This is a genomic window from Eubacterium sp. OM08-24, assembly GCF_003438075.1.
In the GTDB taxonomy this organism is placed as follows: Bacteria; Bacillota; Clostridia; order Oscillospirales; family Acutalibacteraceae; genus Ruminococcoides.
On sequence record NZ_QSTA01000001.1, the window covers coordinates 692,055 to 807,397 of the forward strand.

The following is a 115,343-nucleotide window of genomic DNA, read 5'->3' on the forward strand; positions in this document are numbered from 1 at the left end:
CAAGCTTTACAAGAGGCAAGTTTGCATATGACTTCTGCGATACAGGTAAGGTTTGCCCGCTTTCTAAGATGTATACTCTCGGCAGCGGATTTATTCCGTCAGCTAACCATGCAGGCGGACTTCGCTACCATGGTATGAGCAGCACACTTTCTCAGCTTTACCATGACGGACTTATGGAGGCAACTTCTGTTGAGCAGACATCTGTATTTGCTGCCGCAGAACAGTTTGCAAGAGTTGAGGGTATTCTCCCTGCTCCTGAAAGCAGCCACGCAATCAGAGTTGCTATTGACGAGGCATTAAAGTGCAAAGAAACAGGCGAAGAAAAAACTATTCTCTTTGGTCTTACAGGTACAGGTTACTTTGATATGGTAGCTTACGAGAAATTTAACGATGGTCTTATGAGCGACTATATTCCGACAGACGAGGAACTTCAAAAGGGCTTTGACGGTCTTCCAAATGTTCCTGAAAATTAAATAGGGTATATTAATTGGAGAGAGGATTTCCCTCTCTCCTTTTTATACATAAATTGCTGTAAAACATATATAACAGTTGTGATTAGTTAAAACTAACTTCTAACCTCTTGACAATGCAAATCAGTTGTGCTATTATTCCATTTGTAGAAAACTATTCTTGAAAGGAAATGACATATATGGCAAAACCAAAGCTTCCAATTCCTGTAACACTTCTTACAGGTTATCTTGGTTCAGGTAAAACTACACTTATCAATCATGTACTCAGCAATCAGGAAGGTTACAAGTGCGCTGTTATCGTTAATGATATCGGCGAGGTAAACATTGACGCTGAGCTTATTCAGAAAACAGGCGTTGTTACTCAGAAAGATGACAACCTTGTTCCTCTTTCAAACGGCTGTATCTGCTGCACACTCAAGGTTGACCTTATCAATCAGATTGCCGAGCTTGTTAAGTCAGGCAAATTTGATTATATTCTCATTGAGGCAAGCGGTATTTGCGAGCCACTCCCTATTGCTCAGTCAATAGCTGTACTTGAGGGCGACGAAGAGGAAGGCACACCTGCTATCTGCCGTCTTGACAACATTGTAACTGTTGTAGACGCACTCAGAATGGCGACAGAGTTTGGCTGCGGCGACAATCTTCTTAAAGATGATGTAGACGAAGAGGACATTGAAAGCCTTGTTATTCAGCAAATTGAGTTCTGCTCAACTATCATTCTCAATAAAGTAGATATGGTAAACGAGGAGCAGCTCGGCAGAGTTAAGGCTATGATTAAGACACTCCAGCCAAAGGCTAAAATTATTGAGGCAAACTACGGCAAGGTAAGCGTTGGCGATATTCTCAACACAAATCTTTACAACTTTGAGGAAACAGCAGGTTCAGCAGGCTGGGCTCAGGCATATGATAAAGACGAGGACGAGAGAAACGAGCATCATGACCACGATGAAGATGAGCACGAGCACCATCATCACCATGACGAAGATAAGCACGAGCATCACCATCACCACCATCACGATGGCGAAGACCATTCAAATTGCGATCATGAGCATGGTCACTGCTGCCACCATCACCACCACGGTGACGATGATGAAGAATATGGCATTGGTACATTTGTATATCACAGCCGCCGTCCGTTCAATCAGGAGAAATTACAGGAATTTGTAAACAATTGGCCAAAGGGCGTTGTTCGTGCAAAGGGTATTCTTTGGTTCTCTGATAAAGACAAGAGAGATTACCTCTATGTATTTGAGCAGGCAGGCGTACAGATTACTGCAACAGAAAACGGCAAATGGCTTGCGGCTTTTCCGAAGAGCGAGCAGAAAAAGTACTTTAAAGAATATCCCGACATTGAAGAGCATTGGGACGAAAAGTACGGCGACCGAGAGATTAAACTTGTATTTATCGGTCAGCATATGGACAAGCCAAACATTATTGAAAGACTTGACAACTGTCTTGATGATTAATAAATCGAATTTAAAAATTCCCTGTCTTTTCGGCAGGGAATTTTTGTTTTGTGTTTAACGCAAATTTTAGTTTTGTAAATTTAAAATTTATGTCAACCATTTTTAAAGGGTTGCGGGTTTGGGCAGAGCCCATAAAAAGCTTTCATTATAACAGACTTTCGGGCGCAAACAGCAAAGCTGTTGCGTGCTAAAACTAAGTTTGAAAAACAGGCGACAGCCTTAAAAAGGAATAATTAAAAAAACTCCGTCATCGCTATGCGTTGACGGAGTAAATAATAAGAATATCTTTTTTATTTGCTTTCGCTATTAAAAGGCTTGCGCCATTGTGTTCGAGCCACCAAACGGCAAGCCGTTTGGCTATCAAGAATTTGTGATAACTTAAAGTTTTTGTGGGCGTTGCCCACACCCACAAACTTTGAAAAGGTTGACCAAACTTTTTTGCCTTTTAGGCGGATAGTCCGTTATTTTCGTTCTATACTAACCGACTGAAAATAAGCTGCACCACAATTTCACAAAAACATTAACCCACTTTTAATTTAAAATACTATTCAAAACATCATCAGTTGTTACATCGAGAACATATGCAAATTCGCCGAGCACCATTTTCTCAGCCTCTTTCAAAAAGCGTTCATCCGACATATGTAATCTTTTGCCCCTCTTAAACTGATATCTTTCGTGTAATCTCAGAGTTCTTATAAGTTTAAGCAACTCTGCGCAATCGCCCTCGGCAATAATATTTTTAAAAGTTTCAAATCTCTGATTTTTATTTGAAATCCATTCGGGCTTGTCTTTCGGAATATTATTCAAAAGCTCGTTTGCTTGCTCCTTAGTAAGGATTGCCCTCATTTTGCCGACAAGATTTTCGTTGTGTGTAGGTACAAAAACCTTTGCCGTAGTAGCCGCCTTTGGGCTTAAAACATAATATTCAATATTTGTTTTATCAATTCTTTTGGTTGTAATTTCAGTAATAGTGCACACACCGTTTGTGCCATAAGCCACAACATCAGATACCTCAAACATTTTCTGCACCCCCGTATGCAGATTTGTTAGCATTAATTCGACTAATCATACTTCTCTCTCCTATTCTTAATTCTCATTCGTTAGTAATTGTTTAAAACAATGTCTGACAAAGTGGAAAACAGTTTTTGCTCATTATATTTCTTACATATAACATTATACCATATTTTGATAAATTATGACATAGGCAATATAGCTAACAATGTTATAAAATATGTTGTAAAAAATGCTGATTATTTTTGTTTTTAAAAGGATAAAGCTCCCGAGTTTATCGGAAGCTTTATTTAAAATAAAAATTATTACTGTTCTTTTCTGTAGAATGGTTCTACACCGTTTATTGCATTTCTTGCAAGGTCCATAGTAACAGGCATTACAACAAGGTCTACATCTTCAGTAAGGTATGGCTGTGCAGTTTCTTTTACAGCGTCAAAAATCTTTTTCATATCGCCGATAAAGTCAACTACAACAAGGAAGCTCTTTTTGTCGCTGTGCTCCATCATTCTTAAGAAAGCAACGTTTACATTTGGCTCTGTGCTGAAATGATTGATAAGTGTAGCCATAAGGTCAATAGGATAATCCTTTGGTTCGCCGATTTTAATCTGCTCACCGGGCTTGAACAAATCTTTATTAAGTGTGTTAAAGTCTTTCTGCTGCTTGATTGAAATAATCATTGGCTTAGGGAAAGTAACGCTCTTGCCAAATGGGTTGATTACAAAGCCTACTACGCCAGAATGTGGATCCATAACCATCTGAGAAATGCTGTCAAAATCAGTAACTACTTTTTGAGCATTCTGGGTATCCTGCCACTTAAATAATTCTTCTGTATCTGTAAAAAGTCCAAAGAATTTTTCTTTTTTCTGATTTTCAAGTAATCTGAACTGTACCTGTGTTGCCTGTTTCATAACAGTCTGTCCGTTCTCGGTTACAGCCTGAGTTGTAGGAACAACCTTTGCAGGTAAAATAAACTTAGCCTTTACAACTTCTGTAATCATCTTATCGACGTTCTCTTTTGAGTTGTCTTCCTGCATATTTACAATTGCTTCTTTTAAATCAGGGTTAAAAATCTTTTCAGCAGGTACTCTGCTGTTTTCCATTTTCATTTCGCTCATAATATTTATCCTCCAATAGTCAATTTAAAGTATAAGTTTTTCCGTCCTCAACAATAAGTCCCTTATCTGCCGGATATTGCTGAGAACCGTCTTCGTCACCGTCATTAAAAATAATATACGGTGTTTCCCAATCGTCTTCAAAAGTATAGCTGTATTTTCCGTCGCTTTCCTTTGTCATTTTAAGTCCCGGCCAGGTTTCGTTTTCATACAGTTCATCGTTGTAAACATATGCAAAAATCTGATCTCCCCAACTGTCGGGCTTTTCAAAATATACCTTTGTGCCCTTTGCTACCGAATACTTTTCTTCTACCGCAAACACAACTCTTTCGTATGTTTTTACGCCGTTCGAGTTTTTAGCGGTAAGCACCAAAGTGGCAATATCGCTTGACTCAGGCACTGATACGGTAATTTTGTCGCCGTTCTTGTACGCAACAGACTTTCCGCCATTGAGCACATACTCGGCATTGTCTGTATTTGCGCAAGTAAGCGTTACGGTTGCTGTTTTGCCCTTTTCAATATTAAATACGGTATCGTCAGCCACGCCTACCTCGGCAGTGTCTGCATACTCCTTATATCCCTCGTTATAGAGAACTACCACGCTGTTTTCAGGAATATTGGCATCCGAAGTCATCTTGCCGTTTTTAACGGTGTACTTGGTCTTTCCGTCTGCCCTGTTTACATATGTACCGTCTGCAAGGTTAGTTTCAAAGCCTGTTTCAAGTTCTCCCTCTGTGTTTACAATTACAGCGCCCTTTGTGCCTCTTTCAATCATAACAGCTGTTGAATCGGAGTTAGGATTTACGATGCTTTCCTCCTCGCCTATCATAGCTGTGCGGAAGAAATTAACAGCTTTTACGCTCTTATCCTTATACATATCGTCACCCTCTGTGCCGATACGGTTCATTCCCCATTCGTTATCAACGCTTGAGTTATAAGGACGGTCAAAGAACAGCGGTGTACCGTCTTTTCTTGCGGTTATAATTGCCCAACCGAGGAGAACCTGCTCCTTTGTCATACTGTACCAGTTGCCGTCATTAATGTAGTTATCGTGAGATTCTACCCATGTAACCATATTAAGCGGCGCACTGCCTACCCAAAAATCACTTATTGTGCCCTTTGACAAAGTATTGTTTATAATAGAACTTCTGATTTTGCCGCCATATGTACTTGCTGTGGTGTGCCCGATAGCCTCCATATAATCGGCAAGCCTTTCATTATTGCCCTGAAGTACCTCACCGTACATAAAAAGATTATCGGCGTTGTTGACCTCGGTAGTCACTCTCTGCCAAAAATTATTGGTAAAGCCGTCATCTTCCTTAGGGTCATCGGGCAAGCCGATATGCTTTGCGGTATCGTAACGGAAACCGTCTGCACCGCAGGCTATGCAATCATTGAGATACGCAATAAAGTAATCCTGAAAAGAAGTACGCTCTGTGTTAATGTCAGGCAAGCCGCCCATCTTGTAGGTTGTGCAGGCAAGTCTGCTCGAATAATCGGTTAAATCGTAAGCGTTGTTCTTATGATAAAGGGTTTCAAGACTTCCGCCGCCCGCATCTATAAGGTCTTGACTTATGGCGCTTGTGGTAGGAGTGGTGTGGTTAGCAATTACATCGACTATAACCTTTATACCATACTTTTCCGCCTCGTCACACATAGCCTTAAACTCATCACGAGTACCGAGCTGATAGTTGCCTATCTTGAAATCGGTAGGCTGATAATGATAATACCATTTGCCATCGCCGTAAAGCTGCATTCCGCCGTCTTCGCCCTCAAGGCAAGCATTGATAGGAGAAGTCTGCAACGCTGTATATCCCGATGCTGCAATGTCAGCCATTGATTCCTTTATAGTATTGAAATCCCATGAAAAGCACTGGAGTATTGTGCCATTGTCAATCTTGTCTGCGTGAGCATACTCGGTAGAAGTTTTGGTTGAAGTATTATCATCCGAACCGTTCTGCGAATTTGAATTTGAACAGCCTGCCAAATAAATGACAGAACCTGTGAGCATAGCAGAAACAAGCAATCCTGATAATATTCTTTTAAACAAATTATCACCATCTTTCGTTTTACAATGACCCTTGTGTAAATAAGCCACAAGGATAAAATCATTATAACATTTTTTCCCAGCAAAATAAATAGTATTTTAGCATTTTTTACAACTATTTTAAAAAATCCTACCTAATACACAAAAAGAGCCTGATTTTTTTGGGCAATCAGACTCTTAAATAGTTGTATTTACTTTTTTTCGGTAAGAAGTTTGTTGAGTTCTTCCATAAAAGTATTTATATCTTTAAACTGACGATATACAGACGCAAAGCGAACATAGGAAACCTCGTCAACCTTTTTGAGGCGTTCCATAACAAGCTCGCCGATCTGCTCGGTGGTAATCTCCCTTTCAAAGCCGTTTTGAGCTGTAAGCTCAATGTCGGAAACCATCTCTTCAACCTGCTCAACAGAAACAGGGCGCTTTTCGCACGCACGCAAAATACCTGCTGTAAGTTTATTTCTGTCAAAAACCTCTCTGGACTTATCTCTTTTTACTACATAGAGCGGAATATTCTCAATAATTTCATAGGTTGTAAAGCGTTTTCCGCACTTTAGGCACTCTCTTCGTCTGCGTATTCTCTCGCCGTCATCGGCAGAGCGAGAATCCACAACCTTGCTCTCTTCAAATGAACAATATGGGCATTTCATAAAAAACTCCCCTAAATCTCAAAATTTTCTAAAATAATTATAACACACTAAAAAAATCAAGGCAATAAATATTTATTTACAATTTTATTACATTTTTATATAAGAAAAAGCAACAGGGGAGAAAAACTCGTCTGCTGCTTTTTTAGGGGTAATAGGGTTATAGAAGAAATTTATGTTATGTTGTTGATAGCATAATCAAAACAGTTCAATTACTGTTTACGCTAATATTATATCAAAACAAAACCAATTTGAAAATTGCATTTGCAACGATTTGGCAATCAGGGTGTAAAAAATTACTCAATTTTTTTATTCAATTCTCACTATTCACCAAAATATCAGCCAACATAATAATAATATAAATATAACAAAGCTGATCTAAAAATTATGACAACTTAATAACTCATAATTTTTGCAAAACAGTGAAATATTCGCCGTCATAATCTATTAAGCCATCTTTTTTCATTTTACTTAATTCACGAGAAAGCGCAGACTTGTCTACACTCAAATAATCAGCAAAGTCCTGCCTTGAACCTTCAATGTAAAAACTTGAGCTGCCGTCACGCTTTTCTCTAAACTCAAGATACCTCATAATTTTTTTGCGTATGGTTCGCTCAGAGAGCACAATTTGATATTCAAGTGAGCGAAGATCCATTTCTTCAAATAACACAAAAAGATTTTTGAGCAGCTTTTGCTTAATAACAATCAATTTATAATCTTCATCTTTGATTTTGGCAAAGTCGAGAAATAAAATTGTTGATTTGCCGTGCGAAACAATTTCAATATCGCAGTGAGTTGTACGAGGAGCGGCGGTAATAAGCCAGCCTATGCTGTCGCTGTAAACTCGTCCGAGAATTTCACGCACACCGTCAAAGTTGTATTTTTGAATTTGAGCCGCACCCTCAAGCACGAAGGCGGAATATTTATGAATCTTGCCCGAGCTGACTATAATTTCATCATTTTTATAGCTCTGAATTTTATAATCAAATTCCACAAGCGCCTGTTCTATTTCTTCATCTGTAAATCCCTCAAAAACAGGGTGTTTTCTGAGAAATTCAAAATGCTGTTCCATATATCCTCCGATAAATTAAACACGAAAATCAAAATATCCGCACCAAATACGATACGGATATTTAATCTGCAAAAAGATTAACCGATAGTTTTCGTACTTTATACAGAAATTATAAAATTAAATAACAGACTCTGCCAAAGCTGCAAGCTGAGCCTCGTTTTCAGCAGTCATAGTAGAGCGGATTGTAACTTTGGCATCCGATACCTCTATGCCCTTCATTTCTTCAAAATAAGGCTGCATTGCCTTGTTTGCACAAGGTGCCCAAGAACCGTTTTCAATCATAGCGACTTTACGGTTTTTGTATCCCTTAATTTTCAAATGATGTAAAAAGTCATTCATAACAGGGAAAACTCCGCCGTCATATGACGGAGCAGCCACAACAAGGGTAGAATACTTAAATGCGTCCTCAATGTTCTCTGCCATATCACTTCTTGAAAGGTCAGAAATCGCAATTTTCTTGTTGGTTTTCTCCTTTAAAATATCATAGAGCTTTAAAGCGGCTTTTTCTGTATTGCCATGAATTGAACAATAAGCGATAAATATACCGTCAACCTCAGGCTCATACTTGCTCCAAATATCGTAAAGGTTAATGTAATAGCCAAGGTTCTCGGTAAGAATAGGGCCATGCAAAGGACAGATTTTCTCAATATCGAGCTTTGCTGCCTTTTTAAGTAATGCCTGTACCTGCACGCCGTATTTTCCGCAGATATTAAAGTAATATCTTCTTGCCTCACAAGCCCAATCTTCTTCTGTATCAAGTGTACCGAATTTACCGAATGCATCGGCAGAAAAAAGCACCTTTTCTTTGCTCTCATATGTAACCATAACCTCAGGCCAATGTACCATAGGAGCCATATAGAACGAAAGTGTGTGCTCGCCAAGGCTGAGTGTGTCGCCCTCTTTTACCGTAACAGTTCTGTCTGTAAGGTCAATATCAAAAAACTGCGGCAACATATTGAATGTCTTTGCATTGCCGACAAGTTTCATATCGGGATATTTATCGGCAAGCGCCTTGATATTTGACGCATGGTCAGGCTCAAGGTGATTGATTACAAGATAATCGGGAGCTTTGCCGTCAAGAACATTCTCAAGATTAGCAAACCATTCATCTGTTTTTCTCTTATCTACGGTATCAAGCACACAAATTTTTTCATCAAGAATAACATATGAATTATAAGAAATGCCGTTTGGCACAATGTACTGGCTTTCAAAAAGGTCAATATCTTTATCATCAACGCCGATATATTTAATAGCATCAGAAATATTTATATTCATTTTTATTCTCCCCTTAATTAAAATAATCAAAAATTAAATTATAATTTTGTATTATTATACCATAAATAGACATATATTTCAATAGAGTCAGGCAGCAAATTAGCTACTTTTACAAGAAGCAAAAAAATATATAAACAAACACAAAAAAATACTCCTAAGCAGTAAATATCAAAAAAACAATACTTAAAACAGAGAAAATTGTTGCTAATGCAGGAGCAAAGCTCAGTTCTATATTACGAATATATTTTATTTTGTCGAGCAATGGCGGAAATTCACCATAAACATCGTAATAACAGACTATAGATTTTAAATATCGGGCAACTTGAAATCCGAACATTCCAAAAGCTGTCATAGTATTTACAGCATTATTTCCGATATAACTGATATTTGTATTTATAACAGCAAGAAATATCAAACAACACATTACGAAAGAAATTGCAATATTTGTACCGGAAACATTTTTACATTCTGCATTATAAGAAAAAATCCAGAATCCTACCGCACCGCAAATCAAAAGTACGGCAAAGAGTATATGTAACGGATAATTATACGGATATAAAATTTTATTATCGTATAAAATCCTTGAAATAAAGAGCAAAACAGCATTATACAAAAGAAGTCCCATATCTCCTATCAATATTTTTTTACTCATTCAATAATCTCCTTAAAATAATTCAGTCTTTGCAGTACAACTTACTTATAATTTATGGTTACCGAAAAAGTGTGAAGCGATAAGATAAAAATAAATTTTAACTGCCGATAAGTGCTTTATTCAAGTTCTACAACAGTATTATCAATCATTAATGAATAGCTGTTTTCATAATTATTTAAGTATCCGAAAATCAAATAGTCTTTTAAATTAACATTATTTTTATTAAAACCGTACACAAGAATAACCTTAATATCCGAATTTAAAGAATCACTTACTTTGTTAATAGTTCCGGAATCCGAAATACAATTACCTTCAAGATAATAATCAGATGTGCCAAAAACCCGAAAAATTTCAATCGAACCATGACCGTCTAATTTACTTTTTACAGAATAGCGAAAATGTATTGGCGATAATACTTTATAGCCATCAACAGATTTTTTTACATACGAAACACCAGATTCATTCACATCTTTTTGGGTAATTATCATACAAGTTTCATTACCTTCAACAGTATCAATTACCTTACCTACAAAAGGATCATAATACGAAAGAGCTTCAGTCGGTGTATCAAAAGAAATAAAAAGATTTTCTATTGGAGTACACATTATTGCAATATAAAACACCAATCCAAAAAGAGAAATTATCAATACTTTTTTCTTTGTTTTAATATGTATTACTTTGAATAAAATAAAAACTAACACAATTACTAAAATCATTCTAACAATACTGTACATAATTTTCTTCAATAAAAAATATTATTTAAACATAATTATAACACAATAGCTACAAAAATCAATATAATTAACCATTTTAACAAGGAGAAAAAACTGCGATTTTCGGATTGCAAATAAAGTACTTTGATTTTTAGAAATGCAAACAGAAAAAGCACCGACTTCAAAAATCGGTGCTTATGGCTGGGCTGGCGGGATTCGAACCCACGGGTGACGGAGTCAAAGTCCGTTGCCTTACCGCTTGGCGACAGCCCAATATATAATTTTTGTGTAAAACGCTTATTCTGATTAGCGCAGCTTAAAAAGTTGTTTGTGCAAATTACCAACAGTGTCTTTTACATTTATATAAGTAAAGCCGCAAAGGCATTGTACCTTGCGGCTTTATGGTGACCCATCGGAGATTCGAACTCCGGACACCTTGATTAAAAGCTATCCCTTCTACTGAGCCAATTTATTATCATACTGACAAAATAATTTATCAATATGACTATGATAACGCTGATTTAGTATTCTTTGTTGTGTAGCTAAATGCACATATTTCATTGTCATTTGTAAACTTGTGTGTCCGAGCAATATTCGCAGTTCTTCAACATCACCGCCATAAAGGATATAGTTAGTCGCAAAAGTGTGGCGAAGTAAGTGAGGGTGCAATCTGATAATTCCTGTACTTTCTTTTAATTCTTGAAAATACATCTTGATTGTATTATCGGTAATCGGTGTACCATCTTCTTTTTGGAAAAAGCGTTTTTCATATTCGTTTCTCATGTGTGAATAACGATTAATATATCGCTTAGTTTCTTCACCAAAAGGTACTAATCTCTCTTTTTCTCCTTTACCTTGCACTAACATAGTGTTGTTATGCATAAATATGTTTTTTGATTCAAGACTTACTACTTCTCCTCTTCTCAGACCTGAATCAAGCATAAACATTACCATTAATTTATTGCGAATACCAAAGTATGAGTTATCAAAATCATTAAGAAGTATTTTTACTTCGACATCTGACAGCGGAACAATATTGGCTATTTCAGCTTTAATAAGTTTCAATTTACCCACATTTTGAAGCAACTCATTTTCATTCAGCCACAGCAAAAATGTTTTCACTGCTCTTGTATAAGTTTGCAGTGATATTTTTTTAGTACCGTTTTTATTTTCGATTAAGTAGAGTTTATAATCTTCAAACAAATGATCATAAACATCTTCGACATTTTCTATTCTGTTATCTACACACCATTCGATAAATTTTGGTAAATTATATTTATAATATTTTAGAGTGTGTTCAGTTACACCTTCAGAAATTTTTTCTTTCAAGAACTGCTGATAAACAGCACATAAAGTCATAAAATACACCTCGTAAGCAATTAGGTAACAGTATTGTAACATATTGTAATAATATGGTCAATAATATACAAATTTGTTTATGGGGTATTTTTATAATAATAAAATCAGGAGGCAGCTATGAGTATATTAAGTTTTGAAGAACCATACACAGACAATGTGGTTGTCGGATATTATGAAGATAAACTTATTGTCAAGCGTGAGGACGGCGAATTATTTTTCTGTGAAATACCCGAAAATCTTATTGAAATAGGAGAAACTATTTCTCCAAAAGATTTAACAAGTATTGCAGAATTGCCGTATGATGTACAAAAAGGGATTATAAATCAATATGCAGATTGAGAGGTGTTGAATTTGGCTTACGATCCGGCAAAATCAGAACAGACAAAAGAAGAAATGAAACAAAAGGTCATTGAACTTGCTAAGAACTTTAAAGATAATCCGCAGAATATGATTGAATACTTGCAATTTTCAACTCGTTTTTATAACTACAGTTCAAGAAACACAATGCTTATTTATCAGCAAAATCCGGGTGCAATGTTTTGTAACAGCTATAAAGCATATCAGGATATGGGTTATTCGGTTAAGCGTGGCGAACACGGAATGAAAATACTTGTGCCAACTATAAAGACATACCTTAATATTGACGGCAGCCCTGTTCCTCTCAGTAAAGCTACTAAAGAACAGAAAGAGGCTTACAAGCAACATAGAATTGAGGCAGAGCAACGAATACATTTTAAAGTCGGTACTGTTTTTGACATAGCACAAACAAATTGTCCTAAAGAAGATTATCCTAAATATTTCGATCTTGGTTACACATCAGAACAGCATAAACAGCTATACGAACTTATGAAAACATATTGCGAAAAAGAGTTGAATTGTAAAGTACACGAAAATCAATTTAATTCAGTATCACTGCGAGGCTTCTTTGATCCTGCAAGCAATTCAATTTCGCTTAGCGGTATGTTTGACGATTCAACAAAATTATCAGTACTTACACACGAAACCGCACACGCTATTTTACATAAAGAGCTTGATAAAACTCAAATTAAAAGTGAAGCTCAAATGGAATTTGAAGCTGACGCAACATCGGTAATGTTGCAGTCATACTTTGGCTTGCAAATACCTGAGAGCAGGCAAAGACATCTTGCCGATCAATACAAAACAATGTGTGCAGACAAAAGTATCTCTTCGGCTGACATTACAAAATCACTTGATCACTCTCACAGAGCATATAAATCAGTTGCGGATAATATCAACAATAGTCTAAAACCTGAACTTACACCATCAATTAAAAATGTTCAGGCTGCACAGGTGACACAACCCATTTTACCAAATCAAATAGCAATGCCCGATATGGGAATGGCTATGATGATGTAATTATGACTGCTTTTTCGAGCAGTCTGTTTTTATTATTCAAACTAACAAGTGTCCCACGGTGGGACACTTAGTAATAAATTTATATCATTTAATCGGGGGAACGAAAAATGAAAGATAATAATAAGGCAATTAAAATTGCAGTATCAAATCAAAAAGGCGGCGTAGGTAAGACTACAACTGTTTTAAATCTCGGAGCAGCTCTTGCTGTCAACAATCGCAGAGTATTGCTTGTTGATTGCGACCCACAGCACCACTTATCGAACTGGCTCGACTGGGAAGCTGACGGCAAACCTACAACATCAGACATTATTTTTAGCACCGTAACAAAGCAGAATGTAGATTTTAAAAACTGTATTCGTTATTGTGAAAAAGAAAATTTTGACTTTATACCGTCAATTAACCTGCTTGCCGGTATGCTTGGAATTATTGCTGCAGATGATAACAGTTCAACTGTAATTTCAAGAATTTTTGAAAATGACTATTTTAACGAAAATTACGATTACATTATATTTGATTGTCAAACTGCTCTTGATTTGCTTGTTACAAATGTTCTTAACGCTTGTGATAAGCTGCTTATTCCTGTTCAAGCCGATTTACTCAGTTATGAGGGCGTAGAACAAATGCTTGACAGCTTTATGAGAATAAAAAAAGACACAGAAATTCGTAAATACCTACTCGGAATGCTTGTTACTATGTATCAGACAAATACAAGACATTCGGCTACAATTTATAATGCACTTAAAGAGAGTTATAACGATCTCGTTTTTAACACATATATATCGTACAGAACAGAAACAAAAAATTCAGTCGGTTTTCATTGCAGCAGCGTTTCAGACTGCAAGTCAGTTGTAGGTGCTCAATACATAGAGGCTGCACATAGAATTATGGAGGAATGTGAAAATGCCTGATTTTTTTAAACCCAAAAAGCAAATATTAAAAACCCCGGAGCAGGCATACTCTGAATTGCTCGGCGGCAGTACCGAAAATCAAGTTGTAGAAATTGACATATCTCTGATTGATGAAATAGACGATCAGCCACAAAGCATACATCAAGACAAAATTGAAAACATAGCAGAAAGTATGAAACACATAGGACAGATTGACCCTGTTACTGTTGTGAAGTCAAAAAAAGAAGGCAGATATGTTTTACTTGCAGGCAGACACAGAAAAAGAGCATGCCTACTGAATGGGCAAAAATCTGTTAAAGCAATAATAAAAAACGAAACCGACCCGGACAAGCAAAGGCTAATCTTATTGGCCACTAATAATGACCGTAACACCGACTATCTCCCTTCTGAACTTGCTTTCAGTTATGCGGAACAATCCGAACTATTAAAAAAACTTGGCAGTAAATCAACCGTATCAGCTATAGCAGAGCAAAACAACACAAACAGAAAAGCTGTTCATAGACACATCAGGCTTACATATCTCATTAAACCTTTGCTTAACAAAGTTGACAGCGGAGCAATTACAGTCGGTGCAGGATATGAACTTTCTTTCCTTTCAGAGGAACAACAAATCTCATTGCTTAATTTTATTCTTAATAATGCCTCGGTTTGCCAAAAGATTGATAAAGACATTGCAAGAAGAATAAGACTTGAACCTGACAATCTGCAAGAAATCTTTTATCAAAAAGTTGATGTGCCGGTATTATTTGAAGAAGCTGATATTGAAGAAGAAAATATTGAAATTGAACCTCTTAAAGCAGAGAAAGAAAAAGTTAATAATTCATCTGAAAAGGTAATTAATTCTGAACCAAACAACCGCAAGTGTCCCACCGTGGGACACTTAAAGGAAAAAGAGCAGTTTCCGAACGAACTGATTATGACCTTATCAGCTACAGTTTTAAACTGTACAAGTTCGGTGTTAAAATATTATGCAACTGCATTTCCTACCACTGCCGAATCTGTTAATATGTTTAGTCAACGATTTAAGAATTTTTCTGCAAGCGGTAATACACAAAATTATGTTCCATATCAGGAATATCAAAATTGCGAATACAAATTAAAGTTTCTTAAAAAGCAGCTTGAATTTTATCTTAACAATAATAAATATACAGTTGCTTACAATGAACTTGATGAGTTTATACGCAGATATTTAAGAAAGTTCTTTTCAAAAGAAAAACTCATTGAACTTATATCAAATACATAGTTTTCTTCTCATCGTTCCCCGATGATAGAAATACAGGGCTGTTTCAAAACATTTGGAACAGCCCAACACCCCACAAGGAGGTAAATATGAAAATTAAAAGAATAATTTGTGCTTCATTAGCAGTACTTAGCTTATCAACAGCATTATTATCATCACCGGTAAACGCAGCACCGAAAATGGGTGATGTAAACCTTGACGGAGTTATTAATGTTGTAGATGTATCATTAACACAACAATATCTTACAGGAGATAAAAAAATAAAATTCTATCCTGCTTACGCTGACTTTGACCGTAGCGGAATATTGGATATTAACGACATATCTTTGCTACAACAATATCTATCAAAATCAATCATTGTATATGGTGATTTTATATTTCAAATGAGCAGTAATTCAAAGTTGATTTCTCAATCATATTTTGGCAATGATACAAATGTAACAGTACCGGGATTTCTCCCCGGCTACAACTATGTAGTTACCGAAATCGGTTCTAATACATTTTCAAACAATTCAAAAATCGCAACAGTAACTTTGCCTCAAAATATCGGAAAGCTTAACGATAAGGCTTTCAATAATTGCAGCAAACTTACAACTGTTTATGCTTATAATAAAAACCTCAAGTGGAGCAATTCATTTTATAATTGTCCAAAATTTAAATCTATTCAGTTTAAGTGAAATTAAAGAATAAACCGCACCTTACATACCCCTTCTCCTTTTATTAAAATGAAAAAACACTGCAGTTAGTGCGGAACTGCAGTGTTTGTACTAAACATAATTTATTATATAAATGAAAGGAAATTTATGATTATACTATTACTTATTATAATAATTATTTCACCGATTTTTATAGCAATTTCTCTTTACAACACCATTAAAATATACAGAAAAATAAAACTTGTAGATAAATATGGAATATTAATGACAGCTACTTGGTTTGCTGTTGAAATCATAGGTGTAATATTTTTATTTATTCGATTTTAAAATATATTTTAAATATTTATTAGCTTTTTTCGCACCTCAAGAGGAAAGGATTTGTTAATATGAAAGTAAGGGATATGAGTTTTAACGAAGAACAGAAGAAAGAAATTAAAACAATAAAAGAGAGAAAAATCACTGTAAGGCTTTCGGACGCAGATTGTGACCGACTGGCGAGAAAGTGTGGGGAGTATGGTCTGACTATTGGAGAGCTGATAGAGAATTTTGTCGGAGATTTAGTTGGTGGTACTTACTCAAACGGAAGTGATGAAAGAGATTATGCCAACAAGTGGTTCGAGCGTTGTTGGTTTGGAATGTTCCCCGAAGAAACACTTTTAAAATTTCTTTTGTGCACGGGTTATGATGTGTATGATGATTTTTTAGAAATCATAGATGATATTGAAAATGGATATGCAGAACTGGAAGATTACAAAAAAGACCAGAGTGTTTTTGACGAGGAAGAAATCGAATTTTTGAAAACCAATATTGATGACTGGGAGAAGCAAATCGCAGAAATCAAATCGGACTATCTCAAAAAGAATGAGAAAGCCGACTGGGAGAAAGAAGTCGAAAAAGTCAACGAATGGTGGAAAGCAAAGGAGATGTAAAATATGAGGATTATAAAAAAATTGATAGTTGCTGTAATGATTGCAGCTATGCTTGTTGTATCTGTTGTAAGCGTATCTGCTGTATCTGAATATGATAAGGTAGCTACATCTGATTCGGCTGAAATTACAAGTGGTATGAGTACTCCACAAGTAATAATTCTAAGTTTTGTTGGCGTTGCAATCATAGGCGGCGTTGTTGCCTTAATCTTTGCATACAAGAAACAACGGCAGGTTGATGAAATCGGAGATGCAATAAAACTCATTAACACATACGAAAAATACAAAGCTGTTCATACAGGTTTGCAAAATTCAAAAAATCCGAGCCGTTATAAAAAAGAAAACATCAACGCACTACATAAGTACGATGATGCCGTTAATAAATTATTAAATTTGTATCCTGACAAAACATCGCCGAGGATTGAAAAACTAACAAACGAAAGGAATCACTTGATTGAAGATATAAAAGAATTAAACGAGCAGTACAAACAAACAGTAAGCGAATTAAAAGAACTTGAGTTTGCCCGTCAGAGTATCGAAGATTATTTAAAGGCATCTGATAAATCACATAAAAACGAATTGGAATAATCAGTCTTTATGATTTTTTATGTAATAATCAATGCAAGTATTAATAAATTCGTTAAAACTCATTTTATGCTCCAATATTTGCAATAGCTTGCGTGTGTAGCAGTTGATTTGAATGTGTTTCCGCACATCTTGCAAATAAACTCTCTTTCTTTTGGAATACTTCTCTTATTTATTTTATCCATTTACATCTCACCCTTTTATATATTTGACAATGTTATTATTGTGATATGTGGTATATAATAAATATAAAGAGATATAAAAATCAACAAAGGAGAGGTTAATCAATGAATAGGACAAGACCGAAGCAGTTAAGTGAATACTTAGCTGCTTTTTATTATATGAAATAAGGAGAATAGCTATATGCAAGAAAGAGAAATAATATATAAAATACTTTTTAGTTCTGTAGCTCCATACCTTTTAATTACAGCAAATTTAATTATAATGGTATGTATTATCAAAATTTTATGGATTACAGTAAAAAACAAAAACAAAAAAATCAGTTCGGAAACTATTGCTTTCTCTTGCGTATGTCAATTCTTCTATTATATACTGATGGACTTAGACTTGCACTTATGGTTATCTATTTTATTTTTATCAGCGTATTTAATAGTTTATAATAGTGTTAAAAGATTACAAGATGGAACATACACTTTTCCAACACTGTTATTGATGACATTTGCTATGTATTTATCTATAAGTGAATCAATTCCAATATTTTTTGTTGCAATACTTGTATCTCTCCCCATTCAAATAAGAACGCTATGGATTGAAAACAAAGATAAAAAATGATATAATTTGTCCAAAGGTGATGAATTATATGATGAATTTTATTTTTAGGTGTTTTGATATTCCTTTTACATTTATATGGAAATTTCAAATTAAAATAATGCGGTTAAGTTATCACTTAAAACCTAAAATAGAAAAGATTATATCAAATAATAAAGTTAGATCAGTTAAAAAAATATTGCTTGTCCTTTTAGGTTTAACAGTAGCAATATTTGGCTGTTTCAAAAGCTATAAAGGATTCTTAATAAGTGGTATTATTTTTTTCTGCTATATTTACCTATTAGATATTTTTGAAAATCTATCAAAGTATATTATTACGCCGTTTACATCACTAAGAATGTTCATAATTGCTTCTATACTTATTAATTTTTTTATCTCAATAATAGTTATGAACTACACTAAATCTTTATATGTTTTTCCGATACTCTTCATAATAATTAACCTTATTGCTAATACAAAGGTAGCAAAAACTTGCAATGCTATAATTGAAATTTCATTAGGTGTAATTTCTTTAATAAAAACACCTCTTGCCTATTTTATTTGCAACAAACAGTTTCCTTCTATATTAGATTATCATATAAACAATTATGATCTGTTCTCATATGTTGAAAATGTTATAGTTATAAATATGGATATTATATTATTCCCATTATTGGTTATTAACGGTATTGCTTTATTAATATGCGAAATTCACTCTTATTGGATTGATAAGTACAACGGAGGCAAAGAAATTACACACGATATTAAGAAATTAAAAGAATACATAAAAAAATAAGTATTGCAAAATCTCAGCTTAGAAAATTCTTTGCTGAGATTTTTTGAATTTAATAATTAATATTTGACAAACAAAAATGTGAATTGTAAAATTAAGATATAAAGACATATACGAAAGGGGTCAGAAGTATGACTACACAGGAAATGAACACAAACATTACAAATACGAATGAACCAGCAGAGAAAAAAACGAATAAGAAAAAGGCTATTGGTATTGTTGCGGTTGCGGCAGTAACGGTGGCGGCGGTCATTATTGCTATGCTGACCGCTTGCGGAAATAAACAGCCTGTTGCAACGGCTGATGAGGTAATCGGCACATCTGTTCAGACTGTTACACAGGTTGTGACGGACAGTCAGGGCAATACACATATAGAAGAAGCAACTAAGGTTGTTGAGGTTAAGCAGACACAGCCTGCGGAGAAGTCGGGAAAAGCAACGGAAGCAAACGCAGAGAATATGGCAAAGACCGACAGCAAGCAGAACAACGGCAGTCAGAGCAACAATAACAGCAACGGCAACAGCAATCAGAATAACAACAATAATAACAATGCCGGCAACGGTTCATCAGGCAGCACAAACAAGCCTGCAAGCAATTCAGGCTCAAGCGGTTCATCAAGTCAGAGTAAACCGTCAGGCGGTTCATCGAGCAGCTCAAGTCAGAGCAAGCCGTCAAGCGGCTCCGGCTCATCATCTTCAAATAAGCCTGAACCGGCACCGGCTACACAGCCTGCAACAAAAGACCAGCATGAGGGCAAAACTTGGTACGATGCAGAGTACAAGACCGAAAAAGTGTGGGTAGTTGATGAGGAAGGCTACACTTGGCAATGTCCGATATATGAAGACCATACAGTTACAATATGTAATATATGCGGTGCAGAAATCACTGGCAATGTTCAAGGTCACGATGAAGCGGTTCATTTACCAAACGGCGATGATTTTAGTTATCGTGTCGAAACTGTATCAACAATTGTTGGCTATGAAACTGAAACAGTTCCCGAAAAAGGACACTACGAAACTAAAACCACACTTGTTCGTGAAGAAGGTTGGTACTAATTCACTGACAATTAAATAATCTAAAATTAAGCAGTTAAGTAATTTAAACTTGACTGCTTTTTTTATTACAAAAAAGTCTGAAAGGAGCATTGATATGAGCAGAAGTCCACCAAACTAAGAAGATATATACTATCTCATTGAAAGGAGAGAAAAACTTAATAATGAAAATTCTTAAAAAGCTTACAGCCGTAATCATTTCGCTTGTTACTGTCTTTGCGATGTTTCCTATTGCTAAAATTACGGCAAGTGCTTATTCATATACAGGGCTGTCTGAAATTGGTAACAAAATTTTGCTTGAATCGTCAGCAAAGCCTATCCCTTGGACAGACAGCCTTGTAGCTTATGAGTTTAAAATTAACGGTGAGATTGGGTATTGCATAGACCCAAATACACCTGCACAGAAAACAGAGGGCAAGACTGTTGAATTTACGGACTTTTTTGGAGAAACAGGCAAAGAAGTAATTAAACTTGACCCAAATTCCAATAACGAGAATGAAAAAGCACTAATAGCTGCTCTTAATACCTTTTACGGTGTAGCTTATGGTGATTATTTCAGCAGCTTTGAGGTTAATGGAAAATCAGCTAAAAGCATTTTGGATAAATATATTAACAACTCTTTGTATGAGCCGTTGTTTGCCAAAATTGATAAGGAATTTGGCAGCAAAGCAAACGAGAAAAAGTATTATATTTTATCTCACTATGCTTTAAGCCAGTTAGAACATCAGATGTTAGGTGATCCAACATCTGAATGGAAAGCTTGGTATGGCGATACCGATACAATCATTAACGAGCTTGCTGATTTTGCCCATAGTATTGCTAAATCGTCAAGAAACTGGTCGGTAATTAAAAAAAGAAGTGAAAGCAGTAACTTTTACATTTGTCAGCCGAAGCCGTCTGACGGTACATATTGCCAACACTTAATTGTAAGAATACCGAAAAAAGCTAAACTGTATCTTAAAAAAAGCGGTACAAGCGAAGAAATCAAGAACCTGACAGAACAGACAACTGATAAAGATTACTTGAATTTCGCAGGTGCACAGTACACCTTGTATAGCGATGATAACAAAGCAGTTGCAGTTGCGGAGCTTGATAAAAACGGTAACATTGCTAAAATTAAGTATTCGTACTCCAATCAGGACTGGATTACAAAGAATTACTTTGAGCTTGGTTCAGGTCAGTATTACCTCAAAGAAACAAAAGCACCGGCAAACGGTTACTTCGCTCTTAGCGACAAGAAATACAATGTTACAGTCACAACAGACGATTGCAATAATGAAAGAATACTTGATATTCTTCAACTATCTGATACCGAAATCGTTAAGCTGAAATTCAAAAAAGAAAGCAGTAATCCTGATTTGACAACAGACAATGACTGCTATTCATTAGACGGTGGTATGTTTGCTGTATTTGCAAACAAAAAGAGTGCTTATGATTATCTTGCAGATAACAGTGTAAAGAATAACATCGTTAGATACTTCATCACCGACAGCAACGGTGATTGCAAAGCTATATCTAAAGACGGTAACTCTTGGGACTATAACGCAAATTCAGAACTGTATAAAATTGCATACAGTGACAGTTACTATGCTGTCGAAATGGCAGCACCGAAAGGTTTTAAAAGCTATAACCGTCCGGTGCAAATGACTATAAATGGCACAAACGGTGGTTTTGTTGTATTATCAGCTACTATTGCTGATGAGCCAATGAATGACCCTATTCGTATATTGGTACAGAAAAAAGACGCTATAACAGGTCAGACAACCAATATGTCAGGTGCAGAATTTACTGTAAAATACTATAACGGTTATTACTATTCTGAGAGTGAACTTGCAGGAAAATCACCTGAGAGAAAATGGGTACTTAAAACAACAGAAAGAGGAAACACTTACTTAAGCGATAGTAACAGAGCAGAAAGTGATTTTGGAGAGCCATTTTATTATGTTCCAAATTCAAATGACCCTACACTGCCACTCGGCACTATAACAATACAGGAAACCAAAGCCCCGACAGGCTACAAAATCAATCCTGAATTGTTTATCCGTCAAATAAAGGTCGATGAAGTCACAGGCTCAATCACAACCTTTAATGAGATTGAAGTGCCTGAACCACGAGATACCGTTTACGGCAATCTTACAATTTACAAAACCGCTGATGACAGTAAGCGAGGAGCTAATACTGCTAAGGATGTATGGTTTAATGTCAAGTCTGATGACGGAGTGACAGACGAAAACATAGTAACAAAAAGCAAGGGCATAGACGGTGCAGCAACGCTCAGCAACTTGCCTGTTTACAAAGCAAGCGGAGAATATGTAAAATACATAATCACAGAGCTTGGCTACAAAAATGCAGACGGTACATACTCTGTGCCTGACAGATATATTCCTCCTGCTAAAAAAACCGTTACGCTAAAGGAAAATGTTACTCTTTCATTTTATTTTGCTAACAGACTGCAAAAGACAGGCTTAATCGTTCAAAAAGAGTCTGAGGACGGCATTGTAAGCGGCTTTTACTTCTCGGTAAAGTCTGATGACGGCAAAACAAATAAGGTGCTTGTAACAGGCGAGGACGGCACTGCTCATCTTACCAATCTTGCGGTGTATAACACAAGCAATGAAAAGGTTAAATACACAATTGATGAATTAGGCTTCAAAAATGCAGACGGTACATATTACTTCCCTGCTAAGTATGTAAAGCCTGCGGCTCAGACAGTTACACTTGAGGACGGCAAAAGCTTTGTAGTTACGATGAAAAACCTGCTCAAGCGTGGCAGTGTAGAGCTTTTAAAAACAGACGGCAACGGCAATCCGCTTGAGGGTATTGAGTTTGAACTCTACAACACAAAAACAGGCATTGTTAATGTTATAAATAAAAACAGCAGTATTATGTACGAAGCTGCCGACAGCAAGACGGCTGATACGGTAACAAAGCTCGTTACCGACAGCGACGGCAGAATTATTGTAAATAACCTCTTGCCCGGTGATTATTACTTTCTTGAAACAAATTCAAAGGGTAATATGCCGTATGCAGGCAAGATTAACTTTACGATTTCGCCCGACAGCTTAGATAGACTTGATATACAGCTTACGGTTAAGAATAACAGTGTCTTCATTCCTGAAACCGGCGGAACAGGCAACAACAGACCGATTTACATTGAAATCGGCGCCGCTGTATTAGCGTTTACAATATTGGTAGGTGCTATCGGTTTAGGTATAAGAAAAAAGAAAAAAAACATCGGCAAAAAGGCTCAACAGTAAATCTGTTGGGCTTTTTCCATACAACGGACAAATTGTCCGCAAAAAATTTTTAAGGAGGGGTTTTCTTATGAGAAAATCAATTAGAAAATCATTCACAGGCAAACTGCTCGCAGTAGTAATGATGTTGACATTACTCTTTGCGGCGATCCCAACAGCAAGTGCGGCTACTGCACTTAAGACAAATCAAAAGGTAAATATCAGTGTGAAATGCACTAAACCGGGCTATACTTTTGAACTTTTCAGAGTTGCGGACCTCAAGAGCACAACAGCTACTCCGTTCAAAACAGAGTACACATCGCTTATTTCTTCTGTAAGTGCTGAAATTCTTGCAGGCGATTCAAAGGCTGCTCTTGACGCACTCGATAATGCTGATTTAAGCACAGCAGTATCACAGGGTACATTTACTTCATCGGCAACAAACACAACACAGAGCTTTTCAAGCCTTGCACAGGGTATTTATTATATCAAGTGTGTTAAGTACCCTGCCGGTGTTACAAGTATCACAAACTCTGTTCTTGCTCTCCCGTATTACAATAACGGTGAGTGGGTATATAGCTACGCTGAAATCAATCTTGCAAGCAAGGTAGCTGACAGCACACCGTCAACAGAAAAGTCAATTACCAACAGCACAAAGAACAATACTAACTATACAGATGTAAGCCTTGGCGACACTGTAAACTTTAAACTTAAGAATACAGTAGCAGGCTCAAATGACATTAAGCTCACAACATATGCTGTATATGATGATATGAGTGCAGGTCTTACACTTAACAAAAATTCATTCAAGGTTACACTTGTTGACGCTAAAGGTGCTAAAGTAGCTGACCTTACTAAAGGCACAGATTACAAGGTGAATGTAACAAGCGAGGGTGAGGGCAAAAACACAAAGTTTAATGTCGCTCTTACTTCTGAATATCTTGCAAAGTCAGCTTTTTACACAAGCAACGCAAAGTATGTAATTGTTACATATTCAGCAACACTCAACAAGTATGCCGTGAAAGGTACAGCAGGTAACCCAAATGAAGATGTAAAGCTTGAGTATGGTAATGCATCAGGTGTTGACAGCGTTCCGGGCAACAAGGTTTATGTTTACACATACGGCATTGGTGTAAACAAGCTTAACGAGGCAGGCAACAAGCTCCCCGGCGCAACCTTTGAGCTTTACAAGACAAAGGCAAACGCAGAAGCTCAGACAAACGCTATTGCAAGCGGTACATCAGACAGTAACGGCAATGTAATTTTCAAAAACTCAGCAAATGAAGAAATCAAGTTACAGAGCGGTACTTACTATATTGTAGAAACAGTTGCTCCTGCTGGCTACAATGTTTACGGCAAGGTAATTGATGTTGAAATTCCTGTGCAGTACAACTCAGTATTTACTAAAGGAACTTGGGTACAGAACGCACCTACAAACGGTACAGTAGAAATTACTGTTACAGATAGTGTTGTGTTCTTTCCACAAACAGGTGGATTTGTAGGATTTATCAGAGTAGCTGGTATGGCTTGTATCGGTATTTCTCTATCATTGGTATTAGCGTACTTTATCAAAAAGAAATCAGCTAAGGCAGCAAAATAATAAAGCTGCAAACAAACTATAACAAAAAGGGCTGCCGATTTATCGGTGGCCCTTGCTTACAAAAAGATTATGAAAAGTAAAATATTTTTTATATCCCTCTGCGTTCTTGCTGCGGTCGGAATAGGCTTTTTAATCTATCCGAATATAGCCGATTACATCAACAGCAAGAATAATGAAACCGTAATATCTAATTACAATACAAACACTCAGACAATGTCTGATGATGAAATCTACAACGAGCTTGCTAAGGCTCAAAATTTTAACGAATTGCTTGCAAAGAGTGCATTAAACGATGAAGAAAAAGACGAATACAATGCAGCAATGTCAGAGTACGAGAACATTCTCAACTATGACGATATAATGTGTACTATCGAAATTCCGAGGATAACTGTTGACTTACCGGTGTATCACGACAGCACCAACAGAGAAGAAAAACTCAAAAACGGCTGTGTACATTTGGCAAACACTTCCTTGCCCATTGGCGGTGCAAGCACACACGCTGTTATATCCGCTCACTCCGGTTATCCTGAACAGGTGTTCTTTGATGAGTTGGACAAGTTAGAAATCGGAGATACCTTTAAGATTAATGTATTGAATAAAACACTCACATACAAGGTGTGTGAGATTAATATAGTTGACCCTGACGATTCAAGTAAACTTGAAATTGAGAACGGCAAAGACTATGTGACATTGGTCACTTGCTATCCGTACTCAATTAATACGCACAGATTGTGTGTGCGTGGCGAAAGGGTTACAAGCAATGTCACGCAACTTGCAACTACAGACGAACCTAAAAGCTATTCAAAATATGCTCAAATGGGTTTGTATATCACATTAGGAATGATTCCATTAATAGCAGTTGCTATTTTTATTTGTGTGAGTTTAAAAAGAACATTAGGAGCAGAGTAAAACAGGAATTATATATGAGATTGCAGGAATTACTTAATAATCTTCGCTTGATTACAAGAGAAGAAGTATATAAAAATATGATTTTGTTTGAGGAGCGTACATAATGAGTAATGTTTGGGATAAATATAAATCAACGGTCAGAACACATATCAGTGTTCCGGAAGGTAGGACTTTAATTACTGAAAATCAATGGAAAGCAAAGCACTTTATAAAGGTTGACGAACAGAGTGGTAAGTATTTATGGGTTAATGCTAATTGTCCGTTTAAAAAGCTGTACTTGTGGGACGAGGAAGTTCGCCATATGACCGAGCAGGAGCTTGCAAAATACCAAGCAGACGAAAAAAGTAAGCGTATAGCTCAGAGAAAAGCTCTTCTAAAGTGCAAAGAGGCGAAAAAACAAGAAGAATTACAGTTGTTCAAAAAAGAGTTCAAAAAAGAAATTACTCAGAATATTATAAAAAAGACTTTCAGCGTTCCGTATAAATCCGAAATTATCTATGACGAAATAGTCATAGATACCGAAACAACAGGTCTTAATCCTTATGACGATGAGCTGTTACAGGTGTCAATCATTGATGGTCAGGGCAACAGTCTTTTCAACAGCTATATTAAGCCGCTTTATACAGATAATTGGAATAAAGCTATGGCGGTTAATCACATAACCCCCGAAACGGTTGCCACTGCACCGAATATTCTTGAAGTGAAGCAGGAAATCAGTCGTATTATCAATTCTGCTCATACTATCATAGGCTACAATGTAGATTTTGATTTAGGATTTCTTTCCAATATAGGGATTAGAAATGAAAACGCTGCTATAGTAGATGTTATGGAGGATTTTGCTGATATATACGGAGAATGGAGCGAGCAATACGGCTGTCACAAATGGCAAAAACTCACTAAATGTGCAGAATATTACGGATATGATTGGGGAACAGACATTGCTCACGATAGTTTGGCTGATTGTAAAGCTACTTTATATTGTTATCAAAAAATGTTGCAAGAGGAACATATGTGAGGTGTGCATAATGGCTTTAACTTGGTGTGTAATGAGTTTTTTAGCGATAGCTGATACATTTATAGTGTGCACACTGTTTATTCCTTCAAATAAATGTGATGATTTATTAAATAAAGGATTAATGGGTAAATGAAAATAAAAAATATAATAATTGGTGTAATTACGAGTATTGTACTTATCAATTGTGGAATGTCTGTACTTGCAAAAGGTTTTGATATTAATGCGGATAATAAAATTGATGTGAATGATGTTACATATTTGCAAAATGCTTTGTCTGATTTTGCAGAAGATACAAAACTTGATTTGAACAATGACGGCAGAATTGATGTAAACGATGTATCGTTTTTACAAATTGAAATCAGCAATCAGAGCGTAGAAAATAATACACAGATAAGTATATCAACAAAAGAATATTGCAAAAATGTCGGTGATACTTTTACGATTTCTGTTGATACAAATAATGATGTAAATGAGATCACCTTTACATCATCTGACAGTTCTGTTGCTAAAATTATTTCAACGGAAAAAAGATTGGCAAAAGTGAAAGTGAATAAAGTCGGCAATGCAACTGTTACTATAAAACAATGTAATAAAATAATTACAACAAAAATAAAAGTTGAAAAAGCAAGGTGTATTGATTTGTCAGAGTGGAACGGTGATATTGATTTCAATAAAGTAAAAAAGTCAGGTGTTACTTGTGTAATTCTCAGAGCAGGCTACGGTAAAGACGATAATCAAGAGGACGAAAAATTTAATGAATATTATGCAAAGGCAAAGACCGCAGGTTTAAATGTTGGAGCATATTGGTACAGTTATGCTACTACTATTGACGCTGCAAAAGCCGAAGTCAGGAATTGTATGAAAACCATTCAAGGTAAAGAGTTTGACTTGCCGGTTTTTCTTGATGTAGAAGAATACAGACAAGCTGTTTTGCCACGCAGAACACTAACTGATATAATTTCAACATTTTGTGACGGCATAAAAAGCAACGGCTTCGAGTCGGGTTTGTATTCGGCAAAATCAATGCTTGTTGACAGTGCTTATCCCGATGAGCTTGCAAGTAAATATTTAATTTGGATGGCAGCACCAAATAATTCGTACAATGAGCTTCCGTCATTTGTTGATATTCATCAGTACAGTTGGACAGGCTCAGTTGACGGTATAAGAGGTGATGTTGATTTAAACTACATATATAACTTAAATTGATTTCGATATTTAGGAGCAGTGTATTAAAATATGCACTGCTTTTAATATATAACAAATAAAAAAGGAGGTATAGATCATCAAGCGAAAAATCAACCCAGCATTCGTTATTGTATGTGCAGGAATTATTGTAGTAATGATTGCAGTTGTTATAATCGTAAGTCTTGTGGTTAATGGCAAAGCAGAGAAAGAAGAAGTAAATACTACAGCTCCTTTTTCAAGTTCAGTTATAAAATTCACTAATGTCGCAGAAACAACACAAAGTATTTCTAAGTGGCAAAACAGCAGCAATTTAACAACGCAACAATCTCCGCAAGTTGAAAGCACGAAAAATTCAGAAGTGCAATCAAAAGTTGAAAGTAAATCTGAAAATTCAGAACACGAACAACCACAAGAACCTAATGAAAACAGCGTAAACAACAGTTCTCATAATTCATCACAAAGCAATAACAGCTATTACCGACCACCGCAACATGAAACACCAAAACCCGAATCTACAAAAGCTCAAGAACAGCAAACAACGAGGCAACCAGAAAAAGCGACTTCAAAGCCTACTGTAAAACCGCAAGAAACGACTAAAGATAATGTATATTTGTCTTATTCTTCGGTATCGTTACATACAGATGATGTTATGTTTTTGACTTTAATAGAAGCGGAAAACGGAGTTTCGTGGTCAGTCGGTAACTCGTATATTCTTCAAAATTATGGAGGAGGTGGAAATCAATGCAGCTTTAAAGCATTGAAAAAAGGGTCAACAACAGTAACAGCAACATATAACGGTAGGTCATATACCTGCTATGTAACAGTTAATTAACGGAGGTAATTTTTATGAATCTTAAAAAAATCAAAAACAAAGTCTTATCATTTTCAATCACATCAGCACTAATATCATCACTAACGGCAATAGGTGCATACGCCGCTGATGATAACAACACCGGTGTTGATATTTCGGGTGGCATTAATAAAGCAATTAATGAAGTAAAAGTACAATTTAAGGATGTAGTCGCAGTCATTTTTGGATTTTTGACACTTGTAGCATTAACAGTCGCAGTTGCAAAGCTTGTTAAAGGATTGCTCAGCCATCGTAATCAGGGAACTGAAATTCCATGGGCAGGAATCGGAATGGCATTTGGTGCTACTATTGTTTGTGGCGTGGTTGCCGGAGCAGGTTTCTTTGGTTGGTTTGGTTTAAGCTAAGGAGTAATTTATGTTAGATTCTTTACTTCTAATTCTCGCCGATATATTCCAAATGGATTTAACAAAAGACTTACACTATACAATTGCTCAGTTTATGTCTATTGGTCTTGCAAGTTGGTCAACTGACATAATCAATCAAAATAATAATTATACAACAAGCCTTTTTGATAATAGTATGGTTACAAATTTTTTGTTTTTTATAGAAAGCTTTGCCGGATTGCTTTTAGTGTCCGGTATAGCTTTTGCAGTATTTGACTTTGCTGTTTCAGTCGGTGAAGGTGAACGAGTTTCTCCTATTAATCTCTTATTGAATCTTTTTAAAGGTCTATTAGCTTCTTTGCTTATAACTACCCTACCGGTATCCTTATTGATTTTCACAAATCATATCTGCAATCTTATTTGTCAGGCATTTACAAACGATTCGGCAATAAATTTTATTGTTCAATTTAATTCGTCTGATAGTTCCGCAAACTTTTTCTCCGGATGGGGATTTGCTATTTTTATGATTATTGCATTTATTTGCGTTATAAAAGTATTTCTTGCAAATATTAAGCGAGGTGGAATTTTAATAATCCAAATGTTTGTTGGAGCTTTGCACTTATTCAGCATACCAAGAGGATATTTAGACTCATTTTCAGGCTGGTGCAAACAAGTAATCGGCATTTGTGCAACATCTTTTATATCAAATATACTAATCGTTTTAGGTGCGGTTGTATATTGTACTCAAGACGGTGCAGATGTATGGGATTTGATTTTAGCCACAGGTGTTATGCTTGCTGCGGCAGAAGCTCCGAGAATTTTACAGCAATTCGGACTTGATACAAGCGTAAAAGCTAATGTATCTCAAGCTATTTTTGCTACAAGCGGTATTACATCAATAATCCGCTCTTTTGCTCACTAAGGAGGCAAACTATGAGAAAATTTTATTACCCCGATAATCTTACGGCGGTAAAGTTATATAAATATTGGACTATAACAGATCTGTTTGTAATGGTAAGTATATTCGCCTTTTCGATAATTATGTTTTTATCATTACATATTTGGTTTTTCTTTGCTTTTTTACCTGCATACGCATTTTTGTCTGCTCGCTTTGTAGATTATTCGGTAATTAGATTATTTGTGCTGTTCATAAGGTTCTTGTTTACTGATGTACTTATTTTGAAATGGAGGCGATAAACTTGTCAAAAAAAGATCGCAAACTTAACAAAGCAATTAAGAACAATAATACAAGAGTGCAGAATTTCTTTGAAATAGCTGAGATTAAAGAAGATCATATTCTTACTACACGCAATGAGGAAAAATATTTTCTTGAAGTTAAGCCAAAAAACATTACTGTTCTCTCAAAGCCCATAAGACTTGGTATTATTGACTCTCTAACTAACATTATCTCCGAATTGCCTAAGTCAGAAATTTTGTGTCTTAACAATTCTCAAAACTATGAAAATAACATAAGACATCTTGAAAATCTGAAGAGCAAAGAGAATAACGCAGCCATTGCAGCTCTCGACATAAAAGACATTGAATATATGAATAACATTAAATCTGCTATGTCAACGAGCAGATCTTTTTTTATTATTCTTAAATCTTCTCACCAGGACAGCAGACAGCTTGTAAATCATGCACTACAGCTATGTGCCGAACAAAATTTCAATGTGCAGCTTTCAGAAAAGAAAGACATTAAAAAAATGTTGTCAATTTATCTTGAGCATACTTCGTATGACGAGGAATTGGCCGATTGGGACGGTGAGCAGTACGGATTGCCCAAAGACGAAAGTCTTAAAAGCTTTGTAGATATAATTGCACCGTCTATAATGGATTTTAAGCATAGAAGATACTACATCGTCGGTAATTCATACAGAAAAGTTTTTGCTATCAGAAGATATAAAACCGAAACGGAAGAAACTGCAATACTTTCTGAAATTGGTGAAATGGGTGGTGTAACATTACATATTTACAATGAAAGAGTTACACCGTCTGAGCAGGAAAAAATCTTTGAAAAAGCAGAACGAAAAAATATGGGCGATATTGCAGAGGCAAAAACTATGTCTAAGTCTATAGACAGCAAGGAAAATATTTTAGATATAGAAAAAATACTCAAAGAGTCACACCGAACAAAAGAAGAGTTTATACATTGTTCAGTCTATGTAGAAATAATAGCAACCTCTATGGAAGAACTGAGAGATATGCAAATAAAAGTTTGTTCAACGCTCAATAAAAATCACATAAAATATGATGAATTGTATATGCAGCAGCGTGACGGCTTTGCTTCTGTAGCGCCTTTTGGCCTCGATATGTTTGAAAAAGAATTTGCAAGAGTATTGCCTGCAAGCTCAGTGGCTAACCTCTTCCCTTTTTCGTACTCAGGCAAAACAGATCCAAAAGGATTGTTCTTTGGCAGAGCTGTTCACGGTGGCAATATTCTTGCTGACATTGATCATCGTGATTCAGATAAAACAAATGGTCATATAGCAATCTTTGGTAACTCCGGCGAAGGCAAATCGTTTCTTATTAAATTACTTATATGTCTTTTCAGACAGCAACAGAAAAAAGTTTACAGTATTGATTCAGACAAGGAATGTATTGATGTAACTAATGGCCTTGGCGGTACTAATATTGATATGCTGTCAGGCAACTATTTTATTAATGTAATGCAGCCTCGCCTTTTGAACGATCCTCTTGATGACAGCTATACTGATGATGAACCGGTTGCTTTTAAACACAAAACGATTGTTTCTCAACATATAGCTTTTCTCAAAGACTTTTTTAAGACATACAATCCCGAAATGACCACAGCGGAATTAGATACGCTTGAAATAATGCTTGAAGAACTGTACAAAAAATTTCATATTACAGACAGTACCGATTTAAGCAAGTTTACAAATATTGATTTTCCGATACTGTCAGACTTGTTCAAAGAAGTTGAAAGACAGCTCAATATCTATGATGAAGTATCAAAAATTAGCGGGAAAGAAATGCTTTTCACAAAAGACACTCTCCGTAATCTTGCACTTTGTATTCGTTCAATATGTATCGGTACAGACTCAACTTTTTTCAATGGTTATACAAACATTCCAAATGCAGCTCACATTAACTTTGATGTAAAGAATTTGTTAAACACAAATGATAACTTAAAAAATGCTATGTATTTCAATATACTTTCATTTATGAATAATAAGTTTTTGACGGAAGGTAATACGGTTGTAATCGTTGATGAGCTGCACGAAGTAATTAAAAGTTTAATTGTAATTATGTATCTGAGATCATTTGTTAAGCGTGGCAGAAAGAAAAACAGCAACCTTGTTATTGCTTCACAAAATCTTGAGGATTTGATGATTCCGGGGGTTGTTGAATATACAAAACCGTTCTTCTCGATACCTACTCACCGTTTTCTCTTCTATCCCGGTACTGTAAATATTAAAGAATACAAAGCAATTACTAATATGCTTGATGAGGAGTGGGAACTTATACAGATAAGCAAAAGAGGTCATTGTTTGTATTGCTGCGGAAATGAACGCTACTATTTGCAGATTATCGCACCTGACTATAAAAAAGAATTATTCGGTACAGCAGGTGGTAAATAATGACTACAGCTGTTAAGTATTTTCTGCTCATCATTAATAATAAGAAAGCAAAAAATACAATTATAGGAATAGTTGTAGGTATTATTGTGGCTGTTTTAGTCTTGTTTATGTTCACATATGAATCCTCCGCACAAAATGCAGCACCAATAGCAGAAAAAGCAAAAGAAGAATACAGCTTTTGGCAGACACATACACCGAACAGTCAGAATTTATCTTGTCAAGGTGAACGCTATTGCTCATATTTTAAATCTTCTGTAACAGATTGGTGCTGTTATTTTGTCGGTTACTGTATTCAGGAATCCGGCTATGAAACTAAAGACTTCGGCTTTGCTCCGGGAACTATTATGTGGACAAACAACCTTAAAGAGCTTGGAAAATTAAAAAGTGCCGATGACTATATACCACAAGTCGGTAACTTGATTTTCTTTGATTACGGAGGCAGAAGTCATTATACAGCAACCGGTAATGTAGATCATATAGGCATAGTTATTGAAGTAAAAGATAATTCTGTTACAGTAATTGCCGGCAATGAGTACAATGGCCAAACCTCCAACTGGGCAACTGTAAGTTATGTAAATAAATACACATTACAATTAAACGATGACAGCATATCTTGCTATGGAGCGGTTGGTTCAGCAATTGAAAAAGGTCTTGCAAATGTAACAAGAAATGTTATTACTCACAATGAAGTAGGTGTATTTTACAACGAACTTGATAACAGCGATTTCGGTTCTGTTATAGCTAATGATAACGGTGCTCTGTCAGTAGGTGCATACGGTTGGCACGGTAATAACGCATTATCACTCTTGCGTAAAGCATACAGTATAAGCAATGCAGAAATTAGCCGAGTAGCTTTATCTTACTCAAATACCGGTAGAAAAGTTATTGCCGCTATAACAAACGGAAGCGATTGGTCAAGTTATGTCCCTGACAGCTATACTTGCTCATGTATTAAAGCAATGCTGCTTACGAATGCAGGCATAGACGCACAAAATCAAACATCAACAGAAAATGCGGAAGAATATATCGCAATTTGTCAGGAAAATAATATCAATGATAAGCGAGCTATCGTTTACTGTGCAGATATATTAAATCAATTTGGCACAGGTTCATTTGATAAAAATGTTTACGGCAACGGTCATAATGGTGTTTTATACGGTGTATCTAACGCAACTCTTGATTTTGTTTATTCTTCTAAAAGGGCTTGGAGTGACAGCAACTACAGCTATGAAACAAGACGAAAATGGACATATGACTACCTAAAAGGCTTATCTGACACGGATTTCAGCTAACAAGTGTCCCACGGTGGGACACTTGTTGCTACTTTGGTATATGAAAGGAAGAAAAATGAAAAAGAAATTTATTATAGCAACGGTCGTTATTTCTGCAATAACAGTTATTGTAACAGGGTGTGGTTTGAAAGATGATACTAATAAAACAGAATTGACTACTGCTCCTGTTACAGTTGAAACCACAACTATGAACACAGAAAATTTGCAGCAAAGGATTGAAGAATTGGAAAGTGAAAAGTTCAAATATGACAGACTGTTTAATATTGAAGTCAAAGATGTCATTGATAAATATTGTCAGCTTTACCTCTCCTATTCTGGGTCACAAAGCAATAATATTTCTAAGCTCAAAGATTACTTATCAGATGATTATTATAATCAATTACAAACAACAATAGGTCACAGCACATACGATGATAATTATGAGCAAGCTACAGGCTTGGTACAATTGTATGTTTCTGACTATGAGGATAACGGTTCATTTAATGTTATGGCTATTTGCAGTCAGACAATCATATACAACGATGAAGTGTCAAACTCAAATGTAACATACAATTTCAATATGGGATATTACGATAATATATGTAAAATTCGTTCAGTCGAGAAAATCTTTTAAGAGGTGATTTTATGATACAGTCAGATAGATTTTTTAACAAATTAACTTTAACCAATGATAATATACCTGATGATAAATTATTAGGTTCTTGCTTTTATCTTACATCAAAAGTAATAGACGAAACTGCTGTTAATGCCAAAAATATTCTTAATTCAAACACTCTTTCTTTCGTTTATAACGCTTCTGTCGAATATTTATACCAAAAATATCTTGAAGATCCCGAAAAAATAAAAAGTATTTTTCGAGAAGAAAGAGAAAAATTTGATATAATTCCTAAAAAACAAAAAAGTCTTTATATTACCAAAAAGAGTTATAGAATGCTGATCTTTCTTAAAAGAGAGCTTTATATTTCAAGAGGATTTGTAATGCAAATAGCAATTGAGCAGTATTATAACTATCTTTGTTCAGATGAATACCTTACACTTTTAATTAATAAGCGTAATGAAGTTTTAAAGGAGAATAGCGTATGCAATCAGTAAACAAACAGCAGATAAGCGTTCAATTGCCTTTATCAACGATAAATAAAATTGAGAGCTTAAAGAAACTTGATGACGGCAAAATAAGCAGAAATAAGATAATTGAATCAGCTGTTGATTTTTACTTTGGCTATAAAACATCAGAAATTACGCAGGATTATTTATGCTCTATTGTCGGGCAAAAAGTTGAGGGTATGATAAATAACGCTTCAAATAGATCTTCAAAATTACAATTTAAAGAAGCTGTTGAAATCAATGTACTTACCCGTATTGTTGCAAGTATGATGGAACTTGACAAAGACTCATATGATAAAATGCGTAGAAAAGCTGTAGAAGATGTTAAGGCAAGCAAAGGTATTATATCAGCATATGAAGCTCAAACATAACGGAGGCTGCTATGGTTGGCACAAGGTTTATTTTAAACTCACGTTACTTTCATATAGCCAAACCCGGAGAAAAGCTAAGCGATCACGCCTTAAGCGGTGAGCATGCAGCAAATCTTGTACGGTATTGCGGTACAAGGGAAACTGTTGACAAAAACATTGATATGGCAGATGATTTACCGATTACTTTTAAGCAAAAAGTATCTGTTAAAGATTTACTTAATCTCTGTACAGAAAAAGGTCTTAGTGCAGAGTGTGAAGAATACAAAGCTTATGAAGCTAATCCTACAAGAGCGAATGCTTCAAGTTTAATGCTGCATTTGGCAAATAAGCTTTCTGAAAATACTTCATTAAATCTATCGGAACAAAACATAGTAAATGAAGCTATCAGATTGGCACAGTTTTATGATGTTAAAAATCGACCTGCAACAAAGAAACAAAAAGAAACTATTAAAGAATTTCTTGAACAATTAAATTATAAAGATGATGAGGATAAACCGTTGGAATACACCGATTATATTAATAATCCGACTATGTCAAATGCCTCCGCTCTTATTTCCATACTTGCAGAAGAGTTGCTTTTTAACGAAGCAGGAAATTTGATAGAATATACAGCAAAAAGACCGGGCGCTTATAAAGTCGGTGAGCACGGTTTATTTTCATCATACCCTGATGTAGATCTTGACAGAGTTGCCGAAGAAGTAGCAACGCACAATGGCAACATTTGGACTGACATTCTCTCGCTCAGAAGAGAGGACGCAGACAGGCTCGGCTATGACTGTCAAAAGCCTTGGAAAGATTTAATTATGTCCAAAGTTGACCTTATAGCAGAAGCTCACGGTATCAATATTAATAATCTGCAATGGTATGCTGCTATGCACGACACAGGACATCACCCTCATGTGCATTTATTTGTTTACTCAACAGAACCCAAAGAAGGATTTTTATCAAAGAATAATATCAAAAGTTTAAAATCTGAGTTTGTTAATGAAATATTTAAAGATGAGCGACATGAGATTTATATTAATAAAGACAAATACCTAAACGAGCTAATCAGTCAGAGTAAAGCTTTACTAAATAATCTGCTTTCCGAACCTAATCAATATATTTCCGATGAAACTTTAAAATACTTAGTTAATCAAATGTTGACCCTTTCAAGCAAAGATTTCAGCAAAGGAAGAAATACTTACGGCTTTTCTTCACCTGACAAGAAAAAACTTGTAGATGATATTCTAACTACACTTGTAAGCAATAACAACCAACTGTCAAATCTTTATGATAAGTGGTGTGATGAAAGCTACAGTTTGAGTAAATACTATTCAAAAAAAGAATTTGTAAAGCCTGACATTTCCAAAATTGATAAATTTACATCTATCAAGAATTATATCTTAGAATGTGCAAAATCTATGAATCAAAGCGGAACATTTATAACTGCAACTGATGATATTACGATTTCTCCCCCACCGAATATTACAGCTCCTACAGAAACAGAACCGCAATCAGCAGATGATGATAACGGTTTTATTGATGATACAAAGCCGGAAGAATACGAATATACAGAGGTACAAAAAATTCCCTCATTTATACTTGGAAATGAAGGAAAGGAAGTTATAGATTTTAAAAAAGCGTATCAAAATTCAAGTGATTTGCAAACCAGAACTGCACAATCTTGCAGAAAACTTGCGGATTGTTATTACTACGGAAAAGGTACGGAAAAAGATTATAATGCAGCTCAAATGTGGTACGGTATTGCTGCCGACAGTTACGGTGACAGTATGTCTGCATATAAACTCGGACAAATGTATTTATACGGTACTAAAGATACAGAAATCAATAAAGAACTTGGCAACTACTATTGCAAAACAGCTTTTATTCAATTCAGAGATGGGTTAAAAAACAGAAATTACTTTTATGAGCTTGAAAACGATTCTGACAATTTGCATTATTACAGTGAAGTTGATTCTTATGAAGCATATATTGAATACCTGTTAGGCCGAATGTACCTTAAAGGCGAAGGTGTTGAACAGGATTATCGCTGCTCAAGTAATGTTTTTAGTCTTGCTGCAAAAAACGGTTATTCGCATGCTTACTACTACCTTGGCAATCAATTTTATTATGGCCTTGGTTTTACTCAAGATTATGAAAAAGCATTTGACTATTACTTAAAAGCAGATAGAAAAGGTGATAAATATGCGGCATACAGACTTGGTAAAATGTGTTTGTCCGGTGAGGGTGTAAATATTGATATACAGCAGGCAGAGCATTATTTTTCAAAAGCAACTAAAACAGTTGTGCTTGCAAATTATGACCTTGCAAAGCTGTATGAGGATTATGCCGATGATTTTAATAATGTTTCAAAAGACTATATTAACGGCTTATATAAAAAAGCATTGGAGGGTATGATAGAACAAGAAGAAAACAATATACAAAATGCTTTTACAGAAATGCGTATAGCAAATATGTATCTTGCAGGAAAAGGCACAGATATTAACATTAATTCTGCAATTGAGTGGCTCAATAAAGCAGCTAAACAAGATAATCCAAATGCAGCATATCAGCTTGGTTACATATACTCTTCCGAAAAATACAATATCATTGATGAACAAAAGGCTAACGAAAATTATAAAAGAGCCTGCTTGGAATATGAGAAAGCAGAAGAAGAAGAAAACAGTAATGTTACAGCTGAAAGCAGACTTGGTAAGATGTATCTAAACGGCTACGGTGTTGAGAAAGATATTCAAAAAGCTGTAATTTGGCTAAAAAAGGCTACATTAAACGGTAGTGCTTCATCTGCATACACGCTTGCAAAGCTATGCGAAAACGGTGACGGCATCGAAAAGAATATTGAAGAGGCATACAGTTATTATCAAATATCTGCTGTACTCGGTAACTCCTATGCAAACTATCAAGTCGGTAAAATTTCTCTTCAAAAGGGAGAAATTGAAAAAGCTGTTGAGAATTTTCAAGAAGCAGCAAAAGGTAATATATCTCACGCTTGGTTTAAACTCGGTAAAATATATTCAGACGAAAGTTACGGACTATATGATATTTCAAAAGCTCAGCTATGCTACAGTAATGCTTTAAATCTTTATATAACAGATTATACCCAAAATCCTGATGACTTTACAGCCTATAGACTCGGAAAAATGTATTTTAACGGTTTAGGTACTGATATTGACATAAATAAAGCTATACATTGGTTTTCACAAGCTGAAAAACTCGGCAATACAAATGCTGCCTATCAGTTAGGTAAAATAGCATTTGAAAATAATGATATTGAAAATGCTATAAAACATTTTCAATATGCAGCACAAGAAAATATATCTAACGCTTGGTTCAATCTTGCTAAAATTCATTCAAACGAAAGTTATGCCCATTATGATATTGCAAAAGCTCAGCTATGCTACAGTAATGCTCTAAATCTTTATATAACAGATTACAAGCAAAATCCTAATGATTATATTGCTTATCGTCTTGGTAATATGTATTTAAAAGGGTTAGGAACCGATATGAACATTAATCAAGCTATATATTGGTTTTCCGAAGCTGAAAAATTTGAAAATGCAAATGCAGCTTATCAGCTCGGTTATATCTATCACTCCGAAAAATACGGATTACAAAACAATGAGCTTGCAAGTAATTATTTTAGAAAAGCATTATCGGCTTATCTTATCCGGTTTAATAACAATCAAACAGATTCAGAATTAGCTTTGCGAATAGGTACTTTTTATCAATACGGATTGGGAATCGAACGAGATATTGAAAAGGCTCTTTTGTGGTATAAAAAGGCTGTTGAACTCGGAAATATAAAAGCACAGCAAAAAATTGAAGAAACTAACACTCAACAGCAAATAACAGTGCTTAATCTTGCCTCTATAGCTGCTCATATGGGCAAAATTATAAACACAGAAACAATTGCTGCCGCAAAGCAAAAATACACATCTGATTCAAAACAGCTAAGAGATGAAAAAATACAAAAAATACAATTAGGTCACGCTGTATCCGACAATTCAATCAGCTATGACTATTAGGGAGGTTAAAGAATGTCAAAATTTATTCCGTTTACAGATGAAGAGTTGTATCAGGCTCATCATAAAGATATTAAAGAATATCTTGAAAGTATAGGAGAAAAAGTTTTACATAGCGGTACAGAATATATGTGGGAAGCACATGACAGCGTAAAAATACGAGGACATATTTGGTACAGACATTCTACAGGTGAATCGGGTACGGCAGTAAATTTTCTGATGACATTTTTTGATTTTAGTTTTCAAGAAGCAGTAATAACTTTGCTTGACGGAAATTACAAAGCTACAAGCAATTCAAAACCTGTTGATTTTATAAACGAACCTGATATTTACCATAAAAAAGACAGAGTGGTTTTACCTCAAAAAAACACAAACAACAAACGCTTGTATGCTTATCTGTGCAATTCACGCTGTATTGATTACAGTGTCGTCAGATACTTTGTAAAAAAAGGTTTTATATATGAAGATAAAAGCAACCACAACATTGTATTTCTCGGCAAAGATAAAAAAGGAATAGTCAGGTATGCTGGATTAAAAGGTACGCTTACTGTTAAATCTTTTAAAGGTGAGATTACCGGAAGTAACAAAATATACTGCTTTAAGCACATTGGTTTGTCTGATGTGCTTTTTGTTTTTGAAGCTTTTATTGACTTATTCAGTTTTATTACTTTGTATCAGCTTGGCGAAAACTGGCACACATACAACTATATAGCTTTAGGAGGGCTGAATTTAGAAGCTTTGAAAAAATGTGTTAAAGATTACCCGCATATAAAGAAAATCTATATATGTACAGATAATGATATTAACAGTTCTGACGGCAAAAATCACGGACAGGACTTTGCAAAAAAAGCACAAAAAGTATTTCAGGACAAATATAAAACTGAAATAATAACCCCTAATCTAAAAGATTGGAATGAAATTTTAAAACAAAGGAGTCAAAGTTATGGGAAGTAGCTCAACAAGCGGAATTATTATATTTTCAATAATCGTATTAGTTGTACTTATAGCTGCGTACTTTATATCATCAAGCGGCAAAAATTTAAACTCTATTAAAAGCAAGCCTGTCGGTGACGGCCAATTTGGTGACCAAAAATGGGCCACCAAACAAGAATTAAATAATAATCTTGTTATTATACCATATGAACCCGAAAAGTGGAGAAATGGCGAAAACAGGCCACAGCTTGAGGGCATTATACTCGGTGCAGTAAAAAGCGGTAAAAAAGTATCTGCGTACATTGATACATCTGATAATCATACTCTCTCCGTATCTGCTCCGGGTGGCGGTAAAACATCTTCTTTCGTCTATCCTAATCTTGAATTTTTAGCGGCCGTTGGCAATCCTTTTTTCGCCACAGATACAAAAGGTGACGCTCATCAGACATATGCACCTGTTTTGGAAAAATATTACGGGTACAAAACTTATGTAATAGATTTAAGAAATCCTACTCGCAGTGACAGTTACAATCTGATGTATCTTGTCAATAAATACAATGACCGCTATGAATCAACAAAAAGTCTTGCAGACAAAGCACGTGCTGAAACATATGCAAAAGTTCTTTCAAACTCAATCGTACATATGGACGGTTTCAAAAGTGCAGGACAAAATCAATACTTTTACGAATCTGCAGAAGGCATTATTACAGGCGTTATCTTACTTGTATCCGAACTTTGTGAACCCGAAGAAAAGCACATAGTATCAGTTTTTAAAATAATTGAACAGCTCCTGGAAATTGACCCACGAACAGTAAATAAAAAAGGAGTAATGCCTACAACTTATCTGACTGAATTATATACAATGCTGCCGACTAATCATAAAGCAAAATGGTTTATGTCTGCCACAGCCTCGGGTGCTTTTCAGACTACTGCAAGCGTTATGTCAACAGCAATGAGCCGTATGCTCTCTTTCATCGATACTGAAATGGAGCAAATGATATGCTTTAACAGTGACCTTGATATTGAAAACTTTATTAATGGCAAACAAGCAATATTCTTTGTTGTTGATGAAAAATCAAGCACAAAGAACTTTTTGGTAAGCTTACTTGTAAGGCAAACCTATAACGAATTACTTTGTGCCTCTGAACATTTTGAGAACAACAAGCTGCCGCATCGAGTATACTACTACCTTGATGAATTTGGCACATACACAGCCATAGAGAGAGTTGATCAGATGTTTTCTGCAGGCAGATCAAGAGGTATCATTTGCTGCCCATTTTTACAAACGACGACGCAGCTTGATCAAAAATACGATCAGAATACAGCAAGCGTTATAAAATCAAGCTGTCAGAATGTAATGTTCAGTTACATAGCACCTACTTCCCCTGACGCAGAAACTTTTTCAAAAATGCTTGATAATCAGACGGTAATGTCAGGCTCTGTTTCACAAAAGCAAAACAGCTTTTCAAACAATAACAACGCAAATTCCGTTACTTACAATATGACAAAAAAACCTTTAATGACACCGGGGCAAATTAAAAGAATGAAAAAAGGTGACTGGGTGCTTATGAAAACAGGTATGCACCCGGCACAAATGAAACTCCTCAAAAGCGAGGACTGGGGGCTTTCACTTAATGAAGAACCCTATAAAGCAAAGAAAAGCACCATAAGAGAGGTAAGCTATGCCGACCGCACAAGATTATTTTCGGCTCTATTGAGAAAATATCCTACAGCAAAGGCATATACCCCACCTGTAGGCTCATCTGCAGAACCGGTGCAGACTCACGAAAAAAAGCCTGTACTAAAAACATATATTTAAAACTAAGTCTGTTGCTCTTGCAGCAGACTTTTTTAATTGCTTAATTCACACGGTCTTGAACAATTAAAAAAGTCCGTTTCAAGCAGCTTCAAAATACGGAGGAATTATAATGAAAAAATTAAATAACAAAGACATAGAAATCGCAGTAGAAATTGACGGCGTATATGCACAGGGATTTGGTATGCTTGCTCAAAAAGTTATGCTTGACAAAGAACTGCCTTTACAAAGCAAGGCTATTTATGCCTACTTAGCTTCTTATGCAGGTTCAGGTAAAATTTATCCAAAACGCAGAACAATACTTCGTGACCTAAATATGAACAAAGACACCTACTACAAATATCTGAACAGGCTTGTCGAAAAGAGTTATATTTCGATTTCAAAAGCTAAAGGCTTTCTAAATAAAAATGTGTACACCATATGCAGTAATCCTAATGCTATAGGTTGTCCACCGTCTGCTTCTGCAGAACATCATACACTTTCGCTTGATAATATTTATTCATACGGCTACGGAAATATGCCAAAACTAATTATGTGTGATACTCGTTTATCTGTTAAGGCTCGTGGTATGATTGCTTTATTCTATTCACTTGCTCAATCATCAAACACAGTATTTCCTACAAGAGATTATACTATGGAAATTCTCGGTATAAGCAAGCAGACATACTACAATACACTAAATGAACTTATAGCCTATGGCTATATATCCGTAATTAAGCGTAAGGGTAAAAACGGTAAGTTTTGTGTAAATAACTACATACTTAACACTAATCCTACAGTTATAGGGAAACAGGAAAAAGAAAGTAATAAACCGTGTCCTAAATTTTCGGACAATGTAAAAAATGCGATAAAATCTACACTCTCACCATGTCCTAAAAAACAGGACAATGAAAATAACCGTGTCCTAAAAAGCAGGACATTGCCGTGTCCTAATTCTTCGGACAATACCGTGTCCCAAAATTTCGGACATTATAACAATACCATATATAACAATACCATAAATAACAGTAAATCAGATCATAATCTAATCATTGACAGAATTAACCTTACTGTACCTTTTACAACTGACAATGACAAGATTATTGAATCGATTAAAGAATTGACAGATTATAATGCATATCAAAGCTATGTCGCTTACGAGAACGATATATATTCAAGATTATACTGCAAAGCCGTTGATTTACTTTGCGATATGGCAACTACCAACACCACTCAGACCTATAATAAAACTACTGTGTCACAGCGTACACTTATTTATTCAATTAACAACTGCATTACAAAGCACGGTATTGCAAAAGCTAATTCATTATGTGACTTAATTTCGGATACACTTTTAAATTATGAAGAAGCAAGCAAAGAATGTGAAATCCGTAATTGTTCAAATTATCTCAAAGCGTTACTTTTTGACAACATTACAAACTTTGCGTTTAACTTAGCCAAATTCGACTTGTAAGCGTTTTTTATTGTCTGCTGATGTAATTTCACTCTTATGGGGAATAAATCGAATTTACGCAAAAATCAAGGCTTTTTCTTTTCTGCTATCAGCATTTTGTCAAAATTTTGTCTTAAAATTTTGGCAATATTAAAATCAATGTTACTAAAAAGTCAGCTTTTATCTGATAAAAATAAAACAGCAATCTAAAAGTGATATTAAAAGCTTAGTCGATGATATTAAAGTTAATGTTATCGAAAATGTCGGCACTGCCGACATTTGTGACCGACTTAATATTGCTTGCAATATTAAGTCTTTATCCTGCAAATTTTACTACCCTGCTTTCCGTGGCAAAATATTGTTTTGGTGTCCCACCGTGGGACAGTTATTGCTTACCTCCTCAAGTGTCCTACGGTGGGACACTTGAACTTAGTAAAAAGCTGCTGTTTCTCAAAAGATTACTTCAAAAGCAAAACTACCGATAAATAATTGCAGGTTAAAAAGAAAATATACTCAACGGCAACAGCGTAAAAGCTAAAGTTTGCAAAATTATCAAGCTCGGCAAAAGCCCCTAAAGCAGAGAAAAAAATATACAAGTGATTGTTTGCGTAAAGTAACCACATATCATATGCATGCAGCTCTCCCCTACACTATTTTAAAGCTGACTGTAAATAACTTTTGCAAAGACATAACCTATGCAGCTACTCGCCTACAATTAAAAACCCTAAAGCAGAGAAAAAATAAATAAACAACCTCATTGTTTGCCCACAAGTGTCCCACGGTGGGACACTTAACTGATATAATAATAAAAAAGGAGTCGTAAATATGTTAAATCGAATTGTACTCATGGGAAGGCTTACTGCTAACCCTGAACTCAAATCAACTACTACCGGAAAAAGTGTAACGAGCTTTAGTATCGCAGTTGAACGCAATTACAACAAATCCGGTGAAGAAAGAAAAGTTGATTTTTTCAATGTTGTCTGTTGGAACTACACAGCAGAATTTGTATGTCTCTATTTTGCAAAAGGCAATATGATTGCTCTTGAAGGCAAACTACAAAGTCGTACATATCAGGCCAATGACGGAAGTACACGCTATGTAACCGAAATTGTCGCAGATACAATATCATTTACCGGTGAGCGTGTGCAAAAAGCAAATAATAATAATAAAGACTCTTCTTCAACTACATCTGAACAGCCACCTTTGCCCTCACAACCCGATTTTGAAAATATGCCTATTGACGACGATTTACCGTTTTGATAACTAACAACTGTCCCACCGTGGGACACTTGTTAAAAAATCAAAATATTTTGTGCAATAATATTGCATAAAATATAAGTATAAGCTATAATATTAATATAAAACAAATGCAAAAATTTGATTGCGAATTAAGGAGAATAAGTATGATAGTTGAAATAAGAATTAATAACTGCTATATTTTCAATCAAGAAGTTGTATTTTCAATGAACGCAGATATGCGTAATAAAAGATTTATCACTAATGTTCATAAAGAAAACAATTTCAATATATTAAAAGCTGCCGGCATATATGGCTCAAATAATACAGGTAAAACACGCTTTATTAAATGTATAGCTGATATTAAAAATGCCCTGTTAAACAGAAAATCAAGTCTAATGTCTAATTTATTTACAGACAATTCAATATGTGAACTTGGCATTACTTTCTTAGAATTTAACAGAGAATTTTCATTTGATTTTAAATTTGATGAAAATAAAGAAGAATATATATATGAATGTTTTTCAGAAATAATAAAAGACCAATACGGCAACGAAAAAACACAATGTTGGTTCAAAAAAGATGTGAAAAATAAAGAATATTACTGTGCAGATGAAAATTTAGATACAATGTTACCCGTTATATCAAATAATAGTCTGTTCTTTTATCAGATTGATACAACAAAATTCAAATATCTTGATGAAATGAAAAAAATACTAATCAGCTTTGCAAATAAAATTGATATTGTTAATATGAATAATATTCCTATCAAGCATACTATTGAGCTAATGAAAAATAAAAACAATCTTCAAAAAAAGATTGTTGAATTTATAAAAAACGCAGATTTATATATGGATAATTTTGAATTTGTTGATATGGATAAAATAAAATTTTCCAAAAAAGATGAAGGAAAAGCTGATGAAAATGCACTAAACTTACCTAACAGCATTATGGATCAAATTCGTTTAGTTTCAACATATAAAGGTATTCAAGTACCAAGTATGATATTTGATTCCACCGGAACAAAGAAAATAGCAGCATTAGCAAGCTATGTTATTGAAGCGTTGGAAAAAGGCCGAATTTTAATTATAGATGAACTCGACAGCAGCCTTCATTTTAAACTTACAAGAGCCATAGTAGCTATGTTCAATAATGAATTAAATACTAAAGCACAAATGATATTTACTGTTCACGATATTAATTTAATGGATTGCAAAAAGTTGTTTCGAAAAGAACAAATATGGTTTGTTCACAAAGATAAGTACAATGTTTATTTTTATTCACTTGCTAATTTTACAGCTCAACAAGGTGTACGTGAAACCACAGATATTATTGAAAAATACAAAAAAGGTGCTCTCGGTGCAATACCAGAACCTGATTTAATTAATACGCTAATAAGTATTCATAATGATACAGTGAAAGGAGGTACATCATCTGATGATGAATAACCTACCTATATTTTTTGACAAGCAAAGAATATGTATTATTTGTGAAGGAAACGAAGAATACTTTTACCTTGACAGACTTAAAGAGTTACAAGTATGGAACGAACAATACCATATAGAATTAGTTAATGCTAATGGGAACGGTAACATACCTGCAAGATACCAAGACCGCTATAATAGTGACTCATATGATATTGTTCTTGTATTCTGCGATACAGAAAAAAAGCCATATGAACAGTACAATGACATAAAGCGTAAAATCAATGAATTTCATGGAATTGACAATATAGCTGACTCACTAATCATATTCGGTAATCCGTGTACTATGCAAATTGTTTCAAAACATTGGACAGATGAAAATCTCAACACCCCTGCCAAACCTGTAAATGCTCCGTTAATTAAGCATTTTACAGGCGTAGAAAATTATAAAGCAAAAGCTAATCAAATAGAAAAAGCTATGCAATTTATTACAAAGGAAAACTACTATGATATGAAGCGAAGAGTTCAAAATTTAGAATCTGACGATAGCATAAAGGGAAGTAGCAATTTTAAAAGATTTTTAAAATATTTTGAGTCTGACAATAGTAGCTGGATTGAAGAAATAAACAAAAGACTTATAGCTGAAACTGAATAATCATTTATCCGCAAGTGTCCCACCGTGGGACACTTGCAGAAAATCATTGACATATTATTCTGCAATGTGTATAATAATATTGTAGGGAGAAATCCCAGAGAAAATACGCTTACTGATCGGCGTTCCTAAATTGACAGTTTGATTGAATATGCCTACCGTTCGGCGTTCCTAAATTGACGGTTTGATTGAATATGCCTACCGTTCGGCGTTCCTAAATTGGCGGTTTGACGAAAAGCCTCTTACCTTAATGGTAGGAGGCTTATTTTGTAAAAAACAAAGGAGAAAAATGAAGTAAAACAGTTTTTATTTAATTGATAACACTTATATTAAATTAATCAATAATTTGGGTGGTAAATACGGTGACAGTATCACATGCTGTTATTTTTATATGGCAAGTGTCCCACCGTGGGACAGTTAATTTGCGTTTCCTGCAATTCTAAAATATCAATCACTGTTATTTTTATACTGCAAGTGTCCCACCGTGGGACAGTTAATTTGCTTTTCCTGTAATTCTAAAACAGCAAATTCTGTTATTTTTATATGGCAAGTGTCCCACCGTGGGACACTTGTACTAAAAAAGCCTTCTGCCAAATTCGGCAGAAGGCTTATATTATATTCCTTGTGTAAATTCATTTGTAGGAACAGGTGGTATTTGATTTGGTAAGATTGGTTGTTGAGTTTGTGACAACTGAATAGAGTATTCCTGACACTTTTGCTCAAGTAAAGAAAAGTCACAACTGTTTTTAACAAGTGTTGGGCTTTTTGCAAGCATTACCCTTTTATGCGTTCTTTTAGCTAAATTTCTTATAGTATCTTGATTGTCTTTACAATATTTAAGTTCTTGGGCCAACAAAGCTCTGTACTTTAAGTCCGGTTCAATATCAATTCTTCGCTGTTTAATAATTTCTAACGGAACAGGAAACATATAATTAAACCTTAAAGATGAGATTGTATTTCCGTTCTTATCGCAAATCAGAAAATTATCAGGTTTCTTAAATTTATAAGATGATACCGGGACAAAATAACTTACATCATTAATCTTAAGTACAATACCACATATAAACTTAGGCTTATGATTTTTACCATAATCCATATTCGGAACACGAGTAAAACCCCGCTTTATACTCTCGGCCTTTTGTAAGTATGTAATATAACTATTTGGTACAATATAAAAATCAAGGTCTTTCAAATGCATTTCTCCTTAAAACAAAAAGGGAACGAAAATTCGCTCCCTTTTTATACATTACGGTCTGCATTTAGAGCTGCAGAGCACTCAACATAAATCACCTACATTTAGAGCTGCAGGGCACTCAACATAAATCACTTGCATTTAGAGCTGCAAGGCACTCCTCATTAAAGACATCATTGTGTCCACTTATATTATATGATATATTTATAAAAAAATCAATAATTTTTGAAAATACTTTTTAAATTCTCATTTTGGTTGGTTGAGAGAACCGCTTTTATTATAGTCTTATGAAAAGCAATCATCAATAATAAAACCGTATTACTGCAAGTGTCCCACGGTGGGACACTTGTGATAAAATAAACTGTCTAATTACTATCTATTTTTCATCTTCTAATGTAGTGTATTCCAAAATATCAATTTGCTGCATATCATCAATCATTTCATTGACTTGCCTATAAATATAATAATTTCCCTGTGGTGTTCCGCAGTGCTCACATAAATTCATTGGATAAGATGTTTTTGTAGTATTACTATATCTTACATCAATTCTATCAGGAAAAGCGTTCATAAGAATACTGTCAAATTTTGGTAAATTGCCTATAACACTTAATCCAAAATATTCGATAGACGGATCCATTATGTGAGCAAAAATATCTTGACTATTAGTAAGCCTATTTATATCCCAAGGATAAGTTAAATCATCGTAAGGGCTATATTTATATTTTATGTAAGTTATAACATTTGTCAATCCGTGACATCTGAAACATTCTTTTTTAAATGTATATACGGTAAAAGGTAATTTCCCTTTTATATATGACTCCAATACAAAGTTTGATCTCTTGTTTTCCAAAATTTCAATACTCTGCTTATTGTAATAATACTTTTTCCCGTCCTTGTTAAATATTACACATATTTTATTATTAACTTCTTCAGCCGAATAAACTTGAAACTTTTGACCATTCGCCTTAACTAATATCGTCTTAATAATTATCACTCCTACTATATAGTGATTTTTCATCACTATATTTTATTTATAATAAGTGTCCCACGGTGGGACACTTAATTAAATAGTAAAACTAAATTTTACTATATTTTCCATTACATATTGACATTTTTCTCTTAAAATGGTAAAATGTGAGTGCAAATAAAATAAGCCCCTCAGCTTATCAACGACTGCAATCGCTGATAAGCGTGCGCCCCGAGTATTCCCTTACTCAGAACTTGAGAAGCTAAACATGCGTATTGCTTAATTCTATACGCTTTTAGATATTTTGTCAAGGCCTGTACTATTTATCCGGTGGTGCAGGTCTTACTTTTTTGCAAATAAAAGTTAATAAAGGACAGATAGGGATATTTCTTTCCACTGCGGAAACAGGTGCTTACATCGCCTTATCCCTTTGTGTAGTTACCTCGTGGTTGTTATCGGCTTGAACTGATGTTAGCTAATGCGACAATCCAACGAGAGGAAGCGACTATCTGAAACCTATTACTGTTAAATAAACAGCAAAGCGATTTAAGTAGTTTTGCTTAACTATTTAAATCACTTTACTTTTGGCTGGGCTGGCGGGATTCGAACCCACGGGTGACGGAGTCAAAGTCCGTTGCCTTACCGCTTGGCGACAGCCCACCGTTTAAACCCAACTTGTGGTTTTTAAATCAAAAGCCGCACAAAAGTAAAATGTGCGGCTTTATGGTGACCCATCGGAGATTCGAACTCCGGACACCTTGATTAAAAGTCAAGTGCTCTGCCAACTGAGCTAATGAGTCAAATGGGGTGGAATGACGGATTCGAACCGTCGGTCTCCAGTGCCACAAACTGGCGCGTTAACCAACTACGCTAATCCCACCATGTGGCGCGGCAAAAGGGACTCGAACCCCTGACCTACTGCTTAGAAGGCAGTTGCTCTATCCAGCTGAGCTATTGCCGCATACTTAACTTAAAATTTCGTATCACTTTAAGTCAGCTCTGTTATTATACATCAATAAAACACATTTGTCAACACTTTTTTGAAATTTTTTCATTTTTTTATTTTGGCTTGATATATGGTTAAATAACAGCAAATTGAAATAAAACAATACCTCATAGAGTACAGCCAACTGCGCTTTGCAAATCAGCTGTACTCTATGAATTTTTTAAAATTAAACAGATTCAAGCTTTATGCTTTCGCCATCTGATGTAATATTTATTGCCGATAAAGGAGTTGCGCCTGCCTCAATCATAGCATTGGCGATCTTCTCCTCTACCTCACGCCTGATTGTATTTCTTAAATCTCTTGCGCCACTGCTGCCGTTGCAAGATTTCTTAGCGAGATACTCACAAGCCTTTTCATCAAAGGTGAATTTAATGTGCTTTTCTTCCATTGTAGGCACATACTCGGAAAGCATAAGATTTGCAATCTTAACAAAATCGTCTTCCTTAAGACTGTTAAATACAATTATCTCATCAACACGTGCGATAAACTCAGGACGAAGGAACTCTGAAAGTGCTTTCATTACCTTTTCCTTAGATGCTTCTTCCGATGATTTGCCAAAACCAAGTGCATTTTCCTTATTTGCAGAACCTGCATTTGATGTCATTACAATTACAGTATTTTCAAAATTAACTGCTCTTCCATGTGCGTCTGTAACCTTGCCCTCATCAAGAATCTGAAGAAGTATGTTAAGCACATCAGGGTGAGCCTTTTCGATTTCATCAAAAAGTAATACAGAATACGGTCTGCGTCTTACCTTTTCGGTAACCTGACCCGCCTCGTCATAACCGACATATCCGGGAGGTGAACCGATAATCTTAGAAACGGAGTGTTTCTCCATAAATTCAGACATATCAAGTCTTATGAGTGTTTCGGGAGTATCAAAAAGCTCATGACTGAGCACCTTTACAAGCTCGGTTTTTCCTACGCCTGTTGGGCCTACAAAGATAAATGATGCAGGTCTGCGTCTTGGAGAAATCTGTACTCGACTGCGCTTAATTGCAGACGCAAGCACCTCTACTGCCTCGTCTTGACCGATAATTTTCTTTTTGAGTGCATTTTCAATATCTGCGAGCTTTGCAAGCTCATTCTCTCTTATTCTTGAGGCAGGAATACCTGTCCAAAGCTCTATTACAGTTGCAATATCTTCCTCTGTAACCTTAGAGATGAGAGTGTCGGGGTCAATTTTTGAAAGCTCAGAATCAACTCTTGCAAGTGATGTATTTACATTGGCGAGCTTTTCATAGTCAATCTCTTCGGCTGTTGAAATTGCCTCTTTCTGCAAATTGAGCTTTTGCTGCTCATCAATGAGCTTGTCGTGCTTTTCCATATCCTTGTTGCGGAGAGCGGCGCAAGCGCAGCTTTCATCAAGCAAGTCAATGGCTTTGTCAGGCAAAAATCTGTCTGTAATATATCTTTCTGAAAGCACAACGGTTTTGCGGACAATTTCATTGTCAACAATAACACGATGGTGCTGCTCGTAGTAGCCCTTTACACCTGCAATTATATCAACAGTTTGTGCAATGGTAGGTTCGCCGACCTTTACAGGCTGAAATCTTCTTTCAAGTGCCGAATCCTTTTCTATGTATTTTCTGTATTCGTTAAATGTAGTAGCACCAATAACCTGAACCTCGCCTCTTGAGAGCGCAGGCTTAAGAATATTAGCCGCATTCATTGTTCCCTCGTTGTCGCCTGTACCTACAAGTGTATGTACCTCATCAATGAAAAGAATAATGTTTCCGTTTTCCTTAACTTCGGCAACAAGTCCCTTGATACGGCTTTCAAACTGACCTCTGAACTGAGTGCCGGCAACGAGCGACGCAAGGTCAAGTAAATGAATTTCTTTGTTTTTAAGGCGCTGCGGTACATTTCCGTCAGCAATTCTGAGAGCAAGTCCCTCAGCAATAGCGGTTTTACCTACACCGGGTTCACCGATAAGGCAAGGGTTGTTTTTTGTACGGCGAGAAAGAATTTGAATTACTCTTTCAATCTCTTTATCTCTGCCGATTATATTATCAATTTTGCCCTCTCTCGCTTTTCTTGTAAGATCCTCACAATAAAGATTAAGGTGCTTTCTGTTTTTATCTTTTTTGTCTTTCTTTTTTCCGCCCGATTTTCCCGAGCCGTCTGCTTTATCGTTCTCGCCGTTTTTAGCTCCGAAAATATTATTAAAGAACGCAGGGAAAGTTGGTGCGCCATGAGAAAAATCATCGTCCTCACTGCCCACATCTTCGCCTAATTCGCCCATACTCTCGGCTAAATTATCAGCGCCGAGCTGCTGCATAAGCTGAGAAATGTCGCCATTCTCGCCCATATTTTGCATAAGGGAGTCCATCTGATCCTGCACATTTTCAAGATCATCATCGGAAATACCCATTTTATTTATTAAGTCCTCAACAGGCTTTATGCCCAGTTCTTTTGCGCAAGTAAGGCAATAGCCCTTTGTGGCTTCGTCTTGTGGATTGTTTGTTGAAACAAAAACGACAGCAGGTCGTTTTCCGCATCTGCTACAAAGCATAGTCTGCTCCTTTATAAATTAATTATTAAAGCGGCATTGCCGCAGTTTAAGCATCATTCAAATTAAACATTTGCTATTTGATATGATATATAATATACCATATCAAAGATTTTTTCAATTCTTTTTTGTCGTTTTTATAAAAATTTTAGTAAAAAAGGATTAATACTCACTTTTTTTACTCTTTTTTGCCTTGTCGTTTTTTATTAATAATTTATATATTTTTGCATAACGATAAAGCGCATAAAGCATAACAACTGCCGTAATAGAAAGTAAAATATCGTCTATAAGCAGGTTTTCGTAATTGATTACTGCTTTTAAAAATACAATTACACATACGGCAAAATAGAAAACAATAGTTGCAAGTTTGCCGAACCATTCGGCTGCCGGCGGTGTGATTTTGCGCTTTAAAAGCGATACTCCGCCAATGAGCATTGCCACATCTTTTGCTATTAATATTACAAGTATAGGTATTACATTCGGCGCATAAAAAGCCATACAAAGCATTACGGAGATTAATGTAATTTTGTCTGCGATTGGGTCTAATAATTTGCCAAGCTGGGTAACCTGATTTAAGCGCCTTGCAAAAAAACCGTCAAGACAGTCTGAAATTCCGGATAATCCAATGCAAATTGCCGACGCCAAATATTTTTCATTTAAAAATAAAACGACAAAAGGTACGACAAGTACAAACCTCAGATATGTAAGCAGGTTTGGTACTGTCCATAAATCTGATTTTTGCTTGATTATCATTTTGTTTTCTTTGTCCATTTTCATTCCCCTTTATTCAGCGTTTGAAAATTGAAAAAGCAACTCCGCTTATTCCTTCATTAAGTGCAGCAGTTGAATTTGTCCAATCCATAATAACGGCAAGCACCATAAGAAAAATTGTAGCCAGAAGCACACCCTCAACAGCGCCGAAAACTCCGCCTAAAATTCTGTTTATAGGGCTGATTACAGGCAAATCGAAAACTTTATTTACAAGCCTTATAATGAGCTTAAAAACTATTAAAAGCAATATAAACATTATTATGGCTATAAAAAACGAGAATATTCCCGTTACGATTGGCTTTACAAAACTGTCGGTAACCTGCACTGCCGTTAAATTTGACGAGGTTGTTTTTCCCGCAAAGCAGTCAATAAGCCTTTGCTCGTCAAAGCCAAAAATGTTGCAAAAAAATGTAACAATTTCCGAAACCCAAGACGGCAAATCACCGAGAGCGCTGTTTACAGATATTTCTGTATTTGTTACTGCTGTACTCAATTCTTTTATTAAATTATTTCGGATAAAAGCATTAAATATCCAGCCTGCGATTGCGCCCGATAAAAGATTTGAGAGAATATAAGACGCAACAAGCGCAGCAATATTCATAATAGATTTTGCTAAACCTCTTACTGCACCACTAATGATAAAGATAATTATAACAGCAAGAAAAATTATGTCAAGTACCATATTCTCCCCTCATTAAGCATTATCTTTTGTAGAAACGCTGTCTGTTGCTTTCTGACTATTGTTGTTAAGCTCTAAAAATCTAATCTGATTTACACTGAGAACATAGGCTGTTGTGTCCGAAGAAAGGATAATGCGCTTTGAACCTGCACCTGTTTCGGTTTCAAATACCTTATCGCCATTTGTATTGTAAACATTCGCTACATTTGAGTCAAGCAGGGCGATTTTATCCTTGTAAACAGAAATAGAGTCTGCTCGGCTGTCGGTATCAACCTTTGATTTTTGAGAGCCGTTTGAATCATAAGTAAAGACCGAGCAGCTTCCGCCGTCGCCGCTTCTTGAAAGTGCAACATAGTAAGTTGAAGTATCCATATTAAAGAAATAGTTTGAAAGCGTCATTGAATCATAAGAATTTGTAATAAAATTCTCATCGCCCTTTTTTACAACATAAGATGCGGCATTGCCTACAAGGGCAATTCTGTTGTCGGTAATAAATTTTGAGGCAATAATAACATCGCCCTCAATATTCACAACCTGCTCAGGCTCTTCCTTTGAAAAGTCGAGAATATAAACGGCTGATACAACCTTACCGTTTACTGTTGACAAGCCTGTTACCGCACAAGCTGTGCCGTTGCTGTTGAGTGTTACAGATGTTATATAATATTCCGAAAAAGAATATTTGTATATTCTGTTGTTGTCTTTATTAAATACAAGCAAACTTGAAAGATAGCCGTTACCCTCGGTAACGATTGCATACACGCCGTTTGACGCTATGTCTGCCGTATAAATATCGTCGTCGGTATTTGATGAAAACAACTGCTTATCAAGTGAATTTACCTCATAGCCTTTTCCGCCGAGGTCATATGTAAGAAACATATTTTTATTGCTGACAAGAATAGGCTTTGAATATTTAAGCTGCGTACTGAATATATCACTTCCCGATGAATTTAAAGTGACAAACGAAGTATCTGACGAATAAGCAATGTGACCGTCTGAAAGCACAAAATTGTTTGAGTTTACCTCAGTGCCTGTTATGGCAACAGGATAGCCGTTGCCAGCGTTTCCAAGCACATCATATGTCCACCAATTCGCAATGCTTTCGGGCGAAAGTCTGTCCCTGTTGGCAAAGGCAAACACCACAAGCCCTGCCGCCAGCGCAATACACACGCAGACTATTATTTTTTTAACTGCCTGAGGCGACATTTCGGTTTTTTCAAGCTCGTAGTCCTCAAGCGGTACATCTTCATAGCTTATAACATTACGGTCGGTTTTCTTCGCCTTTGTTTCGGCAAAGCGATGACCTTTTGATTTTGTTTTAGTTTTAGAATTGTTTTTAGATTTAGATTTATCAAATTTACCGGAAAACATTTCTGTTCACTCCTTCAGGTAAATAACCCCTTAATCGTAATTAACCCTGTTAAGATACAGACCACAGGGCTGTGCTGTCGGGCCTGCAAATTTTCTGTTCTTTTTTTCAATTATACCCGTAATTCCGTCAACAGGTATCTTCCCCTGCTGCACTCTTAAAAGAGTGCCAACCATAATCCTTACCATATTATAAAGAAATCCGTCAGCCTCTACCTTCATAGTTACAAGGTTACCATCTCTCGTAACCGAAAAGGCTTTTACTGTGCGTGTCATATCCCCTTTTTCCCGGCTGTCAAGTGTGCAAAAAGAGGTAAAATCATGAGTACCCACATAAGCCTGAGCCGCTTTGTTAAGCATTTGCTCATCAAGCTTATATCTGTAATGAAGTGCGTATCCGTCAAGAAAAGGATTGCGCACCTCTGTATTCCATATTTTATAAATATATTCCTTGCTTGTGCAGCTGTACCTTGCGTGAAAATCAATATCGACCTCTTCACAATCAAGAACGGCTATGCTGAGCGGCAACCAACGGTTAAGCGCTGCCTTTAATCTCACATCGGCGATAGGATGAGTTGTTTTAAGACTTATGCAATACATATTTGCGTGAACTCCGCTGTCTGTCCGGCTGCAGCCTTTCAAATCGAAATCGCTGCCTATTATCTTGGACAAGGCATTTTGAAAAGCCTCCTGAACAGTCATAGCGTTGTTTTGAATTTGCCAGCCATGGAACCGCCTGCCGTCATATGAAATTGTAAGTTTAAAATTCCTTAAAGCGCCGCCGGAATCAATATGTTGCATAAAACCACTCCGCAAATTACAAATCCTACTGTTACCATAGAAACAACATCTCGCTTAGCCATATGAATACTTTTCATTCTTGTTCTGCCCTCTCCGCCGTGATAGCAGCGACACTCCATAGCTGTGGCAAGGTCATATGCTCTTCTGAAAGACGATACAAACAAAGGCACAAGAATAGGAATCAAGGCTTTTACTCGTGTTATCACATTTCCTGCCTCAAGGTCTGCACCTCTCGCCTTCTGCGCCTGCATAATTTTGTCGGTTTCTTCAAGTAAAGTCGGCACAAATCTTAGCGCAAGCGACATCATCATAGCGATTTCGTGAACAGGAACGTGAATTTTATTAAGCGGTTTCATCAATCTTTCGATTGCGTCTGTAAGCTCTGTGGGAGATGTTGTAAAGGTGAGTGCAGAGCTTGCAAGTATAAGGCAGATAATTCGTACCGTTACAAATACGGAACGGTTTATTCCGTTAATTGTAATCTTGATTATTCCCCACTGCCATATGGGATCTCCCGTACCGTAAAAAAGATTGAGTACGGAAGTTACTATTACTATAAAAATAATAATTTTTAAACTTTTAAAATAAAACTTTGCAGGTACTCCGCTCATTGCCACTATTGCCGCTGTTGACGCCGCAACAAGAGCAAGCGCCGCATAGTTAAATGTGCAGAACACTAACACCAGAAAAGCAACAAGCATAATGATTTTTGCTCGTGGGTCAAGCCTGTGAATAAGGCTTTTTGCAGGAAAATACTGTCCGAAAGCTACATCTCTTACCATTGTTTTTCCTCCTTTTTTATAAGAGGAAGAAGGTAATTAACCGCTGCATCAACAGTCAGTATGCCCTCGGGCACATCTACTCCCCTTTTTCTGAGCTGTGACATTATCTTTGTTATCTGCGGAATACGCAGGCCGATTTTTTCAAGCTCGTCACCTCTTGCAAAAATCTTTTGGGTTTCGTCAAACATAACAAGCTGCGATTTATTCATAACCACAATTCTGTCTGCCACACGAGCAATGTCCTCCATACTGTGAGAAACAAGCAAAACTGTGTTTTGTCTTTCCTTATGATAGCGGATTATCTGGCTTAAAAGCACATCTCTGCCCATTGGGTCAAGTCCTGCCGTCGGCTCGTCAAGCACAAGCACATCGGGATCCATTGCAATTACGCCTGCAATGGCGGCTCTTCGCTTTTCTCCGCCCGATAAATCAAACGGTGACTTGTCCAAAAGCTCGTCCTTTAGTCCTGTAAATCTCGCCGCTCTTCGTACTTCCTTATCAATTTCTTCTGCCGAAAGTCCTTTATTGGTTGGGCCGAAAGCAATATCCTTATAAACGGTTTCCTCAAAAAGCTGATATTCGGGATACTGAAAAACCATACCGACTTTAAAGCGGATTTTACGAATTTCCTTTGGCTTGTCCCATATATCCACACCGTCAAGCAAAACCTGTCCGCTTGTAGGTTTCATAAGTCCGTTAAGCATCTGCACAAGGGTTGACTTGCCCGAACCCGTATGACCGATAATGCCGATAAGCTCGCCTTTATTTACAGAAAAGCTGACATCGTTTACCGCCTTTTTTTCAAAAGGAGTGCCTGTGCCATAGGTGTAGCAAACATTCTTTAGCTCAAGAATACTCATTTCAGCACCTCCATAAGCAAATCGACACATTCGTCACTGTCAAGCGGCATTTTGTCAATTTTCGCACCGCAGCCGATAAGTCGGTAGACAAGTTCTGTTGCCTGCGGAACATCAAGCCTATGCTTTTTCAAAAGCTCTACCTGAGAGAATACCTTGTCGGGTGTACCCTCGGTAAGTACCTTGCCGCTGTCCATTACAATTACTCTGTCGGCAAGTACCGCCTCGTCCATATAATGAGTAATGAGCACAACGGTAATGCCCTTTTCTTTATTCAATTTTAAGAGTGTAGACATAACCTCTTCTCTGCCGTTTGGGTCGAGCATAGCGGTAGGCTCGTCAAGCACAATGCAGTCGGGCTGCATAGCAAGTATGCCTGCTATGGCAACTCTTTGCTTTTGTCCACCCGAAAGCTTGTACGGAGCGTCTTTTCTGAACTCATACATACCCACCGCTTTGAGTGCGTCATCTACTCGCTGTCTGATTTCAGACGGCTCAACACCGAGGTTTTCAGGGCCGAAAGCAACATCTTCTTCGACAACGCTTGCAACAAGCTGGTTGTCCGGATTTTGCAGCACAAGTCCAACCTTTTTGCGAATGTCGAGGGTTTTGTCCTCATCTGCTGTGTCGTCACCGTCTATAAATACCTTTCCGCTGTCGGGTACAATCATAGCGTTGAGGTGTTTGGCAACGGTTGACTTTCCGCATCCGTTATGACCAAGCAAAGCGACAAACTCGCCCTTTTCTATATCCATAGAAACACCATCAACGGCATTTTTTGCAGGCTGTACCTCTTCCTCAGACATATACGAAAAAGCTATATTTTGAATAGAGATAAACTTCATTAATTACTTCTCCCAGATAGCTGTTGAGCCACATGGCAAAACAAGTCCTGTATCGGTTACAGGAAGTCCGATTTCACTGCTTGAAACCTTACCTCCGAATTTTGTTTTAAGTAAAACACCAAGTAAATATTCCATAACGGCAGGCGAAAGACCTGTTGTGTAGGAATTAAGAATAAAGAAAGTAGGGTCATCTGACATAACCTGTCGGCAAAGCTCAACTAAAGGATACAGCTGTTCCTCAAGTTTCCATACCTCGCCGCCGGGGCCTCTGCCGTAAGAAGGCGGATCCATAATAATGCCGTCATAGCGATTGCCTCTTCTGATTTCTCGCTGAACAAACTTTGCACAATCGTCAACAAGCCATCTTACAGGCTTGTCGGCAATACCGCTTGATACCGCATTTTCTTTTGCCCACTGTACCATACCTTTTGAAGCGTCTACATGGCACACGTTTGCGCCTGCATTCATACAGGCAAGTGTTGCACATCCTGTGTAGCCAAAGAGGTTGAGGATTTTAAGCGGTCTGCCTTCTTTTTTTATTTTATCGGCGGCAAAGTCCCAATTTACTGCCTGTTCGGGGAAAACACCTGTGTGCTTAAACCCCATCGGCTTAATGTTAAATGTAAGACTGCCGTAATTTATACTCCACTGCGCAGGGATTTTTTTGTACTGCTCCCAACTGCCGCCGCCCTTATTGCTGCGGTGATAACGGGCATGAGCCGAATACCAAAGCGGATTTTTCTTTTCGGTTGACCAGATTATTTGCGGATCGGGACGAATTAAAATAATATTGCCCCAACGCTCAAGTCGCTCTCCGTCAGAAGCGTCAATAAGCTCATAATCCTTCCAATTTTCAGATAAACGCATTATGCCAATCTTTCCCTTACTACCTGTGCTGCCTCTTCTGCAAGAGTCTGAATCTGCTCAGGATTTTCGCCCTCAAGCATAACTCTTACGAGTGGTTCTGTGCCCGATACACGAACTAAAATTCTGCCTGTATCGCCGAGAATTTCTGTTACACGATTAATTTCAGCTTTAACTTCCTTGTCTGTGTAGAAAGAAAGTTTGCCCTCGTTGCTTACCTTTACATTAATAAGCACCTGTGGATAACGCTCCATAATCTTTGCAAGGTCGCTGAGCTTTTCGCCTGTGCGTTTCATAATTGAAAGCACCATTGCGCCTGAAAGCTCGCCGTCGCCTGTTGTGGAGTGGTCAAGGAAAATAATGTGTCCGCTCTGCTCACCGCCGATATTGTAGCCGTTCTGGAGCATTGACTCAAGCACATAACGGTCGCCGACCTTTGTTGAAACAAAGTCAATACCGTTAGCCTCGCAGAATTTAGAAAATCCCATATTTGTCATAACAGTGCCAACTGCTGTGTTCTTCTTGAGCTTGCCGTTCTTCTTCATATCGTTTGCGCAAATGGCAATGAGGAAGTCGCCGTCAACAAGGTTGCCGTTTTCATCAACAGCAAGGCAGCGATCAGCGTCACCGTCAAAAGCAAGACCTGCACTGAGCTTATTTTTGCGTACATATTCCTGTAATTTCTTAGTATGAGTAGAGCCGCAGTCCTTGTTAATATTAATTCCGTCCGGCTCGTCAAAGAGCATATGAACCTTTACTCCGAGCTTTGTAAAGAGCTTTTCGGCGGTTCTTGAAGATGAACCGTTAGAGCAGTCGAGAGCAACCTCCATACCGCTTAAATCTTCGCCGACAGCCTCTGCAACATGATTAATGTAATCATCGACAGCCGAGTCAAGCGCAGCTACTCTGCCGATTTCGCCGTCCTTTGCTGTTGCATACGGAACTGCATGGTCAAGTACAATTTCTTCAATTCTGTTTTCAAGGTCATCAGGGAGTTTATATCCCTCTGAACTGAAAATTTTGATTCCGTTAAATTCAAACGGGTTGTGAGATGCAGAAATCATTACACCTGCGTCTGCATTGTATTTCTTTACAAGGTAAGCAACGGCAGGAGTAGGAACTACACCCAAAAGTTTAACATTTGCGCCTACCGAGCAAAGGCCTGCAATAAGTGCGCCCTCAAGCATATCGCCCGAAAGTCTTGTGTCTTTACCGATAAGAATTGTTGGGTGCTTAACCTCGTCATTTACAAGCACCATAGCTGCCGCTCTGCCTATATTCATTGCAAGCTCGGCTGTAAGCTCTGTATTAGCTACACCTCTTGCGCCGTCTGTACCAAAAAGTCTGCCCATAATTGTTTTTCCTCCAAGTTTTGTGTTTTAGATTATGATTATTTTATATTTATTGGTTTTTATCAAATAGATTAGGTTGTGTAGGCATTGCGTTTACCGTACCCTTAGGAAAATCGTACCCCAAATGGCGGCAAGCAGCTGCCGTAATACATCTGCCCCTCGGTGTTCTGCTTAAAAAGCCGATTTGAAGTAAATACGGCTCGTAAACATCTTCAATGGTTACCGCCTCTTCACCGATTGCCGCTGCGAGGGTTTCAACTCCGACAGGGCCGCCGTTGTAGAAATTGAGTATAGCCTCAAGCAGGCGTCTGTCGTTTCTGTCAAGACCAAGTTCGTCAATTTCAAGTCTGTCAAGCGCAAGGCGAGCGGTGTCGCAGGTGATGATTCCGTCAGACATAACCTGAGCAAAATCACGCACACGCTTTAAAAGCCTGTTTGCGATTCGTGGCGTACCTCTTGAGCGAGATGCAATTTCAAGCGCACCGTCAGGCTCGATTTGAATGTCAAGAATACCTGCACTTCGTGTAACTATTTGCGCAAGCTCCTGCGGAGTGTATAACTCAAGTCTTAAAATAACACCGAATCTGTCACGCAAAGGCGCTGTAAGCTGTCCTGCCCTTGTTGTAGCGCCCACAAGAGTGAATTTTGGCAATGGCAAATGATAAGACGCTGCCATCTGACCCTTGCCTGTAATAATATCTATTGAAAAGTCTTCCATTGACGGATAGAGGATCTCCTCTACCGAACGGCTCAAACGATGAATTTCATCTATAAATAATACATCGCCCTGATTAAGGTTTGTAAGCAAAGCGGCAAGGTCGCCCGGCTTTTCGATTGCAGGCCCTGAGGTAATTCTCAGCGATACTCCAAGCTCGTTTGCAATAATTCCGGCAAGCGTGGTTTTGCCAAGTCCCGGAGGGCCGTACAAAAGAACATGGTCGAGTGACTCTCCTCTGAGTTTTGCCGCCTCAATAAACACCTTGAGATTTTCCTTTGCGGTTTCCTGTCCGATATATTCCGACAAAGTTTTTGGTCGCAAAGGATTGTCGCTTTCTATATTATCCTCAGGAATTTCTGATGTATCAAGTATTCTGTTTTCAAAGTCAAATTCATCCGAAAACTCAGGCTTGCTCATTTATCAATTTCTTCCCATCTGTTTTAATGTCATAGCTATAAGCTGCTCAACAGGCAAACTTGCGTCAAACTGCGCAAGTACAGGCGAAACATCTGCCGGAGTGTAGCCAAGCACACCGAGCGCCTCTATTGCCTTTGGAACATTTCCGCCGGCAGCCTGCGGCATCTGCACACTGCCCGTTTGAGTTTGTTCCGATTTAGCCAGCTTGTCCTTTAGTTCAAGAATAATGCGCTGGGCAATTTTTTTGCCTATGCCCTGCGCCCTTGTAATTGTTTTAATATCATCTGTCGCTATTGCCATAGCAACCTGTTCTGCGGTAAGCTCGGATAAAATAGAAAGTCCGGCTTTTGGGCCTACTCCGCTTACGCTTATCAATGTTTTAAAGGTTGCAAGCTCGCTTTGTGTGGCAAAGCCGAACAAATCCACTGCGTCCTCTCTTACATTGAGATAAGTATAAAGCGTTACCTCAGTGTTGAGTTTTAATGTTCTGAGGGTATTGTATGTAGTTTGGCAAAGGTAACCTACTCCGCCGCATTCAACTACTGCCGCTGAATTTTCTGTATGAATAAGTTTTCCTCTTACCGAATAAATCATTGTTTATCCCCTTTCAAACATCTTTCTTCTCAGCGCCGAACCTGCCGCCTGAGCATGGCAAATTGCCATTGCGAGTGCGTCTGCCGTATCATCGGGTTTAGGCACTTCGGCTAAATGCAAAAGTCTGCGTGTCATTTCCATAACCTGCGGCTTTTTAGCCTTGCCGTATCCCGTTACTGCGGTTTTTACCTGCAAAGGCGTATATTCGTAAATCGGTATTTTAAGTTTTTGGGCGGCAAGCAAAATAACTCCCCTCGCCTCTGCAACCATAATTGCTGTTTTTTGGTTATTCTGAAAATACAGCTTTTCTATTGCAAGAGCATCAGGACGGCACCTGTTAAGCACATTGTAAATTTCATCGTAAATATACTCAAGTCTGTAATTAAAGTCAGTGCCAGCCTGCGTTTCAACCGCACCAAAGCCGAGTGCCTTATAAGTATTTGATTTAAAACTGATTGCTCCCCAGCCAATGATTGCATAACCGGGGTCAATCCCGAAAATTACCAAGGCACTACCTCCAACTGTTTTAATAAAATAAACCTAAAATTATCAGCGCAGTAAAGTGTTTGGAATAATAAATTTATCTCTTAAACTTCTTTTCCTCTGTTCAAAATGCCTACTAATTCCGCTTTTCTTTTGTGTGAAAAGAAAAACTCCAAAAGAAAGCACATTTAAGGGACAAGGGCTTTCGATGCCCTTTCCCCTTAAAAATCCTCTTTCCCCAAACGACCAAGGTCAGTGACCTTGGAACCTCTGACTTTTCTGCACTAAAACAATTTAATATCTTTCAAAATTCAGAAGAAAAGACTTGATTTTTAAGTTTATTTCATATCAGTAAATTATATTATCGGCATTTTAGCCTATACTACCGCATAATAATTAGCATTATATCACAAAACAATCCATTTATCAATAAAAATGCATTTATATTTAAAAAATATCCTCTAATTTTCTCCCTGCTTTTCTATTTCTATCTGTTTTCCGCAATAATCAAGCACAAGTTTATTTCCGCTTACCGTATAGTTAAAATTATAACTCTGTTTAAATTCCTGATTAAAAATAATAAAACTGCTGTCATCTATAACATACAAGCCGTTTATAACCATTTCGTCCTCGCCTGATTTTAATTTCAGCTCTGCCTGATTATCCGAAAAGTTCAGGCTTACCTCTGCGCCGCCCTTTAATTTTCCGTACCAATTTTCACTTGTAATCTCAAAACTTTCTCCCGAAGTGTCTGCCGTACATGAGCAAAAAACAAAGCAAACCGCACAAATAAGCGGCACAACAATCTTTTTCATAAGCGCACTCCCCTCTCACAAAAATATATTACAAAAAATATTTTTATATGACAGGCTAAGAATTTATATATTTTTCTTGAAAAGCAATATACTTCTATGGTATAGTATATTAGTATGTAAAAAGATTTGGAGGGATAACTTTGCAGTATGAATATACCGCACCACAAAAGATTTTTGAAGAAAACGGCGAGGTAATGTGCGCAGGCTGGGCAAAAAAGCCTTATTTTATCTTTAACAGGGAGCAAAGCAAGCAGGCAAAGCACATTAAGGAAAGTGTAAGCTATTTTGTGAGCAACGGCGAAATCTCACTTTATATATCCACTGAAAACATCGGACTTGACTTTTATATAAAAATTGCGATTGCAAATTTAAAAAACGGCAATGTGATTTCTGATTTTGTTTATAAAAAGCAACTTCTCGACAGAAACGAACTTCCCGAAAGCAAAGAGAGCGGACAGCTTGTTTATTCGGACAAGCGCATTGAATTTGCAATAGTAAAGGTAAAAGATGACCGCACCATAAAATGCAATTTCTATGATTTTGGCGGCAAAGCAGATTTGAGCTTCGAGTTTAATATCGACAGCAAGGGCGGAGATATTCTTGACCAGGTTGCCCCCTTTGAGCGTGACAGAAAATACTTTTATTTTAAGCGCTTTATGCCTGTATTCAGTGCGAGCGGAATTATTAAAGTGGGCAAATCGCAGTATGAACTTCAAAAGGAAAACACTTCAGTGTATATAGACAGCACATATTATTCAAAGCCAAGACTTCATAGCTACCAGCGACTTTCTGCCGACTATATGAGAGGCGACAACCGCTTTTCACTTTGCCTTGCAAGCAGAGTCGGCGACAACCGCAACGGCAGTGAAAACAGCTTTTTCCTCAACGGCGAGCTTAACAAGCTATATAAAATAGAGGTCAAAAACAATGACGGCAGAATAGACCGCCCATGGTACTTTAAAGGCGGAATTGAGGCTGTTGACATTACCTTTAAGCCAAATAAAATCAATGACAGCGCAATGGTGGCTCAGATGGACACAACCTCGGTAACCTTTGGCGTATTGTTTGGCAAGCTGAAAAGATACGATTATGACGCACCGCTTATGCTCGACAATATTCCTGCACATATGGTGTTCAATGAATTTTAATAAGATAAAAAATTAAAACAAAAGAGCCTTGATTGAATTTTAACAATCATGGCTCTGATTTTTTATAGAAAATATTTTATTTTTCGTTTTCTTTTTTATCTCCTATAAATCTTGCAAAAATAGCAAGTGTGGTGAGGAAAGACACCAAAAGATAAATTAAAAGCGAAAGCAATGCGCCGAGGCTCAATGCAGATCCTGCAAAAATGATTATTGAAATAATACCTGCCGCACAGCAGATGAGCGAAACAATATTTTTCATATTTCTTTGGCTGTCAAGCGCACAAAAGAAAAATCCGACAACAGGGATAATAATGAGAATAGGTGTAAACATTACATACTTTAAAAACGCACTGCCCAAAGCGCCGTCTGCGTTGCCGCCGATAAATGAAATAAGGTCAAGAACAGAATATGAATAAAATACACCTTGTGAATTTGCGCCCTGTATAAAAGGCATTGAGCACAAAAACACCAAAAGCGCATAAAAAACGCATTGTGCTATTCTGAATCGTTTTCTTGTTTTGTTTTCAGGAATTTTAAGCATTGTATCCTCCAAGGTAAAAAATTATATAATTACTCATTTTTGCAAATAATCACAAAATATCTGTAATAATTTTTAATTATAACATATTACGAATTATTATAAAAGTGATTATATCACAAATTTTTAGGTTGCACAATGGATTTTTTTGTGATATAATATAAATAAGTTTTGATTTTTCAAAGCTGAAAGGAGTTTTTTCAATGAGCTACATTAATGAATCCGTAATTTACAATATATATCCCCTCGGCTGGTGTGGAGCGCCAAAGCAAAATGACGGTCAGCTTGTTTACCGACTTGATAAGATTTACGATTGGATTCCACACTTTAAGAAAATGAGCGTAAACTGCATCGTTTTCAATCCGCCTTTTGAAAGCAGTTTTCATGGCTACGACACAATCGACTATAAAAAGGTTGACTGCCGCCTCGGCGACAATGAGTCATTCAAAAAGATTTGCAAAACCCTGCACGAAAACGGCATAAAAATTATGCTTGACGGTGTGTTTAACCATGTCGGCAGAGATTTCTTTGCATTCAAAGATGTTCAGCAGAATTTACAAAATTCTCAGTATTGCGGCTGGTTTCAAAATCTCGGATTTGGGGGTTCAAGTCCTAAGGGCGATCCATTCACATATGAGGGCTGGGCAGGTCACTTTGACCTTGTAAAGCTAAATCTTCAAAATCAAGATGTTGTAAACTATCTTTTGGGTGCGGCTGAATTTTGGATTGACGAATTTGACATTGACGGACTCAGACTTGACGCAGCCGACTGCATAGATATTGAGTTTTTCAAAAAGCTGAGAAACACCTGCAAATCTAAAAAGCCTGATTTCTGGCTTTACGGCGAGCTTACACACGGCGACTACAACCATTGGGCAAACAACGAAACTCTTGACTCGGCAACAAACTACGAGTGCTACAAGGGCATTTACTCAAGCCATAATGACCACAACTATTTTGAAATTGCACACTCGCTGAACAGACAGTTTGCAAACGGCGGCATTTACAGAAATATTTACACATACAACTTTGTTGATAACCACGATGTAAACAGAATTGCAAGCAATTTGAGAGATAAAAACCACCTCTGCAATGTTTACACACTTATGTATACAATGCCGGGTGTACCGTCTGTTTACTACGGCAGTGAGTACGGAATTGAGGGACAGCGCACAGACCACAGCGATTACGAACTCCGCCCTTGCCTTGACCTCGGAAATATTCCAAATCCAAACAACAACCTTTTTGAGCATATTGTAAAGCTCGGCAAGGTAAGACTTGCTCTTGAGGCGCTAAAGTACGGTGATTTTGCCAATGTAAAAATAATGAACGAAAAACTCGTTTACAAGAGATGGACAAACAATCAGACTGTATTTGTGGCATTCAACCTTACAGACCATGACGAATGGATTGACTTTGACACAGGCTGTAACGCAAAGCTCACAGATGTTCTCAACGACAACGAAGTTATTGATGTAAACGGTTACTATAACCTGTATATGAAACCGTATTCATCGAGAATACTTGTGGTTAATGACGGAAGTTTTAAAGTGGATTTTTCAGATAATTCTCCGGAGGAAATTACAAAGCCTGTTGAAACCACAGAAACCGCACAGGCTCAGAGTGACGAACCGCATTTCTATACAGAGATTAAACCCGGAAAATACAGACATTTCAAAGGAAACGAATATGAAGTTATAGGCACTGCCCTGCACAGCGAAACAGGTGAAAAGCTTGTAGTCTACAAGGCTCTCTATAACGACGGCGGACTTTGGGTGCGCCCTTACGATATGTTTAAAGAAATAATCGAAAAAGACGGCAAAAAAATCCAAAGATTCACTCCGATTGATTAATTAAAATTTTACACACAAACACCCCCGACAACTGCTGATATAGCATTGTCGGGGGTGTTTTTTATTATCGTGGTAATAAATATGTATTTTAAATCAGTCTTGAAAAGCAACTAAAAGCAGGTTATTTATAGTAATTTTTGAGCAACTTTGCAAACCTCTCCGCAGGATAAATATATTGTGTCTTTCCGTCAATTTTATCCGTTACCAAATGCTCCTTATTTATTTTTCTATTCAGCTTTATTGTACTTAAAACACCATTCTCAATAAAATCATATAAGTAATATCCGTCTTCGAGATATATGCTTTGAAGATGATTTAATGCAGCTATGATTCTGCGGTCAGTAAGTTTAGCAAACAAAGATATATGATGCTCGTTAAAAAATCGTTCCAACAAGGCTGTCATTATTTTATCATCTGAATATATTTCAAAGAGATAGCGTGCAATATAATCACCCACAAATTCTAAATCCGACTTTTTTATATCCACAAGCACAACCGTCAGTTTGCTTGCAAAATTACAAATTTGCAGGCATTTACGATGGTCAAAGTAAAACAGCTTTGCTCCCCACTCTAATAATCGGTTACCTTTCTCGTTATTATATGTTTTCAAAACAAGCGGTCGAATAATAGGATTTTGAATATTCTCAGGCATTGTCATCCCATATCTATCCACTGTTTGTTTAGTTGCATATATGATCATATACCCACCTCTGTTATTTTTCTATATGAGTCAGCATTGCTACCGTCTCGACGTGGCTCGGTTGTTCAACGAAAAACATACTCACCCCCTATTGTACACGGGAATGGCGGAACGCACCTTTTCCCTTGAAATCCAGTGGTTCGAGCCTGTGATAACCTTGAATTGCTCTATCATTTGTATAGGCAAACAGGGAAAGCTCTATTTCTTAAACTTCATTTTTCATGTCATCCCTACAAACTGGAATTTAGCGATTTCTTTTTCCGGTATTCTCTGTCCCTCGGATTTCCTCATGATAGAAATAATCTACGATCACCGGATGCCCCTGCGGAACTCTTCCGTAAGGCATTTCATTATCCACAAAGGGACAATCATATTTCTTAGCCATTTCCTCAGCTTTTACTTCAAGTGCTTCAAAGTAGCTGCGGTCATGCTTGTTATAGATCTCATCGTAAAGCGGTACAAAATCAGGATGTTTTCCGGCGATATAATCCATAATCGTCTTCTTGAAACCGCCTCGAAGATTGAGATTTTCGAGCCAGAACAGATCGCACTGATCCTTTACCCGCTCAAAAATGGCTTCAAAATCCGTGATGCCGGGGAATACCGGAGATACGAAACAGACTGTACGGATACCTGCTTCATATACCTGCTTCATAGCAGCGATACGCCGCTCAATGCTCGAAGCAGAGTCCATATCGTTCTTGAAATTTTCATCCAGTGTGTTGATCGACCATGAAACGGTTACTCGTCCAAGCTTTTTCAGCAGATCAATATCCCGTACCACAAGATCAGACTTTGTGCAGATCAGAATATCTGCGTCACTGCCGATCAGCTGCTCCAGAAGTTTTCTGGTATTCCTGAATTGCTCCTCCTGTGGATTGTAGCCATCCGTCACAGAACCGATGACCACCCGCTGTCCGGCATATTTCTTCGGTTTTTTAATTTCGGGCCAATGCTTCACATCAAGGAAAGTGCCCCATTCCTCCGTGTGTCCGGTAAAGCGCTTCATAAAAGAAGCATAGCAATACTTGCAGGCATGTGTACAGCCTACATAGGGATTGACCGAGTAACCGCCTACCGGCAGACTGGACTTGGTCATGATGTTCTTTGTTTCCACCTCACGAATGAGGATTCCATTTATTACTTCTGCCATGATCTCTGTACCTCTAACACTTTATTGAATTCCTCCGGCATTTCCTGAATCATATTTTCATCCCCTATGATAGGGACAAGGTCTTCCTTCATAAACACCGGAATGCCGAGTGCGTGTGCCTGATCCGTCAGAGACCATGCCCATTCCGGCTCCGTATGAATCTTCCTGCTCTGAGCCCCGGTCATAGTGCCGACAACGATCCAGTTGATTCCGGAAAGGTCAACTGTGCCGGGATCGTCGAATAACGGCTCAAAGGTAACATGGTAATGTTTTGCTCTGACGTTTTTCCGAAGGGCGTCGATACGCCACCGTTCGGCTTTCCTCGTCACCGTAACGCCAAACCATGCGTTTTCCAGATCGGTATCAAAATCCAGCAGATCGGGGCGCTTGGTCAGGAACAGGAACTGATGCTGTGGATTTTCACGGATCTTTGCAAATACCTCGTCTCTCCATTCCGGCTTCCATCCGAAGAGATCGCTCATGCCGGTAAGAAGAAAGTTCTGCGGACGTTTCTTTTCCATCCTCTTGAGTTTGCCCGGAAAGAACTCAGGATCAGCGAAGTCATCAATCATATGCCAGCGTTTCACGTTGTTGCGGGCATAGCAATATGCACACCCCACTGTGCAGCCAATGACGATATTCATGTTCTGAATCTGATCTTTGATACAAATACTCATGACTTCTGCCACTCCTCAAGATTCTTTCTGATGCGGTCGAGGCATTCCTCAAACCGGGTTATTTCTTCCTCTGAAAAACCTTTGTAGTAAACACTGCCCATCTCATCAGATACAGAATCGTACTCGCCCTTTAAGGCATGTGCTTTCTCAGTCAGAAACAGAAGTGTTTTCCTTTTGTCCGTTTCAGACTGAACACGGCTTATCAGCCCTTGATTTTCCATTCTTTCCAGCATCGTAGTAAGAGATGTTATCGCTAATCCGCATTTAGTCGAGAGTGACCTGATTGAGATACCATCCTCCTGCCACAGCACATAAAGAATACGTCCCTGGGCTCCATTAAACGCATCAATATTCTTTTCACTGAGAATCTTCTCAAAAATCCGGTCTCCAAGTTGTTTTATTTTGGTGACAAGAAATCCGCCATTTGTTTTCATGTAAATGCTCCTATATAGTAGTTTATTAAATTATACTATATAGGAGCTTTATTGTCAAGAGTTTATATGTCTTAATAGGTAAATTCCGTTTTTTTCAATTCTCCAAATCGGAATTTGTGGAGAGATTTCCTGAACTTTCCTTATTTTACAGGCTTTCCAGCCCCTTAGATAGTGAAATGATATGTATTTTCCCTTATTTTTGCCCTTGTGAGGAATCCGCAAGGGAAATAAGGGAAATTTTATGCCAAAGTATGCAAGAGAAGTTGCCAGTGGCAAGTTCTCTGTATTTAAGCATTGCTCGCTACTTTATCAAGAAGTCTTGCGGAATCCCGTTTAGCTTTTCTTGTTGAGTGAGCGTAAATATTCATTGTGGTACTTACGTCAGAATGTCCTAACAGTTCCTGTACATCTTTCGGAGCCGCCCCATTCGAGAGCAGGTTGCTGGTGTAGGTGTGCCGTAACTGGTGAAAGTGAAAATCTTCAAATCCTTCCAGCTTCTTTGACACTGACCTGCATACAATGCCGAGTGTACTCGGCAGTTCCAGACTACCATCCGGTCTGAGGCAGACAAAGGATATTTCTTTATAATCTGCCGGGACTTCCTGCGTTCCGTCAAGGTGATAGTATTCATAATACACCCTGTTTTTTACATGCACCTCTTTGTAGTAGTTGCGGTGGTAAAGTTCCCCGTACTGCATCCGGCTTTTCAGTTGTTCCCGTCTTGCTGCTTTCAATATTTCAGTCAGTGTATCTCCAAAATCAACAATCCTTACTTTCTTTCGCTTGGTTGTTCCAATCACATTTTTATGCTTCGTTCCGTCATAACGGATACTGCGTTTTATGGTCAGGCATTGTTCTTCAAGGTTGATGTCCTGCCATGTAAGACCACAGGTTTCCCCGATACGAAGTCCTGCATAATATGCGATCTGAATCGGCAGAATTGCAGGTGGATTTTTCTTTTCCAGATACTTGATAAGCCGCTCGTAATCCTCATGTGAAATCGGCTGTGTACCTTCTTCTACCTCATCATCAGAAAAGAGGTCAACTTCCTCTGCCTGTCGTTTCAGCTTGATATATTGCATTGGATTGAAACTGATTAACTGTTTTGGAAATACTGCAAAACGGAAAGACTGCTGTAACACTGCGGAAAAAGAATGGATATAATCTTTGCTATATCCTTTTCGCACTTTTCCATCCGGAAACTCGCCACCGAATGTAAGCAGGTCGAGAAAACTCTGTAAATGTTCAGCGGTAACTGTTTTTAACTTTCGGTCTGCAATCGGGTGTTTTTTGATACATCGGATTGCACCAAGATAATTTTCCACTGTGCCATTGCTGAGTGTTCCGGCTTTCAGTTCTTCTTCCGCCCACATATCCAGAAGTTCTCCTACCGTAAGGCTTTCTGCCCTTGCGACAAACTTCTTATTTTCATAATCTTCCAGTGCTTTGCGGAGAAGCTTTTCCGTCTCACTTTTACTTTCGGTTCCGGCGTATTCTTTCTGAACCATTTTTCCGCTTGCGTCCTCTACATAGAAGCGATAGTACCATTTCTTTCCTTTTTTTCTAACAGATCCTTTTGCCATAATCGTATGTCTCCTTTCGATATCAGACAATCGGAACTGCTGAAATGCTTCTTGCGTGTAAGTATATCACAACTCCGGTTGTCTTACTATACCGATTCAGAATCCTCATACATAACTTCGGATAAAAGATTTGCAAGCCTTTGTTCTGCCGCTTCCGGTTTCTTTGAATAGAGCCTTACAACATCTGCCATATCGTTAAATGCGTTGACAGTATGCGTGATCTCCCTGAGAAACATAATCTCATTATATTCATCTTTCGATTCAAATCCCATTACTTTAGCAATGTCCGCATCTTTGGTACTGCCTTTGTAATTTTTACAGGCGAACTGAAACGAATCCAGAAACAGTTCATATTGCTTTAACATTAACAGCAGTAAGTCTTTAGAAAAAGCGTCTTCTGTTTTATTAAGATCAAGAGGTAACTGTTTGAGAATATCGCCCATCACATCACGAATCTGCAATTCTTTCTTATCCGTAATATCAGTTTCATATTCATCGGTTTCCCCTTTGAGCCATTCAATCGATACATGAAGTGCCTCCGAAAGACCTTCCAGTACCATCTTTTTGGTATTGTCAATCGAACCATTCTCATAACGCAGGATTGTGGAAGCGGTAACTCCCATCTTCTCTGCGACATAAGGCTGTGTCAGATTTAATTCGAGACGGCGCTGTTTTGCCCTGCTGCCGATCAGCTTGCGTAGTTCTTTATCTTTCATGCTGATGTGCCTCCTTTTTCGGTATGTCATTACTATACCACGCAACAAAATATATTGCAATATGCAATTGGTAGAAAAAAATGAAATTTCATAATGCTTGACAAAGCAATATAAACACGCTATACTGACAGCACAAATGAAATTGCATAATGCAATTTAAAAGGAGGTGGTCATATGACACAAAGAAAGATTGCCTTATCTATTGAAGAAGCTGCTGATTATACGGGAATCGGCAGGAACACCCTGAGAAAACTGGTGGAATGGAAGAAACTTCCGGTATTAAAGGTCGGGAGAAAAGTCCTGATCAAAACGGATATGCTGGAACTTTTTATGGAAGCCAACGAGGGCAGAGACTTGAGGGATAAGGGAAATGTGAAAGCAGTCACAAGAAACGGTTCAACTTAAAAAAGCGGTTCCCGAAGAAACCGCCAAAGGTTCTATCAGACCGGAGTCATGATATACCTACACGCAAACAGATTATACCATGTACTTCGTCTGACAGACAACAGGAAACTTATGTTTGGAAGAAAAAGAAAGGACGATGATATTTATGGCAAGATCAACAAAGAGTTATGAGGAGCGTATGCTCCAGTTGGAAAAGAAAGAACAGGAAAGCCTTGAGAAAGCAAAACAGTATGCAGTACAGAAACGGGAACTGAAGAAACGTCAGAAAGATGTGGAAACCAAAAAGCGGACACACAGGCTCTGCCAGATTGGTGGTGCGGTGGAATCGGTGCTGGGTTCTGCGATTGAGGAAGATGATATCCCAAAGCTGATCGGCTTCTTAAAAAGGCAGGAAGCAAATGGGAAATTCTTCTCAAAGGCAATGCAGAAAGAGCCAGTTGCGAATACGGAGGAAGTGTAATGCCGGAGGGAGTGGATTTTCCATTCCCTTCATTGCTTTTTCATGAAGGGCGCACTTATGGACAACCAGAGGTCGTCCGTATAAGTTTGCCACAGGTGGCAACCGGTCTGCGCTTACGCTTGCCGGGCTCGTTCCGTCGGCGGGCATTTCATGCAGACCTGCTCATGCCGCAGGAGGCACTCTTCGCCAGAGGGGCGCATTCCATGCAGGCTGTTATGCACAGGGCACTCTTACGCAGAGGGCGTTCCGGCAGATACCATTTTCTTTTTGGGAAAACGTTACCTGCCGGAAATCAAAGCCGGATACGGCAGAAAGGGGGAAACGGATCATGGCGATTTTTCATTATACAGTAAAGATTGTTGGACGCAGCAAAGGAAAATCCATCATATCGGCGTCTGCTTATCTCAATGGCGATGTGATGAAAAATGAAGAAACAGGCAGGATCAGCTACTATACTTCAAAAAAAGAAGTCGTTTATACCAGCCTGCTGATGTGTGAAAATGCACCACAGGAATGGCAGAATGTACCTGCTGAAAATATCAGACGGTTCCAGAAATCTGTCCGATATAAAAGGGCAGATAACCAAAATGCTGCACTGGAAAAATTCAAACTTACTTTTCAGAAGCAGCGTTTATGGAATGAAGTCTTGAGGATAGAAAAAAGTTCAGATGCACAACTCGGCAGGTCATTTGAGTTCTCACTTCCGAAAGAATGGAGCCGACAGGAACAGATTGATTATACAACTGAATATATTCAAAAGACCTTTGTAGATAAGGGAATGTGTGCGGATTGGAGTATCCACGATAAAGGAGATGGTAATCCCCATGTGCATTTACTGGTGACGATGCGACCATTCAATTCAGACCACTCATGGGGTAACAAAGAAATCAAGGATTGGGAGTTTGTCAGAGATGAAAATGGAAATATTGTGGTGGATGAATCCCATCCGGACTGGTGGCAGGATAAAAAGAACCCTGACCGTCATGGAATCCGAATCCCCGTACTTGATGAAAATGGAGTCCAGAAAGTCGGGACAAGGAACCGCAAACAGTGGAAACGTGTATTAACCGATGCTACCGGGTGGAACAATCCGAAAAATTGTGAGCTATGGCGGAGCGAATGGGCAAACGTCTGTAATGCACATTTGAAAACGGAAAATCACATTGACCACCGTTCTTATGCAAGGCAGGGAAAATTAGAGATACCGACGATCCATGAGGGCGCAGATGCCAGAAAAATTGACGAGAAATTTCAAAACGGACAGACATCCTCTACTTCATGGAAAGTAGAGGAAAACCAGATCATAAAAAGACAAAATGCACTGCTGGATAAAATACAGATTTCTTTTGGAAAAGTATCCAGTGCATTAACACAATGGAAGGAGCGATTGCGTGACATTAGAAGAAAGCCGGGAAGTCATTCCCATGATGGAGACAATGATAAACCAGATCGAGGAACAGCAGAATCTTATGGCAGAGATGGTACAGGAATTGCAGGAACGGGACAGGCAGCTCCTGTCTTTTCAGGAGCAGAACCAGAGTTTAAAAAGCTTAAACAGCGAATTATCCAGGCTGCTAAATCTTTTGCCAGATACAGAAGAACTGCTCTCACAGATCGAGCAACAGAAAACCAGAATCGAACAGTTGGAAAACGAGAATCAGCAATGGCAGGAATTAACGCAGAAGCTGAACAACGAGAACAGCTTATTGCAGAAACAGAACAGCGAATTGCTGACCTTAAACAGCAGATAGAGAAAGCGAGGGAGATCGATGAGCGAATGCAGAAACTTAGAGAACGTCGGGCAGGTGGAAGAACTTCTGCTGATGACCGAACAGATGCAGGACGAACTGGATCAGAAAGACCAGACAATCCAGGAACTAAACAGGCAGCTAAGCGAATCGCTGACCTTGAACGAGAAATTGAACAGCGAAAACAGAGCCGAGAATATCGAAGCATTGCGGACAAGATTAAGGCAAACAGAGGAACGATTGACCAGCGAGACAGACAGCAGGAAAAGAGCCGACGCAGAAGCCGTGGCATGGAAATTTAAGTATGAAAAAGCAGAGCAGGAAAAACTTTATGCACAGACACACCAAAAGACGGTAGAGGTAGCTGTTGAGAAAAAAGTGCCTTATGAGAAATGTGAAAAATGTGACCGTACTGCTTACCGGAAAGCAAAAGAAAAATGCGATAGCCGTAAAAGCCAGTTAGAAAAGAAATATAAAAATATGACGATTGGTTATGAAAGTATCTTGTTTCTACTGGCATGGTACAGCATAACAACAACACTGTTTACTGCGATTCTTTCGCCGGTTTTCCTTAACGACTGTATCGTCTTTTTCGGTGCGTTAGGAAAAGGAATGGGAAGTTTATTTCGGGAGTTTGTGACAGGTGCAGACTCTTTCGGACAGTTAAGCAGTGGAATACCTAACAGTATTCTTTCCGGGATTGTGTACTGGCTGATTGCCGGTACTGTCATGGCAATTTTATTCGTAATAACCGGGTGGCTGATAATCGGGATTGGTTATCAGGTAGGAAAAATCTACCGGAAATATTGTTGGGATATCATCAGTATCGTGGTAGCGATAACGAGTACAGCTGTTGTAATTTACTTTGGAGAATGGATTAAAAACGCTAATCCGATAAATCTTATTGTATTGCTATTACTGTCGCATATTATTTATATTGGAATCAGATGTTATGTGAAAGACTGGATGGAAGAACGAGGATATTATTAAAAGAGGACAGGGAAATTTCATAATCTTCCTGTCCTTAGTAAGGGACTATTGATTGTTTATATAAAGAAAAAGTATATAAATAAATCTTGACAATTAGCACGAACTCGGACTATAATATAAAAGTCCGGATTCGTACTAATTTAAGGAGGAAAAAGATGAGAAAAGATAATAATATGATAATACAGTTGCAACGATATTATGCTTTATGGAAAGAATGTACAGCAATGTATGAGGAATGGTCAAAGGATCAGGGACTGTCTTCAAATGGAGTTTTTGCTTTGTATTCATTTTATGAAAGTAATGGAAGATGCACGCAGAAAATGATAAGTGAAGAATGGAATATACCTAAGCAAACGGTAAATACGATACTAAAAGATTTTCAGAAAAAAGGATACATCAATATGGTATCTGATGATTCAGACAAGAGAAATAAGCTGATATGCCTCACAGAATCAGGAATGGAATATACGAAAGATATCATAGAAAAACTGCACTCAAAAGAAATATATGTAATCGAAAAAATGGGATTAGAGAATATAGAAAGTCTTAATGATAATACAGAGCTGTTTATCAGACTTTTCAAGGAAGGAGATTGTAAGAAAAATGAATCATAAATCATTATTTTTTAAATATGTTATTCCATCTATTATAGCATTTGCATTATCAGGAATATATGCGATAGTGGATGGATATTTTGTAGGCAATACCATAGGAGATGCTGGACTTTCGGCTATTAATATTGCATATCCGATTGAGGCTTTGGTTCAGGCTCTTGGAACAGGAATTGGTATGGGAGGAGCTGTTTATTACTCAATTAATGCAGCAGAAAAGAAAGGAAAACGGGCAGAAGAATTTATTGCTACAAGCTGGTGGCTTCTTGTAATAGTAAGTGTTATCAGTACCATAATTATTTACTCCTTTTCGTCTAAAATTTTAGGATTGCTTGGAGCAGATGGAATTATATTAACAAATGCGACAGATTATATCAAAATTATAGCACTTGGAGCAATATTGCAGATTCTTGGAACTGGAATGATGCCATTCATTAGAAATTATGGAAACTCTTTCTGGTCAATGTTTGCGATGGTTGGTGGATTCATAACCAATATTGTTCTGGATTTTATCTTTGTATGGATATATGAAATGGGCATGAAAGGTGCAGCCACAGCTACAATAGCCGGACAGGGTGTGACTGCAGCAATTGCAATCATATACGCATTATATAATAAAAAGTTTTATGTGTATGTATCCTTAAAAAATGTAAAAGAAATGTGTGGCGCTATATTCAGAGTAGGTCTTGCACCATTTGGGCTAGCATTGACTCCTAATATTTCATTGGTGTTTATAAACCGATTCTCCGCTTCTTATGGGGGAGAAAAAGCTATTGCAACTTATGCATGTGTATCCTATATTATCTGTATCATATATCTCATATTGCAGGGCGTAGGTGATGGAAGTCAACCTTTAATGAGCCGTTTTTATGGTGAGAAGGATCAAGAAAGCCTGAGAGGAGTTCAGAGAATGGCATACATTTTTGCAATAATTCTTGCTGTTTGTGGTGGAATTATCATGTATGTAAACAGAGCAAATATTGGAGGGGTTTTCGGAGCTTCTTATGAAGTAAGTATTGAGATTTCTAAAATTGTACCTATATTTTTAGTGTCATTACCATTTGTTGCGATTACCAGAATAGCGACAGCTGGATTTTATGCTACTGAAAAAAGTGGATTGTCATACATTCTTACATTCATTGAACCAGTATTGATGCTGATATTTATGCTTGTTTTACCACCTTTATTTGGTGGACAGATTATGATATGGTGGAGTACGGTATTGGCACGTGTTTTTTCAGCGATTCTGGCATTCATACTAATAAAATATTGCGAAAAGGGAGATTTGCAATATGGAATACAGAAAATTTAACAATCAGATAGTAGCAAGAATAATCTAGGTTTATCTATTGTATTTTTAAGGACAGCCTCATAGCAATAGGGCTGTCCTTTTAAAATTATGAAGCTAATTTTTAATAAATTCTAGTAGATTTTGATTGGAATAATCATAACTCTAATGAATCTTCAGCATCTACCCACATCTGTAAATTCCCATCAAGATATAACCTTGCATATTCTAATGGCTCATCGATTGCAAGCGATGTCAAAGCACAATCAGATCCAGGTGTGGTTCTTAAATTTTTTTCTGCTTCCCAACAATCAATACGGAGTATATAGCCCGTATTAGTATATACATCAATGCTGTTGCACTGTGGATTGTATTCTGCAAATATTGTTCTCATCGTATCCCATCTCCTTATCATTTAATCAATCAGTAGTAGCAAAAATTAAGAAGCATTTCAATCAGTTCACCATGTCACTTTTATTTTGTGTTATACTGTCTTATAGATTTTTCTTGCCCTTGTATTTGCCCTTATCAGAGTGCATAAACACTGATGGGACGATATAACACAAGGGAAATAATAAGGGAAAGCTCACCTGCGACAAATCCAGTGTTTTCAAGGGGTTGCGAAGAATTTAATAATAAAATATAACAGTTATTAAATTTCTTAAAACAGGTGAAATCTCAATCGGAATTGTTCGAGCTTTTCAAATACTAACGTCCTTAATTCTGTTCAATAATTGATTTATAGTAGTTACCAAAGTCAGCAAGTGAATTAACAATTGGAAGCATTTTTGTTCCGAGTTCCGTTAAGCTGTATTCAACTCTCGGTGGCTGCTCATGGTAATCGTGGCGATATGCCAGCCCATCACTCATCATTTGTCTTAAACTATCTGTCAAAACCTTTTGTGAAATACCATCTATACTTCGTTGTAGCTCATTGAATCTCCATGGACGCTCTTTCAAGTTACGCAAAATCAGCAGTTTCCATTTTCCTCCGATAAGAGATACTGCTGTTGCAACTGGGCATTCCGGTAATTCTTCTTTTGCTCGCATAATTCTCACCTCCGAGTCTATTGTAACACATTCATTTTTGAGTGTACAGTTACAAAAAGGTGCGTACTTGTTTTTGTATGTGTCTCACACTATACTAATACCAAGCAACCAGAAACTACAAATTAACTATGGAGGTACTATTATGGCAAATTACACAAAAACAACTATTGGAAAGGAAAACCGAATTGAGCTACATGAAAAGTTGTCTTTAACAGGTGCAGAAATCAGTTTAAACGAACTACCTGCAGGAGCAAATGTCCCATTTGTTCATTCTCATAAAGAAAATGAAGAAATCTATGGAATTCTTTCAGGTAACGGCAAAGCCATAATTGATGGAGAAGAAATTAGCCTTTCAACTGGAGACTGGCTAAAAATCGCACCTGCTGCAAAGCGTCAGTTTTTTGCATCCGATATTTCTGGAATTACTTATATCTGCATTCAGGTAAAAGAAAATTCTCTGGAACATTTTACAGCAGAGGATGCCGTAATCGGCTAATTAAAAGTATTTATTTACAAAAATGCACAGTTCACGATAAGCTAAGAACTGTGCATTTCTTTTTTGTTCAATATTACGTTTTCTCAATTTTTCAAACAAGAAGTTATCAGTGATTATCTTTTAGAAAACAGCCAACTACAGCAACGCCAAATCCAAAAACACCTAGGACATATCCCCAAAAATTATTTGTTGTCACAGCAATTCCTAAAAGTATTATTGCAATCCCCAGTTACTCAATCTTAATTCCTTTCATCGCAAATATCTTCGTTACAAACTACGATTTGTCAATTTCATTAAATATGAAATTTGTCTCTCTATCGTGGATTCAGATATGTAATCGGATTCTGTGCCGACTGATTCATCTTCAGTCTGGCTATCGACTTTCCAATGTAGAATGTTTCATTCTCATCCAACGGAAATCCCTGCTCATATCTTTCATCCACGAAGAACACTCTGTTTTTAGTGCCTTTTCCAATATAGAAAATTTGCTTACTGCGTGGATCTATGAGTCCATACACATAATGATCTCCGAGTGAAAGAAGACTCTTCTCTGAAAATCTATCCATTCGTTTCTCCTAGTGTGCTGTCTGCATTCCCTTATTTGTATCCAAATCAAAGCCAACCTGCCAAAACAGCACAGCCTGACCAATACGCACAAGCCACACCGTTAAGCCACCTATCCCGATTTACTCCTCTTTCCTTGACATCACCACCACGCTCTCCACATGCGCTGTTCTTGGGAACATATCGCAGGGGGTTACTTCTTTTGTTTTATAGCCGTTTGATTCAAAGATATGCAAATCTCTTGCAAGGGTTGCGGGGTCGCATGAAACATACACTACTCGCTTTGGCGACATTTGAGTTACCGTCAAAATTACATCTTCGCCGCAGCCTTTTCGTGGGGGATCTAAGACTACAACATCGGGTTTCAGACCCTCTGCCTTTAGCTGAGCTGCCGCCTGAGAGGCATCGGCACAAATAAATCTTGCGTTTTTTATGTCGTTCGTTGCCGCATTTTCATTTGCGTCTTTAATTGCGTCCTCCACAATCTCTGCACCGACAAGTGTTTTGCATTTATCAGCCATGGTAAGTCCTATTGTGCCTGTTCCGCAGTACAAATCAAGCAGGACATCGTCACTTTTAAGGTTGGCATATTCCTTTGCCTTACCGTAAAGTTTTTCCGCTTGTGCCCTATTCACCTGCCAAAATGAGAACGGCGAAATTTTAAATTTAAGTCCGCACAACATATCTGTGATGTGGTCACTGCCGTAGGCTACTCTGTTCTTTTTGCCGAGAATTACATTTGTTTTTTCTCTGTTGGAATTAATAATTACACTCTTTAGGTTTGGCAATCCGTCTTTTAACATTCTTACAAGCTCATCCTCTTGCTTTAAACCGTTGCCGTTGACAACATAACACACCATAAGCTCTTGCGTTACCTCACCCAAACGCATATACAAATGGCGAAGTCTGCCCTTACCCGTTGATTCGTCATAAATGTCTGCGTTTGTTTTTTCTATAAACTGCTTAGTTATTTCTATTACAGAATTAAAAATCTCCGGCTGCAAAAGACAATCGTCACAAGGTATAATTCTATGGGTATGGAAAGAGTAAAAGCCGAAAATTGCCTTTCCGTCTTTATCTTTTCCGATAGGAAACTGCGCCTTGTTGCGGTATCTGTCGGGATTTGCACAACCGATTATATCTTTAAAATCAAAGTCTTTAATTCCGCCGATTCTTGTAACGGCATCGTAAACACGCTGTGATTTTATATTAAGCTCTTCATCATATGAAATATGCCGCCAAGTGCAGCCGCCGCATTTTGAAAACTGCGGACAATCTGCCTCTGTTCTTGACAGAGATGGAGTGATTATATTTTCTATTTTTCCGAAAGCATAGGTTTTCTTGGTCTTTAAAATTCTTACTTCGAGTTCGTCGCCAACGGCTGAGAGCGGTACGAACACCGCTATTCCGTCCTCGGTTTTTCCAACGCCGTTGCCCTCTGCTGTTGCGGAAGTTATATTTAATTTTATAATATCATTCTTTACTAAATTCACAATACATCACCAAGTTTATTTTATCATTTTTAATATAAGTTGGCAACTAAAAAGCCAAAACTTCAAAAAATATATTACAAAATTAAAAAAAGTATTTATTTTTTTCGACTATGGCTTTATAATATAAGGTAGAATTTTTGTGAATGGAGAATGAGTGTTTTGAATTACGACATTTTACTTGACAATATAAAAAGGATACATTTTATTGGTATCGGCGGCAGCGGTATGTGTCCGCTGGCTGAAATTCTCAACAGTGAGGGCTACCAGCTTTCGGGTTCTGATATGAACGAGGGCGATACTCTCGACAGAATCAAGGGTTACGGCATTCCTGTATATATGGGACATCGTGCAGAGAACATTGACGGTGCAGAGCTTGTTGTGTACTCAGCCGCTATCAAGGAAGACAATCCCGAGAGAAAGGCAGCTGTTGAGCAGGGTATTCCTTGCATAGAAAGAAGTGTAATGCTCGGCGTTGTAACAAGAAGATACAAGAGAAGCATTGCGGTTTCGGGCACACATGGCAAAACAACCACAACTGCTATGCTTTCTCAGGTGCTTATCGGCAGTGGATTTGACCCGTCTGCCATTATCGGCGGCAAACTTCCGTTTATCGGCGGCAACAGCTATGTGGGTCAGAGCGACATTATCGTATGCGAGGCGTGCGAGTATGTAGATACATTTTTACAGCTTAATCCGTTTATTTCTATTATACTTAACATTGATGCAGACCACCTTGACTACTTTAAGAACCTTGACAATATTAAAAAGTCATTTAACAAGTTTGCAAAACAGACAACGGGCTTGCTTGTAATTAACGGTGACGATGAAAACACACTTGACGCAGTAAGCGATGTTGATATTGAAAAAATCACCTATGGCTTTGGCGAAAACTGCGATTACAGAGCAGTGAATATTTCTGCCGACAAGGGTGTTCACGAGCAGTTTGATATTTACTACAAGGGCGAACTTCTCACAAACATTAAGCTAATAGTTCCCGGCAAGCACAACATTTACAATGCACTTGCTGCGGCAGCCACTGCACATTACCTTGGCGCTACTCCAAAAGAAATTGCCGAAAATCTCCATAAATTCGGTGGCGTTCACCGCCGTTTTGAAATTCTCGGCACACCTGAGGGAATTACGGTAGCAGATGACTTTGCTCATCATCCAACAGAGCTTACCGCTACTCTTAATGCCGCAATGAATATGGGATTTAAAAAGGTATGGGCAATTTTCCAGCCACATACTTTCTCAAGAACAGCGCTTTTGCTTGATGATTTTGCCGAGGCGCTCAAAATCCCGGATGTTGCGATTATTTCAGAAATTCTCCCCGTAAGAGAAACCAACACATACAATATTTACTCAACTGACCTTGGCGCAAAAGTGCCAAACTCAGTTTGCCTTGACACCTTTGAGGAAATTACAGACTATGTATGCAAAAACGCAAAAGAGGGCGACCTCATTCTCACAATGGGCGGCGGCAATGTATATATGTGCGCAAATATGATTTATAATCAGCTCAAGTATAACGAGGAGAATAAGTAAAATGAAATTTAAAAATACAAATATTTCAGTAACTAATACTATACAAAAAAAGTATTTACTGATTTACTTTGTAATATCCATTCTTTTTATGTTGTGTTTATCAACTTCAACATCTCCTCTATACAATATTCCTTATGCCGGCGATACAGCAATGTTTCAAACTATAGGAAAATATTGGGCTGAAGGATCATTGCCGTATGTAGATTTATGGGACTCAAAAGGACCACTAATTTTTGCTGTTAATGCGTTAGGTTACTTGCTTACCGGACAGCGTTGGGGAATTATGATTATCCAAGTAATATGTTTATTTATTTCATTAATCATGATAGATAGAATTATTTCTCAATACATTACAGGTAAAAAAGTACTTTTATTTTCATTACTTTTTCTTGGTGCATATAGCCTTGTTTATGCAAATAATTGTACCGAAGAGTATATTTTACCGCTTTTAACAGCCTCACTTTACGGTTTCACTGTATATATTGAAAATGCTCGCAAAAACAATTATGTGCACAACCCACTTTGGTCGTTACTCTATGGAATTACATTTTCTGCTTGTTTTTTAACACGACTGACTAACGCATTAGGCATCTGTGGTGGTGTATTTGTAATTGTATGTATGTTAATCATTAGCAAGAATTTCAAAAATTTATTGCAGAATGCAATTATGTTTATTGTCGGTTTCTTAATTTTAACATTGCCTTTTTTGCTTTATTTTTATTTTAACAATGCTTTTAATGATTTTCTATACGGAACATTTACTTATAACTTAGAATATGCCGGTAATTCACACTTCAAAATATACGGAAACGGTATTTTAGCAGTATTAGCTTCAATATTCAGTTTTATGAGCGGTCCAATAGTTGCAGCAATCGGCATTATATGTCTATTTAAAAAAAGTTTATTAAAAGGTTTTATGTATATATTTATAGGATTATTACCTTTTATTTGGCTTATAAAGAGTAACGGATATTTACATTATGCTATGATTACGATATCATATTATGGTTTAATAATATCAGCTGTTTATAAAGAATTCATACAAACAGACAAAAAATCAAAAATTATCAAAATTTTTCTTATATCTGTTTGTATTTTACAATGTACTTTTGGAGTTTTATATACAGGAAAAAATACTTTAATCAATATCTATAGCAACATTCATGAAGTTAGTGAATATAATAAAGTTGAAACCAATATAATTAATATGATACCCGAATCAGAACGAGATAGTTTTATTGCATATAATACTAATAGCGGTATTTATTTACAAATGGATATTAAACCTTGTTATCCGTATTTTACTATGCAGGATTGGGCAATCAGTTGTAATAATTCATTAGGTACTTTGGTTACAGAAGCCTATTCTTCTTGTAAAGCAAAATGGATATTAGTTGAAGATAACGGTACAGAACTTTGGATTGATGATATACTAAAAAAGCACTACGGTATTGCATATGAAGAAAATAAGCCATTTAGTTCAACGGTCGTATATAAACTATACAAATTAAATAATTGATAATTACAAGTGGCAGCATTTAAGCGGCTACATTGTAACATATACAGAAACTTATGCAAAAGAAAATGATTTTGAATTTTTTGCAATAGATGACAAAATACTCACCGGCGACGCTAACCAAGACGGCATTATAAATGTAAATGATGTTACATACTTGCAAATGCACATTGCAGGCAAAAAAACCACCGACGGTTCGGCTTTTATTGACGAAACAAACAAGCTGTTGTTTGACTGTGTTGATATGAACAAGGACGGGAAACTCTCCGTTGCCGATGTAACCGCATTGCAGATTTATATTTCAAACAACAACCCAAAAATCAATTAATACAAGAAAGGCTATCGCAAAGTTAAAATGCGATAGCCTTGTTTAATTTATAAGGAGTTATTCCAAATATTTGTTGTAATATTTAATTATGATTCAGCGTACTTTCGGCTAAATTTTATAATTGGCTGACGAAGTATTCTGGCAAATCCTAATTACCCTTTTAAATAAACTCTTTTTACAATTAAAAACTGCCACTCATTACAAGCGGCAGTCTTTAAGAAAAAATATGAAATGTATAAGGGATTGGTTAATTAATCAGCCTGCAAGTGCCGCACCGAGTGCTTTACAGCTTGCAATGGCATCGTCATCGGGAGAGTCATTACAGATTACACTTTCTGTTGCGAGAACCGCACCTGCCGAATTACAGGTATCCTCCCATGTTCTCATCCATTCGCCGTCGCCCCAACCATATGAACCGAAGAGGGCAATTTTTTTGCCGTTGAGCTTTGGTTCACATTCGTTAAAGACAGGCTCAAATTCTGAATCTTCGAGTGTTTCTGCGCCCATAGCAGGACAGCCGAATGCGATTGCGTCAAATTCATCTGCTTTGTCGGCAGAAAAATCTGTTACATTAAATACAGAAACCTCTGCACCTGCGCCCTTTGCGCCCTCTGCAACAGCGTCTGCCATTGCCTCTGTATTACCCGTTCCACTCCAGAATACTACTGCTATTTTACTCATAACTTAATTACTCCTTTGTAAAAATTATACGGTAAGCCGCTTTAGCGACGAACCCTGCAAATATTTTTTGCAATATATATTAGTGCATTTTTTATACTTTTCAAATGTCTTTTTGGCATTCAATTCATCGTGATATACTTTCCAACAGCCGCAGCATTTAAAGTTTTTGCCCTTATTCTCAATAAAGCTAATCACATCGTCAATCGGATAGCCTAAAAACAACCCGATTTCGTGAGGAAAACCGCCGCACAAGTACACTCTCTCGGAAAGCTCATTGATAAGCTCATCTGTGGTTTTGCCCTTGTAGCCTATTGACTCAAGAAAGCTTTTGCTCCTGCTGTTTTGCATATCAAAATTTAATTTTTCGGGGCGATAAACATAAATCAACGCTCTTTCGGACGAAAAGTACAGTATACGGATTGACACACCTTTTGCGTTGAGAACAGAGTTTAGGGAGAAAATATCTTTTTTTAGCTTAAATATGCTGTCAATTCGGCAATTAACCAAATTTCCTGTTTTTATATTCGCCAATGTCGGTGAGCAATGGCGGACTAAAATTTCTTCAGACATAATACTCCTTTAGTTAGCTTTGGTTAGCTTTGGCTAACTTTGGTTTTAAATTTTACGCCCTTACAGGCGTTGATTTACATTTATTTCTGTAATTATAGAGGCACAATTACAATAATGGAAAGATTCATGCGTTAAGTTAGTTGTTACTAACCTTTTGCATAATTATAATACTACATCTTCCTCTATTTGTCAACACCCATTTTAAAATTTTTTAATATAAATTTTCACTTGCAATTTTGAGTGGTACAGTATATACTATATACATATTAGTTTGATATATGTATGGGAATGAGGTTCTCCCATGGATTTTCCAAAACCGCTTTTGCTGATGACTTCTGTTTTTAACAGGGGCATTGGCTTTTTTTATGCCATTTTTAATTTATTTGAGGTGAATTTATGAAAAGGAAGTTTGTTGATTTAAAAGTGATTTTGGTTTCGCTTTGTTGTGCCGTTGTAATGGGTATAATTTCGTTTGTCTTTTTAAAAATGCTTGGTTTGTCCTCTGTATTCAGAGAATTTTTCCCGTATTGCATATGGTTTTTGCCGCTTTCGGGTATGCTGACCGCTTTTGTATATAAAAGATACGGCGGCGAATCTTCTAAGGGCAACAACCTTATAATACAAAGTGCAAACGAGGGCGTTAAAGTGCCTAAAAGGCTTGCGTTTCTCACATTTATATTTACCCTGCTGACCCACTTGTCGGGTGGTTCTGCCGGCAGAGAGGGCACTGCCGTACAAATCGGAGGAACGCTTACAAGCAATGTTGCCGATAAACTCGGATTTAAAAATGAGGACAGAAAAATCATAATTCTCAGCGGTTTAAGCGCCGCTTTCGGCTCGGTGTTCGGCACTCCGCTTGCAGGTGCATTCTTTGGTATGGAGGTCTGCTGTATCGGTCAGCTTTCTGTAAGCGCCGTTATTCCCTGCTTTCTCTCGTCATATCTTGCAAATGCCGTCACTCTTTTGCTCGGTGCAACGCACGAGGTACATAAAATTTCAGCCATACCGAGCTTAGATATTAAATCGGTATTAGTATTTATATCGGCGTCAATTTTATTCGGATTAATCGGCAAATTATTTGCGCTTGGGGTTAAATATTTAAAATTATTATATGCAAAAATTTTTAAAAATACTGTTTTATCGGCATTGATAGGCTCTGTTATAGTGGTTTTGCTCATCGTTTTACTCAATTTAAACGAATACGAGGGACTTAGCACTTGGCAACAGACCACCGCCTTTGAGGGCAACGCTAATTGGTACGATATGCCCGTAAAATTCATTTTAACAACTTTAACGCTTGGCGCAGGATTTCAAGGCGGCGAGGTTACACCGCTGTTTGACATAGGTGCGTCATTTGGCGGCTGGTATGCAAATATGTTCGGGATTGAACCGAGTTTTCTTGCGGCAATAGGACTTATATGCGTGTTCGGCTCTGCCGCAAACACTCCAATCACCACAATTATGCTTGGAATAGAGCTTTTCGGAGCAGAGGCCGTTCCCTACTTTGTTTTTGCAAGTTTAATCAGTTTTATTGCGTCGGGCAAGTCGGGCATATACTCGGCGCAGAAAAGAAAGCTGAGCAAAAATATTTTTACAAAAGTCAAACAAGATGATTTTTCAGAATAAATGTGATACAATACTAAAAGAATATATCGGAGGTGTATTATGAAAATTTTGGTTGTATTTACGGGCGGAACGATAGGCAGCTGCTACAATGGCAATGTGATTTCTACCGATTCAAGCACTCGCTACAAGCTGATTGAAATGTATAAACAGCGTGGCGGAAAGGAGGAATTTGACACAATTTCTCCTTATACAGTACTCAGTGAAAACCTCAGCGGTGAGCATTTCAGCCTGCTTTATAATGCCATAAAAGAAAATATAAATAAAAATTATGACGGTATAATTGTAACTCACGGCACTGATACCTTGCAGTACACCTCTGCTATGCTTTCGTATATGTTCGGTCTATGCAGCACTCCGATCGTGCTTGTTTCCGCAAATTATCCGCTTGAAAACGAAAAATCAAACGGACTTGATAACTTTACCTCTGCCGTAAAATTCATTGAATCGGGCAAAGGCAAGGGCGTTTTTGTGGCTTATAAAAATAGCGGTGAACCCGCAAAAATCCATCGTGGCTCTCGCCTGCAACATCATCTCGCTTATGATGACAACATATACAGCATTAAGAATGAATATTGCGGTGAAATTACAGATACGGGGTTTGTGGAAAATAATTCTTACAGCGAAAAAAGTGACGAATTGGTAATTGAAAAAATGCCGATTTTTACGGCAAGCTCACCTGTTTTAAAAATCACTCCATATGTCGGAATGATTTACCCCGATATTAACAAATCCACTAATGCCATACTTTTGGAGAGCTACCATTCGGGCACTATAAATACAGCAAGCACAGAGCTTGAAAAATTCTGCAATAAAGCAAAAGAACTTGAAATACCTGTATTTTTAACAGGCAGTGAGGCAGGATTTTTTTACGAAAGCAAGGAGCTTTACCAAAAGCTGAAAATCAATATACTTCCGCCCGTATCGCCTGTATCGGCATATATTAAGCTATGGCTTTTGTGCGAAAGCAATAGCGAAAAGCTGTACGATAATTTTTCAAAATCGCTTGGTGGGGATATTTGGTAATCAGTAAATATGTTTCATACCAAAGTTTGAATTAATAAATTTAAAATTCAGGTCAACCCTTTTTAAAGGGTTACGGGTTTGGGCAGAGCCAATAAAATAATAAAAATGCTCTCATTTTCAATAAAAATCAAACATTTATAATTACATCATAAAACAGCCAAACTTTTGACTAATCAATATTTTTAAATAAAACAAAGTTAAGACTAATGGGTGGCAGAGAGCAAGAAAGTTACACTTGAGCAAGGCAGAGAAAAGATATTCTAAAGAACGCAAGAGTTTTAAGGTGTGGCTGATTTGCCCTTGTAAAGCGGCAAATTAGTAGTTGTAGCAGCGTGGCTTTTCCTTTATGCTGTCGCATTTTCAGGCTCTCACCGTTGTGTTCAAGCCGCCGAACGGCAAGCCGTTTGGCTATCAAAAATTTGTGATAACATAAAGCATTTGTGGGCGTTGCCCACACCCACAACCTTTGAAAAGGTTGACCAAACTTTTTTGTTTTATAGACGATAGTCCGTTGTTAAAATAAGAAAAACTAACTTCCACTTACAAACAAAACCGACATCAGCTTATGAGCCGATGCCGGTTTTTGTTATAAAGCCTTTGCCCTTGATAGAGCCGGCTGTAGTTACTATAATAAAAGCTCTTTTATCCACACTTTTTACGGTGTTTGTAATTTTATATACCTGATGCGGTCTTACTGCGCACATAATAACTCTTTTCGGTTTGCCGCTATATGCGCCCTCACCGTTAAGCAAAGTTATTCCTCTGTCATTTTCAGTCATAATCATACTGCAAATTTCTTCGTATTTATCCGTAATAATAAACATCAGCTTGCCGTTATCTCTCGCAACACCGTATGAAATGGTGTCAATAACTTTAATACTGAAAAATATTGTAACCACAGCATACAAAACACTTTCAATACTGTTATATACAAAGAATGCCATAATAAGCACAAGTGCATCTGCTGCAAAAATAAGATTTCCTGTTGAAAAATATGGGAAATGTTTGTGCAAATTCAGCGCAACTATATCCGTGCCGCCTGTTGAACCGCCACGCATAAATATCATTTCAAGTCCGACACCGTTTAATATGCCGCCAAATATCGCAACCAAAATTCTGTCGCCCGTATAGGCAGTCATAATAGGCGTAAATACATCAATAAGTATTGAAGCGAATACCGTACCTGCTATTGTTTTGGTAAGAAACGAAATGCCGTTTTCGATTGCGCCCCATATAAACAACGGTATGTTCATTATCAGCACCATTGTACCGATTGGCAAGCCGAACATATGGTTCAGCATTGTTGCCACACCGGTAAGTCCGCCCGGTGCAATGTCGTTTGGCGCTGTAAATACTACAACAGAAACTGCGTACACCGCCGCACCGGCAAGCATAATTGCATAATCGGCAACAGCGGATTTAATGTCGAATTTATTTTTCACAATTACCACTTCCATTTAGCGAAATATGTAAAATAATATCAAATAATTCGGAAATTCTTTCTTTTTCGTTTTTTAAATACAAATATCCAAAAAGGCTTTCAAGACCGGTAGCGCTGTGATAATCTGCCACTGTACCATTCTTGGGAGTGCATTTCGGAGCGGCGTTTCTGCCTCGTTTATACACTGATAATTCTTTATCAGAAAGATGAGGTATCAGAACCTTGGCATATTCCGCCTGACTTTTGCAATTTACAAAGCCTACTTTTATTTTATTAAGCTCGCCGACAGGGCGGTTGCTCTGCCGCACAAGGTATGCACGAACAAGCAAATCGTACACGCCGTCACCCACAAAAGCGAGTGTGAGCGGCGAAACCTCGTCGGCATAGGTATGCTCAATTATATTATCGTTTTCCATACAAACACCCTATTAATCAACAAAATCAAATTCAAGCTCATAGATTGAAACCGTATCGCCCTCCGAGCAGCCTTTTGCTCTCAGCGCATCAATTACACCGTTATCAATCAGCACCTTTTGGAAATAGTTAAGGCTTTCATAATCATCAAAATTGATGCTTTTCATAACCTGCAACAGCCAATCAGCCTCAACCGTGTAAATGCCGTTTACATTCTTAACGGTAACTGCGTGGTCGTCAAAATCCTCGGCGGTTACAATCGGAGCAGGCTCTGCCTCATAGTGAGCGATAGGCGGAAGTTTTGAGAGCATTTCTCTGATTTTGTTTAACATTGGGTCAACATCATAGCGAATAGCCGCCATAATCGGGAAGAAATCGTATCCCTGTTGTTCAACATATGCTTTGAAATCAGCTATTTGCTCATCGGTTGCCATATCGCACTTATTGCCTGCAACAATCATTGGTCGCTCGGCAAGCTCAGGGTTGAATTTTTTAAGCTCGTTGTTAATTGTTTCAAAATCCTCTTTCGGATCTCTGCCCTCTGAACCCGACACATCTACAATATGCACGAGCATTCTGCAGCGCTCAATGTGGCGCAGGAACTGATGGCCAAGACCTGTTCCCTGCCATGCGCCCTCGATAAGACCGGGGATATCTGCCATAACGAATGACGAACCCTCGCCCATTGACACCACGCCCAAAACAGGGGTAATTGTGGTGAAGTGATAATTTGCAATGAGCGGCTTTGCCTGCGAAACAACAGAAACAAGCGTACTTTTGCCCACATTAGGAAATCCAACAAGTCCGACATCGGCAAGGAGTTTTAACTCGAGAGTAACATTAAACTCTTCTCCCGGCAAACCCGGCTTTGCAAAACGAGGAACCTGGCGAACAGGAGTAGCAAAGTGGGGATTGCCCCAGCCGCCCTTACCGCCTTTTGCCACAACATATGGCTCTGAAGATGATACATCGGCTAAAACTCTGCCTGTTTCTTCTTCCTTAACAAGAGTGCCAAGCGGTACACGAATAATAAGGTCTTCGGCATTTTTGCCCTTACAGCGACCGCCTCTGCCGTTTTCACCCTTTTTTGCGAGGTATTTGCGTTTATATCTGAAGTCGGCAAGAGTAGAAAGATTGGTATCTGCAAGAAATACTACATTTCCTCCTCTGCCGCCATCTCCGCCATCAGGGCCGCCTGCCGCAATGTATTTTTCTCGGTGAAACGATACTGCACCGTCACCGCCGTCACCGGCTTTTATATATATTTTCGCTGTATCTACAAACATTTCTGCTAACCTCCAAATGACGAATTTATTTCTAATTCATAATTTATAATGCGTGATTAATTCATTATCAAAATTTGCCGAAAATCACGATTTAAAATTAAGTATTATGAATTGTAAACCCATTTTTATTATACCCTCAAAGTACCATAAAAATCAATACCTAACAAAAAAGGGTGGATAATAAATATCCACCCTAAGATAATGCGCAAATTACTGCTCAACAGGATAAACGCTTGCACGCTTTCTGTCCTTGCCTACACGCTCAAACTTTACAACGCCGTCAATCTTTGCAAACAATGTGTCGTCTGAACCGATGCCTACGTTGTTACCTGGATGAATGTGAGTACCTCTCTGCTTAACAAGGATGTTGCCTGCGAGAACCTTCTGTCCGTCTGCACGCTTTACACCAAGACGCTTTGATTCACTATCACGGCCGTTCTTTGTAGAACCCATACCTTTTTTATGAGCGAAAAGCTGAAGATTTACCTTAATCATTACCTTACACCTCCGAAATAATAACTTTAATAAACTTTTTGTACTGCTTTTGCAAAGCAGATAAGTGAAGCCATAAGCCCTCAATTAAATGAGATGCCTCTGTTGCCTCGTTACTGCTCAGGTTTAAATTAATAAAACCGTCGCTGTCGGTAACCTCTGCATCTGTATGCAGAACCTCGGTGATTGTGTTGGCTGTCATAATTGCGGCAGAGCTTACGCCTGCGCAAACAATATCAGGCCCGCTGGTATTGAAATCAGCATGACCGGATATTTTAAAGCCTTTAAAATAATCAGCCGATTTAAAAAATGTTACCGTAATCATTCTCAGATCTCGATTGAAGTAATCTTAACCTGTGTGTAAGGCTGTCTGTGACCCATTGCTCTCTTCTCGCCTTTCTTTGGCTTGTAAGTAGCAACTCTGATTTTCTTGCCTTTACCGTTCTTTAATACCTCTGCAGTAACCTTTGCACCCTCAACAACAGGAGTGCCAACCTTAATGCCGTCGTCTGTGCCAACAGCAATAACATCGAATGTTACTGTTTCGTTTGCCTCAGCGTTAAGCTTTTCAACGAAGATAATCTGATCGTTTGTTACCTTGTACTGCTTACCGCCTGTCTGAATAACTGCGTACATTTTAGTACCCACCTTTACATATGTCTCGCTATCTGCAGGTAGAGTAAAAACTCATTTAGCAACCCACAATATGCGGCTTATATAGCATAACACAAATACAATTTATTGTCAACCTTATTTTTACAGGTTATTCTGAATTTTTGCAGCTTTTATTGTATTTTTCATAAGTGTGGCAATGGTCATAGGGCCAACGCCGCCCGGAACAGGAGTTATGTATGAGCATTTGTCCTTAACATTTTCAAAGTCAACATCGCCGCAAAGTTTGCCGTTTTCATCTCTGTCCATACCTACATCAATAACAACAGCGCCCTCCTTTACCATATCGGCGGTAACAAACTTTGGTCTGCCTACCGCTGCAACCAGAATATCTGCCTTACTGCAAATTTCTGCGAGATTTTTGGTACGGCTGTGGCAAATTGTTACAGTGCCGTTTTCGTGGAGCAAAAGCATTGCCATCGGCTTGCCTACAATGTTGCTTCTGCCGATTACAACGCAATTTTTACCGCTTACTTCAATGTTGTAGTGATGGAGCATTTCCATTACGCCGGCAGGTGTGCAAGGGAGAAAATCGTACTCGCCAAGCATAATTTTGCCTACATTTACAGCGTGGAATGCGTCTACATCTTTAAGCGGACTGATTGCCTCAATTACTGCCTTGTCATCAAGGTGCTTTGGAAGTGGGAGCTGAACGAGGATACCGTTAATGTCCTTTTTCTCGTTAAGTGTTTTTACGAGGTCTAAAAGCTCCTCCTGTGTGGTTTCGGCAGGCAAAGCATATTCCTCAGAATGAAATCCCACAAGCTCACAGGCTTTCTTTTTATTGTTTACATATACCCTTGAGGCAGGGTCGTCGCCTACAATGACAACCGCAAGTCCCGGGGTGATTGAATGTTCTTTCTTTAAAAGCTCAGTTTCATTTTTTACTTCCTGCTTTACCTGAGCCGATACCTTTTTTCCGTCTATAATCTGCATAAAAACTATCCTTTCTCTTAATGTTTATCAAAAGCATAACTATACCTACAACAAAAATAATTGCCGACAAAAGCTGAGATACTCGCACCGCATTGCCAAAAATTTGGAAGTGCATATATAGGCTGTCTGTTCTGAGTCCCTCTACTATCATTCTCTCAAAACCGTACCACACAAGATAGCTGAAGAAAATTTGTCCTGCATATCTTTGTCTGTATTTTCCGTAAAAATGCAAAACCACAAATCCGAGCAGGCACCATACTGATTCATAGAAAAAGCAAGGGTGAACGGCAATGTTGTCCGTACCCTGACTTACCATACCCCACGGTAAATCGGTAGGTGCGCCGAATGCCTCCTGATTCATAAAATTGCCCCATCTGCCTATTCCCTGTCCGAGCAAAAAGCCCATCATAGTAATATCGAGAATCGGCATAACTTTCATTTTCTGAATTTTGGCAACGATAAGTCCACCCAAAAGCGCACCGATAATTCCGCCGTAAATTGCAAGTCCGCCGTTGTTTATATAGAGAATTTCAATCGGATTTTTGCTGTAATAATCCCATTCAAAAAAACAATAGTAAAGCCTTGCGCCGACAATTCCCGTAATAATACCCACGAGAATACAGTTAATCAGCTTGTTGCCGTCAACATTATATCTTTTTGAGCTTACATAAGCGTAAAGCACCGCAAGCAGAAGTCCCGATGCAATAATTATACCGTACCAATAAACCGGGTAATTACCAATGGTAAAAGCAACAGGATTTACGGTAAATTCAAGACCAAGTCCCGGAAACGAAACATTATAGTCCATTACTTTTCACCGTCCTGAATTGGCTTTACAACCGACAAAGTACAGTTATTTACATCAAGCATACAATCAAGTCGCTTTGTAACATCTTCTATTGTAGCGTTTGCGATTTCGTCAATGTAGTCAAACATATTGTTGCCCTTAAAATGGTAGTCAGCAAGAATGTTTGAAATAGTGTCTACCGAATTAAGCGATGCTACCGTATCGCCGTAAATTGATTTTTTGGCAATTTCAAATTCTTCCTTGTCAATGCCGTTTTCCTTGAGCTTTACTATATAATCTTTAATCATCTCTGCCGCTTTCTGCGGTTCTCTTGACTCGCCGCCAAAGATAACCGAACAGTAACCGGGGCCGTCAAACAGCTCGTAAGAGAATGAGCTGTTAATAAGGTTTGCATCAAGCAACTTGCGGTATAATTCGCTTGTTTCTGAGGCTAAGAGGAAAAGTAAAATATCTGTATGAGCCGCCTGAGCGTCACCCTTTACGCAGTCAGCCTTTTCCTTAAAGCCGAGGTTAAATATCGGCATAGAAACCGAAAATTCCTGTTCTACATACGGCTTAACAATTTCGTAAGGCTCGTTTTCAAATACATTGTGAATAGTATGCTTTTCACTCGGTTTTAAAAGTCTGTCGGCTGTTTTTAACACTTTGTCAACTGTAACATTGCCCGAAACGCAAAGCACCATATTGTTGAGGTTGTAAAATACATTATACACCTCGTACAATTTTTCGGCTGTAATTTCAGCAATACTTTCAACCGTACCTGCAATATCAATTTTTACAGGGTGGTTGTGATACATATTTTCAAGCATATTAAACATTACTCGCCAATCGGGAGCGTCATCGTACATCTTGATTTCCTGTCCGATAATACCCTGCTCCTTTGCTACGGTCTGCGCAGTAAAATACGGTGACTGCACAAAGTCGAGCAAAATTTCAAGGCTTTCGTCAAACTTTTCGGTACAAGAAAAAAGATAACAGGTCTTTTCAAAACTTGTATAAGCATTGGCATTTGCACCTGTTTTTGCGTAACGCACAAATGCGTCGCCGTCTTCGCTTTCAAAAAGTTTGTGTTCAAGATAATGCGCAATGCCGTCCGGTACAGTGATTACATCGCCGTCATCAACAGAAAACTTTGTGTTGATACTGCCGTACTTTGTGCCAAAAATAGCATAGGCTGAATTGTAGCCCTCTTTTGGATATACATAAATTGTAAGTCCCGACGGATGATTTATTTTATAATATTTTTCTGCAACTCTTTCGGATTTTATCTCTTTAATCTCCATTTTACACACTCCCTTTCGCTTATTTATTCTTGAGAACATATACAGTGTCAAGTGTGAGCTTTTTTGCCGCCTCTACAATTTCTTCCTTTGTAACGGCATTATATTTTGCCGCAAGTTCTTCAATGCTGTTAAAACCGTCATTTATAAACTGTGAAGAATACCAGTTGTCTATACCGGCTGTGGTATCGTTGGATGTACGGAATCCGTTTACCATTGCACGCTTTGTAGCCTCAATTTCAAAGTCGGTGATGTTGCCGTTTTTCATATCCTCAACTTCTTTAAGAATAGCTTTTTCGGTTTTCTCTATATTTTCATTGAGCACACCGCTGTCTACAATCATAAGACCGTTGATGAAGTTGTAGCTTGCGGCGCAGTAATAGCAAAGGCTCTGCTTTTCTCGCACATTATTAAAGAGTTTTGAGTTGGCGGTACCTCCGAGAACAGCGCACATAAGTCTGCCTGCAATCCAATCTTTTTCGGTATCTGTACAGCCGACACCCGAACGGAAACCGAGCACGAGCTTTGACTGAGAAACATCCATTTCCTCAACAATATGCTGTGCCTCGTCAGCGCTCTTTACATAAGTCATATCAACCTTGCAAGGTGTTCTGTCAATTTTGCTGTATGCGTCTGTAAATACCTTTTCGGCTTTGTCTGCACCGCTGTCACCAATGTAAAAGATTTCTACGACAGACTCTTTAAGCACCTTTTTCCAAGCGTCAACAAGGCTTTCGGGAGTGATTTTATTAATCTCCTCGACCGAGCCGTAGCGCTTAATGCCGCAGGTCTGACCTTTGAGCATATTGGTAAGCATTGTGCTTATAGCATAACTGCGCTTATCGTTAAACTCGGCGTCAATAGCGTCAAGCAACTGTCTGCGTTCCTGCTCGAAATCATTATCATTAAATTTACCGTCGGTAATGTTAGGATTAAAAATAACCTCGCACAAAAGCTTTGAAAGCTCGGCAGAGATAACCTCATCGGTAAACACATATCTGTCGTCAATACCAACCGCTGTAAAAGTTAGCACCTGATAATCGCCTGTTTTCTTTACGCTTGAAACAATGTCTGTTCCGTAAAGCGAGCTGAGTTTTTTGCTGAACTGAGTAAAATCGGGATAAGCCTTACACGAGCGTGTAAGAAGTCCACGCAAAAGAGCATTGTGCGCTGCGTCCTTTTCATTTAAAGGAACATAAAGATTTACACTCATTCTGATTGTTTTAAATCTATCTACCTTAATGTTGTTAAAAGCAACACCGTCGGCAATAATTTTTCTTTCAACAGAATTCATCATATCATCTCCGAATCTATAATCTATATTATTTCCAATCTAATATACATTGTTTAGTATAACATAATTTTTCGGGAAATAAAAGCATTTATATAAAAAATAAGGGCATTGTCTGTAAACAACACCCTTTTTATGTATATTATATGATTATTTCTTTTTTCTTCTTGCCGCAAAAGCTGTCAGTACAAAGAAAACCGCTGCGGTTGCAACAAGAACAATTATGCTTTCAAAATCAGTCACAGTATGGTCGCCGAACGAATAGATTATACCCATCTCGGAATTAATCTGATCAATTACATCGGGTTTTAATTCGGCAGGTACAGATTTGGTACATTCGGTAATTGCACTCTCTGTAAAAATCTGTCTTAACATACTGCCCGCATGAGAAATCGGAAAACATTTTACTGCAGTTGCAACCGAATCGGGCAACGAACCCACAGGAATATAAATACCTGTAATAAATCCGGAAATTGTACCTATAACCGTACATACGGCGGTATATGCGCCCTCGGTTGTTATAAACATTGCAATAAACATAACAATAGAAGTTGTTGCAAGGTCGTCAATTGCAATTATGCCGACAACCTTAAGCATATTCAAAAGGCTTAATAATTCTCCGCCGTTTACAACTATGTATATTTCACCGAGAATAAAACCTATCAATGTAATAAAAAACGAAATCAAAGCAAGACTTAAAATATATCCGAGAGTTATTCTGCTGCGGCTTACAGGTGAACAGTAAAAGTCTTTAAAAAGTCCTTTTGACCTGTCGCTTACTATTGATACCGCTCCGAGAGATATTGAAAGCGGCATAATAGAAATAATACCTGCCATTATCCAACCGTCTGTAAGAAGTCTTGGGCTGTCAAGTCCTATACCCTCAAAACCTTTTGAAAGTTGATCTCCGAGGAAAAGCGCATACAAGCCGACGATTATAAATACCGTAAGCAAAGACGCAAGCCAAGCGCCCTTATTTCTGAAATATATTTTAATATTTCTTTTCACCAAAGCAAGCATTACTTTATCTCCTTTCCTGTAACAGTTACAAATAAATCATCCATTTTACCTTTCTGAACTTCAAAATCAAATATGTAATCCTTTAGCTCATTGACTACCGGCAAAGCTGCAAAAGTTGACTTAACGGGAATTTTTACAGTTTCTTTCGTAAATGTGTATTTCATATTCTTTGACTTCAGTATCCTTTCAATATCCGCCATTGTACTGTCTTTATGGTATATTGTAAGCATATCCGAAACATATTTGCTTTTAAGTTCAACGGGAGTTCCTTGCGCCGCAATTTTACCCGAATCCATAATTACAACATATCCTGCGTTCTCTGCTTCTTCAAGATAATGAGTGGTAAGAAAAACCGTTATTCCGTATTCTTTTCGTAAATTACTTACGGTTTCCCATACCGCAAGTCTTGTTTGCGGGTCAAGTCCGGTAGTCGGTTCGTCAAGAAATAATATTTTAGGTGTATTAATCAATGCTCTTGCAATATCTGCTCTTCTGCGCTGACCACCCGAAAGTTTACCGTACGGTCTGTTCATAAAATCGGTTGCACCCGATTTTTCGATAGCATCGACAACTGCATTTTTCAAACTTTTACCTTTTAATCCGTAAAAACTGCCTCGTATCGAGAGGTTTTCTTTTACGGTAAGCAATGGGTCAAGCAGGCTTTCCTGAAATACCGCACCGATTTCGGCTCTTATTTTTGAATCTTCTTTTCCGAGTATTCTTCCGCCGATTTCAACTCTGCCGCCGTCAGGCTTTAAAAAAGTATTCAATATACTTATGGTGGTTGACTTTCCCGCTCCGTTCGGCCCTAAAAAGGCAAACAGACTGCCCTCCTCCACATAAAAGCTAATATTGTCAACAGCCTTTAAATCGCCGTAAGTCTTTGTTAAATTTTCAATTACTATTGCTTTTTTCATTGCCGTTTCTCTCCTTTAATATTTTATTAATCGTATTTGAATCTGCTTTCATTCTCAACATTTGAATTGTAAACACTATCAAAAACACCGCAATAATTACACCTGTCGCAATCAGCAAGTCTGACATTACAAAATCAAACCAACCGAATATTGCTCCGCCTACTACCATAACCACGGCAAAAACTTCTAAAATATATATTATGCTTACAGTCAACAAACTAAGTTTGAGTTTAAAACCGTTTGATAATATCATGTCGGTCACAAACATTAATACAGAAATAACCAATGCGACAATAAAGCATTGAATTACGCTGTATGCATTAAAAACAAAACCGCTGCCTAAAAACACATTAAGCAAAGCAAGTATAAGTGTTTGCCAAGCAAATGAATTTACAAAAGCAGAAAAATACTGACTTAATTTATTCATTGTTCTATCCCCTTTACAGTCCGAATTTACTTTTAAAATCTTTTAAATAATGCCTGTTTACAATCTGAACTTCTCCGTTATTCATATGTACTTCCATTTTTCCGTTAAGCAATGGCCTTACACCCGTAAGTTTGCTTATATTAAGAATACAATTCTTACTTATCCTTACAAAATCGGATTGCGGTAAAAGCTGTTCTGTCTGATAGAGTTTGTAATCGGTTTCATACACCTTATTTTGAGAATAAATAAATGTCTTTTCATCAACGCTTTCTATGTAATAAATCATTTCAGCAGATATAAGAAATGTTTTATCATCAATTCTGCCGGTCAGCTTTGCATTGTTATGTTCAAGCTCGTCAAGGAGTCTTTTTAAATTCTCGTCAACAGCCGCACATTTAACCGTAATCTCGGTTTCGGTAACTGTGCTGTCTTTAATTATCTTTATCTTCATATATTCCCTCTGTGAAGTTAAATTCATTTATTAAGTACATTTATAGAATAGCAGAAATTGTATTCAATTTAAAGTATTTTTAGGTAAAATGCAAAATACAAAGGTTAAGTTGCATAAAAAATACCGCCAACCTCTCGGTCAGCGGTAAAAATCAGTTCCAATAGTCAAAGAACAGTACATTTTCGTATTTTGTTATGTAATTTTGAGTTGAATGCCAATTGTTCGGATAAGCGTTATAATACTCATCTGTACACATTACAAGTATACGGTGCTGAACAGCGTTACCGCCATTGTCAAAAACATATGACACGGCATTTTTAGCATTTGCGTTTACATTTTCTCTGTATCCGTCATACCCCATACCGCCGTTGGCAGATGATTTTCTTAAATCCATAGGATTTTTGCAATATCCGTAAACAAGAGCATCTCTTATACACTGTGCAATAAATACAGAACCTGCATAAGAAGTACCGAACTCACCCATTACAATTTTTTCTATGTAAGCCCTTTCTTTATCGGAAAGTTTATATGTTCTTCCCTGATAACTGCTGTCAATTTTATTTGACGGTAATTTAATTAAAAATGAATTAGCTGCACTTGCTCCGCTGCTTGTACCTCCGCTTGACGCATTCATAAGAATATTTTGCAAAGCGGTTACATCATTAATATTAATTTTGCCGTCACCGTTAATATCCGCACGCTTTTCATATGCATCGGTCCAATTACTTCTGTTCCCCGAAAGTCTTAACTGCAAAGCGGTTACATCAGATACTGATACCTTTCCGTCGCCGTTCAAATCATAATTACTTTCTGCCGCAAAAGCGGTAACAGTAAGAAGGCTCATAAACAAAGTTACAGCAAGAACACAAGAAACAAATTTACTTATTTTTTTATTCATATTTTCTCCTTCACAATACCTTTTATTCTGTTATTTACTGATGTTTTTCAACATCACAACATTTTTATTATAACACATAAAAATACAAATTGCAAATTTATTGCTTCTGAGATGTATTTTTTCAAAAAAAGTGTTGACATTTGTAAATTACGGTGGTATAATAACACTCGTTGATTGAGAGGAAACAATCTCAGTACAAAAACTTAATATTAGCGAGTGTGCTGGAATAGGCAGACAGGCACGTTTGAGGGGCGTGTGTTTCACGACGTACGGGTTCAAGTCCCGTCACTCGCACCATAAAAAACAGATTAACTTTCTTATTAGTCTGTTTTTTTGTTTTACAAGCAAAGTGATAACGGGACTTGAAGGCGACCGTTAAGAAAACAGTCCTGTGGACTGTTTTTAGGGAGAGCGTTGATGATATTTATAATTTTTGCAAGCCGCATCAAACGAGGCAGAAAGTTTACTTATTTTTTAACTAAGTCACTCGCACCATAAAAACAGATTAACTTTCTTGTTAGTCTGTTTTTGTTTTACAAGCAAATTGATAACGGGACTTGAAGGCGACCGTTAAGAAAACAGTCCGGTGGACTGTTTTTAGGGAGAGCGTTGATGATATTTATAATTTTTGCAAGCCGCATCAAACGAGGCAGAAAGTTTACTTATTTTTTAACTAAGTCACTCGCACCATAAGAAACGGATTAACTTTCTTATTAGTCTGTTTTTTTGTTTTACAAGTATGGTAATTTTTAGATATATTATTACTAAATCTTTTCTGTAATAAAGGAAAATAATATGGGACTGTTTGATAAATTTAAAAAGAAAAATAACGAAGATTGCATTGATGATGTAACCTTTATCAGAGATATAAAGCATATTCAATCAGGGCCTTGGCATCAATATGATGTGCTTTTGGCAGCGCAGGGCTATGGATGGGATTATATGATTAGCTCGGCTGATTATATGGCAGCCGCTGACTTGGAAAATATATCACAAGTAACGAGCGGTTTTATTGACTCAGAAGATACCGATATTACAGAATTATACAAAAAGAGCAACTGCAAATGCAGTGAAACAGAAATATTAAAAACCGAAACCGCAAGTCTTTCCGTTGCCGGAATTAGCAAAACTTTAAAAGCACCTATGAAAATAGTATGGTTTAATCAAACGCAGGTTTTGAGATTTTTTACAACAGTTGATGACGAAACACTTATCAAAAAATATATTGAAACTGTTATTCGCCGCACTTTTGGAACAGACGATGCTATGAAATTAGCAAAACCTATTCCGAAACAGTAAATTTTATTATTTAGCATAATGCATTAGAAAAACATTTATAAAAGTTTGATCAACCTTTTCAAAGGTTGTGAGTGTGGGCAAAGCCCACAAATACTTTTTGCTACCGCAATTTAATGCACTAAACCATAATAGGGCTGACGCTTTGTCTGCCCTATTATTTTTGAAAAACCGCTAAACAGCACAACAGCCGGTGCAAAACGCATCGGCTGTCGCTATGGAGAGCTCAGAATGAATTATCTATATGAACAGACGCATTACCAACCAAACATTTGTGACCAAATAGATTTGTCGCCATTTGAATTGTTGCTGTCTGATGTAGGAGTTGTGCTCTTTTGTGAGCCGTTGGAAATCTTAGAATTGCTTACCGCAGGCACATATTCCTCAAGTACAAATGAAACTGTCTTGCTTGTGCCTCGGCGGCTAACTGTAAATGTTACGGTATCGCCTACCTCTGCTTTTTCAAGTGCGGTTGTAATATCATCCGATGTTGAAACATCGGTATCGTTTACCTTTGTTACAAGGTCGCCTCTTGTAATGCCTGCTTTTTCGGCATTTGAGCCTGAATCAACAGAAAGCACATAACAGCCTGTTTGGTTTACGCCATAATAGAATGCGGTTTCATCAGAGGTAATATCTGTAAAATCCAGACCAAGGTCAACCTTGCCTGTTACATAGCCGTATTCCTTGAGGTCGCTGAGAATGTCGAGTACATTATTAATCGGGATAGCAAAAGCGATACCCTCAACCTCGGTTGCGCTCTGCTTTGCGTTTACAATACCTACAAGCTCGCCGTTTGCATTGAAAAGTCCGCCGCCTGAGTTACCCGGGTTTACCTGAGCGTTTGTCTGCAAAAGGGTCATTTGAGTATTTTCAATAGTAACCTTTCTTGCAAGTGCTGAAATGATACCGTCTGTAACTGTACCGCCAAGCTCGCCGAGCGGATTGCCGATAGCAACTACATAGTCGCCTACTGCAAGTCTGCTGCTGTCGCCGAATGTTGCGGCTGAAAGACCTGTTGCATTGACCTTTAGCAATGCAATATCGTTGCTTGAATCGCTGCCGATAATGGTTGCATCGTATTCAGTACCATCTCTGAGTCTTACCTTAACAGAGTTTGCTCCGTCAATTACATGGTTATTTGTAAGAATGTAACCGTCCTGAGAAATGATAACACCCGAGCCTGCGCCCTGCTGAACATACTGCTGTGCGAACGAGCCTGTTACAACGCTTTCGGTTGAAATCTCTACAACGCTGTCGGCTGTCTTTTTAACAATTTCAGAGGTTGAGCTTGCGGTTGAAGTGCTTGAGGCTGTTGTAGTGTTGCCATTGCTGCTTGTTTTGGTAATATTCAAGCTGCCGCTTGTGGTGGTGTTCATTTTATTTGCAAAATAACCGCCGCCAAAACCAAGTCCGCAAGAGAATACCATTGTAGCTGCAAGAGCAATGGCAATGGCGCCTCTTGAAACAGGCTTTCTCGGCTTTTTAGGCTTTTTCACCTTGTGCGGCTTTGCGTTTGCCGAATGATTAGGTGCTGCACCGTACGGCTGAGAATTATATACATTCTGCGACTGCTGATTCTGAGCGGAATAGGTATTTTGCTGATAATTATCATAAGTGTTTGTGTTTGGATTATGGTAATTATTGCTGTATCCTGTTTCTGCGCTCTGTGACGAATAGCTTTGCTGTGACGAATACTGTGTCGGCTCATTGTATCTGTTAGGATTATGAGATGCGTCTTTATTGTTGCCATTTACATATGAATAATGGTATTCATTACCGCTTGCGCTGTTGTCTGATTTTTCGCAGTTCCACTCATAAGATGCCTCGGCATTGTCTGCTGATTTCTCCTGTGGAGTTTCTGAATTTGTGTTTTCAGTATTACCTGAATAGATGTCGTCGAATTCATTTGGATTTTTATTATCAAGCATTATTTTGTCCTCCTTTAATGCTGTGTCTTTCGTATTTCTTACGATGTATATATAATAATTTTACCAAGTGAAAACTATATGAACTCGTTTTGAAATGAATATGAAATAAATTGAAATAACAATGAAACCCGTTTCACATTTTATTCTTAAAAATGCCGAACAGTCACTGCGACCGTTCGGCATTGCGTTTTTATATTACTATTATATATGTATAGAAGATTATTATGCTATGCCTCGCTCTCGATTTTTTCATCGGCAGGCTTTTCGTAATACTCTACTATACGCTTTCTTACGGTTACTCCGTCATATTTCTTTTTAAAAGAAATCTTGCCTACAAACTTTCTTCCGCATCTTTTGCACAAGAACGGCGCAACAAAGCTTTTATTCTTGACTTTCCAATTAGATTGCCTTGCAGCCTGTCTGCCGCACTCATCACAATTAAAGCGCATACTGCGTTTGTCAATCTCAGGATTATTAATATCTGTAATAAAATGATTTTTATACAGCAGTCTGTCGTAAAAATCGTGAGAGGTTGCGTCTGTAATAAAGCTGTCTATCGGGTAATCGTCTATAAGATGTTTCATACACTTTAGTGTAAGCTCGGCATCGGCATACGCTCTGTGCTGTTCTTCAACATCAAAGTTTATGGCGAGCATATCGGCACACACCGAAAGTCCGAGCTGTGACGATTTATCATTAACAGAAAGGCATTTCTCGCAGTAATCCTGCACATTGCAATAGCTTGTAAGAAATGGCAGCTCAGGCTTATGAGCATAGTACATATAGTTTTCAATCAATGCGAGAATATCGCTTGTGCCCCATGTTACCAATACGGACTCGCCGCAGAATTTTTTAAATTCAGAAACGGCGTGCATAAAAGTATGACCGTTTTCTCTTAATTCCTCGTTGGTAATCTTTGTCAGCTTTTTTACCTTTGAGCAAAGCTTTTTGCCAATCTGTGGGGCAATCAGCATTTCAAATCTGTCTACAACTTCGAGATTATCATTTGTTTTTACCGCACCAAATTCAATTATCTCATTTACAAAACGCTGCTCCTTACTGCTGAACGAACCGTTCCATTCAAGATCTAATACTACAAAACTCATTATTTTTTACGGAAAGCCTGTTTCATTCTCTGTTCCTTTGAAAGAATACGCTTGCGCATACGGATATTCTCAGGAGTAACCTCAACAAGCTCATCATCAGCTATAAACTCAAGGCACTGCTCAAGTGAAAGAATTGACGGCGGTGTGAGCTTGAGTGCGTCATCAGAACCCGATGCACGGGTATTAGTGATGTGCTTTTTCTTACATACATTTACTGTAATGTCCTCTGACTTAGGGCTTGCGCCTACAATCATACCCTCATATACAGGAACGCCCGGGCCGACAAAGAGTCTGCCTCTCTCCTGTGCGGCATACAAACCATATGTTACGGTTTCGCCTGTTTCAAAAGCGATGAGCGAACCCTGATGACGAGTTACGATTTCGCCCTTGTATGGCTCATAGCCGTCAAATACATGGTTCATAATACCGTTGCCGTTTGTGTCTGTAAGGAATTCAGGACGATAGCCCATAAGACCTCTCGACGGAATACGGAACTCAATGTGAGTTGAGCCGCCCTCACGAGTGCCCATATTGATAAGCTCTGCCTTTCTTGAACCGAGCTTTTCCATAACTGCGCCAACATAAGCGTCAGGCACTTCGATAATAAGCATTTCCATAGGCTCGTTTAACTTGCCGTCAATCATCTTTGTGATAACCTGCGGACGAGATACCTGAAATTCGTAATTCTGACGGCGCATTGTTTCAATAAGAATAGAAAGGTGAAGCTCGCCTCTGCCCGATACCTTAAATGTATCGGCGCTGTCGGTTTCCTCTACTCTCAACGCAACATTGGTTTCAATTTCCTTGAAAAGTCTGTCACGAAGATTTCTTGAAGTAACATACTTGCCCTCTCTGCCTGCAAACGGAGAGTTGTTTACAATAAAGTTCATTGATACGGTAGGCTCGTCAATCTTTACGAATGGGAGCTGTTCGATATTTTCAGGGTCGCAGATTGTTTCGCCGATATTAATATCCTGAATACCGCTCACGCAGATAAGGTCGCCCATTTCCGCAGTTTCGCTCTCTACTCTTTTAAGTCCCTCGTACTGGTAAATCTTGCCTATTCTTGCATTCTTTGTTACATTGCCGTCTGTATGGCAAATTGCAACGCTCTGACCTGTTTTAACAGTGCCTCTTTCAACTCTGCCCACGCCGATTCTGCCGACGAACGGGTCTGAGTCAATGTTTGAAATAAGAATCTGAAGTCCGCCCTCGGCGTCACCTTGCGGAGCAGGAATTTCATTTACAATAGCCTCAAAAAGCGGTTTCATATCTGTACCCGGCTGATGTGGGTCAAGGCTTGCGTAGCCGTCACGACCCGACGCATATACAACAGGGAAATCAAGCTGGTCTTCGTCAGCGCCAAGCTCGATAAAGAGGTCTAAAACCTCGTCTACAACCTCTTCCGGTCTTGCACCCGGACGGTCAATTTTATTGAGTACAACCAAAGGCTTTTTGCCAAGTCCCAAAGCCTTTTTAAGAACAAATCTTGTCTGCGGCATACAGCCCTCGAAAGCGTCTACAAGAAGTACAACGCCGTCAACCATCATAAGGATACGCTCAACCTCGCCGCCAAAATCAGCATGACCGGGGGTATCAACGATGTTGATTTTAATACCGTTATACATAACCGCTGTGTTTTTAGAAAGAATTGTAATGCCTCTTTCTCTCTCAAGGTCGTTTGAATCCATTACTCTTTCAGCCACAGCCTCGTTTGCTCTGAAAATACCGCTCTGCTTTAAGAGCTGGTCTACGAGAGTAGTTTTGCCATGGTCAACATGAGCGATAATCGCTATATTTCTTAAATTTTCTCTTGTTTCCATAAAATTATCCCCCTATTAAAATCTAAATTCAAATAGTCCTGCGCATACTTTTTTATTATATCACCATAAAACAGAAAATTCAATTTATTTTTGAAATTTAGCAACAGATAGTGCCAAAAACGCAAATTTTCGTATTTACATCCATTTTTACTTTACATAAAGAGAAAAATGTTATATAATAGGTACTAATAATTGCCTTATAATTGGCAATTAATGTATACGGGTTATTGCTTTTATATTGCAAATACCACAAAAATACTTTTTGCGGAGGTAATCAAATGGGCTACACAATTGCACAGAAAATTATTAAAGAGCATTTGGTTTGCGGCGAAATGGTTGTCGGCAACGACATCGGTTTGCGCATTGACCAGACTCTTACACAGGACGCAACAGGCACAATGGCTTACATAGAATACGAGGCTATGGGTATTCCGAGAGTCAAAACCGAAAAGAGCGTTGCATATATCGACCACAATACATTGCAGACAGGTTTTGAAAATGCCGATGACCACAGATTTATTCAGTCGGTATGCAAAAAGCACGGCATTTATTTTTCAAGACCGGGCAACGGTATTTGCCATCAGGTACACCTTGAAAGATTCGGTAAGCCGGGCAAAACATTAATCGGTTCTGACAGCCACACTCCGACAGGCGGCGGTATCGGTATGCTTGCTATCGGTGCGGGCGGTCTTGATGTTGCTGTTGCTATGGGCGGCGGTGCATATTACATCACAATGCCGAAAATGGTTAGAGTTAATCTTACGGGTAAACTCAGCCCATGGGTTTCTGCAAAGGATATTATTCTTGCAGTATTAAGAGTTATGAGCGTTAAGGGCGGTGTCGGCAAAATCGTTGAGTACGGCGGTGAAGGCGTTAAAACACTTACAGTTCCTGAGCGTGCTACAATTACAAATATGGGTGCGGAGCTTGGCGCTACAACCTCTGTATTCCCTTCAGACGAAATCACAAGAGAATTTCTCAAGGCTCAGGGCAGAGAGGAAGACTACACAGAGCTTAGCGCTGACGCTGACGCTGTTTATGACGAGGTTATTGAAATCAACCTTTCAGAGCTTGAGCCGCTTGCTGCTTGTCCTCATTCACCGGACAATGTTAAGCCAATCAGCGAGCTTGAGGGCAAGAAGATTGACCAGGTATGTATCGGTTCATGCACAAACTCAAGCTACCTTGACCTTATGAGAGTTGCTCACATTTTAAAGGGCAAAACAGTTGCAGACGGCGTGTCGCTTGCTATTGCTCCGGGCAGTAAGCAGGTATTTAATATGCTTGCTATGAACGGCGCACTTGCAGATATGATTGCTGCCGGCGCAAGAATCCTTGAGAGTGCCTGCGGCCCATGTATCGGTATGGGACAGTCGCCAAACAGCAAGGGTATTTCACTTCGTACATTCAACCGTAACTTTGAGGGCAGAAGCGGTACAGCAGACGGTCAGATTTACCTTGTATCTCCTGAAACAGCTGCCGTATCGGCACTTGCAGGTGTATTTACAGACCCAAGAAAGCTCGGTCCTGCCGCTGAAATTGAGCTGCCTGAGAAGTTCCTTATCAATGATAATATGGTTATTGCTCCTGCTCCTGTTGAGGAAATGGACAATGTTGAAATTTTAAGAGGTCCAAACATTAAGGAGTATCCTGCTACAAGTCCTCTTACAGAGTCTATCGAGGCATCCTGCTCACTCAAGGTTGGCGACAACATTACAACTGACCACATTATGCCTGCCGGTGCAAAAATTCTTCCGCTCCGTTCAAACATTCCTGCTATTTCTCAGCACTGCTTTACAGTATGCGACAAGGAATTCCCTGAGAGAGCAAAAACTCTCGGCAAGAGCATTATCGTAGGCGGCGAAAACTACGGTCAGGGTTCATCAAGAGAGCACGCTGCCCTTGCTCCGCTTTTCCTCGGCGTTAAGGCAGTTCTCGTAAAGAGCTTTGCAAGAATTCACAAGAGCAACCTTATCAACGCAGGTATTCTTCCGCTTACATTCCAAAACACTGCCGATTACGATAAGATTAAGCTCGGCGATATGCTTGAGCTTCCTGATGTTAAAAAGGAAATTGCAGAAGGCTCGGCTGTTACAGTTGTAAACAAGACAACAGGCGAAACCATTGTTGCCGACTGCGAGCTTTCAGACAGAACAAGAGCAATTATTCTTGCAGGCGGTTTGCTTGACTATACAAAGGAGAACAGCTAATGGATAAAATTAAAATGACTACCCCCATCGTTGAGATGGACGGCGACGAGATGACAAGAGTTCTTTGGCAGAAAATCAAAGACATTCTTATTTACCCATACATTGACTTAAAGAGCGAGTACTACGACCTCGGTCTTGAAAACAGAAACAAAACAGACGATCAGGTTACTATTGACAGTGCCGAGGCTACAAAGAAATACGGTGTTGCCGTAAAGTGCGCTACAATCACACCTAACGCAGCAAGAATGGACGAATACAACCTCAAGCAGATGTGGAAATCACCAAACGGCACAATTCGTGCTATTCTCGACGGTACAGTATTCAGAAGTCCTATTCTTGTAAAGGGCATTACTCCGTATATTCCTACATGGAAAAAGCCGATTTGCATTGCCCGTCACGCTTACGGCGATGTTTACAAGAATACAGAAATGGTTGTTAAGGCAGGCAGCAAGGCTGAGCTTTGTGTAACAAAGCCTGACGGTACAGAGGAAAGAAGTACAATCTTTGACTTTAAGACAGACGGTATCATTCAGGGTATGCACAACCTTGACAAGAGCATTTCATCATTTGCCCGTTCTTGCTTTAACTATGCGCTCGACCAGAAACTCGATGTATGGTTTGCCACAAAGGATACAATCAGCAAGAAGTATGACCATAGATTCAAGGATATTTTTGCCGAAATTTTTGAAAACGAGTACAAAGAGAAATTTGAGCAGGCAGGCATTACATATTTCTACACACTTATTGATGACGCCGTTGCAAGAGTTATCAGAAGTGAGGGCGGCTATATGTGGGCTTGCAAAAACTATGACGGCGATGTAATGAGCGATATGATTGCCACTGCATTCGGTTCACTTGCTATGATGACAAGCGTGCTTGTTTCACCGGACGGTGTATATGAGTACGAGGCAGCACACGGTACTGTTCAGCGCCACTACTACAAGTATCTCAAGGGCGAGGAAACCTCTACAAACTCTGTTGCAACTCTCTTTGCTTGGACAGGTGCTCTCAGAAAGCGTGGCGAGCTTGATAATCTTCCTGAACTTATGAGCTTTGCAGACAAGCTCGAAAAGGCTACTATCGACACTATTGAAGACGGTGTTATGACAGGCGACCTTTACGCTATTTCAACTCTTGAAAACAAGAAAAAGGTTAATTCAGAGGATTTCTTGCTTGCAGTAAACGAGCGTCTTGCAGCTGCGCTTGCGTAAGGCATAATTATAAATCGGTTAAAAGGAGTAAGGTTAAAGTACAATGTCCAGAAATGACAACATTTCAATGTCTGTAATCAGAAGACTGCCCAGATATTACCGCTTTTTATCTGAGTTAAACGAACAGCACATTGACAAGATTTCATCTACAAAATTGGCTGAAATTATGAATGTAACCGCTTCTCAGGTAAGACAGGATCTTAACTGCTTTGGTGGATTTGGTCAACAGGGTTACGGTTACAGTGTGGCTCAGCTGAAAGAAGAAATACAGAATATTCTTGGTCTTAACAACGATTATAAGGCTATACTCATAGGCGCAGGCAACCTTGGCAAAGCGGTTGCAAAGCATATGAACTTTGAAAAGCTCGGTTTTGAGCTTATCGCCTGCTTTGACTGCAACGAGGAAAAGGTGGGCAAAAAGCTGAATAATCTTACAATAATGCACGACAGTCTGCTCGATGACTTTTGTCAGAACAACAGGATTAACACTGCGTTTTTGTGCATACCGAGAGTATGTGTGGAAAATGTACTTGATAAGCTGTATGGTTACGGCATCAAGAACTATTGGAATTTCAGTCACTATGACATTGCGAGAAAATATAACGATACACTTGTGGAGAATGTCCACCTCAGTGACAGCCTTATGACCTTATGCTACAAAATGAATAACCGAGATAAAATCTTATAATTAAATAAAGGCTGTTCCCTATCTTGCGGAACAGCCTTTTAATTATGGTTTAACTTAGTTTATCACAAAGTTAAAAAGCTCAATGTCAATAGTTGGGGTTAATTTATGGTTTAGTGCACGAGTTAAGCAAAATAATAATTCACTCCAATTAATTTAATAAAAAGCAACAATTAACTACCGCACTCCATTTGGAATGCGGCAGTTTTTTATGAGAGGAAATATTTACATAAATTTACTTATTATCGGTTAAATGCAAAAGTCTTGCGGCATAAAGTACGCAAAGTACGCTTACGCCTGTATCTGCTAATACAGACAGCCACATTGGTGCTATGCCAAGTATTGCGAGGATTATTACTATTGTTTTTACTCCGAGCGCAAATGTGATATTTGTTCTTACGGTTGCTACAACCTTTTTTGCAATTTTTATCGACTTTGGCAACTGTTTCAGGTTGCCTGCCGCAAGCACTGCATCGGCAGCCTCAATAGCAGCCTCACTGCCAAATCCCATTGCAAAGCCGCAATCACTCGCAGTAAGTACAGGCGCATCGTTTATGCCGTCACCTATAAAGCAAACCGACTTATGTGTTTTCTTAATATCAATGAGCTTTTCGAGTTTGTCTGACGGCATAAGCTCAGCCGCATAAGAATCGAGTTTCAGCTCGTTTGCTATTTCCATTGCATTTTCTTTCTTATCGCCCGTAAGCATTATGCTGTCCTTAACACCGAGTTTTCTCAGCTCATCAATAACAGACTTTGCCTCCGGTCTTAATGTATCGCTTACAGAAATTGCGCCGATTAATTCGCCGTCATAAATAACATAAACCGATGCGGTTTTTTCGGCTGTTGCTTTTTGGCGGTCTGTCAAAATCTTTGAACCGCCGCAGGCAAGGCTCTTGCCGTTATACTTAGCTGTAACGCCCTGTCCTGCCTTTTCGCTGTAATCGGAAAGCTCAGGCAAGTTATTCTTTTCGGCTTTTGCTTTGATTGCCATAGCTATTGGGTGAGAAGAATATTTTTCGCAAGCGGCGGCAAGCGATAATATTTCGGCTGACGAATGACTGCCGTAAGCAAACACCTTATTTACAGACAATTCGCCTGTTGTGAGTGTGCCTGTTTTATCAAACACAAATGCGTCTGCCTTTGCGAGTGCCTCAATGTATTTTCCGCCCTTAATAAGCACGCTGATTTTTGACGATGCGCCAAGTCCCGAATAGTACGAAAGCGGAACGGAAATAACAATGGCGCAAGGACAAGAGGCTACAAGACATACCAAAGCACGATAAACCCATGTGCTGAAACTGCCCAAGCCTACAAGCGGCGGTACAATGGCAACGATGATTGAAATTAAAATGATGATAGGTGTGTAAACTGCGGCAAAGCGGCTGATAAACTTTTCGCTCTTGCCTTTTGTAGCGGCGGCATCCTCAACGAGCTTTATAATTCTTGCGGCGGTGCTGTCGCCAAATTCCTTAGTTGTTTTTATTTCTATTAAAGAATTACCGTTAATCATTCCGCTCATTACTTCACTACCGACCTCTGCGTCAACAGGTACACTCTCGCCTGTGAGCGCCGATGAGTCAAGTGTGGTATTTCCCTTTGAAATCACGCCGTCAAGCGGCACTCTTTCGTGCGGTTTAACAACGATGGTACTGCCGATTTTCACATCTTCGGCGGCTTTTATAACCTCTTTGCCGTCAATGAGTACCGTTGCGTTATCGGGTCTAATCTGAGCGAGCTTTGCTATGTCGTTTCTCGATGCGGAAACTGCCTTTTCCTCGACAATTTCGCCGACTGCAAAGAGAATTGTAACCATAGCCGCCTCAACATATTCGCCCAAAACAAAGGCGGCAACAACCGCAATGGTGAGCAAGGTAGTTTCATCTATTTGAAGTTTAAATATAGATTTAACGCCTTTTACAAAGGTTCTCCAGCCTGATATTACGGTAGCCGCAAGGCTGAGTGCGAGCAGAACAAACGAGCCGACCGAGCCGGACTCTGAGTCGCCGAAAACGGTGAGCTCAAGTCCAAATGCCGTTATGCCCAAAACTGCGGCGATGATGATTGAGATTATCTCGTTTTTAATTTCTGTCTTTTTGTCCTTTTTAGCTGAACCTGCATTTTGCTCGGCTGAGTTGCTCTCCCTTACACTGTTGTCTGCAACCTCTACTCCGTCCTCTATGCTGTCGCAAACCGCCTGTATATCCTGTACCGTTACATTCTCGGCACTTTCAAGCACGAGCTTTTTATTGGCAAAGTTAAAGTTTACATTTTCATATCCGTCTGTTTCGGCAAGCTTGGTTTCGATTTTGCCTGCGCAATGCGCACAATTAAGATTATTTAATGTAAACGAATACTGCTTTAAATTCTTCCTTTTTGTGTTGTCAATAACCTCTCCTCCGTCCTCTATGCTGTCGCAAACCGCTTGTAGATCCTGCGCTGTAACATCTTGGGCACTTTCAAGCACGAGCTTTTTATTGGCAAAGTTAAAGTTTACATTTTCGTATCCGTCTGTTTCGGCAAGTTTGGTTTCAATTTTGCCTGCGCAATGCGCACAATTAAGATTATTTAATGTAAAGGAATACTGCTTTAAATTCTTCCTTTTTGTGTTGTCAATAACCTCTACTCCGTCCTCTATGCTGTCGCAAACCGCTTGTATATCCTGCGCTGTTACATTCTCGGCACTTTCAAGCACGAGCTTTTTATTGGCAAAGTTAAAGTTTACATTTTCGTATCCGTCTGTTCCGGCAAGCTTGGTTTCAATTTTGCCTGCGCAATGCGCACAATTCAGATTGTCAAGTGTAAAACTGTATTTCATAAAAAGTGCCTCCTTTACTCAAGAACATGGTCGAGTCCCATCTCAATAATTTTCTTAACATGGTCATCGTCAAGTGTATAGTAAATCTGCTTGCCCTCTCTCCTGACTTTTACAAGTTTGTTTTGTCTTAAAACCCTCAGCTGATGAGAAATAGTGCTCTGCTCCATATTGAGAGCCTCGGCAATGCTGAGTACAGACATTTCGTTGTCAGAAATGGCAAACATTATTCTTATTCGGGTTGAGTCGCCGAAAACCTTAAACAAATCTGCAAGATCAAACAAAATCTCAAGGTCGGGTATCTCTTTGTTTTTGTTATCATTATTATCTATCATAGCAATCGCTCCGTTCAATAACTTGTTCATATGTTTATATGTTCATATGTTAGTTTGAGTATAGCACACCTATATGGCTGTGTCAATAGATTTTATAAATAATTTTCAGATTTTACCGTAGATTTCGGGATTTATAAATTAATAATTTAATTGCAAAGTTTTAATTCTATATTGCAATTATGACAAGTTTATTATTTCTTATAAGAATAATTGCAGCGTTGTAACTACAT

At 38.0% G+C, this 115,343-nt stretch carries 110 protein-coding genes, 6 tRNA genes and 1 riboswitch (1 of these 117 only partly in view); of the genes, 52 read left to right on the forward strand and 64 right to left on the reverse strand.

What is annotated here, in order from left to right:
- Positions 1 to 473 carry the end of a TrpB-like pyridoxal phosphate-dependent enzyme gene (locus DXC23_RS03425; RefSeq protein WP_117704771.1) on the forward strand. The gene continues 907 nt to the left of window position 1, outside the view, so 473 of the gene's 1,380 nt are visible here — the last part of the coding sequence; its start codon lies off the left edge, out of view; its stop codon occupies positions 471 to 473.
- Between the two features lie 176 nt (positions 474 to 649).
- Positions 650 to 1,936 carry a GTP-binding protein gene (locus DXC23_RS03430; protein WP_117704772.1) on the forward strand — a complete coding sequence of 429 codons (1,287 nt, stop codon included), beginning with the start codon at positions 650 to 652 and terminating at the stop codon, positions 1,934 to 1,936.
- 531 nt (positions 1,937 to 2,467) lie between these two features.
- Here the strand turns inward: DXC23_RS03430 and DXC23_RS03435 are convergent.
- The 10 genes from DXC23_RS03435 to DXC23_RS03480 all read right to left on the reverse strand — a co-directional run bounded on the left by DXC23_RS03435 (position 2,468) and on the right by DXC23_RS03480 (position 11,824).
- On the reverse strand, positions 2,468 to 2,956 hold the full coding sequence (locus DXC23_RS03435; protein WP_158552420.1) for a CarD family transcriptional regulator: 489 nt from the start codon (positions 2,954 to 2,956) through the stop codon (positions 2,468 to 2,470).
- A gap of 296 nt (positions 2,957 to 3,252) precedes the next feature.
- Positions 3,253 to 4,062, reverse strand: a complete 810-nt coding sequence (locus DXC23_RS03440; protein WP_117704774.1) for an enhanced serine sensitivity protein SseB — start codon at positions 4,060 to 4,062, stop codon at positions 3,253 to 3,255.
- Positions 4,063 to 4,081: 19 nt separating this feature from the next.
- Entirely contained in the window at positions 4,082 to 6,109 is a 2,028-nt protein-coding gene (locus DXC23_RS03445; RefSeq protein ID WP_117704775.1) for an alpha-amylase family glycosyl hydrolase, read from the reverse strand.
- Positions 6,110 to 6,297: 188 nt separating this feature from the next.
- The gene (gene nrdR / locus DXC23_RS03450) at positions 6,298 to 6,756 is read right to left on the reverse strand and encodes a transcriptional regulator NrdR (protein WP_117704776.1); all 459 of its coding nucleotides are present in this window, start codon (positions 6,754 to 6,756) and stop codon (positions 6,298 to 6,300) included.
- A 400-nt stretch (positions 6,757 to 7,156) separates the two neighbouring features.
- Positions 7,157 to 7,825: a Crp/Fnr family transcriptional regulator gene (locus DXC23_RS03455; RefSeq protein WP_117704777.1), complete on the reverse strand. Its 669-nt coding sequence runs from the start codon at positions 7,823 to 7,825 to the stop codon at positions 7,157 to 7,159.
- Between the two features lie 117 nt (positions 7,826 to 7,942).
- The gene (locus DXC23_RS03460; RefSeq protein ID WP_117704778.1) at positions 7,943 to 9,100 is read right to left on the reverse strand and encodes an FprA family A-type flavoprotein; all 1,158 of its coding nucleotides are present in this window, start codon (positions 9,098 to 9,100) and stop codon (positions 7,943 to 7,945) included.
- Positions 9,101 to 9,254: 154 nt separating this feature from the next.
- Positions 9,255 to 9,752 (reverse strand): hypothetical protein, encoded by a 498-nt coding sequence (locus DXC23_RS03465; RefSeq protein ID WP_117704779.1) that lies wholly within the window; start codon positions 9,750 to 9,752, stop codon positions 9,255 to 9,257.
- A gap of 116 nt (positions 9,753 to 9,868) precedes the next feature.
- Positions 9,869 to 10,486 carry a hypothetical protein gene (locus tag DXC23_RS03470; RefSeq protein WP_117704780.1) on the reverse strand — a complete coding sequence of 206 codons (618 nt, stop codon included), beginning with the start codon at positions 10,484 to 10,486 and terminating at the stop codon, positions 9,869 to 9,871.
- 177 nt (positions 10,487 to 10,663) lie between these two features.
- Positions 10,664 to 10,738: transfer RNA gene (locus DXC23_RS03475), tRNA-Gln, on the reverse strand.
- Positions 10,739 to 10,921: 183 nt separating this feature from the next.
- Complete coding sequence (locus tag DXC23_RS03480; protein WP_158552421.1) at positions 10,922 to 11,824, reverse strand: tyrosine-type recombinase/integrase; 903 nt, start codon at positions 11,822 to 11,824, stop codon at positions 10,922 to 10,924.
- Positions 11,825 to 11,941: 117 nt separating this feature from the next.
- Here DXC23_RS03480 and DXC23_RS03485 point away from each other — a divergent pair, with 117 nt between their 5' ends.
- The 7 genes from DXC23_RS03485 (at position 11,942) to DXC23_RS03520 (ending at position 17,519) form a co-directional block, all read left to right on the forward strand.
- Positions 11,942 to 12,163 (forward strand): hypothetical protein, encoded by a 222-nt coding sequence (locus tag DXC23_RS03485; protein WP_117704782.1) that lies wholly within the window; start codon positions 11,942 to 11,944, stop codon positions 12,161 to 12,163.
- Positions 12,164 to 12,175: 12 nt separating this feature from the next.
- The gene (locus DXC23_RS03490; RefSeq protein ID WP_117704783.1) at positions 12,176 to 13,201 is read left to right on the forward strand and encodes an ArdC-like ssDNA-binding domain-containing protein; all 1,026 of its coding nucleotides are present in this window, start codon (positions 12,176 to 12,178) and stop codon (positions 13,199 to 13,201) included.
- A 107-nt stretch (positions 13,202 to 13,308) separates the two neighbouring features.
- The gene (locus DXC23_RS03495; protein ID WP_117704784.1) at positions 13,309 to 14,109 is read left to right on the forward strand and encodes a ParA family protein; all 801 of its coding nucleotides are present in this window, start codon (positions 13,309 to 13,311) and stop codon (positions 14,107 to 14,109) included.
- A complete protein-coding gene (locus DXC23_RS03500; protein ID WP_117704785.1) occupies positions 14,102 to 15,352 on the forward strand; it encodes a ParB/RepB/Spo0J family partition protein in 1,251 nt (416 codons plus the stop codon). The genes DXC23_RS03495 and DXC23_RS03500 overlap by 8 nt, the downstream gene beginning before the upstream one ends.
- A gap of 86 nt (positions 15,353 to 15,438) precedes the next feature.
- Positions 15,439 to 16,026 carry a leucine-rich repeat protein gene (locus tag DXC23_RS03505; protein ID WP_117704786.1) on the forward strand — a complete coding sequence of 196 codons (588 nt, stop codon included), beginning with the start codon at positions 15,439 to 15,441 and terminating at the stop codon, positions 16,024 to 16,026.
- Positions 16,027 to 16,391: 365 nt separating this feature from the next.
- Positions 16,392 to 16,934 (forward strand): molecular chaperone GrpE, encoded by a 543-nt coding sequence (locus DXC23_RS03515; RefSeq protein WP_117704788.1) that lies wholly within the window; start codon positions 16,392 to 16,394, stop codon positions 16,932 to 16,934.
- 3 nt (positions 16,935 to 16,937) lie between these two features.
- Positions 16,938 to 17,519: a hypothetical protein gene (locus DXC23_RS03520; protein WP_117704789.1), complete on the forward strand. Its 582-nt coding sequence runs from the start codon at positions 16,938 to 16,940 to the stop codon at positions 17,517 to 17,519.
- Between the two features lie 59 nt (positions 17,520 to 17,578).
- Here the strand turns inward: DXC23_RS03520 and DXC23_RS12750 are convergent, their stop codons facing one another.
- The gene (locus tag DXC23_RS12750) at positions 17,579 to 17,701 is read right to left on the reverse strand and encodes a hypothetical protein (protein WP_278286537.1); all 123 of its coding nucleotides are present in this window, start codon (positions 17,699 to 17,701) and stop codon (positions 17,579 to 17,581) included.
- A gap of 178 nt (positions 17,702 to 17,879) precedes the next feature.
- On the opposite strand from DXC23_RS12750, the gene DXC23_RS03525 reads away from it, so the two are divergent.
- The 23 genes from DXC23_RS03525 to DXC23_RS03640 all read left to right on the forward strand — a co-directional run bounded on the left by DXC23_RS03525 (position 17,880) and on the right by DXC23_RS03640 (position 47,155).
- Positions 17,880 to 18,308 (forward strand): hypothetical protein, encoded by a 429-nt coding sequence (locus DXC23_RS03525; protein WP_117704790.1) that lies wholly within the window; start codon positions 17,880 to 17,882, stop codon positions 18,306 to 18,308.
- A 28-nt stretch (positions 18,309 to 18,336) separates the two neighbouring features.
- A complete protein-coding gene (locus DXC23_RS03530; RefSeq protein ID WP_117704791.1) occupies positions 18,337 to 19,080 on the forward strand; it encodes a hypothetical protein in 744 nt (247 codons plus the stop codon).
- 128 nt (positions 19,081 to 19,208) lie between these two features.
- Entirely contained in the window at positions 19,209 to 20,132 is a 924-nt protein-coding gene (locus tag DXC23_RS03535) for a hypothetical protein (protein ID WP_117704792.1), read from the forward strand.
- Positions 20,133 to 20,293: 161 nt separating this feature from the next.
- Positions 20,294 to 23,386 carry a SpaA isopeptide-forming pilin-related protein gene (locus DXC23_RS03540; RefSeq protein WP_117704793.1) on the forward strand — a complete coding sequence of 1,031 codons (3,093 nt, stop codon included), beginning with the start codon at positions 20,294 to 20,296 and terminating at the stop codon, positions 23,384 to 23,386.
- A gap of 67 nt (positions 23,387 to 23,453) precedes the next feature.
- Positions 23,454 to 24,962 carry a SpaH/EbpB family LPXTG-anchored major pilin gene (locus DXC23_RS03545; protein ID WP_117704794.1) on the forward strand — a complete coding sequence of 503 codons (1,509 nt, stop codon included), beginning with the start codon at positions 23,454 to 23,456 and terminating at the stop codon, positions 24,960 to 24,962.
- Positions 24,963 to 25,031: 69 nt separating this feature from the next.
- Positions 25,032 to 25,871 carry a class C sortase gene (locus DXC23_RS03550; RefSeq protein WP_117704795.1) on the forward strand — a complete coding sequence of 280 codons (840 nt, stop codon included), beginning with the start codon at positions 25,032 to 25,034 and terminating at the stop codon, positions 25,869 to 25,871.
- Between the two features lie 103 nt (positions 25,872 to 25,974).
- On the forward strand, positions 25,975 to 26,886 hold the full coding sequence (locus tag DXC23_RS03555) for a 3'-5' exonuclease (RefSeq protein WP_117704796.1): 912 nt from the start codon (positions 25,975 to 25,977) through the stop codon (positions 26,884 to 26,886).
- A gap of 129 nt (positions 26,887 to 27,015) precedes the next feature.
- Positions 27,016 to 28,092 carry a GH25 family lysozyme gene (locus tag DXC23_RS03560; protein ID WP_117704797.1) on the forward strand — a complete coding sequence of 359 codons (1,077 nt, stop codon included), beginning with the start codon at positions 27,016 to 27,018 and terminating at the stop codon, positions 28,090 to 28,092.
- 133 nt (positions 28,093 to 28,225) lie between these two features.
- Positions 28,226 to 28,903, forward strand: a complete 678-nt coding sequence (locus DXC23_RS03565) for a hypothetical protein (RefSeq protein WP_117704798.1) — start codon at positions 28,226 to 28,228, stop codon at positions 28,901 to 28,903.
- A 14-nt stretch (positions 28,904 to 28,917) separates the two neighbouring features.
- Positions 28,918 to 29,286, forward strand: coding sequence for a DUF3852 family protein (locus DXC23_RS03570; RefSeq protein ID WP_117704799.1), 369 nt, complete (start codon positions 28,918 to 28,920; stop codon positions 29,284 to 29,286).
- Positions 29,287 to 29,296: 10 nt separating this feature from the next.
- On the forward strand, positions 29,297 to 30,187 hold the full coding sequence (locus tag DXC23_RS03575; protein WP_117704800.1) for a conjugal transfer protein TrbL family protein: 891 nt from the start codon (positions 29,297 to 29,299) through the stop codon (positions 30,185 to 30,187).
- A 277-nt stretch (positions 30,188 to 30,464) separates the two neighbouring features.
- The gene (locus DXC23_RS03585; RefSeq protein ID WP_117704802.1) at positions 30,465 to 32,867 is read left to right on the forward strand and encodes a type VI secretion protein; all 2,403 of its coding nucleotides are present in this window, start codon (positions 30,465 to 30,467) and stop codon (positions 32,865 to 32,867) included.
- A complete protein-coding gene (locus DXC23_RS03590) occupies positions 32,867 to 34,159 on the forward strand; it encodes a CHAP domain-containing protein (RefSeq protein WP_117704803.1) in 1,293 nt (430 codons plus the stop codon). The genes DXC23_RS03585 and DXC23_RS03590 overlap by 1 nt, the downstream gene beginning before the upstream one ends.
- A 55-nt stretch (positions 34,160 to 34,214) precedes the next feature.
- Positions 34,215 to 34,772: a hypothetical protein gene (locus tag DXC23_RS03595; protein ID WP_117704804.1), complete on the forward strand. Its 558-nt coding sequence runs from the start codon at positions 34,215 to 34,217 to the stop codon at positions 34,770 to 34,772.
- Between the two features lie 11 nt (positions 34,773 to 34,783).
- On the forward strand, positions 34,784 to 35,251 hold the full coding sequence (locus DXC23_RS03600; protein ID WP_117704805.1) for a hypothetical protein: 468 nt from the start codon (positions 34,784 to 34,786) through the stop codon (positions 35,249 to 35,251).
- Positions 35,239 to 35,634, forward strand: coding sequence for a hypothetical protein (locus tag DXC23_RS03605; protein ID WP_117704806.1), 396 nt, complete (start codon positions 35,239 to 35,241; stop codon positions 35,632 to 35,634). Before DXC23_RS03600 ends, DXC23_RS03605 begins: the two co-directional genes overlap by 13 nt.
- A gap of 11 nt (positions 35,635 to 35,645) precedes the next feature.
- Positions 35,646 to 39,662, forward strand: coding sequence for a MobP3 family relaxase (gene mobP3, locus DXC23_RS03610; RefSeq protein ID WP_117704807.1), 4,017 nt, complete (start codon positions 35,646 to 35,648; stop codon positions 39,660 to 39,662).
- Between the two features lie 12 nt (positions 39,663 to 39,674).
- Positions 39,675 to 40,613, forward strand: coding sequence for a DUF3991 and toprim domain-containing protein (locus DXC23_RS03615; protein ID WP_117704808.1), 939 nt, complete (start codon positions 39,675 to 39,677; stop codon positions 40,611 to 40,613).
- Positions 40,603 to 42,411, forward strand: a complete 1,809-nt coding sequence (locus tag DXC23_RS03620) for a type IV secretory system conjugative DNA transfer family protein (RefSeq protein ID WP_117704809.1) — start codon at positions 40,603 to 40,605, stop codon at positions 42,409 to 42,411. Before DXC23_RS03615 ends, DXC23_RS03620 begins: the two co-directional genes overlap by 11 nt.
- Before the next feature lie 109 nt (positions 42,412 to 42,520).
- Entirely contained in the window at positions 42,521 to 43,861 is a 1,341-nt protein-coding gene (locus DXC23_RS03625) for a helix-turn-helix domain-containing protein (protein ID WP_117704810.1), read from the forward strand.
- An 804-nt stretch (positions 43,862 to 44,665) separates the two neighbouring features.
- A complete protein-coding gene (locus DXC23_RS03630) occupies positions 44,666 to 45,100 on the forward strand; it encodes a single-stranded DNA-binding protein (protein WP_117704811.1) in 435 nt (144 codons plus the stop codon).
- A gap of 143 nt (positions 45,101 to 45,243) precedes the next feature.
- Positions 45,244 to 46,524: an ATP-binding protein gene (locus DXC23_RS03635; protein ID WP_117704812.1), complete on the forward strand. Its 1,281-nt coding sequence runs from the start codon at positions 45,244 to 45,246 to the stop codon at positions 46,522 to 46,524.
- Positions 46,514 to 47,155 (forward strand): hypothetical protein, encoded by a 642-nt coding sequence (locus tag DXC23_RS03640; RefSeq protein WP_117704813.1) that lies wholly within the window; start codon positions 46,514 to 46,516, stop codon positions 47,153 to 47,155. The genes DXC23_RS03635 and DXC23_RS03640 overlap by 11 nt, the downstream gene beginning before the upstream one ends.
- A gap of 610 nt (positions 47,156 to 47,765) precedes the next feature.
- Here DXC23_RS03640 and DXC23_RS03645 read toward each other — a convergent pair.
- From DXC23_RS03645 to DXC23_RS03740, 20 genes are all read right to left on the reverse strand, one after another.
- The gene (locus tag DXC23_RS03645) at positions 47,766 to 48,344 is read right to left on the reverse strand and encodes a type III toxin-antitoxin system ToxN/AbiQ family toxin (RefSeq protein ID WP_242997395.1); all 579 of its coding nucleotides are present in this window, start codon (positions 48,342 to 48,344) and stop codon (positions 47,766 to 47,768) included.
- 376 nt (positions 48,345 to 48,720) lie between these two features.
- The gene (locus tag DXC23_RS03650; RefSeq protein ID WP_147329121.1) at positions 48,721 to 49,194 is read right to left on the reverse strand and encodes a hypothetical protein; all 474 of its coding nucleotides are present in this window, start codon (positions 49,192 to 49,194) and stop codon (positions 48,721 to 48,723) included.
- A 702-nt stretch (positions 49,195 to 49,896) separates the two neighbouring features.
- Positions 49,897 to 49,971 (reverse strand) — tRNA-Gln (locus DXC23_RS03655).
- A 64-nt stretch (positions 49,972 to 50,035) separates the two neighbouring features.
- Positions 50,036 to 50,111: transfer RNA gene (locus DXC23_RS03660), tRNA-Lys, on the reverse strand.
- 3 nt (positions 50,112 to 50,114) lie between these two features.
- Positions 50,115 to 50,191, reverse strand: a tRNA-His gene (locus DXC23_RS03665).
- Positions 50,192 to 50,195: 4 nt separating this feature from the next.
- Positions 50,196 to 50,272 (reverse strand) — tRNA-Arg (locus DXC23_RS03670).
- 211 nt (positions 50,273 to 50,483) lie between these two features.
- Complete coding sequence (locus DXC23_RS03675; protein ID WP_117704816.1) at positions 50,484 to 52,832, reverse strand: ATP-dependent Clp protease ATP-binding subunit; 2,349 nt, start codon at positions 52,830 to 52,832, stop codon at positions 50,484 to 50,486.
- A 159-nt stretch (positions 52,833 to 52,991) separates the two neighbouring features.
- On the reverse strand, positions 52,992 to 53,600 hold the full coding sequence (locus tag DXC23_RS03680; protein ID WP_158552422.1) for a CDP-alcohol phosphatidyltransferase family protein: 609 nt from the start codon (positions 53,598 to 53,600) through the stop codon (positions 52,992 to 52,994).
- A 16-nt stretch (positions 53,601 to 53,616) separates the two neighbouring features.
- On the reverse strand, positions 53,617 to 54,282 hold the full coding sequence (locus DXC23_RS03685) for a CvpA family protein (protein WP_117704818.1): 666 nt from the start codon (positions 54,280 to 54,282) through the stop codon (positions 53,617 to 53,619).
- A gap of 12 nt (positions 54,283 to 54,294) precedes the next feature.
- A complete protein-coding gene (locus DXC23_RS03690; protein WP_117704819.1) occupies positions 54,295 to 55,647 on the reverse strand; it encodes a DUF5711 family protein in 1,353 nt (450 codons plus the stop codon).
- 30 nt (positions 55,648 to 55,677) lie between these two features.
- Entirely contained in the window at positions 55,678 to 56,445 is a 768-nt protein-coding gene (gene truA / locus DXC23_RS03695) for a tRNA pseudouridine(38-40) synthase TruA (RefSeq protein WP_117704820.1), read from the reverse strand.
- Positions 56,415 to 57,227: an energy-coupling factor transporter transmembrane component T gene (locus DXC23_RS03700; RefSeq protein WP_117704821.1), complete on the reverse strand. Its 813-nt coding sequence runs from the start codon at positions 57,225 to 57,227 to the stop codon at positions 56,415 to 56,417. Before DXC23_RS03700 ends, truA begins: the two co-directional genes overlap by 31 nt.
- Positions 57,221 to 58,087 carry an energy-coupling factor transporter ATPase gene (locus DXC23_RS03705; RefSeq protein ID WP_117704822.1) on the reverse strand — a complete coding sequence of 289 codons (867 nt, stop codon included), beginning with the start codon at positions 58,085 to 58,087 and terminating at the stop codon, positions 57,221 to 57,223. Before DXC23_RS03705 ends, DXC23_RS03700 begins: the two co-directional genes overlap by 7 nt.
- On the reverse strand, positions 58,084 to 58,929 hold the full coding sequence (locus tag DXC23_RS03710; RefSeq protein ID WP_117704823.1) for an energy-coupling factor transporter ATPase: 846 nt from the start codon (positions 58,927 to 58,929) through the stop codon (positions 58,084 to 58,086). The genes DXC23_RS03705 and DXC23_RS03710 overlap by 4 nt, the downstream gene beginning before the upstream one ends.
- 3 nt (positions 58,930 to 58,932) lie before the next feature.
- Positions 58,933 to 59,796, reverse strand: a complete 864-nt coding sequence (locus DXC23_RS03715; RefSeq protein ID WP_117704824.1) for a class I SAM-dependent methyltransferase — start codon at positions 59,794 to 59,796, stop codon at positions 58,933 to 58,935.
- Complete coding sequence (gene glmM / locus DXC23_RS03720; protein ID WP_117704825.1) at positions 59,796 to 61,145, reverse strand: phosphoglucosamine mutase; 1,350 nt, start codon at positions 61,143 to 61,145, stop codon at positions 59,796 to 59,798. Before glmM ends, DXC23_RS03715 begins: the two co-directional genes overlap by 1 nt.
- 49 nt (positions 61,146 to 61,194) lie before the next feature.
- A complete protein-coding gene (gene ruvB / locus DXC23_RS03725) occupies positions 61,195 to 62,280 on the reverse strand; it encodes a Holliday junction branch migration DNA helicase RuvB (protein ID WP_117704826.1) in 1,086 nt (361 codons plus the stop codon).
- 3 nt (positions 62,281 to 62,283) lie between these two features.
- Entirely contained in the window at positions 62,284 to 62,874 is a 591-nt protein-coding gene (gene ruvA / locus DXC23_RS03730) for a Holliday junction branch migration protein RuvA (RefSeq protein WP_117704827.1), read from the reverse strand.
- A 3-nt stretch (positions 62,875 to 62,877) separates the two neighbouring features.
- Entirely contained in the window at positions 62,878 to 63,381 is a 504-nt protein-coding gene (ruvC, locus tag DXC23_RS03735; protein ID WP_117704828.1) for a crossover junction endodeoxyribonuclease RuvC, read from the reverse strand.
- Between the two features lie 437 nt (positions 63,382 to 63,818).
- Positions 63,819 to 64,172, reverse strand: a complete 354-nt coding sequence (locus DXC23_RS03740; RefSeq protein WP_117704829.1) for a hypothetical protein — start codon at positions 64,170 to 64,172, stop codon at positions 63,819 to 63,821.
- 140 nt (positions 64,173 to 64,312) lie between these two features.
- Between DXC23_RS03740 and DXC23_RS03745 the strand changes: the two genes are divergently transcribed.
- On the forward strand, positions 64,313 to 65,320 hold the full coding sequence (locus DXC23_RS03745) for a DUF2804 family protein (protein ID WP_117704830.1): 1,008 nt from the start codon (positions 64,313 to 64,315) through the stop codon (positions 65,318 to 65,320).
- Between the two features lie 76 nt (positions 65,321 to 65,396).
- Here the strand turns inward: DXC23_RS03745 and DXC23_RS03750 are convergent, their stop codons facing one another.
- On the reverse strand, positions 65,397 to 65,861 hold the full coding sequence (locus DXC23_RS03750) for a hypothetical protein (protein WP_117704831.1): 465 nt from the start codon (positions 65,859 to 65,861) through the stop codon (positions 65,397 to 65,399).
- 200 nt (positions 65,862 to 66,061) lie between these two features.
- Here DXC23_RS03750 and DXC23_RS03755 point away from each other — a divergent pair, with 200 nt between their 5' ends.
- Complete coding sequence (locus DXC23_RS03755; RefSeq protein WP_117704832.1) at positions 66,062 to 67,711, forward strand: DUF1653 domain-containing protein; 1,650 nt, start codon at positions 66,062 to 66,064, stop codon at positions 67,709 to 67,711.
- A 121-nt stretch (positions 67,712 to 67,832) separates the two neighbouring features.
- On the opposite strand, the gene DXC23_RS03760 is transcribed toward DXC23_RS03755, so the two are convergent.
- The 6 genes from DXC23_RS03760 to DXC23_RS03785 form a co-directional block, all read right to left on the reverse strand.
- A complete protein-coding gene (locus DXC23_RS03760; RefSeq protein ID WP_147329122.1) occupies positions 67,833 to 68,411 on the reverse strand; it encodes a hypothetical protein in 579 nt (192 codons plus the stop codon).
- A 244-nt stretch (positions 68,412 to 68,655) separates the two neighbouring features.
- The gene (locus tag DXC23_RS03765; RefSeq protein ID WP_117704834.1) at positions 68,656 to 69,564 is read right to left on the reverse strand and encodes a radical SAM mobile pair protein B; all 909 of its coding nucleotides are present in this window, start codon (positions 69,562 to 69,564) and stop codon (positions 68,656 to 68,658) included.
- Positions 69,552 to 70,241: a radical SAM mobile pair protein A gene (locus tag DXC23_RS03770; protein ID WP_117704835.1), complete on the reverse strand. Its 690-nt coding sequence runs from the start codon at positions 70,239 to 70,241 to the stop codon at positions 69,552 to 69,554. Before DXC23_RS03770 ends, DXC23_RS03765 begins: the two co-directional genes overlap by 13 nt.
- Entirely contained in the window at positions 70,238 to 70,675 is a 438-nt protein-coding gene (locus DXC23_RS03775) for a radical SAM mobile pair system MarR family transcriptional regulator (protein WP_117704836.1), read from the reverse strand. Before DXC23_RS03775 ends, DXC23_RS03770 begins: the two co-directional genes overlap by 4 nt.
- A gap of 287 nt (positions 70,676 to 70,962) precedes the next feature.
- Complete coding sequence (locus DXC23_RS03780; protein ID WP_117704837.1) at positions 70,963 to 72,258, reverse strand: tyrosine-type recombinase/integrase; 1,296 nt, start codon at positions 72,256 to 72,258, stop codon at positions 70,963 to 70,965.
- A gap of 86 nt (positions 72,259 to 72,344) precedes the next feature.
- Positions 72,345 to 72,974 carry a helix-turn-helix transcriptional regulator gene (locus DXC23_RS03785; protein ID WP_024738907.1) on the reverse strand — a complete coding sequence of 210 codons (630 nt, stop codon included), beginning with the start codon at positions 72,972 to 72,974 and terminating at the stop codon, positions 72,345 to 72,347.
- Positions 72,975 to 73,148: 174 nt separating this feature from the next.
- On the opposite strand from DXC23_RS03785, the gene DXC23_RS03790 reads away from it, so the two are divergent.
- The 7 genes from DXC23_RS03790 to DXC23_RS03820 all read left to right on the forward strand — a co-directional run bounded on the left by DXC23_RS03790 (position 73,149) and on the right by DXC23_RS03820 (position 78,500).
- Complete coding sequence (locus DXC23_RS03790; protein WP_002578307.1) at positions 73,149 to 73,379, forward strand: helix-turn-helix domain-containing protein; 231 nt, start codon at positions 73,149 to 73,151, stop codon at positions 73,377 to 73,379.
- A 145-nt stretch (positions 73,380 to 73,524) separates the two neighbouring features.
- Complete coding sequence (locus DXC23_RS03795) at positions 73,525 to 73,839, forward strand: relaxasome subunit MobC (RefSeq protein WP_117705064.1); 315 nt, start codon at positions 73,525 to 73,527, stop codon at positions 73,837 to 73,839.
- A complete protein-coding gene (locus DXC23_RS12800) occupies positions 73,839 to 74,192 on the forward strand; it encodes a hypothetical protein (RefSeq protein WP_117704838.1) in 354 nt (117 codons plus the stop codon). Before DXC23_RS03795 ends, DXC23_RS12800 begins: the two co-directional genes overlap by 1 nt.
- On the forward strand, positions 74,168 to 75,889 hold the full coding sequence (locus DXC23_RS03805) for a MobA/MobL family protein (protein ID WP_117535163.1): 1,722 nt from the start codon (positions 74,168 to 74,170) through the stop codon (positions 75,887 to 75,889). Before DXC23_RS12800 ends, DXC23_RS03805 begins: the two co-directional genes overlap by 25 nt.
- Positions 75,828 to 76,577 carry a DUF6040 family protein gene (locus DXC23_RS03810; RefSeq protein ID WP_009243742.1) on the forward strand — a complete coding sequence of 250 codons (750 nt, stop codon included), beginning with the start codon at positions 75,828 to 75,830 and terminating at the stop codon, positions 76,575 to 76,577. The genes DXC23_RS03805 and DXC23_RS03810 overlap by 62 nt, the downstream gene beginning before the upstream one ends.
- A gap of 155 nt (positions 76,578 to 76,732) precedes the next feature.
- The gene (locus DXC23_RS03815) at positions 76,733 to 77,191 is read left to right on the forward strand and encodes a MarR family transcriptional regulator (protein WP_002595211.1); all 459 of its coding nucleotides are present in this window, start codon (positions 76,733 to 76,735) and stop codon (positions 77,189 to 77,191) included.
- On the forward strand, positions 77,181 to 78,500 hold the full coding sequence (locus DXC23_RS03820) for an MATE family efflux transporter (RefSeq protein ID WP_117704839.1): 1,320 nt from the start codon (positions 77,181 to 77,183) through the stop codon (positions 78,498 to 78,500). Before DXC23_RS03815 ends, DXC23_RS03820 begins: the two co-directional genes overlap by 11 nt.
- A gap of 133 nt (positions 78,501 to 78,633) precedes the next feature.
- Here the strand turns inward: DXC23_RS03820 and DXC23_RS03825 are convergent, their stop codons facing one another.
- Positions 78,634 to 78,870 (reverse strand): DUF6061 family protein, encoded by a 237-nt coding sequence (locus DXC23_RS03825; protein WP_002578301.1) that lies wholly within the window; start codon positions 78,868 to 78,870, stop codon positions 78,634 to 78,636.
- Between the two features lie 323 nt (positions 78,871 to 79,193).
- Positions 79,194 to 79,526 (reverse strand): helix-turn-helix domain-containing protein, encoded by a 333-nt coding sequence (locus tag DXC23_RS03830; RefSeq protein WP_117704840.1) that lies wholly within the window; start codon positions 79,524 to 79,526, stop codon positions 79,194 to 79,196.
- 142 nt (positions 79,527 to 79,668) lie between these two features.
- Between DXC23_RS03830 and DXC23_RS03835 the strand changes: the two genes are divergently transcribed.
- Entirely contained in the window at positions 79,669 to 80,022 is a 354-nt protein-coding gene (locus DXC23_RS03835; protein WP_004614173.1) for a cupin domain-containing protein, read from the forward strand.
- Positions 80,023 to 80,336: 314 nt separating this feature from the next.
- Here DXC23_RS03835 and DXC23_RS03840 read toward each other — a convergent pair whose 3' ends face one another.
- Together DXC23_RS03840 and rlmD are read right to left on the reverse strand one after the other, a co-directional pair.
- Positions 80,337 to 80,588, reverse strand: a complete 252-nt coding sequence (locus DXC23_RS03840; RefSeq protein ID WP_022233906.1) for a hypothetical protein — start codon at positions 80,586 to 80,588, stop codon at positions 80,337 to 80,339.
- A gap of 120 nt (positions 80,589 to 80,708) precedes the next feature.
- A complete protein-coding gene (rlmD, locus tag DXC23_RS03845; protein WP_117704841.1) occupies positions 80,709 to 82,079 on the reverse strand; it encodes a 23S rRNA (uracil(1939)-C(5))-methyltransferase RlmD in 1,371 nt (456 codons plus the stop codon).
- Between the two features lie 159 nt (positions 82,080 to 82,238).
- On the opposite strand from rlmD, the gene murC reads away from it, so the two are divergent.
- The 3 genes from murC to DXC23_RS12380 all read left to right on the forward strand — a co-directional run bounded on the left by murC (position 82,239) and on the right by DXC23_RS12380 (position 85,468).
- On the forward strand, positions 82,239 to 83,624 hold the full coding sequence (gene murC / locus DXC23_RS03850) for a UDP-N-acetylmuramate--L-alanine ligase (RefSeq protein WP_117704842.1): 1,386 nt from the start codon (positions 82,239 to 82,241) through the stop codon (positions 83,622 to 83,624).
- Between the two features lies 1 nt (position 83,625).
- The gene (locus DXC23_RS03855; protein ID WP_117704843.1) at positions 83,626 to 85,143 is read left to right on the forward strand and encodes a hypothetical protein; all 1,518 of its coding nucleotides are present in this window, start codon (positions 83,626 to 83,628) and stop codon (positions 85,141 to 85,143) included.
- A gap of 97 nt (positions 85,144 to 85,240) precedes the next feature.
- Positions 85,241 to 85,468 carry a dockerin type I repeat-containing protein gene (locus DXC23_RS12380; RefSeq protein WP_347474782.1) on the forward strand — a complete coding sequence of 76 codons (228 nt, stop codon included), beginning with the start codon at positions 85,241 to 85,243 and terminating at the stop codon, positions 85,466 to 85,468.
- A gap of 255 nt (positions 85,469 to 85,723) precedes the next feature.
- Here DXC23_RS12380 and DXC23_RS03860 read toward each other — a convergent pair whose 3' ends face one another.
- Together DXC23_RS03860 and DXC23_RS03865 are read right to left on the reverse strand one after the other, a co-directional pair.
- Complete coding sequence (locus DXC23_RS03860) at positions 85,724 to 86,149, reverse strand: flavodoxin (RefSeq protein WP_117704844.1); 426 nt, start codon at positions 86,147 to 86,149, stop codon at positions 85,724 to 85,726.
- Positions 86,150 to 86,173: 24 nt separating this feature from the next.
- Complete coding sequence (locus DXC23_RS03865) at positions 86,174 to 86,719, reverse strand: DUF3793 family protein (RefSeq protein ID WP_117704845.1); 546 nt, start codon at positions 86,717 to 86,719, stop codon at positions 86,174 to 86,176.
- 275 nt (positions 86,720 to 86,994) lie between these two features.
- A riboswitch (Fluoride riboswitch) is annotated at positions 86,995 to 87,064 on the forward strand.
- A 51-nt stretch (positions 87,065 to 87,115) separates the two neighbouring features.
- Here DXC23_RS03865 and DXC23_RS03870 point away from each other — a divergent pair.
- Positions 87,116 to 88,345 (forward strand): chloride channel protein, encoded by a 1,230-nt coding sequence (locus tag DXC23_RS03870; protein ID WP_117704846.1) that lies wholly within the window; start codon positions 87,116 to 87,118, stop codon positions 88,343 to 88,345.
- Positions 88,346 to 88,384: 39 nt separating this feature from the next.
- Positions 88,385 to 89,368 (forward strand): asparaginase domain-containing protein, encoded by a 984-nt coding sequence (locus DXC23_RS03875; protein WP_117704847.1) that lies wholly within the window; start codon positions 88,385 to 88,387, stop codon positions 89,366 to 89,368.
- Positions 89,369 to 89,931: 563 nt separating this feature from the next.
- Here DXC23_RS03875 and DXC23_RS03880 read toward each other — a convergent pair.
- From DXC23_RS03880 to DXC23_RS03950, 15 genes are all read right to left on the reverse strand, one after another.
- The gene (locus DXC23_RS03880) at positions 89,932 to 90,810 is read right to left on the reverse strand and encodes a YitT family protein (protein ID WP_242997396.1); all 879 of its coding nucleotides are present in this window, start codon (positions 90,808 to 90,810) and stop codon (positions 89,932 to 89,934) included.
- Complete coding sequence (locus tag DXC23_RS03885) at positions 90,800 to 91,225, reverse strand: ribonuclease III domain-containing protein (protein WP_117704849.1); 426 nt, start codon at positions 91,223 to 91,225, stop codon at positions 90,800 to 90,802. The genes DXC23_RS03880 and DXC23_RS03885 overlap by 11 nt, the downstream gene beginning before the upstream one ends.
- Before the next feature lie 12 nt (positions 91,226 to 91,237).
- Complete coding sequence (obgE, locus tag DXC23_RS03890; protein ID WP_117704850.1) at positions 91,238 to 92,509, reverse strand: GTPase ObgE; 1,272 nt, start codon at positions 92,507 to 92,509, stop codon at positions 91,238 to 91,240.
- Between the two features lie 210 nt (positions 92,510 to 92,719).
- The gene (rpmA, locus tag DXC23_RS03895) at positions 92,720 to 93,004 is read right to left on the reverse strand and encodes a 50S ribosomal protein L27 (protein WP_022234725.1); all 285 of its coding nucleotides are present in this window, start codon (positions 93,002 to 93,004) and stop codon (positions 92,720 to 92,722) included.
- Between the two features lie 4 nt (positions 93,005 to 93,008).
- A complete protein-coding gene (locus DXC23_RS03900) occupies positions 93,009 to 93,326 on the reverse strand; it encodes a ribosomal-processing cysteine protease Prp (protein WP_117704851.1) in 318 nt (105 codons plus the stop codon).
- A 2-nt stretch (positions 93,327 to 93,328) separates the two neighbouring features.
- A complete protein-coding gene (rplU, locus tag DXC23_RS03905) occupies positions 93,329 to 93,637 on the reverse strand; it encodes a 50S ribosomal protein L21 (protein ID WP_117704852.1) in 309 nt (102 codons plus the stop codon).
- Positions 93,638 to 93,757: 120 nt separating this feature from the next.
- Positions 93,758 to 94,609, reverse strand: a complete 852-nt coding sequence (gene folD / locus DXC23_RS03910) for a bifunctional methylenetetrahydrofolate dehydrogenase/methenyltetrahydrofolate cyclohydrolase FolD (protein WP_117704853.1) — start codon at positions 94,607 to 94,609, stop codon at positions 93,758 to 93,760.
- The gene (gene lgt / locus DXC23_RS03915) at positions 94,551 to 95,417 is read right to left on the reverse strand and encodes a prolipoprotein diacylglyceryl transferase (RefSeq protein WP_117704854.1); all 867 of its coding nucleotides are present in this window, start codon (positions 95,415 to 95,417) and stop codon (positions 94,551 to 94,553) included. The genes folD and lgt overlap by 59 nt, the downstream gene beginning before the upstream one ends.
- A complete protein-coding gene (locus tag DXC23_RS03920) occupies positions 95,417 to 96,700 on the reverse strand; it encodes a pitrilysin family protein (protein ID WP_117704855.1) in 1,284 nt (427 codons plus the stop codon). Before DXC23_RS03920 ends, lgt begins: the two co-directional genes overlap by 1 nt.
- A gap of 19 nt (positions 96,701 to 96,719) precedes the next feature.
- A complete protein-coding gene (locus DXC23_RS03925) occupies positions 96,720 to 97,994 on the reverse strand; it encodes a pitrilysin family protein (RefSeq protein WP_117704856.1) in 1,275 nt (424 codons plus the stop codon).
- Between the two features lie 144 nt (positions 97,995 to 98,138).
- Positions 98,139 to 99,008, reverse strand: a complete 870-nt coding sequence (locus DXC23_RS03930) for an ABC transporter permease (protein ID WP_117704857.1) — start codon at positions 99,006 to 99,008, stop codon at positions 98,139 to 98,141.
- On the reverse strand, positions 99,008 to 99,925 hold the full coding sequence (locus tag DXC23_RS03935) for an ATP-binding cassette domain-containing protein (protein WP_117704858.1): 918 nt from the start codon (positions 99,923 to 99,925) through the stop codon (positions 99,008 to 99,010). Before DXC23_RS03935 ends, DXC23_RS03930 begins: the two co-directional genes overlap by 1 nt.
- Positions 99,903 to 100,352, reverse strand: coding sequence for a DUF3021 domain-containing protein (locus tag DXC23_RS03940; protein WP_117704859.1), 450 nt, complete (start codon positions 100,350 to 100,352; stop codon positions 99,903 to 99,905). Before DXC23_RS03940 ends, DXC23_RS03935 begins: the two co-directional genes overlap by 23 nt.
- A 13-nt stretch (positions 100,353 to 100,365) precedes the next feature.
- Positions 100,366 to 100,803 carry a LytTR family DNA-binding domain-containing protein gene (locus tag DXC23_RS03945; protein ID WP_158552424.1) on the reverse strand — a complete coding sequence of 146 codons (438 nt, stop codon included), beginning with the start codon at positions 100,801 to 100,803 and terminating at the stop codon, positions 100,366 to 100,368.
- 151 nt (positions 100,804 to 100,954) lie between these two features.
- Positions 100,955 to 101,701: a dockerin type I repeat-containing protein gene (locus DXC23_RS03950; RefSeq protein WP_117704861.1), complete on the reverse strand. Its 747-nt coding sequence runs from the start codon at positions 101,699 to 101,701 to the stop codon at positions 100,955 to 100,957.
- A 212-nt stretch (positions 101,702 to 101,913) separates the two neighbouring features.
- On the opposite strand from DXC23_RS03950, the gene DXC23_RS03955 reads away from it, so the two are divergent.
- Positions 101,914 to 101,998 (forward strand) — tRNA-Leu (locus DXC23_RS03955).
- Between the two features lie 498 nt (positions 101,999 to 102,496).
- Positions 102,497 to 103,000 carry a hypothetical protein gene (locus DXC23_RS03960; protein ID WP_117704862.1) on the forward strand — a complete coding sequence of 168 codons (504 nt, stop codon included), beginning with the start codon at positions 102,497 to 102,499 and terminating at the stop codon, positions 102,998 to 103,000.
- 254 nt (positions 103,001 to 103,254) lie between these two features.
- Here DXC23_RS03960 and DXC23_RS03965 read toward each other — a convergent pair whose 3' ends face one another.
- The 3 genes from DXC23_RS03965 to typA form a co-directional block, all read right to left on the reverse strand.
- Positions 103,255 to 104,928 (reverse strand): trypsin-like peptidase domain-containing protein, encoded by a 1,674-nt coding sequence (locus tag DXC23_RS03965; RefSeq protein ID WP_117704863.1) that lies wholly within the window; start codon positions 104,926 to 104,928, stop codon positions 103,255 to 103,257.
- A gap of 227 nt (positions 104,929 to 105,155) precedes the next feature.
- A complete protein-coding gene (locus DXC23_RS03970) occupies positions 105,156 to 106,034 on the reverse strand; it encodes a 3'-5' exonuclease (RefSeq protein WP_117704864.1) in 879 nt (292 codons plus the stop codon).
- Positions 106,034 to 107,857, reverse strand: a complete 1,824-nt coding sequence (gene typA, locus DXC23_RS03975) for a translational GTPase TypA (protein ID WP_117704865.1) — start codon at positions 107,855 to 107,857, stop codon at positions 106,034 to 106,036. Before typA ends, DXC23_RS03970 begins: the two co-directional genes overlap by 1 nt.
- Positions 107,858 to 108,135: 278 nt before the next feature.
- Between typA and DXC23_RS03980 the strand changes: the two genes are divergently transcribed.
- From DXC23_RS03980 to DXC23_RS03990, 3 genes are read left to right on the forward strand one after another with little or no spacing between them, the layout of a single operon-like run.
- Complete coding sequence (locus tag DXC23_RS03980; RefSeq protein WP_117704866.1) at positions 108,136 to 110,067, forward strand: aconitate hydratase; 1,932 nt, start codon at positions 108,136 to 108,138, stop codon at positions 110,065 to 110,067.
- Positions 110,067 to 111,278: an NADP-dependent isocitrate dehydrogenase gene (locus DXC23_RS03985; protein WP_117704867.1), complete on the forward strand. Its 1,212-nt coding sequence runs from the start codon at positions 110,067 to 110,069 to the stop codon at positions 111,276 to 111,278. Before DXC23_RS03980 ends, DXC23_RS03985 begins: the two co-directional genes overlap by 1 nt.
- A 43-nt stretch (positions 111,279 to 111,321) precedes the next feature.
- On the forward strand, positions 111,322 to 111,966 hold the full coding sequence (locus DXC23_RS03990; RefSeq protein ID WP_117704868.1) for a redox-sensing transcriptional repressor Rex: 645 nt from the start codon (positions 111,322 to 111,324) through the stop codon (positions 111,964 to 111,966).
- 232 nt (positions 111,967 to 112,198) lie between these two features.
- Here DXC23_RS03990 and DXC23_RS03995 read toward each other — a convergent pair whose 3' ends face one another.
- Both DXC23_RS03995 and DXC23_RS04000 read right to left on the reverse strand, forming a co-directional pair.
- Positions 112,199 to 114,781 carry a heavy metal translocating P-type ATPase gene (locus DXC23_RS03995; RefSeq protein WP_117704869.1) on the reverse strand — a complete coding sequence of 861 codons (2,583 nt, stop codon included), beginning with the start codon at positions 114,779 to 114,781 and terminating at the stop codon, positions 112,199 to 112,201.
- A gap of 14 nt (positions 114,782 to 114,795) precedes the next feature.
- Positions 114,796 to 115,113 (reverse strand): metalloregulator ArsR/SmtB family transcription factor, encoded by a 318-nt coding sequence (locus DXC23_RS04000; RefSeq protein ID WP_199523038.1) that lies wholly within the window; start codon positions 115,111 to 115,113, stop codon positions 114,796 to 114,798.
- Positions 115,114 to 115,343 lie beyond the last annotated feature (230 nt).

What these genes read in the sequence shown, in the direction of transcription:
- DXC23_RS04000 (WP_199523038.1), bottom strand. Translation starts at nt 115,113, where the DNA reads ATGATAGATAATAATGATAACAAAAACAAAGAGATACCCGACCTTGAG.
- DXC23_RS03755 (WP_117704832.1), top strand. Translation starts at nt 66,062, where the DNA reads ATGAGCTACATTAATGAATCCGTAATTTACAATATATATCCCCTCGGC.
- DXC23_RS03625 (WP_117704810.1), top strand. Translation starts at nt 42,521, where the DNA reads ATGAAAAAATTAAATAACAAAGACATAGAAATCGCAGTAGAAATTGAC.
- DXC23_RS03480 (WP_158552421.1), bottom strand. Translation starts at nt 11,824, where the DNA reads ATGACTTTATGTGCTGTTTATCAGCAGTTCTTGAAAGAAAAAATTTCT.
- obgE (WP_117704850.1), bottom strand. Translation starts at nt 92,509, where the DNA reads ATGTTTGTAGATACAGCGAAAATATATATAAAAGCCGGTGACGGCGGT.
- DXC23_RS03710 (WP_117704823.1), bottom strand. Translation starts at nt 58,929, where the DNA reads ATGAAGTTTATCTCTATTCAAAATATAGCTTTTTCGTATATGTCTGAG.
- DXC23_RS03560 (WP_117704797.1), top strand. Translation starts at nt 27,016, where the DNA reads ATGAAAATAAAAAATATAATAATTGGTGTAATTACGAGTATTGTACTT.
- DXC23_RS03950 (WP_117704861.1), bottom strand. Translation starts at nt 101,701, where the DNA reads ATGAATAAAAAAATAAGTAAATTTGTTTCTTGTGTTCTTGCTGTAACT.
- DXC23_RS03760 (WP_147329122.1), bottom strand. Translation starts at nt 68,411, where the DNA reads ATGATCATATATGCAACTAAACAAACAGTGGATAGATATGGGATGACA.
- DXC23_RS03495 (WP_117704784.1), top strand. Translation starts at nt 13,309, where the DNA reads ATGAAAGATAATAATAAGGCAATTAAAATTGCAGTATCAAATCAAAAA.
- ruvA (WP_117704827.1), bottom strand. Translation starts at nt 62,874, where the DNA reads ATGATTTATTCGGTAAGAGGAAAACTTATTCATACAGAAAATTCAGCG.
- DXC23_RS03700 (WP_117704821.1), bottom strand. Translation starts at nt 57,227, where the DNA reads ATGGTAAGAGATGTAGCTTTCGGACAGTATTTTCCTGCAAAAAGCCTT.
- DXC23_RS03440 (WP_117704774.1), bottom strand. Translation starts at nt 4,062, where the DNA reads ATGAGCGAAATGAAAATGGAAAACAGCAGAGTACCTGCTGAAAAGATT.
- DXC23_RS03540 (WP_117704793.1), top strand. Translation starts at nt 20,294, where the DNA reads ATGAAAATTCTTAAAAAGCTTACAGCCGTAATCATTTCGCTTGTTACT.
- DXC23_RS03465 (WP_117704779.1), bottom strand. Translation starts at nt 9,752, where the DNA reads ATGAGTAAAAAAATATTGATAGGAGATATGGGACTTCTTTTGTATAAT.
- DXC23_RS12750 (WP_278286537.1), bottom strand. Translation starts at nt 17,701, where the DNA reads ATGGATAAAATAAATAAGAGAAGTATTCCAAAAGAAAGAGAGTTTATT.
- DXC23_RS03990 (WP_117704868.1), top strand. Translation starts at nt 111,322, where the DNA reads ATGTCCAGAAATGACAACATTTCAATGTCTGTAATCAGAAGACTGCCC.
- DXC23_RS03500 (WP_117704785.1), top strand. Translation starts at nt 14,102, where the DNA reads ATGCCTGATTTTTTTAAACCCAAAAAGCAAATATTAAAAACCCCGGAG.
- DXC23_RS03750 (WP_117704831.1), bottom strand. Translation starts at nt 65,861, where the DNA reads ATGCTTAAAATTCCTGAAAACAAAACAAGAAAACGATTCAGAATAGCA.
- DXC23_RS03675 (WP_117704816.1), bottom strand. Translation starts at nt 52,832, where the DNA reads ATGCTTTGTAGCAGATGCGGAAAACGACCTGCTGTCGTTTTTGTTTCA.
- DXC23_RS03855 (WP_117704843.1), top strand. Translation starts at nt 83,626, where the DNA reads ATGAAATTTAAAAATACAAATATTTCAGTAACTAATACTATACAAAAA.
- DXC23_RS03995 (WP_117704869.1), bottom strand. Translation starts at nt 114,781, where the DNA reads ATGAAATACAGTTTTACACTTGACAATCTGAATTGTGCGCATTGCGCA.
- DXC23_RS03520 (WP_117704789.1), top strand. Translation starts at nt 16,938, where the DNA reads ATGAGGATTATAAAAAAATTGATAGTTGCTGTAATGATTGCAGCTATG.
- DXC23_RS03815 (WP_002595211.1), top strand. Translation starts at nt 76,733, where the DNA reads ATGAGAAAAGATAATAATATGATAATACAGTTGCAACGATATTATGCT.
- DXC23_RS03740 (WP_117704829.1), bottom strand. Translation starts at nt 64,172, where the DNA reads ATGAAAAAGATTGTTGTGCCGCTTATTTGTGCGGTTTGCTTTGTTTTT.
- DXC23_RS03865 (WP_117704845.1), bottom strand. Translation starts at nt 86,719, where the DNA reads ATGTCTGAAGAAATTTTAGTCCGCCATTGCTCACCGACATTGGCGAAT.
- truA (WP_117704820.1), bottom strand. Translation starts at nt 56,445, where the DNA reads ATGCAACATATTGATTCCGGCGGCGCTTTAAGGAATTTTAAACTTACA.
- ruvB (WP_117704826.1), bottom strand. Translation starts at nt 62,280, where the DNA reads ATGAGCAAGCCTGAGTTTTCGGATGAATTTGACTTTGAAAACAGAATA.
- DXC23_RS12800 (WP_117704838.1), top strand. Translation starts at nt 73,839, where the DNA reads ATGCCGGAGGGAGTGGATTTTCCATTCCCTTCATTGCTTTTTCATGAA.
- DXC23_RS03795 (WP_117705064.1), top strand. Translation starts at nt 73,525, where the DNA reads ATGGCAAGATCAACAAAGAGTTATGAGGAGCGTATGCTCCAGTTGGAA.
- DXC23_RS03575 (WP_117704800.1), top strand. Translation starts at nt 29,297, where the DNA reads ATGTTAGATTCTTTACTTCTAATTCTCGCCGATATATTCCAAATGGAT.
- DXC23_RS03535 (WP_117704792.1), top strand. Translation starts at nt 19,209, where the DNA reads ATGACTACACAGGAAATGAACACAAACATTACAAATACGAATGAACCA.
- DXC23_RS03885 (WP_117704849.1), bottom strand. Translation starts at nt 91,225, where the DNA reads ATGGAAAACGATAATATAATTGAGCATACCTATGCCGACGAGGTTTCG.
- DXC23_RS03620 (WP_117704809.1), top strand. Translation starts at nt 40,603, where the DNA reads ATGGGAAGTAGCTCAACAAGCGGAATTATTATATTTTCAATAATCGTA.
- DXC23_RS03785 (WP_024738907.1), bottom strand. Translation starts at nt 72,974, where the DNA reads ATGAAAGATAAAGAACTACGCAAGCTGATCGGCAGCAGGGCAAAACAG.
- mobP3 (WP_117704807.1), top strand. Translation starts at nt 35,646, where the DNA reads ATGGTTGGCACAAGGTTTATTTTAAACTCACGTTACTTTCATATAGCC.
- DXC23_RS03860 (WP_117704844.1), bottom strand. Translation starts at nt 86,149, where the DNA reads ATGAGTAAAATAGCAGTAGTATTCTGGAGTGGAACGGGTAATACAGAG.
- DXC23_RS03765 (WP_117704834.1), bottom strand. Translation starts at nt 69,564, where the DNA reads ATGGCAGAAGTAATAAATGGAATCCTCATTCGTGAGGTGGAAACAAAG.
- DXC23_RS03600 (WP_117704805.1), top strand. Translation starts at nt 34,784, where the DNA reads ATGATACAGTCAGATAGATTTTTTAACAAATTAACTTTAACCAATGAT.
- DXC23_RS03945 (WP_158552424.1), bottom strand. Translation starts at nt 100,803, where the DNA reads ATGAAGATAAAGATAATTAAAGACAGCACAGTTACCGAAACCGAGATT.
- rpmA (WP_022234725.1), bottom strand. Translation starts at nt 93,004, where the DNA reads ATGATTAAGGTAAATCTTCAGCTTTTCGCTCATAAAAAAGGTATGGGT.
- DXC23_RS03790 (WP_002578307.1), top strand. Translation starts at nt 73,149, where the DNA reads ATGACACAAAGAAAGATTGCCTTATCTATTGAAGAAGCTGCTGATTAT.
- DXC23_RS03570 (WP_117704799.1), top strand. Translation starts at nt 28,918, where the DNA reads ATGAATCTTAAAAAAATCAAAAACAAAGTCTTATCATTTTCAATCACA.
- DXC23_RS03680 (WP_158552422.1), bottom strand. Translation starts at nt 53,600, where the DNA reads ATGGACAAAGAAAACAAAATGATAATCAAGCAAAAATCAGATTTATGG.
- DXC23_RS03640 (WP_117704813.1), top strand. Translation starts at nt 46,514, where the DNA reads ATGATGAATAACCTACCTATATTTTTTGACAAGCAAAGAATATGTATT.
- DXC23_RS03825 (WP_002578301.1), bottom strand. Translation starts at nt 78,870, where the DNA reads ATGAGAACAATATTTGCAGAATACAATCCACAGTGCAACAGCATTGAT.
- DXC23_RS03920 (WP_117704855.1), bottom strand. Translation starts at nt 96,700, where the DNA reads ATGGAGATTAAAGAGATAAAATCCGAAAGAGTTGCAGAAAAATATTAT.
- DXC23_RS03430 (WP_117704772.1), top strand. Translation starts at nt 650, where the DNA reads ATGGCAAAACCAAAGCTTCCAATTCCTGTAACACTTCTTACAGGTTAT.
- DXC23_RS03715 (WP_117704824.1), bottom strand. Translation starts at nt 59,796, where the DNA reads ATGCGTTTATCTGAAAATTGGAAGGATTATGAGCTTATTGACGCTTCT.
- DXC23_RS03820 (WP_117704839.1), top strand. Translation starts at nt 77,181, where the DNA reads ATGAATCATAAATCATTATTTTTTAAATATGTTATTCCATCTATTATA.
- DXC23_RS03605 (WP_117704806.1), top strand. Translation starts at nt 35,239, where the DNA reads ATGCAATCAGTAAACAAACAGCAGATAAGCGTTCAATTGCCTTTATCA.
- glmM (WP_117704825.1), bottom strand. Translation starts at nt 61,145, where the DNA reads ATGGGCAGACTTTTTGGTACAGACGGCGCAAGAGGTGTAGCTAATACA.
- DXC23_RS03460 (WP_117704778.1), bottom strand. Translation starts at nt 9,100, where the DNA reads ATGAATATAAATATTTCTGATGCTATTAAATATATCGGCGTTGATGAT.
- DXC23_RS03985 (WP_117704867.1), top strand. Translation starts at nt 110,067, where the DNA reads ATGGATAAAATTAAAATGACTACCCCCATCGTTGAGATGGACGGCGAC.
- DXC23_RS03770 (WP_117704835.1), bottom strand. Translation starts at nt 70,241, where the DNA reads ATGAGTATTTGTATCAAAGATCAGATTCAGAACATGAATATCGTCATT.
- DXC23_RS03470 (WP_117704780.1), bottom strand. Translation starts at nt 10,486, where the DNA reads ATGTACAGTATTGTTAGAATGATTTTAGTAATTGTGTTAGTTTTTATT.
- DXC23_RS03970 (WP_117704864.1), bottom strand. Translation starts at nt 106,034, where the DNA reads ATGAGTTTTGTAGTATTAGATCTTGAATGGAACGGTTCGTTCAGCAGT.
- DXC23_RS03835 (WP_004614173.1), top strand. Translation starts at nt 79,669, where the DNA reads ATGGCAAATTACACAAAAACAACTATTGGAAAGGAAAACCGAATTGAG.
- DXC23_RS03615 (WP_117704808.1), top strand. Translation starts at nt 39,675, where the DNA reads ATGTCAAAATTTATTCCGTTTACAGATGAAGAGTTGTATCAGGCTCAT.
- DXC23_RS03940 (WP_117704859.1), bottom strand. Translation starts at nt 100,352, where the DNA reads ATGAATAAATTAAGTCAGTATTTTTCTGCTTTTGTAAATTCATTTGCT.
- folD (WP_117704853.1), bottom strand. Translation starts at nt 94,609, where the DNA reads ATGCAGATTATAGACGGAAAAAAGGTATCGGCTCAGGTAAAGCAGGAA.
- lgt (WP_117704854.1), bottom strand. Translation starts at nt 95,417, where the DNA reads ATGGACTATAATGTTTCGTTTCCGGGACTTGGTCTTGAATTTACCGTA.
- DXC23_RS03900 (WP_117704851.1), bottom strand. Translation starts at nt 93,326, where the DNA reads ATGATTACGGTAACATTTTTTAAATCGGCTGATTATTTTAAAGGCTTT.
- DXC23_RS03590 (WP_117704803.1), top strand. Translation starts at nt 32,867, where the DNA reads ATGACTACAGCTGTTAAGTATTTTCTGCTCATCATTAATAATAAGAAA.
- DXC23_RS03505 (WP_117704786.1), top strand. Translation starts at nt 15,439, where the DNA reads ATGAAAATTAAAAGAATAATTTGTGCTTCATTAGCAGTACTTAGCTTA.
- rplU (WP_117704852.1), bottom strand. Translation starts at nt 93,637, where the DNA reads ATGTACGCAGTTATTCAGACAGGCGGTAAGCAGTACAAGGTAACAAAC.
- DXC23_RS03705 (WP_117704822.1), bottom strand. Translation starts at nt 58,087, where the DNA reads ATGAGTATTCTTGAGCTAAAGAATGTTTGCTACACCTATGGCACAGGC.
- DXC23_RS03595 (WP_117704804.1), top strand. Translation starts at nt 34,215, where the DNA reads ATGAAAAAGAAATTTATTATAGCAACGGTCGTTATTTCTGCAATAACA.
- DXC23_RS03435 (WP_158552420.1), bottom strand. Translation starts at nt 2,956, where the DNA reads ATGTTTGAGGTATCTGATGTTGTGGCTTATGGCACAAACGGTGTGTGC.
- DXC23_RS03690 (WP_117704819.1), bottom strand. Translation starts at nt 55,647, where the DNA reads ATGTTTTCCGGTAAATTTGATAAATCTAAATCTAAAAACAATTCTAAA.
- DXC23_RS03925 (WP_117704856.1), bottom strand. Translation starts at nt 97,994, where the DNA reads ATGATGAATTCTGTTGAAAGAAAAATTATTGCCGACGGTGTTGCTTTT.
- DXC23_RS03780 (WP_117704837.1), bottom strand. Translation starts at nt 72,258, where the DNA reads ATGGCAAAAGGATCTGTTAGAAAAAAAGGAAAGAAATGGTACTATCGC.
- nrdR (WP_117704776.1), bottom strand. Translation starts at nt 6,756, where the DNA reads ATGAAATGCCCATATTGTTCATTTGAAGAGAGCAAGGTTGTGGATTCT.
- DXC23_RS03935 (WP_117704858.1), bottom strand. Translation starts at nt 99,925, where the DNA reads ATGAAAAAAGCAATAGTAATTGAAAATTTAACAAAGACTTACGGCGAT.
- DXC23_RS03630 (WP_117704811.1), top strand. Translation starts at nt 44,666, where the DNA reads ATGTTAAATCGAATTGTACTCATGGGAAGGCTTACTGCTAACCCTGAA.
- DXC23_RS03830 (WP_117704840.1), bottom strand. Translation starts at nt 79,526, where the DNA reads ATGCGAGCAAAAGAAGAATTACCGGAATGCCCAGTTGCAACAGCAGTA.
- DXC23_RS03960 (WP_117704862.1), top strand. Translation starts at nt 102,497, where the DNA reads ATGGGACTGTTTGATAAATTTAAAAAGAAAAATAACGAAGATTGCATT.
- DXC23_RS03565 (WP_117704798.1), top strand. Translation starts at nt 28,226, where the DNA reads ATGATTGCAGTTGTTATAATCGTAAGTCTTGTGGTTAATGGCAAAGCA.
- typA (WP_117704865.1), bottom strand. Translation starts at nt 107,857, where the DNA reads ATGGAAACAAGAGAAAATTTAAGAAATATAGCGATTATCGCTCATGTT.
- DXC23_RS03775 (WP_117704836.1), bottom strand. Translation starts at nt 70,675, where the DNA reads ATGAAAACAAATGGCGGATTTCTTGTCACCAAAATAAAACAACTTGGA.
- DXC23_RS03930 (WP_117704857.1), bottom strand. Translation starts at nt 99,008, where the DNA reads ATGCTTGCTTTGGTGAAAAGAAATATTAAAATATATTTCAGAAATAAG.
- DXC23_RS03545 (WP_117704794.1), top strand. Translation starts at nt 23,454, where the DNA reads ATGAGAAAATCAATTAGAAAATCATTCACAGGCAAACTGCTCGCAGTA.
- DXC23_RS03870 (WP_117704846.1), top strand. Translation starts at nt 87,116, where the DNA reads ATGAAAAGGAAGTTTGTTGATTTAAAAGTGATTTTGGTTTCGCTTTGT.
- DXC23_RS03805 (WP_117535163.1), top strand. Translation starts at nt 74,168, where the DNA reads ATGGCGATTTTTCATTATACAGTAAAGATTGTTGGACGCAGCAAAGGA.
- DXC23_RS03485 (WP_117704782.1), top strand. Translation starts at nt 11,942, where the DNA reads ATGAGTATATTAAGTTTTGAAGAACCATACACAGACAATGTGGTTGTC.
- DXC23_RS03875 (WP_117704847.1), top strand. Translation starts at nt 88,385, where the DNA reads ATGAAAATTTTGGTTGTATTTACGGGCGGAACGATAGGCAGCTGCTAC.
- DXC23_RS03980 (WP_117704866.1), top strand. Translation starts at nt 108,136, where the DNA reads ATGGGCTACACAATTGCACAGAAAATTATTAAAGAGCATTTGGTTTGC.
- DXC23_RS03455 (WP_117704777.1), bottom strand. Translation starts at nt 7,825, where the DNA reads ATGGAACAGCATTTTGAATTTCTCAGAAAACACCCTGTTTTTGAGGGA.
- DXC23_RS03515 (WP_117704788.1), top strand. Translation starts at nt 16,392, where the DNA reads ATGAAAGTAAGGGATATGAGTTTTAACGAAGAACAGAAGAAAGAAATT.
- DXC23_RS03555 (WP_117704796.1), top strand. Translation starts at nt 25,975, where the DNA reads ATGAGTAATGTTTGGGATAAATATAAATCAACGGTCAGAACACATATC.
- DXC23_RS03685 (WP_117704818.1), bottom strand. Translation starts at nt 54,282, where the DNA reads ATGGTACTTGACATAATTTTTCTTGCTGTTATAATTATCTTTATCATT.
- DXC23_RS03525 (WP_117704790.1), top strand. Translation starts at nt 17,880, where the DNA reads ATGCAAGAAAGAGAAATAATATATAAAATACTTTTTAGTTCTGTAGCT.
- DXC23_RS03550 (WP_117704795.1), top strand. Translation starts at nt 25,032, where the DNA reads ATGAAAAGTAAAATATTTTTTATATCCCTCTGCGTTCTTGCTGCGGTC.
- DXC23_RS03840 (WP_022233906.1), bottom strand. Translation starts at nt 80,588, where the DNA reads ATGGATAGATTTTCAGAGAAGAGTCTTCTTTCACTCGGAGATCATTAT.
- DXC23_RS03965 (WP_117704863.1), bottom strand. Translation starts at nt 104,928, where the DNA reads ATGCTTGATAATAAAAATCCAAATGAATTCGACGACATCTATTCAGGT.
- DXC23_RS03635 (WP_117704812.1), top strand. Translation starts at nt 45,244, where the DNA reads ATGATAGTTGAAATAAGAATTAATAACTGCTATATTTTCAATCAAGAA.
- DXC23_RS03530 (WP_117704791.1), top strand. Translation starts at nt 18,337, where the DNA reads ATGATGAATTTTATTTTTAGGTGTTTTGATATTCCTTTTACATTTATA.